We start from the raw sequence: 113,009 nt of genomic DNA on the forward strand, positions 1-113,009 counted from the left end.
TGGCGGTGGTGGTCGGTATTGCGCTGCACTCTCTGCTCAATGGCAAACTGCTCTATAGCGTCAGCGCGACCATCCTGACCGTTGGACTGATGTTTGCGCTACTCTTCCTCTGGCTGTTGGGATAACCCGTTGCTGGTATGAATCAAGCATGGGTATCGACAGCAAAAATATGGTACAGTCCCCGCGTTACGCGGCATCGTCCGCGCGCCCCGGTAGCGTACCCGGGCGAGTTTTGGGATGATGATGCCGTTTTTCAGGGGGCAGGATGGGTAAACTAACGCTGCTATTATTAGCTTTGCTGGTCTGGCTACAGTATTCGCTGTGGTTCGGTAAAAACGGCCTGCACGACTACACGCGGGTTAACGACGACGTCACCGCCCAGCAGGCGACTAACGCCAAATTAAAAGCACGCAACGATCAGCTGTTTGCCGAAATTGACGACCTCAACGGCGGGCAGGAAGCGATTGAGGAGCGTGCGCGCAATGAACTCAGCATGACCCGCCCGGGCGAAACCTTCTATCGTCTGGTACCGGATGCGTCTAAACGCAATCAGGCATCGGGGCAACAGCAGAACAATCGATAACCAGGCCCAGGATTACAACATGGCAGCCACTTTTCCGGGCGTTTGCGCCGTGGTGCCGGCAGCCGGTTTCGGCCGCCGCATGCAAACGGAATGCCCGAAACAATATCTCTCAATCGGTAACAAAACGATTCTCGAACACGCGGTCGCCGCGCTGCTGGCGGATGCGCGCGTCCAGCGGGTGGTGATTGCCGTCAGCCCCGGCGATCGCCGCTTCAGCCAGCTGCCGCTGGCGCAGCATCCGCAAATTACCGTGGTGGATGGCGGCGCTGAGCGCGCCGATTCGGTGCTCGCCGGCCTGCAGGCGTTGCCAGAGGCGCAGTGGGTGCTGGTGCATGACGCCGCGCGCCCCTGCCTGCATCAGGACGACCTCAGCCGCCTGCTGTCGCTCTGCGAAACCAGCCGCGTCGGCGGGATCCTTGCGGCGCCAGTGCGCGACACCATGAAGCGCGCCGAGCCGGGCAAAACCGCTATCGCCCATACCGTCGACCGCAATGACCTGTGGCATGCGCTCACCCCGCAATTTTTCCCTCGCGAGCTGCTGGTGGATTGCCTCACTCGCGCGCTAAACGAGGGAGCCACTATCACCGATGAAGCCTCGGCGCTGGAGTACTGCGGCTTCCATCCGCAGCTGGTCGCCGGACGCGCGGATAATATTAAAGTGACGCGCCCGGAAGACCTGGCGCTGGCTGAATTTTACCTCACCCGTTCCCGACACCAGGAGAAAGCTTAATGCGAATTGGACATGGTTTTGACGTACACGCTTTTGGCGGTGAAGGCCCAATCATCATTGGCGGGGTACGCATTCCTTATGAAAAAGGGCTGCTGGCCCACTCCGACGGCGACGTCGCGCTGCATGCGCTGACCGACGCGCTGCTTGGCGCCGCGGCGCTGGGCGATATCGGCAAGCTGTTCCCCGATACCGATCCGGCGTTTAAAGGTGCCGATAGCCGCGAACTGCTGCGCGAAGCATGGCGCCGCATTCAGGCCAGGGGCTATACGCTCGGCAACGTCGACGTCACGATTATTGCCCAGGCGCCGAAAATGCTGCCGCATATTCCGCAGATGCGCGTCTTTATCGCTGAGGATCTCGGCTGCCATATGGACGACGTCAACGTGAAAGCGACCACCACCGAGAAGCTCGGCTTCACCGGCCGCGGGGAAGGGATCGCCTGCGAAGCGGTTGCGCTGCTGCGTAAGGCCGACAAATGATCGCCTTTGACCAACTGACCTGGCTGCACGGCAAGCCGCAGAGCAGTGGGCTGCTGAAAGCCAATCCGGAAGATTTTCTGGTGGTGGAAGATCTGGGATTTGCCCCGGACGGCGAAGGCGAACACGTGCTGGTGCGGATCCTGAAAAACGGCTGCAATACGCGCTTTGTCGCCGACGCGCTGGCGAAATTCCTTAAGATCCACGCCCGTGAAGTGAGCTTCGCCGGGCAAAAAGATAAGCACGCGGTCACCGAGCAGTGGCTGTGCGCCCGGGTGCCCGGCAAAGAGATGCCGGACCTGAGCAAATTTCAGCTCGAGGGCTGCCAGGTACTGGAATATGCTCGCCATAAGCGTAAGCTGCGTTTAGGCGCGCTGAAAGGCAACCAGTTTACCGTGATCCTGCGCGAGATTAGCGATCGCCAGGACGTGGAGACGCGTCTGCAGGCCATCGCTGAACGGGGAGTGCCGAACTATTTCGGCGCGCAGCGCTTTGGCATTGGCGGCAGTAACCTGCAGGGTGCCCTGCGCTGGGCGGAGAGCGGCGCGCCAGTGCGCGATCGCAATAAGCGCAGTTTTTGGTTGTCGGCAGCCCGCAGCGCGTTGTTTAATCAGCAAGTGAGTATTAGATTAAAAAAAACGGAATTTAATCAGGTCGTTGATGGCGATGCGCTACAATTAGCGGGGCGCGGGAGCTGGTTTGTCGTCACACCGGAAGAACTCGAGGTTTCGCAGGCGCGGGTGCATAACCGCGAACTGATGATTACGGCCACGCTGCCGGGCTGCGGCGACTGGGGAAGCCAGCGCGACGCCCTGGCTTTCGAGCAGGCCGCGATCGCCGAGGAAACCGCGTTACAGGCGCTGCTGGTGCGGGAGAAAGTCGAGGCGGCGCGCCGGGCGATGCTTCTCTATCCACAGCAGCTCAGCTGGAACTGGTGGGATGACGTAACCGTTGAACTGCGTTTCTGGCTGCCGGCGGGCAGCTTCGCCACCAGCGTGGTCAGGGAGCTTATCAATACAACGGGTGACTATGCGAATATTGCTGAGTAACGATGACGGGATCCATGCGCCGGGGATACAGACCCTTGCGAAGGCCTTAAGGGAGTTTGCCGAGGTCCAGGTGGTTGCACCCGATCGTAACCGCAGCGGGGCCTCAAATTCGCTGACGCTGGAATCGTCCCTGCGTACGTTTACCTTTGAAAATGGCGACATCGCCGTCCAGATGGGCACCCCGACCGACTGTGTCTATCTCGGCGTGAACGCGCTGATGCGCCCGCGTCCGGACATCGTGGTTTCCGGCATTAATGCCGGCCCCAACCTGGGCGACGACGTCATCTATTCCGGCACCGTGGCCGCGGCGATGGAAGGCCGTCATCTGGGGTTCCCCGCGCTGGCCGTGTCGCTGAACGGCTATCAGCATTACGATACCGCCGCGGCGGTAACCTGCACCATTCTGCGCGCCTTAAGCCGCGAGCCGCTGCGTACCGGGCGGATCCTTAACATCAACGTGCCGGATCTCCCGCTTGATCAAATCAAGGGCATTCGCGTCACCCGCTGCGGCAACCGCCATCCGGCCGACCAGGTGATTCCGCAAAAAGATCCGCGCGGCAACACCCTGTACTGGATTGGCCCGCCGGGCGATAAGCGCGATGCCGGGCCGGGCACCGATTTTGCGGCAGTGGATGAAGGCTATGTTTCCGTGACGCCATTGCACGTCGATTTAACCGCCCATCAGGCGCATGAGGTGGTCACCGATTGGCTGGAACGTGTCGGGGTTGACAGGCAATGGTAAGTAAACGTGTTGAAAGTTTGTTGAATCAACTGCGCACGCAGGGCATCGTCGATGAACGTGTCCTCGAGGCGATCGCGCTGGTCCCGCGCGAAAAGTTTGTTGATGAAGCCTTTGAACATAAAGCGTGGGAAAACACCGCGCTGCCGATTGGCCAGGGGCAGACCATCTCCCAGCCGTATATGGTGGCGCGGATGACCGAGCTGCTGACGCTGACGCCGGAGTCGCGGGTGCTGGAGATCGGCACCGGTTCCGGCTACCAGACGGCCATCCTGGCGCATCTGGTGCATCACGTATGCTCGGTAGAGCGAATTAAGAGTTTACAGTGGCAGGCGCGTCGTCGCCTGAAACAACTTGATTTACATAATGTTTCAACCCGTCATGGCGATGGGTGGCAAGGTTGGCAGGCGCGGGCGCCGTTTGATGCCATTATTGTGACGGCGGCGCCGCCGGAAATACCGACCGCGCTGCTGGCGCAGCTGGATGATGACGGCGTGCTGGTGCTGCCGGTCGGCGAAGAGCATCAGTTTCTCAAACGGATCCGTCGTCGGGGCAACGAATTTATCATTGATACCGTCGAGGCCGTTCGCTTTGTTCCCCTGGTGAAGGGGGAGCTGGCCTGAGACCCGGATTATTCCAGGTTTTTTTTGCCTGACTTTAGGCGTAGGGTGGACACATTTTTCAGTGTCCTGGCCGGGCGCCGCCCGGTAAGCAAGATATTGGCAGTTAACATATTCCTGGGGGATAAATGAGCGCGGGAAGCACCAAATTTACCGTCAGCCGTATTGCGGCTCTTTCACTGGTTTCACTCTGGCTGGCCGGGTGTACCAACACCAATAATCCGCCTGCGCCGGTTAGCTCTGCCGGCGGCGCCGCCTCTTCCAGCACCAACTCCGGCATGCTGATTACGCCGCCACCCTCCGGCGTCAAGTCCGCTCCTCAGGCGCAGCCGATTCAGCCGATGCAGACCCAGACCATTCAGCCGCAGCCGGCGCCGGTGGCGCAGGAGCCGGTACAGACGGTAAATGGCCGGATCGTTTACAACCGCAAATATGGCGATATTCCGAAAGGTAGCTATACCGGCGGCAGTACCTATACGGTAAAACGCGGCGACACGCTATTCTATATCGCCTGGGTCACCGGCAACGATTTCCGCGACCTGGCGCAACGCAACAACATCCCGGCCCCGTACGCGCTGAACGTGGGGCAGGTACTGCAGGTCGGTAACGCCTCAGGCCAGCCGATCACCGGCGAAAACGCCGTTTCTCAGGCCAGCGCCAGAGCGAGCGGCGGTGCGACGACCAGCACAACTTCTGCACAAAAATCGACCGCGGTGGTTGCTTCACAACCGACTATTACGTATTCTGAATCTTCAGGTGAACAGAGTGCTACCAAGATGTTGCCTAATAATAAACCAGCGACCACAACCACAACGGTTGTCGCGCCGGTGACGGCACCAACAACGGTGAGCACAACCCAGCCGACTGCAAGCAGTACGTCAACCAGTTCGCCGATCTCAGCATGGCGCTGGCCGACTGATGGCAAGGTTATCGAGAACTTTAGCGGCGCGGAAGGCGGCAATAAAGGTATCGATATTGCAGGCAGTAAGGGACAGGCTATTGTCGCGACCGCCGATGGGCGCGTCGTCTATGCCGGTAACGCACTGCGCGGCTACGGTAATCTTATTATCATCAAACACAACGATGATTACCTGAGTGCCTACGCTCATAACGATACCATGCTGGTTCGGGAGCAACAGGAAGTCAAAGCGGGGCAGAAAATCGCTACCATGGGTAGCACCGGAACCAGCTCAACAAGGTTACATTTTGAAATTCGTTACAAGGGGAAATCCGTCAACCCGCTGCAGTACTTACCGCAGCGATAATTTGGCAAAGTACGGATAAGCGAAGCATCAGCTAACAGGCGCCAGGGCGTGTCTACGTTCCTCTCGCAGAGAGGGCAGGGGAAATCGTCCAGGCGTCGTTTGTTGATGTGCCGTGGAAGGTGCTTTGCTCAGGGATCACGGGTAGGAGCCACCTTTATGAGTCAGAATACGCTGAAAGTTCATGATTTAAATGAAGACGCGGAATTTGATGAGAACGGAATTGAGGTTTTCGACGAGAAAGCCTTAGTAGAAGAGGAACCCAGTGATAGCGATCTGGCTGAGGAAGAGCTGCTGTCGCAAGGCGCAACCCAGCGCGTACTTGACGCCACTCAGCTTTATCTTGGAGAGATTGGTTATTCCCCACTGCTGACCGCGGAAGAGGAAGTCTATTTCGCGCGTCGCGCACTGCGTGGTGATGTCGCTTCACGCCGTCGCATGATTGAAAGTAACTTGCGTCTGGTGGTGAAGATTGCCCGTCGTTACAGCAATCGTGGTCTGGCGCTGCTGGATCTGATTGAAGAAGGTAACCTCGGCCTGATCCGCGCCGTTGAGAAGTTTGACCCGGAACGTGGGTTCCGTTTTTCGACCTACGCGACCTGGTGGATCCGCCAGACTATTGAACGGGCGATCATGAACCAAACCCGTACGATCCGTTTGCCGATCCATATTGTTAAAGAGCTGAACGTCTATCTGCGTACCGCGCGCGAGTTGTCCCATAAGCTGGACCACGAGCCTAGCGCGGAAGAGATCGCCGAACAGCTGGACAAACCGGTCGATGACGTCAGCCGTATGCTGCGTCTGAACGAGCGCATCACCTCTGTGGATACTCCGCTGGGTGGCGATTCAGAAAAAGCGCTGCTGGATATTCTGGCCGATGAGAAAGAGAACGGCCCGGAAGACACCACGCAGGACGATGATATGAAGCAAAGTATCGTCAAATGGCTGTTCGAACTGAACGCCAAGCAGCGTGAAGTTCTGGCACGTCGTTTTGGTCTGCTGGGTTATGAAGCTGCCACGCTGGAGGATGTGGGCCGTGAAATTGGCCTGACCCGCGAACGCGTGCGGCAGATCCAGGTGGAAGGTCTGCGTCGCCTGCGGGAAATTCTGCAGGGACAGGGGCTGAATATCGAAGCGCTCTTCCGCGAATAAGACGTTTTCTGTCAAAAAGGCCCCCTCGAAAGTCGGGGCCTTTTTCTTTGGGCTAGCCGAGGCGGGTTTCCTGCAGATGGCGCCAGACAATTTTCCCTTCCGCTTGCTGAAAAATCGCCGTCGACCAGCGAACGTTCTGGCTGCTATCCGCCAGCGTTTGGCTTTCACGATATAGCACTGCGGCGCCGTCGTGCCACTCGCTGATGATTTCCATCTGATCCACTACGATATCTAACCCCGGACGGCTGCCGCCGGCGTGGTGGAAAAAACGGCTCACCGTTGGGTAGTCCATCTTCTCACCGCTCAAGGGGATCATGGTAAAATCGGCGGCAAAACGCTTCATCAGCGCCTCAGCGCTTCCTTCGCCATGGCTTAACCAGCGTTCGATAAGGACATGGGCATCGAGGACTTCCTGCAGATAAGGATTCATGACTTCTCCAGAGTGGTGTGCAGGCGATGGATAATCGCCCGATTATTCAGCCGCAGGCAAAACAGCAGCGGCAACAGGGTAATGACGGCGGCGCTAATAAATACCCCCTGCCAGGCGTAGGCCGGCGGGAATACCCTCAGCAGCAGGGCGAGCAGGGCGCTGCCGGCAAAGAAGCTGAGCTGGCGGTTAAGATTCCATAGCGCGCTGGCGTCAGGCATCTCTTCGGCAGGCGTATGCAGGAAAGCGCTGCTTTGCGCGGTGCTGCTGCATAAGCTGCCTCCGCCGCCCATCAGCGTAAAGGCCAGAATCAACAGCGCCAGCGGGCTGTCCGCATCGATCTTCAGCAGCAGCATGATCCCCATCGCCTGAAGCAGGCAGCCGATGACGACCAGCGGCCGGGGCCCGAAGCGGTTGAAATATCTGCCGGTAAAGGTGATGGCGGCAAACGAGGCCAGCGACCAGGGCACCATCAGGGCACCGATTGCCCCCGGCGCCAACCCGGTGACGCGTTGCAGGTAGTACATCCCCACCACGTTGACGCCAATAAACATCCCCGGCACGCAGAGGTAGATCAGCATCGCGAAGCGCAGCAGGGGATCGGCCAGCAGCGACAGTGGAAGAAAGCGAGTCGGGCGAACCGGACCGGGGGTGTCGTTCAGCCATCGCACCGCCAGCACAAAGGTTAGCAGAGCCACAGGCAGGCTGGCGAAAAAGACCCAGCGCCAGCTGAACGCCTCGACTAACAGGCCGCCGATCGCCGGCGAGCAGGCGGGGGCCAGCAGGCCGACCAGCATCACCGCCGCCGACAGCTTCGCCCGCTCATGCGGCTGAAACAGCGGCCACGTCAGCGCCTGGCCGAGGGGGATTAACAGCCCGCCGCCCATCCCCTGCAGCGTCCGCCATAAAATCAGTTCGCTCAGGCTGTTGGCAAGTCCTGCCGCCAGCGCGCCGAGGCTGAACAGCCCCAGCGAGAGTAAAAACAGCCGTTTCGCCCCCCAGCGCTCGCTGAGCCAGGCGCTGAACGGCACAACGACCGTCAGACTGAGAATATAGGCATTACTGACCCACGCCAGTTGCGAGACGGAAACCGCCAGCGCGCGGCTGATTGCCGGAAAGGCGATGCTGGCGATAAACATATTGATCAAATCGAGAAAAAAACCGAACAGAAAAACGGTGGCAACGCGGTGGCGGTAGGTCATGGTTCACTCCCTCAGACAGGCGGCTACTGTAAACCTGCCGCAGCGAGGGATAAACGGGACTAATCGGGATATACTGTCTGAATATTTTTGACAATCATCCGGACGACGATGCTTAATCTTCAGCGCGTGGCCATGTTTATCGCCGTGGTAGATGCCGGCAGTTTCACCCTGGCCGCAGCGGCGCTGGGGCAGACCAAGGCGGTGGTCAGCTTTAACGTACGGCAGCTGGAAAATGAGCTGGGGGTGACGCTGCTGCTGCGTTCGACGCGGCGTTTGCGGCTCACTGACGCCGGGGTGCTGTTCTATCAGCGCGGGGTAGCGCTCCTGAACGCGGCGGAAAATCTCCAGGATGAGGTGCGGGCCAGCCATAGCGGCTTAAGCGGGGAGCTCCGGATCACCACCACGCCGGAGTATGGCGCGCAGGTTATCATTCCAGCGCTGGCCGCGTTCGCCCGTCGTCATCCGGCGCTGCGGGTGCGCCACGTCTCCTCCTCCCATCATGCCGACCTCATTTCAGAACGATTTGATGTGGCGATACGCCTCGGTACGCTGGCCGATTCCCGCTATCGTGCGACGCGGATAGCCAGTTTCGCGATCCTGCCCGTCGCCTCTCCGGCCTGGCTGGCAAGCCATCCGGTGCAGACGCTGTCCGATCTGGCGCAAGCTGAGTGGATTATTCACGAGCGCCTGCCGACGCCGCTGCGCTGGCAGCTGCGCACGGATCACCAGACAGAGGTGGATTTCGCGATAGCCAGCGCGCCGCGGTTTTCTGCTGATAGCGCTACGGCGCTGATGAGCTTTGCTCTGGCGGGATGCGGCGTCGCCTTGCTGCCCGCATGGCTGGTAGCCAAAAAGGTGGCGCAGCGGGAGCTGGTGCCGCTCCTGCCGGAATACCATTTCCCACAGCAGGGCGTGTATGCCCTTTATCCCGACTCGCAGCATTTGCCGACCCGGGTGCGGGCATTTATTGACTTCCTGCGCGAGAAGGTCGGTTAAGCGCCCGTTCAGGGCGCCATCATTTTGTGCACCAGCCGGGAGAACTGCTCGCGCTCGTCATCGCTCAGGCGGCCGAGAAACTCGTCATCGACCTCATTGCCCTGCGGAATGGAACGGTTAAGCAACGCCTCGCCTTCGTCGGTCAGATAGACAAAACGGCGGCGTTTATCGGCCGGATCGTGCTCCCGGCGCACCAGGCCGCGCGCTTCCATTCGGCTGAGCATCTCCGCCAGCGTAGCCTTGGTGCTGACCGCCGCTTCAATCAGCGCCACCTGTTCGATCCCGGGGTGCTCCGCTACCGAGCGCATCACCGCATACTGAGGTTTAGTCAGGTCCGGCAACGCCTGCTGCCAGCGGGCGGTATGCTGTTGAAAAAGCTGGCGCAGCAGGTGGAATGCTTCGTTTCGTAACTCCATGAATACTCCGTAACAAAACTGTCACCTCTATGATAGCCGTTCGTACGCCTTTTTATACCCTTTCTGCGTTTTGATTAAAAATGCGCACGTATACGAACGATCTTGCCAATAAGGGCTGGAGGGGGTAGTTTAAATATAAAGTTCGTACACGAACAAAAGTAATGAGGTCTGGAATGAAACTGATTATTGGGATGACGGGGGCCACCGGGGCACCGCTTGGGGTGGCATTGCTGCAGGCGCTGCGCGATATGCCGGAGGTGGAAACCCATCTGGTGATGTCGAAATGGGCCAAAACCACCATCGAGCTGGAAACGCCCTGGACGGCGCGCGAAGTGGCCGCGCTGGCGGACTTTTCCCACAGCCCGGCAGACCAGGCCGCCACCATCTCATCCGGTTCATTTCGTACCGACGGCATGATCGTTATTCCCTGCAGTATGAAAACGCTTGCAGGCATTCGCGCGGGTTATGCCGAAGGACTGGTGGGCCGCGCGGCGGACGTGGTGCTCAAAGAGGGGCGCAAGCTGGTGTTGGTCCCGCGGGAAATGCCGCTCAGCACGATCCATCTGGAGAACATGCTGGCGCTGTCCCGCATGGGCGTGGCGATGGTCCCGCCGATGCCAGCTTACTACAACCACCCGGAGACGGTTGACGATATCACCAATCATATCGTCACCCGGGTGCTGGATCAGTTTGGCCTCGACTATCACAAAGCGCGCCGCTGGAACGGCTTGCGCACGGCAGAACAATTTGCACAGGAGATCGAATAATGGCTTTTGATGATTTGCGCAGCTTTTTGCAGGCGCTGGATGACCAGGGACAACTGCTGAAAATCAGTGAAGAGGTGAACGCTGAGCCCGATCTGGCGGCGGCCGCCAATGCGACCGGACGCATCGGCGACGGTGCCCCGGCGCTGTGGTTCGATAATATTCGCGGCTTTAACGATGCTCGCGTGACGATGAACACCATCGGCTCGTGGCAGAACCATGCCATCTCGCTGGGCCTGCCGCCTAACACGCCGGTGAAAAAGCAGATTGATGAGTTCATTCGCCGCTGGGATAACTTCCCGGTGACGCCAGAGCGCCGCGCCAACCCGGCGTGGGCAGAAAATACTGTTGATGGCGATGATATCAACCTGTTCGATATTCTGCCGCTGTTCCGCCTCAACGATGGTGACGGCGGTTTCTACCTCGATAAAGCCTGTGTCGTTTCGCGCGATCCGCTGGATAAAGATAACTTCGGTAAGCAAAACGTCGGTATCTACCGCATGGAAGTGAAAGGCAAGCGCAAGCTCGGCCTGCAGCCGGTACCGATGCACGATATCGCGCTGCATCTGCACAAAGCGGAAGAGCGTGGGGAAGATCTGCCGATCGCCATTACCCTCGGTAACGACCCGATTATTACCCTGATGGGCGCCACGCCGCTGAAATACGATCAGTCTGAATATGAGATGGCTGGCGCGCTGCGCGAGAGCCCGTATCCCATCGCTACCGCGCCGCTGACCGGCTTTGATGTACCCTGGGGTTCGGAAGTGATCCTCGAAGGGGTCATTGAAGGGCGTAAGCGTGAGATCGAGGGGCCGTTCGGTGAATTTACCGGTCACTACTCCGGCGGTCGTAACATGACGGTAGTGCGTATCGACAAAGTCTCTTATCGCAGCAAACCGATTTTTGAATCGCTCTACCTAGGTATGCCGTGGACCGAGATTGACTATCTGATGGGCCCGGCGACCTGCGTACCGCTGTATCAGCAGCTGAAGGCCGAATTTCCGGAAGTGCAGGCGGTCAACGCCATGTACACCCATGGTCTGCTGGCGATCATCTCCACCAAAAAACGCTACGGCGGTTTTGCCCGCGCGGTGGGCCTGCGGGCGATGACCACTCCCCACGGCCTCGGCTATGTGAAGATGGTGATCATGGTTGATGAAGACGTCGACCCGTTCAACCTGCCGCAGGTGATGTGGGCGCTCTCCTCGAAGGTTAACCCGGCGGGAGACCTGGTGCAGTTGCCGAACATGTCGGTCCTTGAACTTGACCCAGGCTCCAGCCCGGCAGGCATTACCGACAAACTGATTATCGACGCCACCACCCCGGTTGCGCCGGACCTTCGCGGCCACTACAGCCAGCCGGTGCAGGATCTGCCGGAAACCAAAGCCTGGGCTGAAAAACTGACCGCTATGCTGGCCAACCGTAAATAAGGAGAAGAAGATGATTTGTCCACGTTGCGCCGATGAAAAGATTGAAGTCATGGCGACCTCGCCGGTGAAAGGGGTCTGGACCGTGTATCAGTGCCAGCACTGTCTTTACACCTGGCGAGATACCGAGCCGCTGCGCCGCACCAGCCGCGAACACTATCCGGAAGCGTTCCGCATGACGCAGAAAGATATCGATGAGGCGCCGCAGGTGCCGCACGTACCGCCGCTATTGCCGGAAGATAAGCGTTAATGAAAGGGGCCCGCTAAGTCGGGCCTTTTTTATATTTAGTACAATTATGGAAATTATTTTTTCATTAAATTAAAAAATTACGTGAAGGGTTAATATACCGGGATGACTTTGCGAGCCTGCATCCAGATTATTATAAAATTCGTCTGATTAATTCCTTGCAGATAAATTTCACGCCCTGACGAGTGTAGAATTGCGGCGGGTGCTTGAGGCTGTCTGGCCTTGAGCATTACCAGGCCCCCAGACAGACGAAAGCCCCAGGAGATATTTCTATCAACTGAGGCTAGCGAATGAACATAGACAATTCAGATGTTAGTCTCTTCTTTGCAGGGAGGCAAGATATGCTGACAAAATATGCCCTTGTGGCAATCATCGTACTCTGTATTACGGTACTGGGATTTACGCTGTTGGTGCACAGCTCACTATGCGAGCTGAGTATTAAAGAGCGTAATATTGAGTTTAAAGCTGTTCTCGCTTACGAATCGAAGAAGTAGCATCCGCGCGGGGGCAACCCCGCGTATGGGTTGTCAGGACGCATCCTCTAGCACCCATTTTTTTGTTTACTAAAACGGCAGCGCTTCACAGCGCTGCCGTTTTTCACCTTAATGGGTGGCTAGACCAGGCTTTTCAGACGGTAGATCCACTCCAGCGCCTGACGCGGGGTCAGGGAGTCCGGATCAAGATTCTCCAGCGCCTCAACCGCAGGCGAGGTCTCTTCCGGGGCGGCGAGTAGCGACATCTGCGTGCCGTCGACCTGGGTCGCCGCCGCGTTGGGCGAGATACTCTCCAGCTCGCGCAGTTTCTGCCGCGCGCGCTTGATCACCTCTTTCGGCACCCCCGCCAGCGCGGCGACCGCCAGGCCATAGCTCTTGCTGGCCGCGCCGTCCTGCACGCTGTGCATAAAGGCGATGGTATCGCCGTGCTCCAGGGCGTCGAGGTGGACGTTGGCGACGCCTTCCATTTTCTCCGGCAGCTGGGTGAGCTCGAAGTAGTGGGTGGCGAACAGGGTCAGCGCCTTGATTTTGTTGGCCAGATTTTCCGCACAGGCCCACGCCAGCGATAGCCCATCGTAGGTGGACGTGCCGCGGCCAATCTCATCCATCAGCACCAGGCTATGCTCGGTGGCATTGTGCAGGATATTGGCGGTTTCAGTCATCTCCACCATAAAGGTCGAGCGGCCGCTGGCCAGGTCATCCGCCGCGCCGACGCGGGTGAAGATGCGATCGATCGGGCCAATTTCTACTTTCTGCGCCGGGACGTAGCTGCCGATATAGGCCAGTAGCGCAATCAGCGCGGTCTGGCGCATATAGGTACTTTTACCGCCCATGTTCGGCCCGGTAATGATCAGCATCCGCCGCTGCGGCGCCAGCTGCAGCGGGTTAGCGATAAACGGCTCTTTCAGCACCTGCTCGACCACCGGGTGACGGCCTTCGCTAATGCGAATGCCTGGCTTATCGCTAAAGGTTGGGCAGCAATAGTTCAGGGTTTCCGCACGTTCCGCCAGGTTGACCAGCACGTCCAGCTCGGCCAGCGCGCTGGCGCTGGTTTGCAGATCGGCGAGATGCGGCAGCAGCAGGTCGAACAGTTCGTCATAAAGCTGTTTTTCCAGCGCCAGCGCTTTGCCCTTGGAGGTCAGCACCTTATCTTCGTATTCCTTCAGCTCAGGAATAATGTAGCGTTCGGCGTTTTTCAGCGTCTGGCGGCGCACGTAGTGGATCGGCGCGAGGTGGCTCTGGCCGCGGCTGATCTGGATGTAGTAGCCGTGGACGGCGTTGTAGCCGACTTTCAGGGTATCGAGGCCCAGCCGCTCGCGCTCGCGGATCTCCAGTTTATCGAGATAATCGGTGGCGCCATCGGCCAGCGCCCGCCACTCGTCCAACTCTTCGCTATAGCCCGGGGCGATGACCCCGCCGTCGCGGACCAGCACCGGCGGGGCGTCGATCACCGCGCGCTCCAGCAGTTCGCGCAGTTCGGTGAACTCGCCCATTTTCTCGCGCAATTTTTGCACCGGCTGACTGTCAACGTCGGCCAGCAGCTCACGCAGCAGAGGCAGTTGCTGCAGGGCATGACGCATGCGGGCAAGATCGCGCGGCCGGGCGGTACGCAGCGCCAGACGCGCCAGAATACGCTCCAGATCGCCGACCTGGCGCAGCACCGGCTGCAGCTCGGTATAGCGCTCCTGCAGCGCGCCGATGGTCTGCTGGCGCTCCACCAGCACGGCGGTATCGCGGACCGGCATATGCAGCCAGCGCTTGAGCATCCGGCTACCCATCGGCGTCACCGTACAGTCGAGTACCGAGGCCAGGGTGTTGTCGGTGCCGCCGGCCAGATTCTGGGTGATCTCGAGGTTACGGCGGGTGGCGGCATCCATAATGATGCTGTCCTGCTGGCGTTCCATGGTGATGGAGCGGATGTGCGGCAGCGAGGTACGCTGGGTGTCTTTGACATACTGCAGCAGGCAGCCGGCGGCGCACAGGCCGCGCGGGGCGTTTTCGACGCCGAAGCCGACCAGATCGCGGGTGCCGAACTGCAGGTTTAGCTGCTGGCGCGCGGTGTCGATTTCAAATTCCCACAGCGGGCGACGGCGCAGACCGCGGCGGCCCTCGATCAGCGACGATTCGGCAAAATCTTCCGCATACAGCAGTTCCGCCGGGTTGGTGCGTTGCAGCTCTGCCGCCATGGTTTCGCGGTCGGCCGGTTCGCTCAGGCGAAAGCGCCCGGAGCTGATATCCAGCGTCGCGTAGCCGAAGCCCTTGCTGTCCTGCCAGATGGCGGCCAGCAGGTTGTCCTGGCGCTCCTGCAGCAGCGCTTCATCGCTAATGGTGCCCGGGGTGACGATACGTACCACTTTACGCTCGACCGGCCCCTTGGTGGTGGCCGGGTCGCCAATCTGCTCGCAAATGGCCACCGACTCGCCCTGATTGACCAGTTTGGCGAGGTAGTTCTCTACGGCGTGGTGGGGGATGCCGGCCATCGGAATGGGTTCGCCCGCGGAGGCGCCGCGCTTGGTCAGCGAGATATCGAGCAGCTGCGAGGCGCGTTTCGCATCGTCATAAAATAGCTCGTAAAAATCCCCCATCCGGTAAAACAGTAGAATGTCAGGATGTTGCGCCTTTAGCTTGAGATACTGCTGCATCATTGGGGTGTGCGAGTCTAAATTTTCTATTGTACTCATCGGCTTGAGATGTCCATTTTCTTAATTTTTAATGAGTTAGTGATATTTGTTGTTGTCATTGAGTTTCACGTTGTCTCATCGAATATCATGAAATCCTACATTTAAATGTAGGTTAAAGTGTAGCTTGCCAACCTATAGCCTGGTAAAATATGGGCACATACAGTGCAACCTACATTTATGTTCATGACTGCATAAGATGCATGATAACGGAGTCTTTATGGCAGGAAAACAAGAGGGAAGGCCACTTTCGTTTAAAGCGGTAGAAATGATGAAGCCAGGCGACAAAGATAAGGCTGATGTAGGCGAAAATCGTGGCTTACGTGTCTCCTGTGGTGCAACTGGGGTTAAGTCTTTTTTCTATCGTTACACAAGTCCTCTGACTGGCAAGCTAGCTCAGGTTAAAATTGGTAACTTCCCGCAGACTTCTCTCGCCGCTGCACGTCTTAAACTCCACGAATTAAAGCTCCTCCGACAGGAAGGTCGGTGCCCTGCGACTGAACTCAAAAAAGATAAGCTCCAGCGTGCGATTGAAGCTGAACAAGCTAAGATCCCTGAATTGACCGTACAGGGATTAGTTGAATTGTATCTTACTGAACGTATTGAGGATCGTAAAACGAAGGATGGGAAGGTCATTCCCGGTGCCAGAAAGCTGAAAGGGCAGGCTGAGGTTCGTCGTACTCTCTATGGTGACGCTGTTAAAAGCTTAGGAACCCGAAATGCTGCTGAGATTACGCGTCAGGATGTCATCAATTTAATTAATGGCATTGTAGCCCGAGGTGCAACCGTACAGGCTGGTAATGTTCTGAGGGAGCTTTCACTCGCATATGAATTTGCAATTGGCCTTGGACGTTTTAATGATAATTTTGCGAACCCGGCGCTGTTAGCAAAATCCAGCTTACCACAGACCAGAATTAAGCTCACAAACGGACGAGGAACACGAGTACTGAGCGAGGACGAGCTTGCTAAATTCCTTAAATGGCTTCCGGGTTCGGCTTACACACCAACGATCAAAAACGTGTTACGTCTGACTCTCTGGACTGGGTGTCGTACTGGTGAAGTCTGCAATATGGCATGGAAGGATGTTGATCTTGAAAAAGGCACTATTCATCTGCGAGAAACTAAAACAGGGATAGAGCGCTACGTACAGTTATCTGATCAGGCAATCGACTTTCTCAAAGTACTACGGCTTACCTCTGACAAATATCTATTCCCTTCGCAAGCCACAAAGAAGCCAATTCAGCAGAAGTATCTAACTGAAAACTCATGGCGTTTACGTGAAAGCGGTCAAATGCTTGATATACCTCATTGGACGCCGCACGATCTGCGTCGTACAGTACGAACGGGGTTATCTCGTTTGCAGTGTCCAAATGAGATAGCAGAGGCCGTATTGGGGCATACACGTGGCGGCGTTGAAGGTATTTATAATCTGTATAAGTATGATTCTGAGTGCCGGAAGTGGTTGCAGGTGTGGGCGGATTATTTGGATGACCTGATAAAATAACAAATACAGATGTATTATTAATTTATGTTGCTGCAACAGAAGGGATTTTTCATGCTTAGCGATTTCAACACCGAACAGCAAACTCTAATTGAGAAATTATCATTAGTTGATGATCTAGAAGCTTGGGCAACTTATACCAGACATCTTGAAAAAGAAGAGAAGAAAAAAATTTACGAGTGTGCCAGACGTTTGTGGATAAAACGTAAATTACTTGATGGTAGTTTGCTTTTACATCCTAATGTTCGAAGTGATTTAATTGAGCGAGAGTATAGACCATTATCTATTCATAAGAAAATGATTTGGGCTAGTGTATTAGTCTCTTATAAGGGTGAAGATAGTAAGGCGTATTTTAAAAGAATAAAAGGGAAGATAATTAAAAAATATGGTCTCAAATGGTGGAAAGATGTTGATAGTAGAATAAAGCCAGCTTATGCAGCGCAGCAACGTATTTTAAAGCGTGTTGGTGCTCTTGGTCCGGGGGTAAAATACTTTTCCTCACGAAGTTCGTTTGTAGGCAGCATGTTAAATGATGAGCTTGATGCAGCATTAAGAATGATTCCAGAGGATTAAGAGAAAACGCAATGAAGTTACCTTTTAAACGTTGAACCGTGATTTAATAGTTATCTTATTGATATAACTGTTTTATTTTATTCATGTTTTTGTATGTACTTATCATTGTACTCATTTTGGAGTTTGCTTGCATTAGTAATGCGAAGGTCGCAGGTTCGGCTCCTATTATCGCGCCATTGCTTCAAGATCCTTATAAATAAATTTTTGATACTTAAAAAACTGCATTTTATTCATCTATAAAAATCGGCAAATCATCCCTCATAGCTGCCGTTATGGTTGATATGGTAATTGGGATGTTAACTGTAAGTGAATCGCCACGGGTTTAACAGACACCTCGGAGTCATTTAAGATGGCTTAAAGAGAGGTGCCCATGAGCGGTAAGCGTTATCCCGAAGAGTTTAAAATTGAAGCAGTCAAACAGGTTGTTGATCGTGGTTATTCTGTTTCCAGCGTTGCAACACGTCTCGATATCACCACCCACAGCCTTTACGCCTGGATAAAGAAATACGGTCCGGATTCTTCCACTAATAAAGAACAGTCAGATGCTCAGGCCGAGATCCGCCGTCTCCAGAAAGAGCTGAAGCGGGTTACTGACGAACGGGATATATTAAAAAAAGCCGCGGCGTACTTCGCAAAGCTGTCCGACTGAGGTACGCCTTCATCCGTGACAACATCTGTTGCTGGCCTGTTCGCCTGCTCTGTCGGGTGCTGGATGTTCATCCCAGTGGTTTTTACGCCTGGTTTAAGCAACCGTATTCTCAGCGCCACCAGGTAGATCTGAGACTGACGGGACAGATCAAACAGTTCTGGCTGGAGTCCGGTTGCGTTTATGGTTATCGCAAGATCCATCTGGACTTGCGGGATAGCGGGCAACAGTGCGGAGTGAACAGAGTCTGGCGACTGATGAATCGTGCCGGGATAAAGGCTCAGGTCGGGTACCGGAGCCCGCGGGCACGCAAAGGCGAGGCCAGTATCGTATCGCCCAACAGGCTCCAGCGACAGTTCAATCCGGATGCTCCGGATAAGCGTTGGGTAACGGACATAACCTACATCAGGACCCACGAAGGCTGGCTGTATCTTGCCGTGGTTGTTGATCTGTTCTCACGCAAAATTATCGGCTGGTCAATGCAATCCCGGATGACAAAGGACATTGTCCTGAACGCACTGCTGATGGCTGTATGGCGGCGTAATCCCCAAAAACCGGTGCTGGTTCACTCGGACCAGGGCAGTCAGTACACAAGCCATGAGTGGCAGTCGTTTCTGAAATCACACGGCTTGGAGGGGAGTATGAGCCGTCGCGGTAACTGTCACGATAATGCGGTTGCAGAAAGCTTTTTCCAGTTGCTGAAACGCGAACGGATAAAGAAAAAGATCTACGGAACGCGGGAAGAAGCCCGCAGCGATATTTTTGATTACATCGAAATGTTTTATAACAGTAAGCGTCGGCATGGTTCAAGCAATCAGATGTCACCGACAGAATATGAAAACCAGTATTATCAACGGCTCGGAAGTGTCTAGATTATCCGTGGCGATTCAAAAGTCAGTCTGTATACGATTATGTTGCCAGCCATAAGGGCGTTTGCGCACTGGAGCACGATGGGTTTGTTTCATATGAGGAGGTTACTGAATGGTCCCATCCATATCTTTTGATTGAGCGGAAGCAATAGATAAAATTTAACTCCTAAGGTATTATATATTCGTAACTAATTTCTAGTTGGAGAGTTTTATACATATATATCTTCTGTTGCATTTTGTTGTTTTCTTAATTCTTTATTAAAAAATTTACCTGAAAAGTCGTTTAAAACGCTCTAGAAAGTTCATGCTTTCATAATCCTTGAGTTTTAATTCATTAATTTTTTCATTGAATGAATTAGCTCTGTTTTTTTCATTATCTAATTGCGTTAGCAAAGAATTATTAAGATGTTTTGTATTATCGATTGATTCTTTTAGCTTAAATATTTCCTGTTTCATTTCTTTTATTGTTGATTCAAATAATTCTTTTTTTTCAGTTTCTTTTGCCAGTTGGCCTTTAAATGATTCAATCTCTTTTATAGCCTTAATAATCGTTTCATTTTTTTTGTTAATTATAAATTTATGCTCATTTAACATTATAGGGTCAGATAATATTTTCATATAAACAATGTTATTAAATTTGCTCTTTAAAAAGTTATAATATCGTTCCATTTCATCTTCATCGATATCAGTATTGTTTAATTCTGAATTGAGCCTCATCTTATCCGATAATGAAACTTCAATTATGGGTATGTTATGGTCTTGAAAATCTTTTATTTTTTCATAACTGCATTTGTGAGTTACTTTAACTTCAATGGCTACTTTCCCCCCCCATTTCCTGGCTAATTCTATTGGTTTGCTAAAAAAACCTACTAGATCAGGATAATAAATTGATCCATCTTCGAATTTGATTTGTAAGTCGTCTTTTTTTATGTTGTCGAATTCAATCTCATAATTTTTATCTTTATCTTGAAAATTTATTTTTTTCATTTCCGATAAAACTAGAATTGCAGTTTCATGAGATATGTATTCTGAATCAGAATCATGGCTTTCGGCAAATGTTGTTGAATCAGATTTATATCTGAAAAAGGCGGTTTTTGTTTTTTTAACTGGTGTTAATTCTGCTCGTTTATCCTTGTTAGATTGTGTGCTCATAAAGGTTAGCAAAGAAAGCTCTTTAGGGTTTTCTTTTCGCATCTTAATAACCTCCCAAATAAAGAATAATCGCTCTTTATTTGTTTCTTTATTTTTAATGTATTCCTCTTTGTTATCGATGGCGTATGCCCAAATTTTCTTTCTTGCCATCAAAACCTCTCCTTATATTTTAATGTGTGCTGAGATGAATATACTTGTGTAACTAATAACATATATGACATTTTCATCATTAAGAGATGTAACTTTACAGAAGATTATTGGTAAAGGGGGCTCTGTTATGTAGTTATTAGGGGGGGGATATGCCATCATTATAGGATGGCATATAATGAGTTCTAACAATAAATATTATTCTGGATACATTTCATGGAATTTTTCCTTCACTTCATTTCCAATGCCAGGAAGTGTAATAAGGAAACCTAGTTCATTGTAAATATCACCCTTAGAAGAAGATGACAACCAGTTAAGACTTGTGACTACAATATTGTTATTGTCCCAAGAGAAAAACTTAGCATGTACTTGAGGATTATCTGCGGTTGTAATATTGAAACCTAAAGACTGAAGATTTTGTTTTAATTCCTTAAGCTCGGCTGATTTTAGATCCCCACTTGATCTTCCATAAGCAATATCAATAGATATATTCTTATCGTACGCTTTCACGGTTTTCAGCGGTAATATTATAGGTCTATCACCCGCATAGCTAACTCTATGACTACAAATAAATATATTGTTTTTAACTACATTGCAAGCTTGTTTTACTATAGGGTGATGCTCAGGTGCAGAAATTATTTGAACGCTAGTATTACCATCTGATTCTTTGCGTATACTAACATTTTTATATAAGCTTGCAGAGAAAAAAGCTAGTTCTCTGCTCAGGTTATTTGCTAATCCAGTTCCACCCATTGATAGATGGGAGCATATATCAGTTAAATCTGCTACGATTAAATCGTCGGTTATACAGGCAGATACTTCAAATCTATTAAATCTGCTCGATAGCCAATTGCACGAACCTAATGTAGCGCTGTAAATACCCTGTATTTCATCATGGATTATGAATTTTGCATGAGATAGAGTGGGGGCTCTATGGAATTTTATTTGTGTAGATAATCCTTTTTGTACTATTTTGTTATTTAATTCGTCAAATTTGGCTATGACATTTTTATAAGATTCAAGTTTATTCTGTTCCTCTGGTTCTGTTTGGCCCCATAGAATATCAATTTGGACTGATCGTTGTGCCGCATCTATTAAATTATCAAACACATCAGCAATACATTCTTCATTGATAAATGTAGAATGTATAATTAATCTACTTTTTGCATTGATTATTGAATTGAAAAGATGCATCCGATGTTCTTCGGGACCTGCAATCAGTCTAACTTGCTCTTTGTTAATTAAACGTTTTGGTAACGTTTTAACAGTTTCATTAATATTTTCTCCAACATAGATATCAGATTTACTTATATCTAATATCTCTGCGCGCTCACGAATCTTCTTATCTCTTTTAAGTATCTCACACTTTAATTCATCTGATATTTCGGGCATTCCTGTAATATTCCCCATGTCGTCTATGGCGGCAAGAGCAAAATGTATATTTTTAGAATAATTTGTATCTATTATGTCATCTTCTATATCAATAACCTCTTCATCGTAATTTGTGATTTTTTCATAAATTCTAGATAAGGTAGTAGTGTAGCTAGAGATGATATTTAATTCAGAGCATAAACCACGGAATGACTTTGTAGCATCTAAAATATTATGTTTAGAGTATAGTTGAAAACTTTGTTTCTTTTTTCTTTTCTCGTATCGGTAACACTCACGAGTCAAAGGGTCCACCATAAAACTTCTAACTCTTGAATAAGGGATGCTATCAGTAGGTAGTTCTTCATATAAGGCTACTTCTGCCCCCCTGTTCGTTGTTACAAAAAAATATTCATCATTGATTGGTTTTATTTCGATCCATCCAGCTTTCATCAGAGGGATTAGCATTTCCACGACGAGTTGCCTGGGGAGATTTGATGTCTTAGCTAAAAAAGTTGAGGTACAAGGTGTTTTAGCAATATACCCTAACAATATTTTTTCAATTGGCCCCCAAGGTTTGGCTTTCGCTAAACTAAAACGATGCATGCCGTATCCAAAAGGTACTATTACGTATGTAGTTAGTGACATGATATTATGTCCTTTTCTTATTCTTATCTTGTTTTACGTGTTTGAATTCTCTAGAGTCAATCTTCTTTAATAATCCTTCACGCTCATATTCGATGAGTTTATTGACAAGATCGACTAAAAATTGATTGCTTAAATCACCTTTTTTAATTTCTTTTTTGTCGATTAAATCAGACCAATATTTAAGGAATTCGAATGAACCAATAATTATCATCTTATATTTTGCTCTACTTAGTAGGACATTCATGCGCCTACTATCAAGGAGAAATCCTAGAGATGCTCTAACATAAGAATGATGATTATTTCTAACCATAGATACAATAACTATGTCAGCCTCAGCCCCTTGAAAACCATCAACAGTGCTACAAAATGAAGAATGATCATCTGGTTTTTGAAAATATTCTATTTGTAACGAATTTGGTTCTTTATGCAGTTTTTTATCCAGACTTCTCTTAATTAAATCTACCTGCTTTGCATAAGGTGACATGATTGCTAGTTTTGGTGTTTTTTCTGCGTTTGAATTCACTCTCAAATGTTCAAGAACGGATAAAAGAGTATTTTTTTCTAAGTTATTTGTCCAAACAGGAAGAGATTCTGCAGCATAATTGTTTTTAGTTTGTTGAACATCGGGGGTATCAATCCATATAATTGCCGGGGAGTTAAGTAATGGTGAGTTAGGTTTAAATGTAAAAGGGGTAATAGTATTTGCATCTCTATAGAATTTTTCTTTTGAAGGTTCTGTTTTAAGCTTTTTATCGTAAAATACGCTAGAGATCAAGTTTGCGATATCTGGATGCATACGATGTTGGAAATTAAGCATGCTCGCAATTTTTCTATGCTTTCTATCATCACCGTAACGATCTATATATTTTTGTGATTTCACTTTTTCTTCAAGCACAAGACTTTCAAATAAGAGATGAAGCCTGACTGCACTAGAACTCAATTTTTCAAGTGTTTCGCTATCAATTGTTGAGATAAAATTTTCAGTAAAACGCTCTTTTATCCAATCACCTTTTATTTGTTGATTATTTATATCAGTTGCAATAATTATTGCGTTCTTCAATTTATTAATGTCAGTGAGGATCTCTCTCATTTTTTCTGTTGCATAAGGGGGTAACTGCTTATGATCACCTATCATCAGTCTTCTATATGAAAGTAACATCGGGCTAAGAAGTTCTACGCCTGTGACTTTTCCTGTTTCTTCCATTATTGACCAGTCAAATTGTGATTTCTCACTAATTAATTCTTCTACTTGTCTGGAGTTAGTTGTAGCAAAAACCATATTTGCAGATTTCAATATCTGTTTGATAAGAGAATATCTGTCTGATTTGGATGATTTACGACTGGCTGATATAATTGAATTTTTACTTATAGTTGATGTACATTCATCAAAAATATCACTATCAATAAATCTTTTAATATATTCTAGCGCAAGGGAGTCTAATTGGTTTATTGATATGTCATCGCTATCATCATCCGAATATTTTTTTATACAACTAACAATTAATGGTTTGGAGTTCGTTATATCTAAGGATGAAGTCACTTCTTGGTATAAATGCTGGACAGTAGAATGACTTTGTGCCGTTAGAACTATTCGACTCTCACTTTCATTAGAGAATATTTGATTTACAAGAGTCGTTATCAGATATGTTTTCCCAACACCAGGAGGTCCTTGGACTAAGAATATAGGCAAAGTCTTATTTATTTTTTCAAATGCATCTTTTTTAGATTCATCCAATGAATAAAAAGAACTATGAAGGTTGTTATTTATTTCAGATATAATAGTGTTATTGTAAGGATCATCTAACATACTCCTTAGCTCTGCGTGGTTACTTAATTCATCTATAGATGATGCTCTTCTACTTAATTGCTTAATAGTTCCCTGCACTGATGAAGGTATAAGGAAGCATTTTTTGAAACCTGGGTTTAGTGTATTTGTTGTGAATATATATTCGTAAACCCCTTCATGGTTTCTTTCTGTCTTTATAAAATCCAATGTTACTTCATTATCACCATCATAGAAGTTGTTGTTTTCTGTAAGAATCCAGCTTATTGAATTAATTCTATCATTCTCTAAGTTGTCATGTAATCGAATCGCAGGTGGTTTAATACCTAATGATGTCGATATATGGTCATCATCTTGTCTGCATTGTATTCTTACTGTAAAAAACTTTGACTCTGTTTTGTCCTTATCATAACTAATTAATGTTACAGGGTAAATTTCTGATTTTGCGAAAGCTATTTCTGTTAGGTGATATATAGCAAACCCTTCGACAATAACTCTATTGGGAAGAATATTATTATCATCTCGTTCAAGTTCAAGGATTAGATCATCCCAAGAGTTATATATACCTTGATAACGATTGTTAGATTTAAACTGAATACATTTTAATACGTCTCTTTCTAAAGCTATTCTTTTAGCTTTGAATTTTATTTGTCTTGGAGGCTCAACATAAGCAGCATGGCAGAATGCAATGTTCCAATCAGAGTCCTCTGTTTTACCGTTGCGTTTTTTCTCTAGTACATAAGTGAGTTTTTCTCCGTAAAGAAGTATTTCTTCTTTATTACTTCTATTTTTATTTATAGATAGGTATATTTTCCCTGATAGATCCCTTGTTATAAAGTCTAAGCATTCATCAATATCTTTATCTGAAATTGTGATTCCATGATCTCTATTTATGGTATATTGTATGGCATTAAAAACAGATGTTATTTTGTCTGGTGTTACTTCCGAGTTTGCTTTTGCCGAAAAAAGAAATTCAATATGCCTAGTTGAATTTTCTTTTGAAATTAGAGATTCTAATGACTTCAATATAGTGTTTGCTTTTTCTATTATTATAGAGCCATTTATGGCCTCCCTCGATAAGTTGGTTTCTAATTTCATAACACCAATCAATCCGCGAATTAAAATTAATTCATCAAGAATTAGATCGGTTTCATCTACTAAATCATTAATTGTGACTTGAAGATTTATTAATCTATCTGAGCTTATGTTAAGTAATTCGGCTATTAGAAAACCTAAATCAGCCCAATCAGATAAAAAAGAATACTGCTTATTAATCTTCAAATCTCTAGATGTATATTCGTTATGTTTATCTGAAACAGCGTGGACGCGTAGTGACCATTCGAAGCCGGTTAATTGGAAGTCAAAGTCAAGTGATCTAGGATCAGTTAGTATAGAATCTTTATCCAGATGCCTATGAAGCAGACCTTGGGAATGCAATAGTTCGATGGCTTTAATAATTCTTATAAAATTATGCCAAAGTTTGATTCTATTCTCAATTCTTCTACTATTCCTGATCCATTCTTTATTTAAACTTAGTGTCTTTTTTTCTTTAAATATATATGACAGAGGAACTCTGAAGTCGGCATCCAATACTAAGTAAAATCCCCTTTCATCTTTTCCTGAGTCAACTATAGAAGATATATAGTCTCCTAGACCGGGCAAGCCTTTCAGCCTATGGAGTTGTCTTATTTCATATCGCCACAAATCTTCAATTATATCGTTGTTTTTTGATTCATCTTTAGGCCAAAATTTTATTAGCACTCGCTTGGCATTTTGCGCAGCCTCTAATAAGCATGGTTTGCCATTTTCTCTATCATATTCATTTAGAGTATTAATATCCTCATATTGATTGAGGAAGTTTCCGGTGAGATAAGTTTCCATTTATGCTCCAGATGATTAGTTTCGCTAGCTCATATCTGTAGTCGTTTTGAAGTGGTTATAAAGATATTATTTGTTTTCAAAAGCTTGAGAGTATGACAGTTTAAAATTATTAATGACTTATTAAAAGGGTTGTGATGATTATGTTTACTATCTTGAAAATATACGCTGTTATTTTGAATAGATGTGTCCTTCTGTCATTTTGTAAACTTGTGAATCAGATCACGTTAATTCTGTTATAGGAACGCTACCGCCCTAAGGAATTTTACCCTCAAGCTAATAAAAACACTTTAGCTAACAACATCATGAATTAAAAGGAATTTATTTCTTTCTTTATTAGCAAACCTTTCCGCATCCTTGAGATGCTTTATGTCAATTTATTGATTGCGAATTTTTTGTCGATTCCCCGCTTATCAAGCAGGTTTGATAAGGGCATTGTTCATCTGAGGTTATAGAGGTGGCGTCGTTTAAAAGTTTTGGTATAATACTCTTTCGCATAGCTTCATGCGTAACATCGTTGGATGTAGAGGAGGCTTAATGAGCAATAACAGAAAAAAAGAGCATGCAACTTATGCTAAACCTTCTCGCTCGGACATTATGCGTTCTGTGGCGACATCAACGGCCGTCGAAACCGGCCAGCCGTCAGCTAGCGTTGAAGCTTCACTTGAAGCTGCACGCAAGAAATTCGCGCATCTTCGCCTCGCTTAGATCTTTCTTAATGCTTCACTGACCCAGTGTTTCATCGGCTCATAGTCCATTGATACACCTGCATGAATAGCCGAGATATACTGGGTTTTGTTTTCCTCCCAGCTTTGATAATCCAGCGGTTTGTATCCTCCCTGAACGGCCATCACGTCGGCTAGCAGTCGCGACAGGCGCCCGTTTCCCTCTCTGAATGGATGGATAAGTATCAGCTCGACATGGGTGATGGCGATAGCGGTGATGAGTTGTTCTTCGTCCATGCCGCTACACGGTGTGTATTGAGCCAGATACTTGTTATCAAATTCGTTCAGCAGTTTTGGCAACTGCGCTGAGGGGGCAAACATAAAGCCGCCTTTGCTGATATTAACTGCTCTTTCTTGTCCAGCCCACTCGTAGATGTTACCTAACCAGCGGCGATGCCAGCTTTTTAGCATGGCTACGCTGAGCTGTCCTTCCGGGAACTGCTCTTCAAAAACAGACTGGTAGAGTTGTTCTAACAGGACAAGTTCAGCCTCATCCATCTCATCAGAAGTAGCGATCCCCAGCTTATTAGCCAAAACCTGCTCGCCAGAGTCTTTCTCATACTGACCTTCACTGCTGGATACATGGTATCGGCTCATGGAGATGCCCTGTGTTATTAGAGGGATGGAAAAACAGGGAGATTATAACGCTGGATGAGTACAGCAAACAATATTCGTAAAATCAGATAGTTACAAAAGTGTAGGTTGAAGTGTAGTTTTTATTAAATTGTGAAAAATAATCTTTAATAATAAGCGCTAACACACCAATGCATCATCGGCGTGTGGGCGTCGAGATTGTCAATTGTGCTCATGGGGTGTTATCCAGATCCCTGATTTGAAATGGCTGCGATTTTGTAGTTGTCGTCGTTATCACATGGATGAGACATAATAACGGAGATGGGCAGGTGAGGGAAACCGACGAAAGCGCGCGGCGCGATCCGGATTCCAGTTGCGCCGCGCGGGGGTTACGGCGCCAGATAAACCTGGGGGACCGCGTTGTCCGGGTGCTGGACGAGGCGGACATCCGCCCCGTACCAGCGATGGATAACCGGCTGCTGGATCACCTCCTGCGGCGTGCCCTGGGCGACCAGATGTCCCTGGTGGAGCAGCAGGATGCGGTCGGCCCACAGGGCGGCGAGGTTAAGGTCATGCAGCACCACGCAGACGTGCAGTTGCCCGCCGGCGGTGAGCCGTTTGAGCAAACGCAGCAGGTGCTGCTGATAGTAAAGGTCCAGCGCCGAGGTGGGCTCATCGAGAAACAGCCAGCCCTGCGGCGCGCCGTCGCGCCATAGCTGCGCCAGACAGCGGGCCAGCTGTACCCGCTGCTGCTCGCCGCCGGAGAGGCCGGGATAGCGGCGACCGGCAAGGCCATCGCAGCCGGTGACGGCCATCACCGCCGCCAGCACCGCCGGATCCGCCGTCGCGCCCCACGGTGAGCGTCCCATGGCAATGACCGTTTCCACCGTCCAGTCGGCCTGCAGGGCCGTTCGCTGCAGCATGACCGCCCGCCGGCGCGACAGCGCCTCGGGGGACCAGGCCTCCAGCGGCTTGCCTGCAAGATGGCGGGTGCCGCTGTCCGGAGTCAGATAGCCGGTCAACAGGCGCAGCAGAGTGGATTTCCCGGCGCCGTTCGGCCCGATAAGCGCCGTCATCTCGCCGCCGCGCAGCGCGACGGAGACGTTGTCGATAATCTGTCGTTTACCAAGGTGAAGTGACAGCCCCTGGGCGCAGTATTCATTAACCATGTCTGGAGTTCTCCCGACGAAAGACCAGCCACAGAAACCAGGGGGCGCCCAGCAGGCTGGTGAGCAGACCGACCGGTATCTCCGCCGGCGCCGCCACGGTGCGGGCCAGGGTGTCGGCCAGCAGAAGCAGGATCGCGCCGGCCAGCAGCGAGCCGGGGATCAGTCCGCGATGGTCCGGTCCCAGCCACAGGCGCATCAGGTGCGGCACCACCAGGCCGATAAAGCCGATGACTCCGCTGATGGCCACCGCGGCGGCCACCAGCACCGCGCTGCACAGCAGCAGCCAGCGCTGCAGCGCCTGCACGTTGACCCCGAGATAGTGCGCCTCTTCATCGCCAAGCTGCAGCAGATTGAGGCGGGACGCCATCCACCACACCGCCAGCGCAGCCGGGATAATCAAGGTCGCGGCCACCAGCAGCGTCGGCCATTCGGCCTGGCCCAGACTGCCCATTCCCCACAGCGACAGCTGGCGCAGCTGGGCGTCATTGCTCAGCCAGGACAGGACGCCGACCAGCGCGCCGCACAGCGCGTTGATGGCGATCCCCACCAGCAGCAGGCGCGACAGCGAACCCTCCTCCGCCCGACTGAGGATGAAAATCACCACCATCACCGCCAGGCTGCCAATAAACGCCGCCAGCATCGGCATATACAGGGCGATCAGCCCCGCAGCGGAGAACGGGAGCACCAGCCAGCTGGCCACCGCCAGCGCGGCGCCGCTGCTGATGCCCAGCAGGCCCGGGTCGGCAAGCGGGTTGCGAAACAGCCCCTGCATCACGCAGCCGGAGAGGGCCAGCGCCGCGCCCACCAGCAGGGCCAGCAGCACCCGCGGCAGACGGATGGTCAGCCAGATATGGCGCAGCATGTCATCCCCGGAAGGCAGCAGGTTGACCAGCGGCAAGCGCATGGCGCCGAGGGTGGTGGCAAACAACGTCAGGGAGACCAGCAGCAGCGTCATCAGCAGCAAACGGCGAGCGAGGGCAGGGCGCATCAGGGCAACTGCTCCGCTTTGTTTCGCAGCGCGATTATCGCCTGCGGTGTGCGCGGCCCGAAGCCCAGCAGGGCCATATCGTCGATCGTCAGCAGCTGTTTATGACGCCCCGCCGGGGTCTGCGCCAGGCCGGGCAGTTTCCACAGCCCGGCTTCGCCGCCCATCCCTTTGAGACCATCGGCGGAGATCACCACCAGATCCGCCTGGCTGGCGGCGACCCCTTCCTGCGACATGGCGCGATAGTGGTCGAAGCCCTGCATCGCGTTCTGCAATCCGGCGGCGCGAATGGCGCCATCGGCCGCGGTATGCTGTCCGGCCACCAGGGTATTCATTCCGCCGTGGCTGAGAATAAACAGCACCCGCTTAGCAACCGGCTGCGTGGGAATGGCGGCGATCTGCTGCTGAAGCTGCTGGCGCAGCGCGTCGCCTGCCGCCGTTTTGCCTAACGCTTCGGCAATGACAGCAACTTTGTTATCGATCGCGGACAGACTTTCGCCGCCCGGCACGTTAACCACCTTCACCCCGCTCGCCTGCACTTTGTGTAAGACCAGCGAGGGCTGCGCCTGGGCGCTCGCTAACACCAGCTGCGGGCGTAACGCGAGGATCCCCTCGGCGTTCAGCTGTCGCAGGTAGCCGACGTCCGGCAACTTTTGCGCCGCCGGGGGCCAGCTGCTGGTGCTGTCCCGCGCCACCAGGCTCTCCTCCGCGTGAAGGGCATAAACGATCTCAGTGACATCTCCGCCGAGTGTGACGAGCCGCTCAACGGCGGCGTGACTCAGCAGCGGGAAAGCGATCAAGAGCAGTAACCAGCGCATCATGCGGGCTGCCCTTCACGGGTCAGGCGGTCTACCTGCTGGCGCCATTGCGTCTGCTCGGGGTGCCCCTCGCTGCGCTGGCCGTAGAGCTGGGCAATCTGGGTGCCGTCTTTAGCGAACAGTTCGACGCTGGTGACGTGTCCGTCCGAAGTCGGCTTGCGGGTCACCCACACTTCATCGAGGCTCTCTTCGCGCAGATGCAGGGTAAAAGTAGTATTGAAGATATTCAGCCAGCCGCGCATGGGGGCCAGCTTTTCCAGGGCGCCGGTAAAGATCTGCACGCAGCCGCGATTGCCGACGAAAATCATGATTTCATTGCCCTCCTGGCGCACCGTCTCCAGCAGCGACGGAAGCGCATGGCGATCCACGCGGCAGGCGAGGTCGTCGCTCACCAGACGGAAGGCCTGCTGGCGGGAAAGCTGATATTTACGCAGCAGACCGAAGAACTGGTGAACGTCGGTCATCGCGCGCCAGTCGTTCTCCAGGGCGGCGCCGTCGGCGGTATCGGCATATTTCACCGGCTCCAGCGGGCGCAGGGTCAGCGGTGCCGGCGCCGCCACCCGATATTCCGCGATCAGGGTCTCCCAGGCCGCCATGTCGGTCTGCGTGGTCGCATAGACTTTCAGCAGGGCGTCGCCGTGGTGGTCGAAAAACTGGATGCTCTGACGGCCATTATCGTTCAGATGGAAGGCGCTGGCCCACTGGCTGAGGAACAGACGCAGGTCGAGCGCACGCGGGTTCAGCACCAGCCCGGCGTGGCCGCTGAGGTGCTGGTGCGTGAACTGGCCCACCTGCTCATGCACGGCATACTCGTTGCGGCAGATGCATTTGGTTTCGCCGACGCGCTCCAGGGCGGCAATCAGCGCCCGGGCGTCATCGCTCAGGCGCACGGCATCATGGCCGAGGCGGGCGGCGGTCAGCTCGGCTTCGCTGATCCCCATTTCCGCGGCGATATCGCGGGCATATTTCGCGGTACTGGCCGCTTTGGTGGCCTGGTAGCGCTGCCACAGGTCAGGGTGTGCATTTGGCATAATCATATCCTTCTCGACGATGAATATCCCCGGCCGGCGGGCCGGGGGCAGGTGCGTTATTATTCGGGCAATCAGAAGTCGACGTTGACGCCCAGCTGCCAGGTGCGGCCCGGCATCACCGCCAGCGCTTTATCGTTGGCGTCCTGGTTGGTGCCGGTCTCGATATTGCGGCTGCTCAGGTAATCCCAGTATTTACGATCGGTGAGGTTGTAGACCCCGCCATTGAGGCGCACGTTTTTCGCCACCTGCCAGTACGCGGTCCAGTCCAGCATGCCGTAGCCCGGCACGCGCATATAGTCGCTGCTGGCATCGGTGATGGCGGATCCGCTGTTGCTGTAGCTTTCGCGGTTGGTGGCGGTCGCCTGTTTCCCTTTGACAAAGGTCGCCGTCAGGGCGGTGCCGTAGCGTTTCGCCGGATCGTCCCACGCCACGCCGACGATGGCTTTCATCGGCGCCACGCTGTCGAGGTCGACGTATTTATCGCCGCTGTAGCTGGATTTCGATTTCCCTTCGCTATAGCCGAGGGCGAGGGTGGCGCTCAGGCCGTCCACCTGCTCAAACCAGGTGCCAAAGTTAAATTTAGTGCTAATCTCACCGCCGTAGATATAGGCTTTATCGCGGTTTTCCGCCTGATAAATGGTGTAGATGTTCGACGGCACATTCGTGAACTGGCCCGGATTGTTGGCGCGGGTATAGCGGGTATAGGCGATAAAGTTCTTATAGCTGTTGTAGAACAGCGCCGTGCGCAGGGTGATGCCTTCGGTAACTTCCCCTTTCAGCCCCCACTCGAGATTATCGCTGGTTTCCGTCTTCAGATCGGTATTGCCGATCAGGGCATACTGCTGGCTGCCGGCGTAGCTGGAGCCGAGGTTCCAGGAGCCATACAGCTGGCTGGCGTTGGGGAACTGCGCCCCGCGCTGGTACTGCAGGTAGGTCATCAGGCGCGGGGTGAGGTCGTACTGGAAGGTCAACGACGGCAGAACCTGGGTATCGCTGTTTTTGCCGTACAGATTCGCCACCGACGATTCGCTCAGTACGCTGCTGCTGGCGGCAAGGTCGGACAGATTTTCCGGCTTAGTCGATTGATGCACCACGCGCACGCCGGGAATAATGGCGAAGTTGTGGCTATCAAGGTCGAAGTTGATCTTATCCTGGACAAAGCCGCCGAGGGTGTAGCTGCGGCTGTCTGCCTCCGGCTGCATGATCTCGCTGTAAACGCTGGGGATCGGCGACTGGCTGAACGGCCGCTGGGTTTTGCTGGTGCTGGCGTTGAAACCGGCGCTTAGATCGTGGCGGCCCAGGGTTTTCGCCAGCGCAGTCTACAGGCCCCAGGTGTCGGTATCGTAGTTAGAGTTCACCGTCTGCATTCTGCGGGTGACGCTGTCCGGCATATAAGTCCAGTCATGGGCTTCGGTATGCTGGTAGTAGATTTTTGTGGAGACGCTGTCGAGGTAGTCGTTCATCGGCGTCCAGTCATCCTTCAGGCTCAGGCCCCAGCGCCGGGTCTGGCTGGTCTGGTTGGCGGTGCCGATGGTGCTGTTGCCGCTGGAGTCCCAGGTATCGTAGTGGGTGTGGTTGGTTTTATGGTAATAGTCGAAGGTGCTGGTCAGCTTGTGCTCATCGTTAGGCTGCCAGATCCCGGAGGCCAGAAAAGCATCGGAGTGCCAGTTCGCCGGGTAGGCGTCGACGGTGCCGCTGTTGTTTTCGGTTTCCTGGCCGTCACGGCGGCTATAGACCAAAATCCCGCGCAGGAACTCATCGCCGCCGGCGACGGTCACCCCGTTGTGCCAGCTGCGATCCGCAGAGTCGTAACCGCTGCGGTAGCCGAAGGCGCTGGTCTTGCCCGGGCGCAGGTAATCATCCGCTGATTTCGGGCGGAAGGAGACATTCCCCCCGATAGCGCTGTTGGCCGTTTCCGTCGAGGTGGCGCCGGACTGGATATCCACGCTGCCGTACATATACGGGTCGATATAATCGCGGCCGATGCCGAAGGTGTTGAGCCCGGCGCGGCCGACGTAGCCGCGGCCGGTGGCGTTGGGTTGCGCGATACCGTCCACGTCGATGCCTACGCGGTTGCTCTCCATACCGCGAATGTTGTAGCCGGTGTAACCTCCGCGGTCGAAGCCGCTTTTGCCGTTGCCGGAGCCGCCGCTGGCCCCGGTGGCGCTAATGAGCGGCTCATAGCGCATGATTGAGCCGAAATCGTTAGCGCCTTTATTCTCCAGCTCCCGGGCGCTGATGCTGTGTTCGCTACCGGCTTTCTGCACCGGCGCGGGGGCGGTGACGGTCATTTGTTCCGAGGTGTCATCCACCGCCTCGCCGCTAACGGCGGAAGTATCTGCTGCGATGGCAGAAGTCTGATAAATTGCTGCAAACAAAGAGGTCACCAGCAGGCGTTTTTTACACCATGCTGCTGACGGAGTCGATTTGTACATAGTCGCCACGCCTTGATCGTTATTAGTATCGGCTCACGCGTTACTTCCAGAGTTGCAGGTTGCTCCGTCTTTTCCGTTGCGGATGGGGTCTTACTCCATTTGTTGATTGCGAATGGTAATGATAGGTATTATCGTTTGCAACAAAATAATCATGTGTTCTTCATTTAAACTGCACTTTGTTTACAATTTGCCCTTTCAGACTTAGCGAGACGACGATGAACTCAAAAGCGGCCATCATCATCACCTACTGTTCCCAGTGCAACTGGATGCTGCGCGCCAGCTGGATGGCGCAGGAGCTGTTACATACCTTCAGCACCGACATCGCCTCGGTGACGCTGGTGCCGGGGACCGGTGGGATCTTCACGATCGATGTCGACGGTCAGCAGATCTGGGAGCGCAAGCAGGATGGCGGTTTTCCGGATGCGGCCGAGCTGAAACGCCGGGTGCGCGATGTCTGCTTCCCGGAGAAGCCGCTGGGCCATGTGGATAAAGGTGACCAGAAGGGGTGACAACCCCCTCCGGACGACAAGCGCCCGGAGGAGAAGCCGTTAGCGGGCTAACTGCACGTCAACCAGCACGCTTTGTCGGCGGGTGCGTATGAGGAATACCGCTTCTTCCAGCACGCCGGGGAGATCTTCGGCCCGGGAAACCGACAGGGCCGCCGCGCGGCTGGAGGCGGCGATCGCGGCGAAATCCGGCGAGGTGGTAAAGGCGGTGGCTGGAATGGTTTCCGCGCGGGCCGCGTAGCCGTCCGGGTAGAGCGCTTTGGTGCCGCCCGCGACCGCGCCCCACCCGCCGTTATTTCCGACCACGACGAGGACAGGAAGCTTCATTACCTCCGCAATATGGTGGCAGACCGCAGGGTTGGCGAACAGGTACGACCCGTCGCCGACGGCGGCAATAATCAGCTCTTCCCGGCGCGCAAGCTGCAGCCCCAGCGCGATGGGCAGGGCTTCGCCCAGGCCGCCGGCCAGCGCTTCCTGGTAATAGCTCTCGGCATGGGTCAGTCCGGCAAACTGCGGCAGCGTGGTCAGTTCAGAAACGATCCGGCCGCGGTGTTGATTAGCCAGATGGCCGAGGCAGTAGCTGAGCCAGGGTTTGGTAATGGCCCCGGTCTGGCTGGCATGGAGAAGCGCGTCGCGCTGGTTTTTCTGTTGCTGGATGCGGTTCTGCGTATATGCCGCCCGCTCTGCCACATGCTGCTGGCGGGCGGCCTGCAGCGGGCGCAGCGCCTCTTCCAGCAGGCTGAAGACTTCATCGGTCTCGCCCGCCAGGTTGATGTCCGCGCGATAGCCGCGCACCGGGTAGCGGGAGAAGAGCGGATCGGGGCCCATCTGGATCACGGTGCAGTCCTGGCGACAGTCGCCCTCGGCGATCATCCATGGTGCCTGCGAGTCGACCACCAGAATCACATCGGCGTCAGTGAGCCAGACGCTGGGATCAGTCCCGGCGAGCAGGGGATTATCGGCGCTCAGGGTAACCTCGGTGCCCCAGTATTCCACCAGAGGGATCGCCCATTCGCGCACCAGACTATCGAGGCGCGCAAAGCCTTCCGCCGTTCGGGCGCCGCGCTGGGCGAAGATGACCGGGTGTCTGGCGCAGGCGATTGCCTCGGCTGCGCGGGCGATATCTTCCCGGACTGGCGCATAGCGGACCGGCTGCTGCGAAGGGCCAGCCTGCAGCGCGGTCTCATCGACGGCAAAGGTTTCGCACAGTGGCTCACGCGGTAAGCTCAGGTAGACCGGCCCTTTCGGCAGGGAGCTGGCGATCGCCCAGGCCCGGTCAACATGCTCGCCGATCTGATCGGCCAGCCGCAGTTCAAAATCCCACTTCACGGATTCACGGATCAGCGCCGCCTGGTCGCGCATCTCCTGGCCGTAGCCAATCGGCGTATTACGGCAGCCGAAGTGGGAATGTTCGCTTATCGGCGTGCGGCCGCCAAAAATCAGCACCGGAATATTGCTGTTCGCCAGATTGATGACGCCGCAGGCGGCGTTGGCTAGCCCGACGTTGGTGTGAACCATCACCGCCTGCACCTTGCCGGTGCCGAGGTAATAGCCATGGGCCATGCCGATGGCGGCGTTTTCATGCGGGCAGATCACTAACTCCGGTACCTTTTGCCCGGTCGCCCGGGCCTTTGCCCAGGCTTCAATGACTGGAGGATAATCGGTGCCCGAGTTGATAAAAATATACGCCACGTCCAGCGCCTGTAGCCGATGCAGTAACAGTTCAGCAGCCGATAATGTGATAGAGGCCATATTCTCTCCGTATTCACGCGGTGTAATCGCGGTAATTAAAAGGTTAAGAAAATAAATCCGCCCATCGTAATGATGGAGGCAATAATACTCAGCGCCATCGCCGAGGCCATTTCCTGCTCGCCGGTTTTATACTGCATAGCAATAATTATCGCGATGGAGCCTACCGGGATAGCCATCGTCAATACGACTTCCTTTATTTGCTCCATGCTGAAGCCCATTTTTAATAAAATGAGATAGCAGGCGCCGGGGACCAGAATATTGCGGGCGATAACGGTGATAATGGTAGCGGTGGTGATAACAATGCTGCGCGTATAGAGCACGATCCCGGCGGCAAACAGCGCCAGCCCGCCAGAGGCTTTGCCCAGCAGACCCAGCGACATCGAGATAGTCTGCGGAATATGGATATCCGCCAGCACGATGATCAGGGCGATCACCGGCGACCAGACCACGGGTTGTTTAATGGCGTTCACCACCCGTGCGCCAAAGGAAATATGCTGGCTCTTATCGCCGGTGGCGACCGACATCAGTATCATCACCAGCGGCAGCTGGAAGACGTTTTGCGTGATGCTGGACACGGTGATCAGCGACGCGCTGACGGTGCCAAATAAAAAGGCCAGCACTGAGGTGCCGATAAACGGGACTGCCGGCGAGCCGATGGCCAGCGCCTGCAGCGTACTGAGGGCGAGGTCGCGTCGAAACAGATAGCGGGCGACCAGTAAGGGAATGACGAAGCTGAGAATCAGCGCCAGGATGATAGCCACGGCGACCGGGCCCATGGTCATGACGATGTGTCGCGGCGTCATCACCATATTGCTGAAAATACTTAGCGGCAATGCGTAGAGCATCACAATTTTATTGATGTCTCCTGCCTGCTGCCAGTTAAAGTCTTTTCGTTTACCGCTAATATAGCCGATGATGACGGTAATGATGACCGGTAATATAGCGCCTGAAATTAATAGAATATTGTTCTGTGTCATGGTGATATATTCTCATTATAAATTATCTTCGGATCAGAAATGTGTTTTGCCGTGGGTGGTGAGATAAATAAATCCTTTTGAAGTATGCGTTCCGGTGATTTTTGAGCGTATTGATAGCGATATTTATTCGCTAAAAAAGGGCGCAGGGGAAATGCAAAAACCGTTTATTCAATGAGTAAATATCATGCCAATGAAATTTAAGCAGATTCAGGCATTTATTACCGTCGCCCGCGAAGGCAATATGACCCTGGCCGCAGAGAAAATGGGGATCACCCAGTCGGGACTGAGCCGACTGCTATTGAGCCTGGAAGCGGACCTGAGCGCATCCTTATTCGAACGACATAAGCACGGCATGGCGTTGAGCGAATATGGCAGCGCCTTTTTACCCTACGCGCTGACGATGCTGAATACCGAACAAAAGGCGCGCGAGGAAATTGAGCTCATCCGCGGCGCCGGGAAAGGCATTCTGCGGATTGGCTGCGTTTCCAGTCTGCTGACCAGCCATTTCATCGATAAGCTGGCGGCTTTCCATCAGCGCCACCCCCAGATCCATCTGCGGATCGTCGACCGCATTGACTCCGAGCTATATAAGCTGTTGCTGATGCACGACATCGATATCGCCCTCTGCGGCCCCTTACCGCATGATGAGAAAATCGTGGTGCGGGGCAAAATTAACTGGCAGGACCGGATCTGCATCGTCGCCAGGCAGCACCACCCGCTGCATCAGGCGGCGGACGTCACCCTGGAGGCGATGCTGGACTATCCGTGGATCATGCCGCCGCCGTCTAGTACGCCAATGAACATCCTGGCGGATATCTTTCGCGCCCGGCAGTTGCCCTGTCCGCAACCGGTTATTGAGTGCGCCTCATCCTCGGCCATTAAGGCCTTTCTGTGCGAGAGCGATCTGTTAACGTCGATGCCGGCCCCGGTTTACCGACACGAAGAAGCGCTTGGCCTGCTGCGCCCGTTTGAGCTCGAGGGCAGCGTTTTTATCCGGGATTTCTATGCCTACAGCCATTTCGGGGTTCTGTCCGGGGCAGCCCTGCAGTTGATTCAACATCTGAAGCAGTGAGTCTGGTCGGGTATGGATATTAAGGTGTATGATAAATGCATCTTAAAAAAGACGAAAGGCGGGGAGATGGGGAAGCGTATCGAACGGGAAAAAATGACGATTCAGCGGATGATTGCCCTCTACCAGCGACGCTGTCCCGAGGCGCAGGCCGATAATGCGCACTATCAGGCGCTGAACGCCTACGCTGACAAGCGCCTTGATAAGTGCGTGTTTGGCGAGAACAAACCGGCCTGCAAGCAGTGTCCGGTGCATTGCTACCAGCCGGCGAAGCGCGAGGAGATGAAGCAGATTATGCGCTGGGCCGGGCCGCGGATGCTCTGGCGCCACCCGATCCTCACTGTTCGCCATCTGCTGGACGACAGGCGCCCGGTGCCGCCGCTGCCGGAAAAATATCGACCGAAAAAGTAGCGGCTTTCCCTGGTCAGCGCTGCGCAGCCGGGCGACAAGTCGTGCTCTTGTAGCCCCGGCAAGGCGTTAGCCGCCACCGGGGATAATTGCTGAAGTTTTCTGTTTCTGACTATCGCGGATCGTGCTTGCGACAAAGGCGACCACAAACAGCGCGGTAAACAGCACCACGATAGTCGGCGCTGGCGCGCTGTCGAGATAAAACGCCAGCCACACCCCTCCCGCCGAGCAGCCGATGGCCACCGCTACCGCCAGCAGCAGGGCGTGGATAAAGCGTCTCACCAGCAGAAGCGCGATCGCCCCGGGGGCAATCAGCAGCGAAATCGACAGAATAATCCCCACCGACTGCAGCGTCGCGACGATGGTCAGGGCGATCATGCACAGCAGGCCGTAGTGCAGCAGTCCGCCGCGCAGGCCGCTGGCTTTAGCCTGCGTTGGATCGAAGGCGTGCAGCAAAAAATCCCGCCATTTGAGACCGATAATCAACGCAATCACCAGTGCGATCGCCGTCGTTTGCCCAATATCGCTGAGGGAGATCCCCAGCATATCGCCGAACAGGATATGGTCGAGATGAACATCGGACTGGATCGCTACGTACAGCACCAGTCCGGCGCCAAACATGCCGGAGAAGACAATCCCCATGATGGTATCGCGCTTGAGTCGGCTGTTATCGTCGAGAAAACCGGTCGTCACGGCGCACAGCAGACCAGCGATAAACGCGCCGATGGCGAAGGGGATGCCGATAATGTAGGCCAGCACCACGCCCGGAAAGACCGCGTGGCTCATGGCGTCGCCCATCAGCGCCCAGCCTTTGAGCACCAGAAACACCGACAGCAGCGCGCAGGGAATGGCGACGACGATCGATATCGCTATCGCATTGACCATAAAAGGAAACTGGAACGGGGCCAGGAACAGGTTCAGCATGCGGCCTCCCCGGCGCGGCGGCGGCTGGCCAGCAGGCCGTGCTTCGGCGCGAAGATAAAGGTGATGAGGAACAGCAGCGTTTGCGCGACCACGATAATGCCGCCGGTGGCGCCGTCGAGATAGTAGCTGAGCCAGGCGCCGAAGAAACTGGTCAGGCTGCCGATAGCCACGGCGATGGCCAGCAGGCGCGGGAAGCGATCGGTTAACAGCCACGCGGTGGCCCCGGGAGTGACCACCAGGCAGATGACCAGAAAGGCGCCGACGGTCTGCAGCGCCGCCACGGTGCAGGCGGCCAGCAGGGTAAAGAACAGCAGCTTCAGGCCGCGGGTGTTCAGGCCAATCGAGCGGGCGTGGTGTTCATCAAAGAAGGTCACCATCAGGTCTTTCCATTTCAGCAGCAGAATCGCCATTGAGATAAAGCCGATCGCCGCCAGCTGGATAATATCCTCCGGGGCGATGGCCAGAATATTGCCGAGGATGATGGTCTGAATATTCACCGACGTCGGATTCAGCGACACCATAAACAGCCCGATCCCGAAGAAGGAGGAGAAGATCAGCCCGATAATAGCATCCTCTTTTAGCCGCGAGCGCTGCTGCAAAAACAGCATGCTGCCCGCCGCCAGACCGCCGGAGAGAAACGCGCCGAGCGCGAAAGGCAGGCCGAGCATATAGGCCCCGGCGACGCCGGGCACAATCGAGTGGGAGAGGGCGTCGCCAATCAGCGACCAGCCTTTGAGCATCAGGTAGCAGGAGAGAAACGCGCAGACGCCGCCCACCAGCGCCGACACCCACATCGCATTGAGCATATAGTGATAGCCAAACGGCTCCAGCAGCCAGCTCATCGTGGGCCTCCCGCCGCGCGCCGGCTGATAAACGGCCGCTCGTCATCGGTGATAACCTGCGCTTCCGCGCCGGTCAGCGCGACGTGGCGCAGCACGCCGCTGAAAGCCCGCTCCAGATTCTCGGCGGTGAAGGTGGTTTCTGTCGGGCCGCTGGCCAGCACGGTGCCTTTCACCATCACCGTATAATCACAAAATTCACTCACTGACCCGAGGTTGTGGGTGGAGACCAGCATGGTACAGCCCTCATCGCGGAGCTCGCGCAGCAGGCTGATGATCCGCGCTTCGGTCTGCACATCGACGCCGGTGAAAGGTTCATCCAGCAGGATCACCTGACCCTGCTGAGCGATGGCGCGGGCAAGAAAGACGCGCTTTTTCTGCCCGCCGGAGAGCTCGCCAATCTGCCGATGGCGGAACTCGCTCATGCCCACGCGGGCCAGCGCGGCATCGACAATCTCGCGATCGCGCGGCTTTGCCCGCCGCAGCCAGCCCATATGGCCGTAGCGGCCCATCATCACCACATCCTCCACCAGCACCGGGAAGGACCAGTCCACCTCTTCCGACTGCGGGACATAGGCGACCAGGTTCTGGCGCAGCGCGCGGTTGACCGGCTGGCCGAGTATGGCGATCTCGCCGTGACCGACGCGGACAAAGCCCATCAGCGCTTTAAACAGCGTGGATTTACCCGAGCCGTTAACCCCCACCAACGCGGCAATGGAGCCGCGCGGCACGCTGAACGAGGCGTCGCGCAGGGCAGTGTGGCCGTTACGCCAGGTGACGGTGAGCTGGTCGACATACAGTCCCGCTTGCGCTGCATTCATGGCTGCTTCCTCATCCCGTCCTGGATACCGTTGACGATGGTTTCGGTGGTGACGCGCAGCAGGTCGAGCCAGGTCGGCACCGGGCCGTCGGCGGCGCTCAGCGAATCGACATACAGCACGCCGCCGTAGTGGGCCCCGGCTTCCCGCGCCACCTGATGCGCCGGTTTATCGGAGATGGTGCTTTCGCTGAAGATGGTCGGGATGCGTTCTTTCTTCATGGTGTCGATAACCTTGCGCACCTGTTGCGGGGTGCCCTGCTGATCGGCATTGATCGGCCACAGATACAGTTCGCGCAGGCCATAGTCGCGGGCCAGATAGGAGAAGGCTCCCTCGCTGGTGACCAGCCAGCGCTTATCCGCCGGCAGCTGCGCCAGTCTGGCCTGCAGCGGCGCCATCGTCTGACGGATCTTCTCTTTGTAGGCCTCGGCGTTACGGCGATAGGTGTCGGCGTGAGGCGGATCGTACTTCACCAGCGCATCGCGAATGTTATCGACATAGATCAGGGCGTTATCTGCCGACATCCAGGCATGGGGATTGGGCTTCCCGCTATAGGGGCCCGCGCTGATGCCCATCGGCTGGATCCCCTCGCTGACCACCACCTCCGGAACGCCCTGTAAGTGCTGATAAAAACGGGCAAACCACCGTTCGAGATTAAGCCCATTGCTGAGGATCAGCTGCGCCCCCTGCGCGCGTTTGATATCGCCGGGAGTGGGCTGGTAATCATGGATCTCCGCGCCCGGTTTAGTAATGGAGCTCACGTCGGCGGCGTCGCCGGCCACGTTCTGCGCCATATCGGCGATAACCGTGAAGGTGGTGATAACCCTGAATTTCTCCTGCGCCGAGGCCGGCGTCGCGGCCAGCAGAGCCAGCGCGCTGGCCAGCAGCAATGATTTCAGCGGTGTCAGGTGTAGCATAGGATCCCTCGCAATGGTGTGGTTAATTTCCCAGCGTTTATAGCCATTGCTATGTTATATAGCACAAGCTATTTATAAATGAAAATAATTCTTATTTGCATGCGTGGGTAATAATAAGCCGGGAAACGAAAGCGCGAAAAGGGAGGTAAGTCTGGCCCGGCGCCAACCGGGCGAAGATCAAGAGATATCGGCGACCGACTGGCGCGGGATCAGGCGGCCAGCCAGCGAGCGGCCCTCGGCGGTGAAGGTTGGCCGGTCGTCAATCAGGCTGCGAATACGCTGAATACAGTTATCCAGCAGCGCCTCCAGTGGCCAGGAGATGCAGGTCAGCGGCGGGTAGAGCAGCGAGGCGAGCGGGGAATCCTCAAGGCTCAGCAGGGAGACCTCCTGCGGGACGGCGATGGTGAATTCGCGCAGCAGACGCATCGCCTCTGCCGCATAGCGGTCGCGTTTAACGATAATGACTGAGTATTTACTGAAGCTGTTAATTAAGGTCAGCAGCGCCTGCTCGACGTCATCGTTGGCCGTCAGCACCAGCTGACGGTTAAAAGGAATGGAGTAGTTCTGCAGGACGTTGCGGTAGCCTTCCAGCATCTGACGGCTGGCATCGTCGCTATCGCTGTCCACCAGCAGGGCGATGTTGCGGTGTCCCTTGCCAATCACATAGCGGCAGGCGCTTTCGGTGGCAAAGGCGAAGTCATAGCCCTGGCTGTTGCTCCCGGCGACGCCGAAGCGGTCAAAGGCGATAACGTTGCGCGGCGCGTCGGCGGCAACGGCGCCCAGCACCACCACCGCCACGCACTGGCGCTGCAGATCGTCGATTACCGCCGCCTGCTCTACCGGGTCGCTGACGTACTGGACCAGCAGGCTTTTATTCAGCCCTTTCAGCGCCTGAGAGAGCAGCGGCAGCAGACGTGCGCCGTGGCTTTCGTCCTGCGCGGAAATCACCAGACCAACGTGGCTGGATGTCTGACTGGCGAGGTTTTGCGCGGCAAAGCTCGGGCGATAGTTGAGTTCTTCAACGGCCCGCAGCACAGCTTCCCGGCTCTCTTCGCGCACGCCCCGGGTGCCGGTCAGCACGCGGGATACCGTCGCTCTTGAGACATTCGCTAATCTTGAAACATCATCAATCGTTGGCATGGCTTTTTCTGTCTGAACATTTTCGCCTAGCTTAACATACCTGCTGAAAAAAGTGTCTACCGCTGCCCTTGCGCGGCGCCGGGAAGCCGGGGCAGCCAGGCCGCGCCGCGCACGCCGCTGGCGTCGCCGAAACGGGCCGGTTTGATCTGCGTGCGGCAGGTGTCGGAGAAGATCCACGGCACGATGGCGGCAGGCAGATCGCGATAGATCTGGCTGACGTTGGACAGACCGCCGCCCAGCACAATCACCTGCGGGTCGAGAATATTGATCACCGACGCCAGGCTGCGGGCAAAGGCATCGATAAAGTGTCGCCAGTGGGCCAGCGCGCGCGGATCGCCGTTTTGCGCCGCGGCGACAATGGCTTCCGCACGGGCTTGTTCCCCATAGCGGCGGGCGAAGCCGGTACCGGAGAGAAAGCTTTCGATGCAGTTCGTTTTGCCGCAGTAGCAGGGCTGCGGCGGGCCATCGCGCTCAGGAGTATAGCCCGGCAGCGGATTATGCCCCCACTCCCCGGCGATAGCGTTGGGGCCGCTGAGCAGCTGTTGATGAACGGCGATCCCGCCGCCGCAGCCGGTACCGATAATCACCCCGAAGACGGTGGTAGCTCCGGCGCCGGCGCCATCCACCGCCTCCGAAAGAGTGAAGCAGTCGGCATCGTTTGCCATCCACACCGGCTGGCCAAGCTGCTGCATGATATCCCGGCGCAGATCGTGACCGTTGAGCACCAGGCAGTTGCAGTTTTTAATGCGTCCGCTTTGCGGATCGATAGCCCCGGGCAGGCCGATCCCCAGGGTGAACGGCTGCGGGCTGACCGCGCGAATATCGGCAATCAGGGTCAGCAGCTGACGCATAAAGGCGTCATAGCTCTCTTTGTGGGTCGGCCGGCGCAGGCGCTGGACGCATTCGCCCGCCGGGTCCAGCAGTACGGCTTCCATTTTGGTGCCGCCAATATCTATTCCAAGATGTAACATAGTGACCTCGGGGAATCAGGCCCGGCCAGCGCGTCTGGCCGGGCAAGGCGCTAGGCGTGAAGCGGCTGCGCGCGGTAAATCGCAATCAGTTCGGCAATCAGCTCTTTCGCCAGAATGGATGTCATCAGGTGATCCTGAGCATGGACCATTACCAGCGTCATTTTGGTTTTTCCCTCGCCTTCGTCAGCTTCGATAAGCTGGGTCTGTACAAGGTGAGCTTCGCGGGAATAGTGCGCCGCTTCCTGCATTTTGGCGTCGGCGGTGGCGAAATCACCCGCTTTAGCGGCGTGCAGCGCTTCGTAGCACAGGCTACGTGACTGGCCGGCATTGATGATGATCCCCATCACCTGTTCTTCTAATTCCATGATTATCCTCTGAATCGTTAGCGTTAAGCGGTTTGCGCCGCGTTGTCAGCCTGGCCGACGGCGTTTTCACGCTCCTGGGCCAGCAGCTGTTTTTCGTAAGCTTTGAGAAATGGCAGGTACATCACCATGGCGGTAGCCATACAAATGAGGCACAGGATCACCGGGCTAAAGCTCCAGTTCGCCGCCCACGAGGCGCCGATAGGCGCCGGCGTTGTCCACGGCGTCATCGACACTACTCGGCTGACCAGGTCCAGCTTCAGCGCGAAGTACGCCAGGGTCGCGTTGACCATCGGCACCAGCACGAACGGCAGGAAAAACAGCGGGTTCATGATGATCGGCGCGCCAAACAGAATCGGTTCGTTGATGTTAAATACGCCCGGCACGACCCCCATCCGGCCGATCGTCCGCAGATGCACGGCCTTGCTGCGCAGCAGCATCAGCGCCAGCGGCAGGGTGGAGCCGACGCCGCCGATCAGCAGATAGTGATCCCAGAAGCCCTGGACATAGATGTGCGGGATAGCGGTGCCTGCGGCCATGGCCGCCTGATTGACCGACAGGTTGGCCATCCAGAACGGGTTCATGATCCCGGTGACGATCAGCGCGCCGTGGATCCCGGCGAACCACAGCACCTGACAGACCAGCACCGACAGCAGGATCGCCGGCAGCGTATCGGAAGCCGCGACCAGCGGCTTCACCAGCGACATGATCGCTTCCGGAATGATCATCCCCAGCTGGGCTTCGATAAACAGGTTCAGCGGATGCAGCGTCAGAATGATCGCCAGCACCGGGATCAGGATTTCAAACGAGCGCGCCACCCCGGCAGGCACTTCCGGCGGCAGGCGAATGGTGATGTTATGCCGTTTGAGGAAGGCGTACAGCTCGGTGGAATAGATGGCCACCAGAATGGCGGTAAAGATCCCCTGACCGGAGAAGTAGGCAGTAGAGATCTGGCCATCTTTCAGCGGCGCGGCTACCAGCAGAAACGACATCAGCGACAGCATCCCGGCGGTCAGCGAGTCCAGATGATGGTGTTTGGCGAGGCTGGCGGCGATCCCGACGGCGATAAACAGGGTCATCACCCCCATGCTGAAGTTGAACGGCAGCATCAGCGCATCGCGATGATCGAGCGAAAATTGCAGCCAGGCGCGGGCAAACCCCCACGTCGTATCCGGAGAAAACGGCGGGAAGATAAACACCAGCAGGAACGAGCCGACGATCATAAAGGGCAGGGCAGTGATAAAGCCATCGCGGATCGAGGTGACATATTTTTGCTGGCCGATCGCGCCGGCCAGCGGCGTGATCTGCCGTTCGATCACGTCGATCAGTTTAGCGTACAGAGAGCTCATGATCTTTCCTTAGTTCTTGTTTTCGATAAGGGAAAGGGCGAAATCAAGGACCGCGGCGCCTTTTTGCATGCCGTAGTCCATCATATTGATGGGTTCGACGCGGATACCGTATTTATCCGCCTGTTTTTGCAGGTCCTGCTGCATGTATTTCACCTGCGGCCCCAGCAGCACCACCTGATAATGGCCAACCTGTTCGGCGAACTCCGCTACGCCATAGGCGTTGATCTCTACCGGCAGGCCCCGCTGTTCGGCTTCCGCAATCATTTTTTTCATCAGCAGGCTGGTGGACATGCCTGCCGAACAACACAACATAATTTTTTTCATAATTACCGCTCCTGATGAGGTTGGATGAGCGGACTATAGTCAAAATGGATGCATTACGGAAAGCGCTTTCCGTTTGTGGATTTATTAATTGTGACCATGATCACCTATGGCAGGCTTTCACTTTCCGGTGTTGTGGGCGATCATCCCGGCGAGACAACCATTCGCAAAGGTAGGAGTATGAACATTCAGTTAATGAATGTGGCCGTGGACATCATCGAGCAGCGGCTGGCGCCGCTGGCGAACGTTCTGACGCGCAACAACCACATTACGGCGATGCGCGATAGCTTTGCGCTGGCTATGCCCTTTGTGATTGTTGGCAGCCTGTTAGTTCCCATTTTGTTTCCGCCCGTTTCCATCGACGGCGCCTCGCGTTTCGGCCAGGTCTATTTGCTGCTGCGGCCTATCCTGCTGCCGACCTTTCAGCTAACCATTGGCCTGGTGGCGCTGATTGTCGCCTTCGGCGCCAGCGCCAGTCTCGCCAAGCAGTACCGTCTGCCGGAACGGCTCTGCGGTTTAACCGGGTGTCTGGCTTTTCTGCTGTTTATCGGCTTTCGCGAGACTGCGGTGAGCAATGTTTATCTCGGCGGTATGGGGATATTTACCGCCCTGATATCCAGCACCTATTCCATTGAGATAATTCGCTTTTTCTACAAAAAAGGCTGGTGCATTCGCTTGCCTGATGAAGTGCCGCTGATGACCCGCAATGGCTTTCAACTGCTGATCCCGCTGCTGGTGGTGATGCTGTCGATAAGCGTGATGAATGCCATACTGCTGCAGACCACCGGACGCATCGTACCGGAGTTGATCAGCGAAGCGGTGCGGCCGCTGGTGCTGGCGTCCGACACGCTGATGGCGGTACTTATCTCTTTATTTATCTGTAACTTACTCTGGTTTATCGGTATCCACGGCGCGCTGATCATCACCGGGATCATGAACCCCTTCTGGATGACCTATCTGTTTGAAAATCAGCAGGCGCTGGCGGCGGGTTCGCCAACGCTGCCGCATATTTATCTGCAGGGGTTCTGGGATTTTTACCTGCTGATCGGCGGTATTGGCTCCACTTTGCCGCTGGTGCTGATGGCGATGCGCAGCCGCTCGCGGCAGCTGAAAAGCGTGGCCAAGATTGGCCTGCTGCCGTCGCTGTTTAATATCAACGAGCCAATACTGTTTGGTTTTCCGGTGATCATGAACCCGGTTTTTTTACTGCCGTTTCTCTTTGTTCCGCTGATAAATGCCTGTATCGCATGGTATTTAACTCAGCTGGGTATCCTCGACCGCGCGGTGGCGATGCTGCCATGGTCGATGCCTTCCCCGCTGGGGGCAGCATGGTCGGCGAACGGCAGCTGGAAAAATTTGTGCATGAGCCTGTTCGCGATGTTTAACGCCTGGATGCTCTATCGCCCCTTCTTCAAAGTGTACGAACGTCAGCTCGCGGAAACCGAACGCTGATCCTCTCGCCGTCGGCGGCTTATCCCCCGGCGGCACCTGCTCATCTGCTCCTCCTTCCGCTCCACTGCCGGCGCCCGGCGGCATTCTTGTAATTTTATGTGATCAGTCTCACGAATATATTCGCCGCAGAGCTAATTTTGTGAACCAGATAGGCAATTATGGAAAGCGCTTTCCGTAAATGGATGTACATTTCCGTTTTTGATCCGTAAATTTCCCCTCCGTTATCGGTTCGTGTTAACAAACATAACGTGGGAAAAAAATAATGATAAAGCTGAAACACTCAATACCTCTGGCTCTCCTCTCGCTGGCAGGGGCCAGCAGCCCGGCCTGCGCCGATCCGAAGTATGATTTTGCGCTGCATGGCTATATCCGCTCCGGGATCCTGGCGAACTCCGATGGCAACCGCGCGGACTCCGTCGGCCTGATGCCAGACGGTAAGTGGCGACTGGGCAACGAAGAAGACACCAAGATCGAACTGATCCCCACCGTGACGCTGACGGCGGACAGCGGCGTGGTGGCGAAAGTGCAGGCCAACCTCACTCACCAGTCGAAATGCACCTCCGACTGGAACTGTCAGGATGACGATGGCCATGACGTACAGTTTCGTGAAGGGTTCGCCGAGTTGAGCAATCTGGATTTTGCGCCGGAGATGACCTTCTGGGCCGGTAAGCGCTATAGCAGCTCCAACACCTCCAGCCATCAGTTCGACTGGGAGTACATTCAGTACAACGGCACCGGCGGCGGCTTCGACAACATGGATCTCGGCTTCGCCCGCTTCGACGCCGGGGTGTACGCCTTTTCACCCACCGATGAAACCAAAGCCTACCCGGTAGATAAGGGAGATCAGGGCTACCCGGATGACTATTCCCTCAACCTGTGGCTGAAAAAGATCGCGGGGACAGGCTTCGATCTGGAGCTGATCGGCCACCACATGAACCGTAACGAAAACCATCCGACTTCCGCCGAGAAGGGCTATGGCGTGACCGGTATTTATAACTTTGACGGCTTCTATGGTCTGACCGGAGGATACTCCCGCCTCGCATTGCAGTACGGGAAAGGGCTGGCGGCGGGTGACTCGCTGGGTAAAAACGGCTGGGGCTGGGCCAACCTGGAAAACACCCAGTCCTGGCGAGTGGTGCTGGATAGCGTGGCCTCGATGGGCGACCTGGAGATCTCGACCTTCGCTTTCTGGCAGAAAGATAAAAACTACCGCTGGTGGACAGAAGATGAAAATGGCTGGGGACGCTCGATGTGGGTCGCTGGTATCCGCCCTTATCATCAGATCACCCGCAACTTTGCCATGCAGTACGAGCTGGGCTACGAATACCTGGATGACAAAAACTACAAAGGGGTAAACGGCAAAGGCAAAGGCGGCCTGACCAAAGTCACCGTTGCGCCAACCCTGACCTTTGACTCCGGTTTCTGGGCGCGTCCGCAGCTGCGCTTCTTCGTCACCTACGCGAAGTGGGATAAAGGTGTCTCCGATGCATTAGACGGTAACTACAACTGGGATACCAATACCATCACCGCCGGCGGGTATTCCCGCAGTGGCTCTACCGATACCGTTAACTTCGGCGTACAGGCCGAGGTCTGGTTCTAAGGAGAGAGAACGATGAAGCCGATGAAAAACCTGCTGCTGATGGGGCTGCTGTCCGCGCTGGGGGCCGGCGGGGCGCTGGCCGCCGAGCGCTCGCACTTTACGCACTTTATCACTCGCGACGGCGCCACCCTCAAGGACGGCGACAAGGTGTTTCGTTTCGCCGGGATCCACGCGCCGGAGCTGCACCGCATTGAAGACGACGCCCGCGGCCCCTGCAGGGCAGACCCGCGCGGCTGGGGACAATACTTTAAATGGCCAACGGCCCAGGAGCAACAAAACTGGATCCAGGCGATGGTGCAAACCGGGGCGAAAGCCCAGCGCGTCTACGTGCTGTCGGTGCAGCAGGAATTTGATAAGGCCTGCGGGCGCGAGACCCATATTCTGGCGCCGGAAACGGCGGACGGCATGCCGCGGCTAAATGAGAAAGCCATGCGGGTGTATGACAACATGATTGCCGAAGCGGATAAACAGGGATTGCGTCTGATCCTGCCGTTTATCGACCACTGGTGGTGGTGGGGCGGGCGCGAGCAGCTGGCGGCGTTCTATCATAAAAAAGCGGAAGACTTTTATCGGACCGATAGCAAGACCTTCAAAGCCTATCTGGATGTGATCCGCCAGGTTATCACCCGGACAAATACCGTCACCGGCCGCGCCTATTATGATGAAAAGGCGATCATGGCCTGGGAAACCGGTAACGAGCTGGAGGATACCAACGCCGATTTCCTGCATCAGACCGCGGCGTGGATTAAAAAGTGGGCCCCTCATCAGCTGGTTGTGGATGGCACCTATAAGAAAATTAATCCGTTTGCGTTGACCGACCCCAATGTGGATATCGTCAGCAATCACTATTACACCAATGCCGATAATAACCATCCCGGGCAGGTGACGCAGGATCTGCGCGCCGTCGGCGGACAAAAAGTCTATCTCGTCGGCGAGTTTGGCCTGCTGCCGGCGGATCAACTGAACGCCATTATGCAGTCGATTGTTCACAGCGAGGTCAACGGGGCGCAAGCCGCCGGCGGGCTTATCTGGGGCTTCCGCGGTCATCGTCACGACGGCGGCTTCTACTGGCATAAGGAGTCGACCGGGCACTATAGCTACCACCTGCCGGGGTTTGCCAAAGAAGGCGAAGCGAACCAGGAGCAGGCGGTGGTCGATCTGGTGCGCACCGCCGCGGCGCAGATGGCCGGGCAGCAGACGATGGCGCCGCTGCCGAAGCCGGAGGCGCCTTTGCTGCGCGAGACCACCTCGCCCTTCGCGATCAACTGGATGGGCGCTGCGGTGGGACGCAGCTACGATGTCGAACGTGCCGCCTCACCGACCGGGCCGTGGACGGTGGTGGGCCGGGATATCTCCGATGCTGTTAACGAATGGAATCCGGAAACCATGGTTCTGTTCCGCGACGATTATCGTCAGCTTCAGCTCGGGCATACGTATTACTACCGGGTGACGGCGAAAAACGAGAGCGGTCGTTCGGCCCCTTCCAATGTGATTAGCGTGCAGCATAGCGAGGAGAATCAGCCGCCGGTTGTCACGCTGGAACCGGCCCTAACCACCACGCAGGACCAGGGCGTCGAGCTTACGGCCAGCTGGCAGGACGATGGCCTGCCGTCGCGAGAGGTTAAGGTGGGCTGGCAGCACGCCGGCGATGGCCAGGTGCATTTCTGCCATGCCGATCGGGCTCAAACCCGGGCCTGGTTTACGGCGCCAGGCACCTATGCGCTGACGTTCACGGCGGACGATGGGCTGCTGAAAAGCAGCAAAACCGTGACCGTGACGGTAGGCGAGGCGGCGGGGAGAGCGCCAGCGGATTTCTGTCGTTATCACGGCGAAGTTTATGGCGTGGCTGAGGGGCGGCTGACGGTGATGAAGAGTGATAAAGACGCGCTGACAGTTGGTGAGGACGGCTTCCTCGGCCCATTTGCCAACGAGGGGGATAAGGTCAGCTGGCAGGTGCAGGCGCCGTGGAGCGGTCAGTTCCTGCTCAATGTAACCTTCAACGGCAAATGGGGCGGTAAGCAGAACTCATTTGTCGTCAACGGGGGCGCTCCGCAGACCGTGGCCTTCCCGCAGACGGATGAGCAGGGCCAGCAGCTGCGGATACCGGTGACGCTTAAAGCCGGGAGCAATCAGATTGACTTCGGCCGCTTCGCCGGCGACTGGGGCTATATGTTCATTAAATCGATCGAAGTGGTCGCTGAGTAGTACGTTCAGGCTGCGCCAGACGGGCGCAGCCTTTTTTCGAAGGAGAGGTTATGCAGCAGTATCAGTTTCCGCAAGGGTTCCTGTGGGGGGCGGCGGCGTCCGGCCCGCAAACGGAAGGGGTCACCAATAAGCGCCATCGTTCCATCTGGGACAGCTGGTTTGCCGAACAGCCGGAGCGATTTTATCAGCAGGTAGGACCGCAAACCGTGTGTGATACTTATCATCAGTATCCGCAGGACGTGGCGCTGATGAAACAGACCGGCTTCAACTCATTTCGTACCTCGATACAGTGGTCACGACTGATCGCTGATTTGGAAACCGGCGCGCCGGACCCGGACGCGGTGCGTTTTTATCACGCCTATCTGGATGAGATGATCGCCAACGGCATTGAGCCGATGATCAATCTCTACCACTTTGATATGCCGGAAGCGCTGCAGAAACAGTACGGCGGCTTTGAATCGGCGCACGTAGCCGAGCTGTTTGCCCGCTTTGCCCGCACCGCCTTTAGCCTGTTTGGCCATAAGGTTAAATACTGGATAACCTTCAACGAGCCGATTGTGCCGGTTGAGGGAGGCTACCTGTACGACTTCCACTATCCATGTAAGAAAGATGGCCGGCTGGCGGCGCAGGTGGCGTTTAACATTATGCTGGCGCACGCCAAAGCGGTAACGGCTTATCGTGAACTGGCGCTGGCGGGCGAGATCGGCGTGGTGCTCAACCTGACCCCGAGCTATACCCTCACCGACAGCGACGCGGATAAAAAAGCCGCCGGGTATGCCGACCTGTTTTTTAACCGCAGCTTCCTTGACCCGCTGGTAAAACATGAATTCCCCAAAGCGCTGTGCGAGATCCTTGCCGCCCACGACTGCCTGCCGACGACCAGCAAAGACGACGCGGCGTTGATCCTCAGCGCGGATATCGATTTTCTTGGGGTAAACTATTATGTGCCGCGGCGGGTAAAAGCGCGTGAGAGCGAATATGACCTCGATTATTTCACCCCGGAATACTATTTCGAAAACGCGGTGAACCCGCAGGGCCGCTTTAATCCTTATCGTGATAACAACGAGATCCTGCCGCAGGCGATCTATGACATTGCCGCCAATATTCGCGATAACTACGGCAATATTAAGTGGTATCTCGCGGAAATCGGCATCGCGATGGATCGAGAATCAGAGGGCGAGCCCGGGGCGGACGGGGTGATAGACGATACTTTCCGCATCCAGCTGATGGAGGAGCATCTGGTGCAGCTGCATCGGGCGATAGCCGACGGCGCGAACTGCTTTGGCGTGCACCAGTGGACGTTTATCGACAACTGGTCGTGGATCAATGCCTTCAAACGGCGCTACGGCTTCTGGCGACTGGATCTGGAGACCGGCGAGCGACAGATAAAACGCAATGCGCTGTGGTTTGCCGAACTGGCGACCAGCAACGGTTTTACCAGCGATAAATAGCGCGCTGCGCCAGCGCTCCCTCTCACCGGCGCGGAAAGGGGGAGCGCGCGAGGTTACACCAGTTCGTCTTTATTAATACCCAGCCGCTTCATGCGTGACAGGAGCGTGGTGCGCTTGAGCCCCAGCCGCTGGGCGGCGCCTTTCGGCCCGGCCACCACGCCGTTGCTCTCCTTCAGCACCCGGACGATCAGCTGATATTCATCCTCACCTTCCTCAGGCAGGACCGCCGGCGTCCGCGGGGCTTCCACGATATCCCGCTCCGGCAGGGAGAGCTGCAGTACGTTGCCGCGGGTGAGCAATACCGCCCGTTCGATAACGTTTTCCAGCTCGCGCACGTTGCCCGGCCACTCCATACGCGTCAGAGTGCGCAGGGTTTCCGCCGGAATGCTGTCGATATTGCGCCCCATGCGGCGGGCGATTTTAAAGGTAAACGCCTTCACCAGCAGCGGGATATCGTCGGGACGTTCGCGCAGCGGCGGCAGGTGGATCGGGAACACGTTGAGCCGGTAGTAGAGATCGCTGCGGAATTCCCTGTCGATAACCATCTGCTTGAGATCGCGGTTGGTGGCGGCGATCAATCGAACGTCGGTCTGAATCAGCTTGTTGCTCCCCAGACGTTCGAACTCCTGCTCCTGGAGGACGCGCAGCAGTTTGGGCTGCAGTTCCAGCGGCATATCGCCCACTTCATCGAGGAACAGGGAGCTTTTGTCCGCCAGTTCGAAGCGGCCGATACGCTGGGCGCTGGCCCCGGTGAACGCGCCGCGTTCGTGGCCGAACAGATCGCTCTCCAGCAGCCCGGCGGGCATAGCCGCGCAGTTCATCTTCACCATCCGCCGACCGTTGCGTCCGCTGAGGTTGTGGATAGCGCGGGCGATAAGCTCTTTGCCGGTGCCGGTTTCGCCGAGGATCAGCACGGTGCTGTCGCTGTGCGCCACCATCTCTACCTGCTTGAGCACATTGTTCATCGCCTCGCTGCGGCCGATGATCTCGCCGAATTCGCTCTCGACATTATTGAGCTGCTCGGTGAGCGCGAGGTTCTCATCCACCAGCCGCTCTTTCAGGCGCTGAATTTCGCGGTAGGCGAGGGCGTTATCGATAGCGATCGACACCCGCTCGGCGATCTGCCGCAGCAGCTTGAGATTGGTGGTGGTGAAAACCTGTTCGTCGCACTGCGCCAGCTTAAGCACCCCGAGCAGGGTATTGCCGGACATCAGCGGCAGCAGGCACAGGGTCTGGATCTTATTGCTCCACATCTCGAAGAGCATTTTCTCATACGGCGCGAGAGTGTCATGTTCGTGCAGATTAAGCAGCAGCATCTCTTTGCTTTTGAACACGCGCTCGGTGAGGGTGCCGGCTTCATCCACCTCGCTCTGGTCGTGAACCGGGTGGCTGGCGTCAAGATAATGCGTGGAATAGATGTTGAGCTTCCCCTTGCGGTCGCTGCGCAGCACCACGCTGATGGCGTCGATCCGGAAGTAGCGATGGATCTCTTTCGCCACCTCGCTGACCAGCTCGTCGATATCCAGTCGCGAGAGCACCGCGTTGGTGATCGCCACCAGGATGCGAAAGTTGTCGCGCTCGTGGCACAGCAGATCGTAGTCGACGTTATTGCTGACCCGGTTCTGAATCTGTTCGGTGACGACGGCGACGATCTGCGCGAAGGTATGCAGCCGCTGGAACTCTTTCTCGCTCCACGGCCGGTTGTCACGGCGGAGGAATTCGCAGCCGCCGAAGATCCGCCCGTCCGCCGCCAGCGGCAGCAGCGAGTAGTAACCGAACGGACGATAGAGTCCGCTGCGGATAAGCTGCGGCCAGGTGTCGGCAAAGGTTTCATGATCGCAATGCAGGGCATCCGGCCGGGAGAGTAAGCGACGCACCGGACCGTGGGCCAGGACGGTTTCATCCTCGTAGCTTACCGGATGGCCGGCCTCATCGCAGGCGTACCTGGCCGCGCGGTGATTACCCGCGTTCCACAGGATGATGGCCGCCTCATCGGCCAGCGCGGACTGTTGCACCAGACGGGTCAGGGTTTCGCTTAGCGCGGCCAGATCGGGCTGCTGTAATAAAAGCCGGGTGATATCGAACAGCCCCTGCTGGCCGAGATCGCTCATCGGTGTATACGACATTGCTTACGTCCAAAACGCGCCGACAACGCGGCGCATAAGAAAATGATGGTACAAATAATAGTATGTTAATAAAGCGGTTATTGCCGCTTTAACCCATCCATGGGCGCCCGCTGGTTTGGGCAAAATAATTACGCTGGCTTTTTCCCGGCTCGCGCTGCGCTTAGCCGGGCTACATGTGCGCGCAGTTTTGTAGCCCGGAAAAGGCGCCAGCCGCTATCCGGGACCCGACGCCGTCGTTAACAAATTCTCGGCAGCGGTTCGGCGTGGGGAAGATCGAGCGTCCGCTTCACGCCGTACAGCCCAACGGAACGTACGCCCGGGCGGACGACCACTTCGCCGATTATCGCCGCATCGCGTCCTAACGCGTGAGACCGCAAATGCGCCAGCACGTTTTCCGCCTCGTCGCGGGCGACGGCGAGCACCAGCTTGCCTTCATTGGCGAAGTTCAGGGCGTCCAGACCAAGCAGCTCGCAGACGCCGCGCACCGTGTCGTTGACCGGCAGCGTTGCCTCCTGCAGTTCGATGCCGCAGCCGCTGGCGGCGGCGAACTCATGGGCGACCGCGTTAACCCCGCCGCGGGTGGCGTCGCGCAGGGCTTTCACTCCGCTCAGCGGGCGCAGGGTCTGGATAAGCGGCGTCAGCACCGCGCAGTCGCTGGACAGCGCGCCGTCCAGCCCCATCTGCTCGCGCAGGTTAAGGATGGTGGCGCCATGATCCCCCAGCGTGCCGCTGACCAGCAGCACATCACCGGCGCTAATCTGCTGCGTCCCCCAGCGAATGTCCGCCGGGATGGCGCCGATGCCGGCGGTGTTAATAAACAGCTTATCCGCCGCGCCGCGCGGCACCACTTTAGTGTCGCCGGTGACGATGGCGATCCCTGCCGCCCGGGCGGTGTCGGCCATGCTGGCGACCACCGCTTCCAGGGTGGCCATCTCCAGCCCCTCTTCGAGAATAAAGCCGCAGGAAAGATAGCGCGGGATGGCGCCGCTGACCGCCACATCGTTGGCGGTACCGCAGACAGCAAGCTTGCCGATATTGCCGCCGGGAAAGAACAGCGGGTCAATCACGTAGCTGTCGGTGGAGAAGGCGAGGCGGTCCCCCTGGGCGGCGAGCGCCGCCAGATCGAGGCGCGCCTGATCCTCCTGCTCCGCCAGCCAGGGGTTGGCGAAGGCCTGCATAAACAGGTCGCCGATCAGCTGCTGCATTGCCTGTCCCCCGCTACCGTGGGCTAACTGGACGCTTTTCATACTTCATTTTCCTGACTGCGATATTGATACCAGGCGGCGCAGGCCCCTTCAGAGGAGACCATTAGCGCGCCAAAGGCGCTTTGCGGATTGCAGGTGCTGGCGAAGAGCGGGCACTGGTGCGGTTTACAGCGGCCGGTCAGCACCTCGCCGCAGCGGGCGCGCGGGTCGTCGCACACGCGCTGCGGCGCCGGGCGAAAATGCGCCTCGGCATCGAAGCGCTGATAGGCTGGCGTAAGCTGCACGCCGGAGTCGCTGATGACCCCCAGGCCGCGCCATTCGCTGTCGCCATCCAGGCGGAAGACGTCGGCCATCGCCGCCTGCGCCAGCGGGTTGCCGGCATCCGGCACCACGCGACGGTACTGATTTTCCACATCGCTGCGCTGCGCTATTGTCTGCTCAACCAGCATCACCGCGCCTTGCAGTAGATCAAGCGGTTCGAAACCGGCGACCACTAAAGGACGGTGATAGTCGCTGGCGATAAAGCCGTAGGCCTCGGTGCCGATCACCATACTGACGTGGCCCGGGGCGAGAAAGGCGTCGATTCCGTTCTCCGGCTGGTCCAGCAGGCTGCGCAGGGTCGGCAGCAGGGTGATGTGCTGGCAGAAAAAGTAGAAGTTATCGACGTTGCGCTCTCGCGCCTGACGCAGGGTCAGGGCGGTAGCGGGCATGGTGGTTTCGAAACCAAGACCAAAAAAGACCACCTCGCGCTGCGGATTTTGCTGCGCCAGCCGCAGAGCGTCCATCGGCGAGTAAACGATGCGGACATCGGCGCCGCGGGCTTTCGCCTGCAGAAGCGAGCCGTTTTTACCCGGCACGCGCATGGCGTCGCCGAAGGTGCAGAAGATCACTCCCGGGCGGCTGGCAATCTCAATGCAGGCGTCGATGCGCCCCATCGGCAGGACGCACACCGGGCAGCCGGGACCATGAATAAATTCGATGTTCTCCGGCAACAGCTGGTCGAGCCCGAATTTAAAAATGGCATGGGTATGGCCGCCGCAGACCTCCATGATGCGCAGCGGTCGCGCGGCGGTGTGCGGCAGCAGACGCGCACGCTGCTGAAGATGGGCCACCAGCTGCATCACCTGTTCGGGGGCGCGGTATTCATCTACGTAACGCATTATCGCTCCTCGCCGTACAGCAGCGCGCCGACGTCCGGCTCCACGTCAAACATATTTTGCAGCGCCTCGAGGGTGTCGCGGGCTTCGGCTTCATTAATGACGCTCATGGCGAAGCCGACGTGCACCAGCACCCACTGGCCGAGCCGCGGCTGGCCCTGCTCATCAACGGCGCCGACCAGCGTCAGGTCGACGTCGCGCTGAATACCGCAAACTTCCACCTTCGCCAGCACGCCGTCGATGGCGCAAATTTGTCCCGGAATGCCTATGCACATCGCTGCGTCTCCAGCCAGGTGAGCCACTGCTCCATGCCTTCGCCGCTGGTGGCGGAGACAAGAATAATTTCAATATGCGGATTGACCTCGCGGGCGCAGGCCAGGCACCGCTCAACGTCGAAATTGAGATACGGCAGCAGGTCGACTTTGTTGAGCAGCATCAGGCTGGCGGCGGCGAACATATGCGGATACTTCAGCGGTTTGTCTTCGCCTTCGGTGACCGACAGCACCGCCACCTTATGGCGCTCGCCGAGATCAAAGCTGGCCGGGCAGACCAGGTTGCCGACGTTTTCGATAAACAGAATGCCGCGGTCAGCCAGCGGCAGGCGCGGGGAGGCATCGGCGATCATCTGGGCGTCGAGATGGCAGCCTTTCCCGGTATTGACCTGAATCGCCGGGGTGCCGGTGGCGCGAATGCGGGCGGCGTCATTGACCGTTTGCTGATCGCCTTCAATCACCGCGCAGTCGGCGCGTCCTTTCATCCGGGTGAGGGTTTCGGTGAGCAGGGTGGTTTTGCCGGAGCCGGGGCTGGAAACCAGATTCAGCACCAGCTGCTGTTTTGCTGTGAAGCGTGCGCGGTTGCGTGCCGCCAGGCGGTTGTTTTTATCCAGCACGTCGATCTCCACTTCCAGCATCCGCCGCTGGCTCTGCCCCGGGGCGTGGGTACCCGCTTCGCCGTGGCCGTAATGCAGGTCGCCCTCTGGCGTGTGGGTGGGGGCGAAGTGGTCGATTTTGACACCGGTGATGGTCATCGTCTGGCGTGGGGCGGGCGCGAAGGGGGCGCTGCGGAACGCGGAATGCGGGTTTCGTTCGTCTCCTTCAATATAGAGGTTGCCTTCGCCACAGCCGCATGTTGTACACATAATTTACTCCAATTCTAAACGCTGAATCTGTAAGCCATCATCCGCCACGATCTGCAGCTGGTCGTTATTGCAGTGCGGGCAGCGGCGAACGTGCTGCGAGACAAGATGGACGTACTGCTGACAGCGATCGCACCAGCATTCAGCCTGTTGTTCGGCGATATGCAGTTCGCACCCCTCCGCCAGCGTGCCGCGGCAGACCAGCTCAAAGCAGAAGGTCAGGGCGCTGGCTTCCACGCAGGAAAATGCGCCGACCTTGAGCCACACGCCGGTAACCCGCCGCGCGCCGGCCTGCTGCGCCTGTTGTTCAATAATTTCCAGCGCCCGCTGGCTGAGGGTGATTTCGTGCATAGTCGCCTCCGTATCGCGATGCGCCTTCTATGCAATAACGATGCCAGAATGAAATCGTCGTGGCAGTCAATGTCGATGTCGACGCCCCGGGGCTGTCATCGACATGTCGTATCGGCAGAGGTCGATATAAAAACATAGTTAAATCAATTAAATAAAATCTGGCATGAAAAATGCTTAGAGGGTGCATCTCATGCTACGGAGAAACCGATATGACTATTTGGGAAATAAGTGAAAAGGCGGATTACATCGCCGACCGTCACCGGCAGCAGCAGGAGCAGTGGCACATCTACTGTAACTCGCTGGTTCAGGGGATCACCTTGTCGAAGGCCCGCCTGCATCACGCGATGAGCTGCGCGCCGGATAAAGAGCTGTGCTTCGTGCTGTTCGGCCATTTTCAGGTGTTCGTCGCCCTCGCGGAAGGCTTCAACAGCCACACCATCGAGTACTACGTCGAAAACAAAAACGGCGGTGATAAGTATCTGATTGCTCAGGCCACCCTCGCAATGGATGGCACGGTGGACGGCCGCATCAGCAACCGCTCCCGCGACCAGGTGCTGGAGCACTATCTGGCGATTATCGCCACCGTCTATGACCGTCTGTATGACGCCATGGAACAAGACCAACCGGTGGATTTAAGCCATCTGGCGCTGACCCACTGATCGTAAGGTGTCGACACGTGTCGAAAATGACACCTGCGCAACCTTATTTCGTCAAAAATGACTTTCACCCGAGGATGACCCGGTGAACCGTTTTGTAATTGCTGACTCCACTGTCTGTATCGGCTGCCGCACCTGCGAAGCCGCCTGCTCTGAGACGCATCGCCAGCACGGCCTGCAGGCTATGCCGCGGCTGCAGGTGATGCGTAATGAAAAAGAATCGGCACCGCAGATGTGCCACCACTGTGAAGATGCTCCCTGCGCCACCGTCTGCCCGGTTAACGCCATCCAGCGCGTCGATGGCGCGGTCCAGCTCAACGAGAGCCTGTGCGTAAGCTGCAAACTGTGCGGCATTGCCTGCCCGTTCGGCGCCATTGAATTTTCCGGCAGCCGCCCGCTGGATATCCCGGCGAATGCCAATACCCGGCTGGCGCCCCCCGCGCCGCCGGCGCCGGCGCGCGTCAGCTCGCTGCTCGACTGGGTACCGGGCGTGCGCGCTATTGCCGTGAAATGCGACCTCTGCCACTTCGATGACCAGGGCCCGGCCTGCGTGCGGACCTGTCCGACCAACGCGCTGATGCTGGTGGATAGCCGTGATATCGCCCAGGCCAGCAAGCGTAAACGCCAGCTGACCTTTAATACCGACCTTGGCGACTTGTCGCTGTTCCAGGCGCAACAGGGGGAGAGGGAATGAGTGTAATTGGATTAGTGAATCAGGCGGTGGCGTGGTATGCCGCCAGCGCCGTACTGGCCTTTCTGTTTGCCATGCGCAAACCGCTCAGCGGCGCCATTGCCGGGATCGGCGGCGCGGTGGCCAGCGCCATGCTGGTGGTCGCCGGCGGCGCCGCGCTGCTGATGCCGGAGCGGATCCACGGCGGCATGCTGCAGTTTCTCCACCTGACGATACGGGTGGGGGGCGTCAACGCGCTGTGGCTGCTGGCCATCGGCCTGTCGGCGCTGCCGGTGTCATTGTTCAATATTAGCTGGCATCGCCACCCGCAGGTGAAGGCCAACGGCCCGCTGGTCAACCTGCTGCTGGCCGCCGCGACCTGCGCGGTGGTGGTGACCAATATCGGTTCACTGGTGGTGATGGCGGAGATCATGGCGCTCTGCGCGGCGTTTCTCACCGGCTGCGCCGCCTCCGGTAAGCTGTGGTTTGCGCTGGGGCGTCTCGGTACTTTGCTGATGGCCTGGACCTGCTGGCTGGTGTGCTCAACCTACGGCACCCTCGAGCTGGCGCAGATCAACCTTCAGGCGGCGGATATGATGCAGAACCCGCTGCTCTGGCTGCCGGGTCTGGTGGGGTTCGCCCTGCTGGCCGGGGCGATCCCGCTGCACGGCTGGGCGCCGCAGGCCCACGCCGGGGCCAGCGCGCCGGCCGCCGCGCTGTTTTCCACGGTAGTGATGAAAGTCGGTCTGTACGGCATGCTGACCGTTTCGCTGGCCGGCGGCGTGCCGCCGCTGTGGTGGGGCGTGATGCTGCTGGCGCTGGGGATGATCACCGCCTTTATCGGCGGACTGTATGCGCTGATGGAGCATAACATTCAGCGCCTGCTGGCCTATCACACCCTGGAGAATATCGGCATTATCCTGCTGGGGCTGGGCGCCTTCGTCACCGGCGTGGCGACCCGCAACAGCACGCTGATGGTGCTGGGCTTTATCGGCGGCATGTATCACCTGATTAACCACAGCCTGTTCAAAACCACGCTGTTCCTCGGTGCCGGAGCGGTGTGGTTCCGCACCGGCCATCGCGATATCGAGAAGCTGGGCGGCATCGGTAAAAAAATGCCGCTGATCTCCCTCGCCATGCTGGTGGGGCTGATGGCAATGGCGGCCCTGCCGCCGCTGAACGGCTTCGCCGGCGAATGGGTTATCTATCAATCCTTCTTCAAAATGAGCACTGGCGACCTGTTTATTGGCCGTTTGCTGGGGCCGCTACTGGCCGTTGGCCTGGCGATCACTGGCGCACTGGCGGTGATGTGTATGGCGAAAGTCTATGGCGTGACCTTCCTCGGCGCGCCGCGGACGAAAGAGGCGGAAAACGCCACCTGCGCCCCCTGGCTGATGACCCTGAGCGTGGTGCTGGCGGCGGTTTTCTGCCTCGTTGGCGGCATCGCCGCGCCGTGGCTGCTGCCGCTGGTGAGCGGCGCCTTCCCGGTGCAGGCTCAGGTATCGAGCGTGGTGTCGCAGCCGATGATCGCGCTGCTGCTTATCGCCTGCCCGCTGCTGCCGTTCCTGCTGATGCTCTTCTTTAAAGGCGATCGCCTGGCGGCGCGCTCGCGCGGCGCGGCGTGGGTCTGCGGTTACGACCACGAGCAGTCGATGGTGGTAACGGCCCACGGCTTTGCCATGCCGGTGAAAGAGGCCTTTGCGCCGTTGCTGAAGCTGCGTCACTGGCTGAACCCGGTGCGTCTGGTGCCGGGCTGGCAATCGGCCTCGGTGCCGGCGCTGCTGCGCGGGATCGCGCTGGTTGAGCTGGCGGTGCTGGTGGTGATTGTCATTTCGCGAGGAGCCTGAGAATGAGTCTGTTAATTGCATTGCTACAGGCGCTGGTGCTGTTTGCCGTCGCGCCGCTGTTGTCCGGGATCGTTCGCGTCGCCCGCGCGCGGCTGCATAACCGCCGTGGACCGGGGGTACTGCAGGAGTATCGCGATATCCTGAAACTGCTGGGCCGCCAGAGCGTCGGTCCTGACGCCTCGGGCTGGGTGTTTCGCCTGACGCCGTACGTCATGGTGGGCGTGATGCTGACCATCGCCACCGCGCTGCCGGTGGTGACGGTAGACTCCCCGCTGCCGGTGCTGGGGGATCTCATCACCCTGATCTACCTGTTCGCCATCGCCCGTTTCTTCTTTGCCATTTCCGGTCTGGACACCGGCAGCCCGTTTACCGCGCTGGGCAGCAGTCGCGAAGCGATGCTCGGCGTGCTGGTGGAGCCGATCCTGCTGTTGGGCCTGTGGGTGGCGGCGCAGGTCGCCGGCTCGACCCATATCAGCGCCATCACCGATACCCTTTACCACTGGCCGGCGGCGCGCAGCATTCCACTGATTCTGGCGTTATGCGCCTGCGCCTTCGCCACCTTTATCGAGATGGGCAAACTGCCGTTCGATCTGGCGGAAGCGGAGCAGGAGCTGCAGGAAGGGCCGCTGTCGGAATACAGCGGCAGCGGCTTTGGCATCCTGAAGTGGGGCATCAGCCTCAAACAGCTGGTGGTGCTGCAGATGTTTGTCGGGGTCTTCTTTCCGTGGGGCCAGATGACCAGCTTCAGCGTCGGCGGCCTGCTGCTGGCGCTGGTGGTTGCCATCGTTAAGCTGGTGGTTGGGGTGCTAATTATCGCGCTGTTTGAAAACAGCATGGCGCGTCTGCGTTTTTGTGCCACCTCCCGCGTCACCTGGGCCGGGTTTGGTTTCGCCTTTTTAGCTTTCGTCTCCTTGCTGGTGGCGTGATTAAGAGAGTTTGAGCATGTCTGAAGAAAAAATCGGTCAACACTACCTTGCGGCGCTGCACCAGGCCTTTCCCGGCGTGGTGCTGGACGAAGCCTGGCAGACCAAAGACCAGTTAACCATCACCGTGAAGGTCAACTACCTGCCGGAAGTGGTGGAGTTTCTCTACTACCAGCAGGGCGGCTGGCTGTCGGTGCTGTTCGGCAACGATGAACGTAAGCTCAACGGCCACTACGCGGTCTATTACGTGCTGTCGATGGAGCAGGGCACCAAATGCTGGATCACCGTGCGCGTGGAAGTGGACGCCAACAAACCGGAATACCCGTCGGTGACGCCGCGCGTCCCGGCGGCGGTATGGGGCGAGCGCGAAGTGCGCGATATGTACGGCCTGGTGCCGGTCGGCCTGCCGGACGAACGCCGGCTGGTGCTGCCGGACGACTGGCCGGACGAACTCTATCCGCTGCGCAAAGACAGCATGGATTATCGCCAGCGTCCGGCGCCGACCACCGACGCCGAAACCTACGAGTTTATTAACGAGCTCGGCAGCAAGAAAAACAACGTGGTGCCGATCGGCCCGCTGCACGTCACCTCTGATGAACCTGGCCACTTCCGCCTGTTCGTTGACGGCGAGAACATTATCGACGCCGACTACCGCCTGTTCTACGTCCATCGCGGGATGGAAAAGCTGGCGGAAACCCGCATGGGTTATAACGAAGTGACCTTCCTGTCGGACCGGGTGTGCGGCATCTGCGGCTTTGCCCACAGCACCGCTTACACCACCTCGGTGGAGAACGCGATGGGCATCGTGGTGCCGGAGCGGGCGCAGATGATCCGCGCCATTCTGCTGGAGGTGGAACGCCTGCACTCGCACCTGCTGAACCTCGGTCTGGCCTGCCACTTTACCGGCTTTGACTCCGGCTTTATGCAGTTCTTCCGCGTGCGCGAAACCTCGATGAAGATGGCAGAGATCCTTACCGGCGCGCGTAAAACCTACGGTCTGAACCTGATTGGCGGGATCCGCCGCGACCTGCTGAAAGAGGACATGATCCAGACCCGTCAGCTGGCGCAGCAGATGCGTCGCGACGTGCAGGAGCTGGTGGATATGCTGCTCAGCACGCCGAATATGGAACAGCGTACCGTCGGTATTGGCCGTCTGGACCCGGAAATCGCCCGCGACTTCAGCAACGTAGGCCCGATGGTGCGCGCCAGCGGCCACGCCCGCGACACCCGCGCCGACCACCCGTTTGTCGGTTACGGCCTGCTGCCGATGGAAGTCCACAGCGAGCAGGGCTGCGACGTGATATCTCGCCTCAAGGTGCGGATCAACGAGGTTTACACCGCGCTGAATATGATTGATTTCGGTCTCGATAACCTGCCGGGCGGCCCGCTGATGGTGGAGGGGTTCACCTATATTCCGCACCGCTTCGCGCTGGGCTTCTCCGAGGCGCCGCGCGGCGACGATATCCACTGGAGCATGACCGGCGACAACCAGAAACTGTACCGCTGGCGCTGCCGGGCGGCGACTTACGCCAACTGGCCGACCCTGCGCTATATGCTGCGCGGCAACACCGTTTCCGATGCGCCGCTGATCATCGGCAGCCTCGACCCGTGCTACTCCTGTACTGACCGCATGACCGTGGTCGATGTACGCAAGAAGAAGAGCAAAGTGGTGCCATACAAAGAGCTGGAGCGCTACAGCATCGAGCGTAAAAACTCGCCGCTGAAATAAGGAATCGCCATGTTTACCTTTATTAAAAAAGTTATTAAGACCGGCACCGCGACGCACGCCTACCCGCTGGAGCCGATGCCGGTGGACAAAAACTTTCGCGGCAAGCCGGAGCATACGCCACAGCAGTGTATCGGCTGCGCGGCCTGCGTGAACGCCTGCCCGTCGAACGCCCTGACGGTCGAGATCGATCTGGCCACTAACCAGCTGGCGTGGCAGTTCAACCTCGGGCGCTGTATCTTCTGCGGTCGCTGTGAAGAGGTGTGCCCGACGGCGGCCATTAAGCTGTCGCCGGAGTATGAGCTGGCGGTGTGGAAGAAAGAGGATTTCCTCCAGCAGTCGCGCTTCGCTATCTGCCACTGCCGGGAGTGCCAGCGTCCGTTCGCGGTGCAGAAGGAGATCGACTACGCCATCGCGCTGCTCAAGCATAACGGCGATACCCGCGCCGAGCTGCACCGCGAAAGCTTCGAAACCTGCCCGGAATGCAAGCGCCAGAAATGCCTGGTGCCGTCCGATCGTATTGAACTGACCCGCCATATGAGGGAGGCCAGCTGATGAGTACTTTACTTGGCCCGCGCGATGAAAACGGCATTCCCGTGCCGATGACGGTGGATGAATCCATCGCCAGCATGAAGGCCTCGCTACTGAAGAAGATTAAACGTTCGGCCTACGTCTACCGCGTCGACTGTGGCGGCTGCAACGGCTGCGAAATCGAAATTTTCGCCACCCTTTCGCCACTGTTCGACGCTGAACGCTTCGGGATTAAGGTGGTGCCTTCGCCGCGCCATGCCGATATTCTGTTGTTTACCGGGGCAGTGACTCGCGCGATGCGCTCCCCGGCGCTGCGCGCCTGGCAGTCGGCGCCGGATCCGAAGATCTGTATCTCCTACGGCGCCTGCGGCAACAGCGGCGGCATCTTCCACGACCTGTACTGCGTCTGGGGCGGTACCGATAAAATCGTACCGGTCGACGTCTATATTCCGGGCTGCCCGCCGACGCCAGCCGCCACGCTGTACGGCTTCGCCATGGCGCTTGGCCTGCTGGAGCAGAAAATTCATGCCCGTCTGCCGGGTGAGCTCGACGAACAGCCGACCGAGCTGCTGCATGCCGATATGGTGCAGCCTCTGCGGGTGCGCATCGATCGCGAAGCGCGGCGTCTGGCGGGCTACCGCTATGGACGGCAGATTGCCGATGACTATATGCGTCTGCTTGGCCAGGGCGACAGCCAGGTGCTGCGCTGGCTGGAGGCGGAGAAAGATCCGCGTCTGACCGAGATCGTCACCCATCTCAACCAGGTGGTCGAGGGGGCGCGTATCCGATGAGCGAGACGGTGGTGTTCAGTCAGCTGAGCCGTAAATTTATTGATGAGAACGACGCCACGCCGGATCAGGCGCAGCAGGTGGTCTATTACAGCCTGGCGATTGGCCACCACCTCGGCGTCATCGACTGTCTGGAGGCGGCGCTGAGCTGCCCGTGGGACGCGTATCTGGCATGGATCGCTACCCTTGAGGCCGGAAGCGCCGCGCGGCGCAAAATGGAGGGCGTGCCGAAGTATGGCGAAATCGTCATCGACAGCAGTCATGTGGCGATGCTGGCCAACGCCTTTGATAAAGCGCAGTCCGCGCAGACCCCGCAGCAGCAGGCGTGGAGCAAAACCCTGCTCAGCATGCTGCATGATATTCACCAGGAGAGCGCCATCTACCTGATGGTGAGGAGATTACGTGACTGACGTTTTACTCTGTGTCGGCAACAGCATGATGGGTGACGACGGCGCCGGCCCGCTGCTGGCGGAGATGTGCGCGGCGAACCCGGCCGGCCAGTGGGTGGTCATCGACGGCGGCAGCGCGCCGGAAAACGACATCGTGGCGATCCGCGAATTACGCCCCGAACGCCTGCTGATTGTCGATGCCACCGATATGGGCCTAAACCCCGGCGACATTCGCATCATCGATCCCGACGACATCGCCGAGATGTTTATGATGACCACCCATAACATGCCGCTCAACTATCTGGTCGATCAGCTGAAAGAGGACGTCGGCGAGGTGATTTTCCTCGGCATTCAGCCGGATATCGTCGGTTTTTATTATCCGATGACCCAGCCGGTGAAAGAGGCCGTTGCCCGGGTGTATCAGCAGCTGGCAGGCTGGCAGGGCAAGGGCGGCTTTACTCAGCTGGAGGCCGCGGACGACTAGCCCTGCGGCGAACCGGGCTCTCCGCCGGCGCACGACTGGCCGGAAGGGAGCCCCGTTCCCGGCGCTGCCAGCTCAAGATTCTCTATCACTAATTTACCGGGCGACACCGAGACTCTGACCTGCGTGCCGACCGGAAACCCCGCCTGCTCCAGCCAGTCGCCGTTTAAGCTTAATGCCGCGTGGCGGGTGTAGCGCCGCGTCTCCCGCGTTTTGCGGTCCTCATGGCGTTTTCTGACATATCCCACGGTTAACTGGCGAATGGCCCTGGCTATCCCTCTGGCTGCGGTAGGGTGCTGTGCGCTCATGATGTGCTCCTTGCTGAAGATACCCCTGTAAAAGTACTGGATAAAATACCAGTTATTGTAAACAGGTGGCAAACCAGAAACTGGAATCAGGCTCGAGAAAAAAGCATGTAATGGATGCAACAGACAGCCGACGTCCGTCCCCCGGTTAGCGCGGGGAACGGGCGCGCGTGGGCGAGGGTGCTTAGTCGAGATCGGCGCCGTTACTGGCTATCACCTTCTGGTACCAGAAGAATGACTTTTTACGCTTACGCGCCAGGGTGCCGTTGCCGGCATCGTCGCGATCGACATAGACAAAGCCGTAGCGCTTGCTCATCTCGCCGGTGGACGCCGAGACCAGATCTATGCAGCCCCAGCTGGTGTAACCCATTACCGGAATGCCGTCGCCGATAGCATCGCGCATCGCCCTGATGTGCTCGCGCAGGTAGCTGATGCGATAGTCGTCATTGATGTCCCCATTGGCATCGATCTCATCGCGGGCGCCAAGCCCGTTTTCCACCAGGAACAGCGGTTTCTGATAGCGGTCGTACATCATGTTCATGGTGATGCGCAGGCCCAGCGGGTCGATGCCCCAGCCCCATTCGCTGGCCGGAATGTGCGGGTTCTTCAGCGACTTGACGATGTTGGCGGCATTGGTGTTGCTGGCGTTCATCTCCGCCGAGGCGCAGCGCGACGCGTAGTAGCTAAAGGAGACGAAATCGACGGTGTTTTTGAGGATCTCGTCATCGCCCGGCTGTTTCGCAATCGTGACCCCTTTTTCCCGGAACACCCGCGCGGCCCACACCGGATAGGCGCCGCGGGCCTGGACATCGATAAAGAACAGGTTTTCGCGGTCCTTCTCCAGCGCCATCCATACATCTTCCGGCTTGCAGGAGTAAGGGTAGAAATTACCGCCGGCCAGCATACAGCCGACCTGATTTTGCGGGTTAATCTCATGGGCGATTTTCGTCGCCAGCGCGCTGGCCACCAGCTCGTGATGCGCGGCCTGATACTTCACCTGCTCCTGATTTTCTCCCTCCTCAAACACCAGACCGGCGCCGGAGTAGGGGCTGTGCAGCATGATGTTGATTTCATTGAAGGTGAGCCAGTATTTCACCAGGCCGTCAAAAGCTTCAAAGCAGGTGCGGGCGTAGTGGCTGAAAAAATCCACCATTTTGCGGTTGCGCCAGGAGCCGTACTCCATCACCAGATGCATCGGCACGTCAAAATGGCACAGGGTGACCAGCGGCTCGATACCGTGCTTTTTGCACTCCTCGAACAGTGAGCGATAGAAGGCGATGCCCTGCGGATTCGGCTGCGGTTCGTCGCCGCGTGGGAACAGGCGGCTCCAGGCGATGGAGGTGCGAAAGACGCTGAACCCCATCTCGGCCATCAGGGCGATATCTTCTTTATAGCGATGGTAAAAATCGATCGCCTGGTGGCTGGGGTAAAATTCGTCTTCACGCAGCGTAAAGCGCTTCTCCAGGCCTAATTTTACCGGCAGGCGATGGGCGCCGTGGGGAAGAGTATCCACGGTGGTCAGCCCCTTACCGCCTTCAAGATAAGCGCCTTCAGACTGGTTGGCGGCCAGTGCGCCGCCCCATAAAAATCCCTGTGGGAAACTCGCCATGCATTACCTCATTATCAATAGTGTATTCAGGCGTGGGATGCCTGGGTCCGGGCCTGGCGCGCTCTGGCGTCGGCAGCGGCCTGCTCAACGGGAATGTCCTCAAAGCCAAGGATCAGCGTCAGGGCAAACGACAGCACCACCGACAGCGCCATCACGCCAAACACCCAGACGATGGTCATTGGATTGGCCGGATCGAAAAACTGCACGCTGGTAAACAGCCCCGGCGCCGCCATCGAATGGCTGGCCAGTCCGGCAATGCCTGCCACCGCGCCGCAGATAAAGCCGCTGATTAAGCTGGCGATCAGCGGGCGCTTCAGGCGCACCGCCACGCCGTACAGCGCCGGTTCGGAAATCCCGGCCAGAATCGCCGATGCCGCGGCGGCCAGCGCCGTCTGGCGCAGCTCCGGGTTTTTGGTTTTCCACGCTACCGCCAGCGAAGAGCCGCCGAGCGACAGGTTGGCGCCGATCTCCGACGGCATCACCATACCCTCTTTGCCGGTTTCGGCGATGGTCTGAATGATGGTCGGCGTAAAGACGCGGTGCATACCGGTCATCACCAACAGCGGCCACAGCCCGCCCATGATCGCCACCGACAGCCAGCCGAGATAGCTGTGGATCGTATACACCAGCGCGGAAATGGCGCTGCCGATCCAGATGCCCAGCGGGCCAATCAGCAGGATCGCCAGCGGGGCGGCGATCAGCACGATCAGCATCGGCTTCAGAAAGTTTTTCGTCACCGCCGGGGTAATGCGATCCACCCAGCGCTCGATATACGACAGGCACCAGGTCATCACCAGCGCCGGGATCACCGTGTAGGTGTATTTCACCGCGGTAACCGGAATAAAGGCGAATTCAACGTGTTCTCCCTGGGCGGCTTTGGCCATCAATTCGATAAACCCAGGATGCACCAGCACCCCGGCGATGGCGATAGCCAGCGACATATTAGTTTTGAATTTCACCGCCGCGGAGGCGGCCACCATCAGCGGCAGGAAGAAAAATGCGCCGTCGCCGATAAGCGCCAGCAGGGTCAGCGTCGGCGAGCCTTTCGGCAACGCGCCGCTCATCTCGAGGATCATCGCCAGCAGCTTGACCATCGATCCGCCGATAATCGCCGGGATCAGCGGGGACATGGTGCCGATCAGCGCGTCGAGGATCCCGGCGCCGATGCGTTTCAGGGTCAGCGGCGCTTTGCCCTGCGGCTCAGCCGGGCGCAGGTCGCCTGGCAGCAGATTCACCACCTCGCGGTAGGCCTGGGAGACAGTGTTGCCGATGATCACCTGGCACTGGTTATCGCTGCGCACGACGCCGAGCACCCCGGACAGGCCTTTCAGGGTAGAGCTATCGACCTGTTCGTCGTCTTTAACCACGAAGCGCAGACGGGTCATGCAGTGGGTAACGGCGGCGACGTTGTCGACCCCGCCGATTGCCGCGACTATCTGTTGCGCCAGGGCTGCATAATTTTTCGACATCGGATTTTATCCTGTTTATCAATAGGGTACTGATCTGCCACCGCCCCGCATCGCCGGGCGATACCATGTTTTTATAGGAAACCGGTTCCACAAAATCATGGTGAGTTTCATTTAATTTCACAAGAAATAAAAAAATATGATCTCAATTTTGTGATTTTGATCGCTAAGCGTCGCCGTGAGCCGGATCGCGTTGGTGAACAGGGGAATGCTGTAAAAGCGGGAAACGTGCAGTACACTGCCTGCAACTTTTGCAACAGGAAGAATCACATGGCAACGATGCTGGAGGTCGCAAAGCGCGCGGGGGTATCGAAGGCGACCGTTTCGCGGGTGCTGTCGGGCAACGGCTATGTCAGCCAGGAGACCAAAGACCGGGTGTTTAAGGCGGTGGCGGAGAGCGGCTACCGGCCTAATCTGCTGGCGCGCAACCTGGCGACCAAAACCACGCAAACCCTCGGCCTGGTGGTGACCAATACCCTGTACCACGGCGTCTATTTTAGCGAACTGCTGTATCACGTGGCGCGGATGACGGAGGATAAAGGGCGGCAGCTGATCCTGGCCGACGGCAAGCACAGCGCGCAAGAGGAGCGGGAGGCGATCCAGTACCTGCTGGATCTGCGCTGCGATGCGATCATCATCTACCCGCGCTTTCTCACCGTTGATGAGATGGACGATATCGTTGAGAACCACTCGCAGCCGATCATGGTGCTTAATCGCCGCCTGCGCCGCCACGCCAGCCACTGCGTCTGGTCCGATCAAAAAGCCTCGGCGATGCGGGTAGTGGAGCGGCTGATTGCGCTTGGCCATCGCGATATCGCCTTTATTACCGGCTCCCTTGACTCGCCCACCGGCGTCGAACGCCTCGCCGGCTACAAAGACGCGCTGGTTGGCCACGGCATCGCCCTGAACGAGGCGCTTATCGCCGAAGGGCGCTGGACGCCGGAAACCGGGGCGGCGGGGGTGGAGAGCCTGCGTCAGCGCGGGGTTACCTACAGCGCGCTGGTGGCGAGCAATGACGATATGGCCATCGGGGCGATGAAGCAGCTTCACCAGCTGGGCGTTAAGGTGCCGGAACAGGTCTCGGTGGTGGGGTTTGACGATATTGCTCTTGCGCCGTATATGGTGCCGTCGCTCGCCAGCGTCCGGGTGCCGGTGACGGAGATGATTAAAGAGAGCATCAATCGGCTGATCTTTATGCTGGATGGCGGGGAATTCAACTTTCAGCAAAGCTTTCCCGGAGCGCTGATTGAACGCGAGTCGCTGGTGGCGGGCCCCTGTGCCTGACGTCGTCAGCTGTCATCGTCACTACTGACGATGACAGCAAAGCGCAGCTATAATAGTCTTTATAATCAATACATTAAAAAATTGGAACGTATTATGCATACTCCGGCGCGTAACCTTCTTACTGCTGGAGAAATGGATGAACCGTTTCATTATCGCCGATGCGAGCAAATGTATCGGCTGTCGCACTTGCGAAGTGGCCTGCGTGGTATCCCATCAGGAACATCAGGACTGCGCCTCCCTGACGCCTCACACCTTTCAGCCGCGTATTCACGTGATCAAAGGGGTCAATGTTTCCACGGCGACCGCCTGCCGTCAGTGTGAAGACGCCCCCTGCGCCAACGTCTGCCCGAACGGCGCCATCAGCCGTGATAAAGGCTTTGTCCATGTGATGCAGGAGCGTTGCATCGGCTGCAAAACCTGCGTCGTCGCCTGCCCGTACGGGGCGATGGAGGTGGTGGTGCGCCCGGTGATCCGCCATAGCGGCGCCGGACTGAACGTCGTGGCGGAAAAAGCCGAAGCCAACAAGTGCGATCTCTGCTTCCACCGCGAGAGCGGTCCGGCCTGCATGGAAGTGTGCCCGACGCACGCCCTGGTGTGCGTTGACCGCAACAAACTTGAGCAGATGAAGATCGAGAAACGTCGCCGTACGGCGCTGGCCTGGTAAGTCAAGGCATGAACGGGGTGCAAATCCGCATTCGCGGTAAAGTGCAGGGGGTGGGGTTCCGCCCCTTTGTCTGGCAGCTGGCCCGGGCGCAGGCCCGCTGCGGCGATGTCTGTAACGACGGCGACGGCGTACTGGTGCGGCTGGTCGGGGGCGACGACGGTTTTACTGCCGCTCTGGCTGACCACTGCCCGCCGCTGGCGCGGATCGACAGTACCGCCTGCATTCCCTATCGCTGGGCGGCCACGCCGCAGGATTTCACCATCCGCGAGAGTGGGGCGGGACGGATGCGGACTCAGATTGTGCCCGATGCCGCGACCTGCCCGGCGTGCCTCGCGGAGATGAACGATCCCCGGGCACGCCGCTACCGCTACCCCTTTATCAACTGCACCCACTGCGGCCCGCGGTTGACCATTATTCGCGCCATGCCCTACGACCGGCCCTTCACCGCAATGGCGCCGTTCCCGCTCTGTTCCCCTTGTGAGGCGGAATTCCGCGATCCTGCCGATCGCCGTTTTCACGCCCAGCCGGTGGCCTGCCCCGACTGCGGGCCGCGACTGGAATGGCGGGCAGAGGGGGAAACGCTGGACGGCGAGGCGGCGCTGCAGGCGGCTATTGCCCGGCTGGCGGCGGGCAAAATCGTGGCGATAAAAGGCATCGGCGGCTTTCATCTGGCCTGCGATGCCGGTAACCCCGCTGCCGTTGCCACGCTGCGGGCGCGAAAACACCGCCCGGCAAAACCGCTGGCGGTAATGCTGCCGACGGCAACGGGCTTACCCGCCGCCGCTGCGGCGCTGATGGGCTCCCCGGCGGCGCCCATCGTACTGATTGCCAAAGCGCAGGTCTCCGGCCTGTGCGACGAAATAGCGCCAGGGCTTGCGGAAGTTGGGGTGATGCTGCCGTCTAATCCGCTGCAGCATTTGCTTCTGCAGGGCCTGGCGCGCCCCATCGTAATGACCTCCGGCAACCTTAGCGGCCGTCCGCCGACGTTAAGTAATGCTCAGGCGCTCAATGAGTTAGCCGACATTGCCGACGGCTTTCTCTTGCATAATCGCGACATCGTACAGCGGATGGATGATTCACTGGTGCGCTCAAGCGGTGAAATGCTGCGCCGCGCCCGGGGCTACGTCCCGGACGCGCTGCCGCTGCCGCCAGGGCTAGGAGACATCCCGCCGCTGCTGGCTCTCGGCGCGGATATGAAAAATACCTTCTGCCTGGCGCGCGGCAGCGAAGCGGTGCTGAGCCAGCACTTTGGCGATCTTGGCGAGGAAGGTGTTGAACAGCAGTGGCGCAGCGCCCTGCAGCTGATGCAGAGCATTTACGCGTTTGTGCCGCAGCGGGTGGTGGTTGATGCCCATCCCGGCTATCGCTCAACGCAGTGGGCGGCCTCCCTGCCCCTGCCGCTGGAGACAGTGCTGCATCACCATGCCCACGCCGCGGCGTGCCTGGCGGAGCACCGCTGGCCGCTTGACGGCGGGGACGTTATCGCCCTGACACTCGACGGTATTGGTATGGGGGAGAACGGCGCGCTGTGGGGCGGGGAGTGCCTGCGGGTCAACTATCGCGAATGCGAACATCTTGGCGGGCTGCCGGCCGTCGCGCTGCCAGGGGGGGACCTGGCGGCACGCCAGCCGTGGCGAAATTTGCTGGCCCACTGTCTGGCGTTTGTCCCTGACTGGCAGGATTATCCGCAGGCCGCCACCCTGCGCCAGCGCAACTGGCCGCTGCTGGCGCAGGCCATCGAGCGCGGGATTAACGCACCGCGCGCTTCATCCTGCGGACGGCTGTTTGATGCCGTTGCCTGCGCCCTGGATTGCGCGCCGGAGAGTCTGAGCTATGAAGGCGAAGCGGCCTGTCGGCTGGAGGCGCTGGCCGCCAGCTGCCCCGGCGTCAGCCACCCGGTTACGCTGCCGTGGCGCGACGACGCGCTGGATTTAGCGACCTTCTGGCGGCAATGGCTGAGCTGGCAGGCGACTCCGGCGCAGAAAGCCTGGGCATTCCACGACGCCCTGGCCTGTGGACTGGCGGCGATGGCCCGCGACTGCGCCACCGTCCGCGGCATCGACACGATGGTCTGCAGCGGCGGGGTGCTGCATAACCGCCTGCTGGCGGCGCGATTGACCTTTTATCTGGCGGATTTTACTCTGCTGTTTGCACAGCAGTTGCCGGCCGGCGACGGCGCAATCGCCTATGGTCAGGCGGTGATCGCCGCCGCCCGCGGGCAGGCTCAAGGAATACAACCATGATAATGACAGTTTTACGCCAGCAGCCGCGCGCCGCGGGTCTGGTGCTGGGGTTGATCGCGGCGAATTTTCTGGCCTGGTGCTGGGCGCTGCAGGCCTTTGGCGACAGCGGCGCGCTGATGGCCGCCAGCCTGCTGGCCTGGGGCTACGGCCTGCGCCACGCGGTGGACGCCGACCATATTGCGGCGATTGATAACGTGACCCGCAAGATGATGCAGCAGGGGCGGCGGCCTTTCGCCGTCGGGGCGTGGTTTTCGCTGGGCCACTCATCGATTGTGGTGCTGGCCTCGGCGGCGATTGCCGCGACCGCCACCGCCTTCAGCACGCAGATGAGCTGGCTGCATGATACCGGTAGCGTTATCGGCACCGCCGTGTCGGCCCTGTTTTTACTGGCGATGGCCTTTATCAACCTGGTGATTTTACGCAGCGTGTGGCGCAGCTTTCGGGCATGGAAGCGCGGAGAGCCGGTGAGCGACGAAATCGTCAGCGGCGGCGGGGTGATGAGCTGGCTGTTTGGCAAGACCTTCCGCCTGATCAGCCGCAGCTGGCAGATGTACCTGGTCGGTTTCCTGTTTGGCCTCGGTTTTGATACCGCCACCGAAATCGGCGTACTGGGTATCTCCGCCGCCGGTGCGTCGAGCGGGATTTCCGTCTGGTCGATTATGGTCTTCCCGGCGCTGTTCGCCAGTGGTATGGCGCTGGTGGATACCCTCGATAACGTGCTGATGGTCGGCGCCTACGGCTGGGCGTTCAGCAAACCGCAGCGCAAGCTCTATTACAACATGACCATCACCGGCACCTCGGTGGTGGTGGCGCTGTTTATCGGCGGCCTGGAAGCGCTGGGCCTGCTAATGGATAAGTTTGCGCTCAGCGGCGGAATATGGCGCTGGGTAGGGGCGTTAAACGACAACCTCGGCGACGCCGGATTTGTGGTGGTCGGGTTGTTTGTCGCCTGTTGGGCGCTATCGGTGCTTAACTATCGCTGGCGCGGCTACGACAATCTGGCGCGCTAGGCTGGATATGTTCCCGGCTTGCGCTGCGCTTAGCCGGGCTACCAGAACAATACCGTAGCCCGGCTAAGGCGTTTACGCCGCAAGCCGGGAAAACCATCAACTTACCAGTTGTTTGAGCAGCGCAAAGGCTTCCTTCATTTTGTCTTCACTCACCACAAAGGCGCGCAGCTGGTTTTCGGCATCCACGCCTTTCGCCACCAGCCCCTCTTTGGCGGCCACGATATTCCACGTCAGATCGTCGCGGCGGGTGTCGCCGGCCAGATGCAGCGGCAGCTCCGGGGTTTTCACCTTCACCAGCATTGGCGGCAGCTTGAGCTCTCCCGCCTGCGCCAGCAGATTTTTACTCAGGCACATGGCGCTGAGTAAAATCGGCTGCAGGAACGGCAGTACCACGCCGTTGATTTCCGCACAGTCGCCGAGCGCATAAATCGCCGGGTCGCTGGTTTGCAGCTGGCTATTGACCACAATACCGCGGTTAATCTGCAGTCCGGCGTGGCGCGCCAGCGACGTTTCCGGGCGCAGGCCGGCGGCGGCCACCACCGCATCGACGGTTATCGCGCGCTGGCGATCGAGACTGACGCGAATGCCGTCGGCGGTTTGCTCCAGCCCCTCCAGCTGCGTTTTCAGCATCAGATGTACGCCCATCTCGGTGAGCCGATGCTGCAGGCGGCTGCTGGCCTCCGGCGGCATCAGCGCCGCCAGCACGCTGGCGGAGTTATCGACTACCGTTACCGCTTTACCGGCGCGGCAGAAATCCATCGCCAGTTCGCAGCCAATCAGGCCGCCGCCGACGATCAGCACGCGCTTCGCGTCGTGCAGCCGGCTCTGCGCCGCGCCATATTCGCGCTGGCTATTGAGCGTTAGCATCAGCTCGCGCCCCGGCACCGACGGGATAAACGGCGTCGCGCCGGTGGCCAGCACCAGTTTGTCGTAGCGCCACTGGTTATCCTGGCTCTTCACTAACCGGTTTTCGGCGTCGATATCGCTTACCCAGGTATGGGGAAACAGACGCAGAGTGTACTGCTCGGCGAACTCGCCGGCACTTTGCAGGGTCAGATCGTCGGCCTTCTGTCCGCGGCTGATGACATGGCTGAGGTCCGGTTTGTTGTATTCATCCATGCTATCGGCGGCGATGAGGGTCAGCGGGATTTGCGCATCCTGCTTACGAATATTTTTCACCAGCTGGCGGGCCGCGAAGCCCGAGCCGATGATGACGATGCCATCACTCATTTTGCCTCCGTCGCCAGTACGTCAAAGACATCTTTGCCAAGAGAACACTCAGGGCAGAGGAAATTGTCCGGCACTTCGCTCCACGGCGTACCCGGCTGTACATCCTGATTAGGTTCGCCTTTCGCCGGGTCATAGACCCACTGGCACACGCTGCACTGCATCATGGGACCGAGATCGGCGGCCGCGGCCGCGGCACAGGCGCAGTCCTGTGGTTCCGGCGTTGTCGCTGCTTCAGCAACCGGCAGCGGCGAGAGGGCCCATTGGCGGGCGATGTCGCGACCGTGTTGGCGGCACAGCTCCAGCGCGTCGATATCCGGGCGCCATTTGGCTTTCAGGCTCAGCGACATCTCAAAGCCGGCATCCTGCAGGCGGGTGGACAGGCGGTCTACCGCGCCGCCGCTCCAGCCGTGCGAGCCAAAGGCGCTGGCGCGTTTATTGCGAAAACGCAGCCCGGTCATCTCTTCCACCAGCCCGGCGATTTTCGGCATCATCACGTTGTTCATGGTGGACGTGCCGACAAGTACGCCTTTCGAGCGGAAAACATTGGTGAGGATGTCGTTTTTGTCGCTGCGGGCGACGTTAAAGATTTTCACCGCTACCCGTGGGTCAACCTCGGTGATCCCCTGGGCAATGGCGTCCGCCATCATGCGGGTATTATTGGACATGGTGTCGTAGAAGATGGTGATGCGATCTTCCTGATAATCCGCCGCCCACTCGAGGTATTTCTCGACGATTTGCGTCGGGTTATCGCGCCAGACCACGCCGTGGGAGGTGGCAATCATCTCCACCGGCAGGTTGAAACCGAGGATTTCAGTAATTTTCGGCGTCACCAGGCGGCTGAAGGGCGTCAGGATGTTGGCGTAGTAGCGCTGGCACTGTTCGTACAGTTCAGTCTGGTCCACTTCATCGTTGAACAGATGTTCGTCGCAATAGTGCTGGCCGAAGGCGTCGTTGCTGAACAGCACCGCGTCGCCGGTCAGGTAGGTCATCATGCTGTCCGGCCAGTGCAGCATCGGCGTTTCCACGAAGATCAGCTGTTTACCGTTACCGATGTCGAGAGTATCGCCGGTTTTCACCACGTGGAAGTTCCACTCCGGATGATGATGGTGGCCGTTGATCGAGTCGATGGCGTTGGCAGTGCAGTAGATCGGCGTATCCGGGATCTGCATCATCAGTTCGGTCAGCGCGCCGGCATGGTCCTCTTCGGCGTGGTTAATGACGATATAGTCGAGGTCGGCGAGGTCGATTTCGCGGCGCAGGTTCTGTACGAACTCGCGGCTGAATTTATGATCGACGGTATCGATCAGCACGTTTTTCTCTTCGCGGATGAGATAGCTGTTGTAGCTGCTGCCGCGCAGCGTTTTATATTCGGTGCCGTGGAAATCACGCACTTCCCAGTCACGTTGGCCAACCCAAAGAATGTTATTTTTCACCACAATAGACATAGCAACCTCAATCAATACAGTGTGTTTAAACTCAGTTGACTGGCTTATATCAAGTTGCGTGCCAACTTTTTAATTCATTGATAATTATCTTTTTTTAATTTTTTCTGATTTTGGTTGTTGTCAAAATGACAATGGTTAAAATAGTCGATATGACAATGCGTATTGTCAAAATGACAATGGAGCGGCAATGAGTTTTTCCGTCGACGAGCTGGCGAGAATCGCCATAGATTTACAAAGTGATATTGGTCACACCGACCGCTTTTCGCGCCTGATTACTACCCTGCGGCAAATTCTTGGCTGCGATGCCTCGGCGCTGCTGCGCTATGAGGCGCATCAGTTTGTGCCGCTGGCGATCGATGGCCTGGCGCAGGATGTGCTCGGTCGGCGCTTTGCCCTGGAAGGACACCCGCGGCTGGAGGCGATTGCGCGCGCCGGGGATGTGGTGCGCTTCCCGGCGGATAGCGACCTGCCCGACCCCTATGACGGGCTGATCCCCGGTCATGAGAGCCTCAAAGTCCATGCCTGCGTGGGACTGCCGCTGTTTGCCGGGCAGACGCTGATTGGCGCGCTGACCCTGGACGGCATGGATGCCGATCGTTTCGATAGCTTCAGCGATGAAGAGCTGCGGCTGATTGCCGCGCTGGTGGCCGGGGCGCTGAATAATGCGCTGCTTATCGCCCGCCTTGAAGCGCAAAACGTCCTGCCGGCGCAGGCGGTGAATTACCCGCTGCCGGAGCGCCAGGAGATCATCGGCCTGTCGGGGCCCATGCTGCAGCTGAAAAAAGAGATCGATATCGTCGCCGCCTCGGATTTAAACGTGCTGATCAGCGGCGAAACCGGCACCGGCAAAGAGCTGGTGGCGAAGGCGGTGCATCAGGGGTCGCTGCGAGCCGCCAACCCTCTGGTGTACCTCAACTGCGCGGCGCTGCCGGAAAGCGTAGCGGAGAGCGAGCTGTTCGGCCATGTGAAAGGGGCATTTACCGGGGCTATCAGCAACCGCAGCGGTAAATTTGAGATGGCGGATAACGGCACCCTGTTTCTTGACGAAATCGGCGAACTGTCGCTGGCGCTGCAGGCCAAACTGCTGCGCGTGCTGCAGTATGGCGATATTCAGCGCGTCGGCGATGACCGCAGCCTGCGGGTCGATGTGCGGGTGCTGGCGGCGACGAACCGCGATCTGCGCCAGGAGGTGGTGGAAGGGCGCTTTCGCGCCGATCTGTACCATCGGCTGAGCGTCTTCCCGCTGTCGGTTCCGCCGCTACGCGAGCGGGAAAGTGACGTGGTGCTGCTGGCGGGCTATTTCTGCGAGCAGTGCCGCCTGCGGATGGGGCTGGCGCGGGTCATTTTGGCTGAGGCGGCGCGAAACCGGCTGCAGCAGTGGTCCTGGCCGGGCAACGTGCGCGAACTGGAGCATGCTATCCATCGGGCGGTGGTGCTGGCGCGGGCCACCCAGGCCGGTGATGAAGTGGTCCTGGAGCCGCAGCATTTCCAGTTTGCGGTGGCGGCGCCGATGTTGCCGACTGAGACGGCGGCAGCGGCGCCCGCGACGGGAAACATCAATCTGCGCGAGGCGACCGACTCTTTTCAGCGAGAAGCCATTAGCCGCGCGCTGGAGGCGAACCAGGGCAACTGGGCGGCGACCGCCCGAGCGCTGGAACTGGACGTCGCCAACCTGCATCGGCTGGCGAAACGTCTGGGGCTTAAAGGATCCCCGCCTGGTAAAAGTTCTGCAGGTTAATGGCGCCGACCAGTTGGCCGTTCTCATCCACTACCGGCGCGGCGCTGATTTTGTGTTTCATCAGCCGCTCTTTGGCTTCCACCGCGCGGCTATCCGCCTGCAGCGTTACGCCGTTGCGGGTCATCGCCCGAGTGACGCCATCGTTGAGCGTACCGCCAGCAACCAGCCAGCGGCGCAGGTCGCCGTCGGTGAAAACGCCCTGCACGCGGTTGGCTTCATCGCAGACCGCCACCAGGCCGAGCCCGGTTCGGCTTAGTTCAAGCATGGCGTCCATGACGTTGGCCTCGGCATTGACCCGCGGCACTTCTTCGTCGCGGCGCATCAGGTGATGCACTTTGTTCAGCAGCCGCGCGCCGAGGGCGCCCGCCGGGTGGGAACGGGCGAAATCCTCTTCATTGAAACCGCGCGCCTGCATCACCGCCATCGCCAACGCGTCGCCCAGCATCAGCGTGTTGACGGTGCTGGAGGTTGGCGCCAGATGCATCGGGCAGGCCTCGCGCTCCACGGCGATATCCAGCACCGCTTTCGCCGCCAGCGCCAGCGGCGAGGTGGATTTGCCGGTCATCGCCAGCAGCGGAATGCCTTTTTCTTCCAGCCGCGGCACGATGAGATCCAGCTCTTTCGCGCTACCGGAGTAGGAGATAAACAGCATCACGTCGCGGCTATCGAGCATGCCGAGATCGCCGTGCAGGGCTTCCGCCGGATGGACGAAAAAGGCCGGGGTGCCGGTGCTGGCGAAGGTTGCCGCCAGCTTTTTACCGATGTGGCCGGATTTACCGATACCGGAGACAATCAGTTTGCCCTCGCAGTGGATAATGGTTTCCGCCGCGCGGATGAAGTCGTCGCCCAGGCGCTCCGGCAGGCGGCTCGCCTCCTGCAGCTCAAGCATCAGGGTCTGGCGTCCGGCCTCTAACAAAAAGTTACTCATGATGTTCTCCAGTAATAATGACTGCTATGCCTTTGGCTTCCAGCGCCCGCTGGAATTCCGGGTCAATATCGGCATCGGTAATCAATTTATCCACGCGTTCAAGGCCGCAGACAATATTGGGGCTTTTACGACCAAACTTGGATGAGTCGGCCATGAGGATCACTTCGCGGGCGGCGTTGCACATCGCTTTGCTGACGGTATAGACCTCATTAAAGGTAGTGACTCCGGCGTTCAGATCAATACCGTCGGTGCCCATAAACAGCTTGTCGAAGCTGAACTGTTCGAAGGCGTTTTCCGCCAGCTGGCCGTGAAAAGAGGCCGATTTTTTACGGAAGGTGCCGCCCGGCATCAGGATGGTCTGCTCGTTATCGAACTCTGATAGCGCGTTGACGATATGCAGGCTGTTGGTCATCACCGTGATGTTATTAAAGTGACTCAGCAATGGCACCATCTGCAGCACGGTGCTGCCGGCGTCGAGGATAATTGAATCGCCATCGTGGATGTATCGCACGGCGGCCTCGGCAATCTGCGCTTTTTTATGGGTGTTGATCAGCGTCTTATGGTCAATCGGCGGATCGGCTTCATCCTTGTTGAGTACCACGCCACCGTAGGTGCGAATGACGGTGCCGGCGTTTTCCAGCGTGACCAGATCCTTGCGGATGGTGGTGCCAGTGGTATCGAAGTGTTGCGCCAGCTCTTCGACCGAGCATTTTCCCTGCGACTGCAGGAACTCGAGAATGGCTGCCTGGCGCTGACGTGGTTTCATAGGCGTCTATCCTGCGTTTAAGTTTCGAAGTGATAATTTCGCAAGATATTTACTTTTACAACGAAATTATCCATGTTTCGGATTAAGCGCTAATGATAGTGCATTCTGACAGCGCGGATCATGGGGAAAGATCACATCAGGCTGCAATTCCGCAATATGTTTGCCTGCCAGAGCCGGGATCTTTTGCGGACTGGCGAAAATGGTGAAGCCTTTCATCAGCAGCGTGTCGCTAATGCGGTCGTTATCATCGACGGCGATGGCGACGATGGCGCGCGGTTGAAAGCGCCCGGCGGAGCGGCCGACGCCCACCCGCCCCTGCTGGCACAGGCTATCAAAGGCGCGATTGAAGCGGCGGATCTGCCAGCCGCCAAAGGCCAGCTGGGTAAGCCAGGCGATGGCGGCGACGATGATTAATGCAGTAACCATAGGTCTCTCCTTAAGGGGGGCGGGAACAGCCCTGGTCACGGCGCGAGCGCCTAACCCGAGCGACCCGCGGTGCCGTTTTTTTGTCGGGTGGCGGCTAACGCCTTACCCGACCTACAGTTTTGTAGCCCGGATAAGCGCAGCGCCATCCGGGAACCTGTTAAAACATCACCTGGCCGCCGGTGACGTTGATCGACTGCCCGGTGCAGTACGACGCCTGTGGGCTAGCGTAAAACATCAATACGTTCAGCACATCCTGATATTCGCAGCCGCGCTTCAGCGGCACCTTGTCGATGTAGTACTGCTCGACTTCGCTCTCATCGATACCGAGCTTGGTGGCATACTGCGGCAGCAGCGACTGGAACATCGGCGACTTCAGCAGATTGCCGAGCATCAGCGAATGCACGGTAATGCCATATTCCGCCAGATCCAGCGCCAGCGACTGGGTCAGCCCGACGCCGCCGAACTTCGCCGCGCTGTAGCCGGAGTTGTGCTTACTGCCGACTTTGCCGGATTTCGAGTTGATCTGAATGATCCGCCCCTTAATGCCGTCGCGGATCATCAACCGCGAGAACTCGCGGGCGCAGAGAAAATAGCCCACCAGATTGACCTGCAGCGAGCGGTCGAAATCCCCCAGCGCGAAGTCGCTAATAAACGCCGCCTTGGCGATCCCGGCGCTGTACACCAGCAGGTCGACGCGCGAAAAAATCTCATCCACCCCGTGGGCCAGGGCGGTGACGCTGGCCTCGCTGGTGGCGTCGGCGCCGAAGCCGTACGCCATACCTTCGCCATACTCAGCGTTAATCTCCTGGGCGACGCGGCTGGCTTTTTCGCTCTGAATATCGACCACCGCCACGCGGTAGCCCTCGGCGGCCAGCCCGCGGCACAGAAACTCTCCTAAGGTTTGTCCACCGCCAATGACAACAGCAACCTGATTCATCTCTCTCTCCTTTTAAGCAACAAACTTCAGTACGCAGCCGGGCGCGATGGCGTCCGGCACCGGGCCCGCCACATGGACGGTACCTGGGAACTCCGCTTCACGATGGCCGTCAAAGCGCAGGGTGATGTGGCCCAGCTCGCGCAGGTTTTGTTCAGCGACCTCGCCGACGGCGGTCACCGGGTAGCGCTGTTCGCCAAGCTGCAGCTCTGCCCCCGGCTGCAGCGTGCCAGCAAGCTCGCCGTGGTTGTGAATAAAGCAGTACTCTTCGATATCCGCCGGGGCGCCCTCGCGGAAGGTGATCAGCATTTGCTCTTCCAGCGCCATCGTCGCGCAGGCGCCGATGTGCGTAATGGTGGTCTGGTAAATCACAGTCATCTGCAGGAACCTCTTACTGGTAAATAAATCCGGAAACGAACCACGCGATCAGCACCGTTGGTGCGCCGGTCAGAAAGCGGCTGACCAGCACCGACGGCACGCCGACGCGCACGGTATCCTGGCGGGCTTCGGCTAGCGACAGGCCTACCGGAATAAAATCGCAGGCGGCCTGGGCGTTAATGGCGAATAGGGCGGGCAGGGCGAGGTGCGGCGGAATGTTGCCGAGGCCGATTTGAACGCCGATCAGCACGCCGATCACCTGGGCAATAACCGCGCCGGGGCCGAGAAACGGCGACAGCAGCGGGAAAGAGCAAATCAGCGCCAGGGTTACCAGCCCCAGCGGATGGCTGGCGAGCGGCGCCAGGCCGTGGGCGATCCAGTCGCCGATGCCGGAGGCCATGATGATGCCGATCAGCGCCGAGACGAAAGCCATAAACGGCAGAATGGTTTTCAGCACCGTATCAATGGTGTCGCGCCCGGCCTGGAACAGCACCGCCACCACCGAACCCATGCCCATCCCGACCTTCGCCAGCAGGCCATCGCTCTGTTCAGTAATCTTCTTGCTGGTGTCGTAATCGCGACCCGCGCTCTTGTTTTCCGCCGGCGGCTCGGAAACCCCTGCGCTGTCGGGAGCGATGCACTGGATGTTGTCCTCTTTGACGCCGGAGACATAAATATCTTCCGTGATGTACTGGGCCAGCGGCCCTGATTTGCCGGTGGCATGGATATTCACCGTCGGGATGCGGCGTTTAGGATAGAGCCCGCAGCGCAGGGTGCCCCCGCAGTCGATAATCGCCACGCCGATGTCGCTTTCCGCTGGTTCTCCCTCTTTAAACCCGTCCACCGGCTGCCAGCCGGTCAGACTGGCGATGCGGTCAACGATCGCCGGGCGGGTGCCGGCGGTGATATAGACGATCTTTTTGCCTTCGACGGCGTCGAGCTCAAGCGGGCCGCCCCAGCCGCCGGTGCCTTTCTCTATACGAATACGGGTCATGATGTCGCTCCTGACAGATGCACTTTCTGGGAAAGCTGAATCGCCATTTTTCTCTCGAAAATCGAGGTGGTCAGGTCGGTGACCCAGCCGCGGAAGAAGTTAGTCACCAGCCCGACCAGCAGGTAGCTCACCGCCAGCGGACCGAGCGGCAGGCCGAGGGTAGTGAGGCCGTTGGCGATGCCGAGATAGACGAACAGCTCGCCGGGGTTGATATGTGGAAACAGCCCGTTCATTGAGTGGCAGCTATACGACGCCGCCGCGTAATAGCTGGGCTTGTACTTCTCTGGCATAAACCGGCCGAGGCTTAACGTCATTGGGTTACAAAACACGAAGGTGCCGATGCAGGGTAGCAGCAGGTAGCGGGAGATTGGGTTTCCGGCGCAGCGCTGCGCCAGCTTCTCGATCCGCTGCTGGCCGATAAAGTTGATCAGCGCGTTCATGATCACCAGCAGGCTGATCAGCAAGGGGAGGATCCCGGTCACCATGCCGGTAAATACCTCGCCGCCTTTCTGAAACAGGCCGATAAACCACTCCGCGCCGTGGGTCACGACGTCAATCATTGTTCTCTCCTTCAGCATGTTATTTTTCTTGCTAATCGCAGGCTGATTTTAATCATTTTGAAAGGTTTAAAAGTGTTAAATGGATCGCAAAATGAAAGATAAATATTTTATTTTGAAAGGTGATGCGGGCGAGATGAAATGTTGCAGGGCATAAAAGCACGCAGGGGAGGAGCCGTTGAAGGACTATTTTGTCTACAAACAGATTGTCGCTTTCTTGTTGGTCGTCGCATGCTTTACCATAATTATCCCTTGCTGAATTTGTTAAACGGAATTCCCATGTTGAAGCGTCGCTATCTGGCTTTACTTCCCCTTTGTGTGCTCCTCGCTGCCTGCAGCAGCAAACCCAAGACCCCCGCGGAAACGGAGATGGCGAGTGGAACCGGCGGCTTTTTGCTGGAACCGCAGCATAATGTGATGCAGATGGGCGGCGACTTCGCCAACAACCCGGCGGCGGCGCAGTTTATCGATAAGATGGTGGCGAAGCACGGCTTCGACAGGCAGCAGCTGCAGGAGATCCTGTCGCAGGCAAAGCGCCTGGATTACGTCCTGCGGCTGATGGATCGTCAGGCTCCGACCGGCCTGCCGCCAACCGGGCCGACCGGCGCCTGGCTGCGCTACAAGAAACAGTTCATTACCCCGGATAATGTGCAGAACGGCGTGGTGTTCTGGAATCAGTATCAGGACGCGCTCAACCGCGCTTATCAGGTTTACGGCGTGCCGCCGGAAATCATCGTCGGTATTATCGGCGTGGAGACTCGCTGGGGCCGGGTGATGGGCAAAACCCGGATCCTCGACGCGCTGGCGACGCTGTCGTTTAGCTACCCGCGCCGCGCCGAATACTTCTCGTCGGAGCTGGAAACTTTCCTGCTAATGGCGCGCAGCGAAAGCGACGACCCGCTGGATCTGAAAGGCTCTTTCGCCGGGGCGATGGGCTACGGCCAGTTTATGCCGTCCTCCTATAAGCAGTATGCGGTCGATTTTAACGGTGACGGACATATCAACCTGTGGGACCCGGTGGATGCTATCGGCAGCGTGGCCAACTACTTCAAACAGCATGGCTGGGTGAGCGGCGATCTGGTGGCGGTGCAGGCGCTGGGGCAGGCCCCGGGGCTGGAGAATGGTTTCAAGACTAAATACAGCGTTTCGCAGCTGGCGGCCGCAGGGCTGACCCCGACCCAGCCGCTGGGTAACCATCAGCAGGCCAGCCTGCTGCGGCTGGACGTCGGCACCGGCTATGAGTACTGGTACGGGCTGCCGAACTTCTACACCATCACCCGCTACAACCACAGCACCCACTACGCGATGGCCGTCTGGCAGCTGGGTCTGGCGGTTGCGCAGGCCCGCGGCGGTTATTAATCCTTTCATCCGGCTGACAATTTCCCAGCCTCCCCGGATAGCGGTGCGTAGCGCCTTATCCGGGCTACGGTCTGGTATCCGGTTGCTAGCCCCGGTAAGCGCAGCGCGACCGGGGGATGACGCCGGGGAGGCCGCGCTTATCCCCCCGTTTTTTCCCGTCTCCATGCCTCTTGTTGACCTTTGTTACATTTCCGCTGACTGACGCTGATTTACATTCTTTCTTCGCTTCGTTATTGTTATGTTATAACATTAAATTGAGGCGGGGATATGTTCACATCGATTTTTATGGCATCCGCCGCGGCGCGCGCGGCCATCGCAGGCGTGCTGCTGGCGGCGCTATGGTTAGCAACCTGGTGGGCGGTGACGCTGCCATGATTGAACTGGAGCAGCTGGTCACCGGCTATGACGGGGTAGCGATCACCCCTCCGCTGAGCGGGATGATATGCCCCGGCAGCCTGACGGCAATTGTTGGCCTCAATGGCTGCGGAAAATCAACGCTGCTGAAAACCCTCGCCGGGTTTCTTCCGCCGGTCAGTGGCCGCCTGCGCTGGCAGGGAAAACGGCCGGTGATCGGCTGGCTGGCGCAGCGCCATGCCCTCGAGTCGCAGTTTCCTCTCAACGTGCAGGATGTGGTAAGCCAGGGCGCATGGCCCGGCGTGTCGCTGCTGCGCGGTCTGGGGGGCGGCACCCGGCGACGCATCGGCGCGGTGCTGGAGCGGGTCGGGCTGGCGGGCCTGGCGAAAACGCCGATCGAAGCGCTCTCCGGCGGCCAGTTTCAGCGCATGCTATTTGCCCGGGTGATGGTGCAGCAGGCGCCGCTGGTGATGCTCGACGAGCCCTTCACCGGTATCGACGAAGCGACCAGTCGCGAACTAATGGATTTGATCCTCGAGATGCACCGGCAGGGACAGACCATCCTGGCGGTGCTGCATGATAACCAGCGGGTGGCCGACTTTTTCCCCGAGACGCTGCTGCTGACTCCCCAGCGCGCCTGCTGGGGCGCTACCCGGGCGGTGCTCCCGGCCTTCAGTCATGTGAGGTCGGCATGATCTGGCACACCTTCTTTCAGCCTTTCATTGAATTCGGCTTTATGCGTCGGGCCCTCGTGGTGTGTCTGGCGCTGTCGCTGAGCACCACCATGCTGGGCGTCTTCCTGCTGCTGCGGCGCATGAGCCTGATGGGCGATGCGCTGTCGCACGCCATTCTCCCCGGCGTGGCGGTGGGGTATCTGCTGAGCGGCATGTCGCTGCTGGCCATGACCCTCGGCGGCTTCATCGCCGGTATCGTGGTTGCCCTGGTGGCCGGGTGGGTGAGCCGGCGGACACCGTTAAAAGAGGACGCCAGTTTTGCCGGATTTTATCTGGGCTCGCTGGCCCTGGGCGTCACCCTGGTGTCGCTGCGCGGCTCCAGCGTGGACCTCCTGCATCTGCTGTTTGGCTCCATTCTGGCGGTCGACCGCGATGCGGCGCTGTTTGTCAGCGGCGTCGCCAGCCTGACGCTATTGTGCATTGCGCTGTGCTACCGCGGTCTGGTCAGCGAGGCGTTCGACAGCGCCTGGCTGCAGGTGAATCACCGGCGGCTGCCTGCGCTGCTGCATGGGCTTTTTCTGGCGCTGCTGGTGCTTAATCTGGTGGCCGGGTTTCAGGTGCTCGGCACGCTGATGGCGGTAGGGGTAATGATGCTCCCGGCGGTCGCCGCGCGCTGCTGGGCGCGCACGCTGCCGGGCATTCTGCTGCTGGCGGCGGGAATGGGCGCGCTCTGCGCCTGGCTGGGATTAAGCCTCTCCTGGGCGATTAGTCTTCCCGCCGGGCCCGCTATTGTGCTGACCGCCAGCGCACTGTTTTTTGTTTCGCTATTTTTTGGCACGCGCAGCCGGCTGCTGGTCGGTTGGCGCACATTGATGGGGTAAGGAAATGATGAAACGTAGTGCAATAGTGGTCGCGCTGGCCCTCGGCCTGATGGCGCAGGGGGCCATGGCGAAAACGCTGAATGTGGTAAGCAGTTTTTCGGTGTTGGGTGATATAGCGCAGCAGGTCGGCGGGGAGCATGTCCATGTGGATACCCTGGTCGGCCCGGACGGCGATCCGCACACCTTCGAACCGTCTCCGAAGGATAGCGCGCTGCTCAGCAAGGCCGACGTGGTGGTGGTTAACGGCCTGGGGCTGGAAGGGTGGCTGGATCGCCTGATTAAGGCCTCTGGTTTTAAGGGCGAGCTGGTGGTGGCATCGAAAGGCGTCAAGACCCATACCCTTGATGAAGAGGGTAAAACGGTGACCGATCCCCACGCCTGGAACAGCGCAGCGAACGGCGCATTGTATGCGCAGAATATCCTCGATGGTCTGGTGAAAGCCGACCCGGAAGATAAAGCGGCGTTGACCAGCAGCGGCAAGCGCTATATCGACCAGCTGACGTCTCTCGACGGCTGGGCGAAAGCGCAGTTCAGCGCCATTCCGCTGGCCAAGCGCAAGGTCCTGACCAGCCATGACGCTTTCGGCTATTTTGGCCGGGCTTACCACGTGACCTTCCTCGCGCCACAGGGGCTCTCTTCAGAGAGCGAGGCCAGCGCGGCGCAGGTGGCGGCGCTGATTAAGCAAATCAAAGCGGATGGCGTCCATACCTGGTTTATGGAGAACCAGCTTGACCCGCGGCTGGTGAAGCAGATTGCCAGCGCCACCGGCGCGCAGCCGGGGGGCGAACTCTATCCGGAAGCGCTATCTAAGCCGGGCGGCGTCGCCGATAGTTACGTCAAAATGATGCGTCACAACGTTGAGCTTATCGCTAACAGCATGAAGTAACAGGTTGTCTGGTCGTCCTGGTTATCACAGGACGACCCATTTCTGGATCCCCCCTCGTAAAATCGCCACTTCATCCCCATATCTCTGTCGAAAGTGCTATCTTTGATGGCCTCTTTATCCGGAGCAAAGCGGGGCGATAATGACCGATTCAGAATTAATGCAGCTAAGCGAGAAGATTGGCCGGGCGCTGAAGGCGCGTGGGGCGACGGTGACCACGGCGGAATCCTGTACCGGCGGCTGGATTGCGAAAGCGATCACCGATATTGCCGGCAGCTCGGCGTGGTTTGAACGCGGCTTTGTCACCTACAGCAACGAAGCTAAATCGCAAATGATCGGCGTCAGCGAAGCGACGCTGCGCGACAACGGCGCGGTAAGCGAACCGGTGGTGGTGGAGATGGCGATTGGCGCGCTGCGCGCGGCGCGTGCGGATTATGCCATCTCCGTTAGCGGCGTCGCCGGGCCGGATGGCGGCAGCGTCGAAAAGCCGGTCGGCACGGTATGGTTCGGCGTCGCCAGCGTGAGCGGGCAAGGGGTGACGCGGCGGGAATGCTTTGCCGGAGACCGCGAAGCGGTGCGTCGTCAGGCGACGGCCTATGCGCTAAATCTGCTCTGGCAACAATTTCTACAAAACACTTGATACTGTATGACCATACAGTATAATTGCCTCAACTGAACAAATATTAACGGCGAAGCGAACACGCTTTACCCTGCATGATTAGGAGTAACAATGGCGATCGACGAAAACAAACAGAAAGCGTTGGCGGCTGCACTGGGCCAGATCGAAAAGCAATTCGGTAAAGGCTCCATCATGCGCCTGGGTGAAGACCGCACCATGGATGTGGAAACCATCTCCACCGGCTCGCTTTCTCTGGATATCGCGCTGGGCGCCGGCGGTCTGCCAATGGGCCGTATCGTCGAGATCTACGGTCCGGAATCCTCCGGTAAAACCACCCTGACGCTGCAGGTTATCGCCGCAGCGCAGCGTGAAGGTAAAACCTGTGCGTTCATCGATGCTGAACATGCGCTGGATCCGGTCTATGCACGCAAACTGGGCGTCGATATCGACAACCTGCTGTGTTCTCAGCCGGACACCGGCGAGCAGGCGCTGGAGATCTGTGACGCGCTGGCGCGCTCTGGTGCGGTTGACGTTATCGTCGTCGACTCCGTCGCGGCGTTGACGCCGAAAGCGGAAATCGAAGGCGAAATCGGCGACTCTCACATGGGCCTTGCGGCGCGTATGATGAGCCAGGCGATGCGTAAGCTGGCGGGTAACCTGAAGCAGTCCAACACGCTGCTGATCTTTATCAACCAGATCCGTATGAAAATTGGCGTGATGTTCGGTAACCCGGAAACCACTACCGGTGGTAACGCGCTGAAGTTCTACGCCTCTGTGCGTCTGGACATTCGCCGCATCGGCGCGGTGAAAGAGGGCGACAACGTCGTCGGCAGCGAAACCCGCGTCAAAGTGGTGAAAAACAAGATTGCCGCGCCGTTTAAACAGGCCGAATTCCAGATCCTCTACGGCGAAGGCATCAACTTCTACGGCGAGCTGGTAGACCTCGGCGTGAAAGAGAAGCTGATTGAGAAAGCGGGTGCCTGGTATAGCTACAACGGCGACAAAATCGGTCAGGGTAAAGCGAACGCGATCACCTGGCTGAAAGAGAACCCGGCGGCGGCGAAAGAGATTGAGAAGAAAGTGCGCGAACTGCTGCTCAACAATCAGGATGCGAAGCCAGACTTCGTTGTTGACGGCAACGACGCAGAAGAAACCGAACAGGATTTCTGATATCGTCTGCAAGACTGACAGGGCTGCTTAGGCAGCCCTTTTGCTTTGTGAGATTATCGAGGTGCCTGTGACTGAACCTTCATCACGCCGCTCCGGCTACGCCCGCCTGCTGGACCGTGCTATCCGCATTCTGGCGATGCGCGACCACAGCGAGCAGGAGCTGCGACGCAAGCTGGTTGCTCCGGTGATGAGCAAAAACGGTCCTGAGGCGCTGGACGTCACCCCCGACGAGCTGGAGCAGGTTGTCGCCTGGTGTATCGAAAACCGCTACCTTGACGACAACCGCTTCGTCGGCCAGTTCATCGCCAGCCGGAGCCGCAAAGGCTATGGTCCGGCGCGCATTCGCCAGGAGCTCAGCCAGAAAGGCATTGCGCGCCAGGTCGTTGACCAGGCGATGCGCGAATGCGATATTGACTGGGTGAGCCTTGCCAGGGAGCAGGCACAGCGTAAATACGGCGAACCGTTACCTTCCGCCTTTACTGAAAAAGTGAAAGTTCAGCGATTCCTGCTTTACCGCGGCTACCTGATGGAAGATATCCAGGAAATCTGGCGAAATTTTGCAGATTGACCCATCCGGGATTTTACTTCGCCGTAAAGAAAACTTATCTTATTCCCACTTTATTCCGTCGGGCCGCTGGTTGTGACTGTGCAGGCAGCGGCCTGGGCGATTATTCCTTTACACAAAATCATTCAAGCTGCATCAGGGCGGCAAGAGAGACTCTCTTTCGCAACGCACGTCAGTTCGGTGCCGGAAGAGCAAGCGCAGCCAGGACAGAGGCGACTTGAAGGATGACGTGTAGCTTGATTTCAGGATAATTATGAGCAAGAGCACCGCTGAGATCCGTCAGGCGTTTCTCGACTTTTTCCATAGCAAGGGACATCAGGTAGTTGCCAGCAGCTCCCTGGTGCCGCACAACGATCCGACCCTGCTGTTTACCAATGCAGGGATGAACCAGTTCAAGGATGTCTTCCTTGGTCTCGACAAACGTAATTATTCGCGTGCGACCACCGCACAGCGTTGCGTGCGTGCGGGTGGTAAACACAACGATCTGGAAAACGTCGGTTACACCGCGCGTCACCACACCTTCTTTGAAATGCTGGGCAACTTCAGCTTTGGCGATTACTTCAAGCAGGATGCCATCAAATACGCGTGGGAACTGCTGACCGGTGAGAACTGGTTCGCGCTGCCGAAAGAAAAACTGTGGGTTACCGTTTACGAGACCGATGACGAAGCTTTCGACATCTGGGCCAATGAAGTAGGCGTTCCGCGCGAGCGTATTATCCGCATCGGCGACAACAAAGGCGCGCCGTTTGCTTCTGACAACTTCTGGCAGATGGGCGACACCGGTCCGTGCGGCCCGTGCACCGAAATCTTCTTTGACCACGGCGATCACATCTGGGGCGGCCCTCCGGGAAGCCCGGAAGAAGATGGCGACCGTTACATTGAGATTTGGAACATCGTCTTCATGCAGTTCAACCGTCAGGCTGACGGTACTATGGAGCCGCTGCCGAAGCCGTCCGTCGACACCGGTATGGGTCTGGAGCGTATTGCCGCGGTGCTGCAGCACGTTAACTCCAACTATGACATCGACCTGTTCCGCGATCTGATCGCCAGCGTGGCGAAAGTCACCGGCGCGACCGATCTGACGAACAAGTTGCTGCGCGTTATCGCCGACCACATTCGCTCCTGCGCCTTCCTGGTTGCCGACGGCGTGATCCCGTCGAATGAAAACCGCGGCTACGTGCTGCGTCGTATCATTCGCCGCGCGATCCGTCACGGCAACATGCTGGGCGCGAAGGACACCTTCTTCTGGAAACTGGTTGCCCCGCTGATCGATGTGATGGGCTCCGCCGGCGACGAGCTGAAGCAGCAGCAGGCTCAGGTTGAGCAGGTGCTGAAAACCGAAGAAGAGCAGTTTGCCCGCACCCTCGAGCGCGGCCTGGCGCTGCTGGATGAGGAGCTGTCGAAGCTGAAAGGCGACACCCTGGACGGCGAAACCGCCTTCCGTCTGTACGACACCTACGGCTTCCCGGTCGACCTGACCGCCGATGTGTGCCGCGAGCGCAACATCAAGGTTGATGAAGCTGGTTTTGAAGCCGCGATGGAAGAGCAGCGCCGCCGCGCGCGCGAGTCCAGTGGTTTCGGCGCCGACTATAATGCGATGATCCGCGTTGACGGCGCCTCTGAATTTAAAGGCTACGATCATCTGGAGCTGAACGGCAAGGTTACCGCCCTGTTTATCGACGGCAAAGCGGTGGATAGCGTTAGCGCTGGCCAGGAAGCGGTGGTGATCCTTGATCAGACCCCGTTCTATGCGGAGTCCGGCGGCCAGGTGGGCGATAAAGGCGAATTAAAAGGCGCGGGCTTCTCCTTCGCAGTCAGCGACACGCAGAAGTACGGCCAGGCTATTGGTCATATCGGTAAAGTCGCCAGCGGCTCACTGAAAGTGGGTGACGCGGTGCAGGCCGACGTAGATGAGGCTCGCCGTCAGCGTATCCGTCTCAACCACTCCGCGACGCACCTGATGCACGCGGCGCTGCGCCAGGTGCTCGGCACCCATGTGGCGCAGAAAGGTTCGCTGGTCAATGATAAAGCGCTGCGCTTTGACTTCTCGCATTTTGAAGCGATGAAGCCGGAAGAAATTCGTGCGGTGGAAGACCTGGTCAACGCGCAGATCCGTCGTAACCTGGCTATCGAAACCAAAATTATGGATATCGATGCCGCGCGCGCATCCGGCGCCATGGCGCTGTTTGGCGAGAAATACGACGATCGCGTGCGCGTTCTGCGGATGGGCGACTTCTCCACGGAGCTGTGCGGCGGGACTCACGCGGCGCGTACCGGCGATATCGGCCTGTTCCGCATCACGTCAGAGTCCGGCACCGCTGCTGGCGTGCGCCGTATCGAAGCGGTGACTGGCGAAGGCGCGATGGCCATCCTGCATGCGCAGAGCGATCAGCTCAATGATATCGCTCAGCTGCTGAAGGGTGACAGCCACAATCTCGGCGAGAAGGTTCGCGCCGCGCTGGAGCGTACCCGTCAGCTGGAAAAAGAGCTGCAGCAACTGAAAGAGCAGGCTGCGGCGCAGGAGAGCGCAAACCTCTCCAGCAAAGCGGAAGAGATTAACGGCGTTAAGCTGCTGGTCAGCGAACTGACCGGCGTTGAGCCGAAAATGCTGCGTACCATGGTTGACGATCTGAAGAACCAGCTCGGTTCGACGATCGTTGTATTAGCTACGGTAGCGGATGGTAAGGTTTCTCTGATTGCAGGTGTGTCTAAGGATGTGACAGACCGCGTGAAAGCAGGGGAGCTGGTTGGTATGGTCGCCCAGCAGGTGGGCGGTAAAGGGGGCGGTCGTCCGGATATGGCGCAGGCCGGTGGTACCGATGCGTCTGCTCTCCCTGCAGCGTTAGCCAGTGTGAAAGGCTGGGTCAGCGCAAAACTGTAATAACTATAAACGCATTTACCCTAAATAATTCGAGTTGCAGGAAGGCGGCGACGCAGCGAATCCCCAGGAGCTTACTCAAGTAAGTGACTGGGGTGAGCGAGGAAAGCCAACACACATGCAACTTGAAGTATGAGGGGTATAGGTGCCATAACCAGAGGGTTATGGCACCTTGCGTCAGAAACACTGATAACGATAAAGTCGGGTTGAAATTGTGTATATCGGCTAAACTTAGGTTTAACAGAATGTGATGCCATGACTGCTTATACCCTAAGGTATTTGTCATCGCTTACTTTTTGGCGTTATATGATGGATAATGCCGGGATACGAGAGACCCGACTCTTTTAATCTTTCAAGGAGCAAAGAATGCTGATTCTGACTCGTCGAGTTGGTGAGACCCTCATGATTGGAGATGAGGTCACTGTGACAGTTTTAGGGGTGAAGGGTAACCAGGTTCGTATTGGCGTAAACGCCCCTAAAGAAGTGTCTGTTCACCGTGAAGAGATCTACCAGCGTATTCAGGCTGAAAAATCCCAGCAGTCCAGTTACTAAGGTTTCCGCGCCTCGCTGTGCAGTGAGGCGCATCACTTACCGCCGCTTTTTCCCTTTTTCTGTTTTTTCCCCCTGCGCCATACCGCTTTTCATTACCCTTTGCCGCTTTGGTCGTTTGGCGTTATGCCAGCGTCAGGGCTGATTTCCTGTTGATAAATTGCCCTTTTTGCCGTTTTTGCACGCGAATTGCGTGCGAAGTGTGCAAACGAAAAAAGGTCTCGAAAAAGTGTTTGACTTATAAGTACCAGAAAGTAATATGTGCGCCATCGCAGCGACGAAGAGCAGAAACAAGTTCTTCGAAGCACTCGAAAGAGGCGTGTGTGGTGAGGTGGCCGAGAGGCTGAAGGCGCTCCCCTGCTAAGGGAGTATGCGGTCAAAAGCTGCATCCGGGGTTCGAATCCCCGCCTCACCGCCATTTTGCATCCGTAGCTCAGCTGGATAGAGTACTCGGCTACGAACCGAGCGGTCGGAGGTTCGAATCCTCCCGGATGCACCATCTTCTTTCTGAATTAAGAGAGAAGAGCGCTGTGAAAGCAGCGGCCCGCAGTGCGAGGCATAATCGAGTCACTCTACCGATTAGGCCATCATACTCAGTGTGGCATGTGTTAGTTGTGACACTGACGCGTAGTAAAGCAAGTTTCCCGATGCATCCGTAGCTCAGCTGGATAGAGTACTCGGCTACGAACCGAGCGGTCGGAGGTTCGAATCCTCCCGGATGCACCATTCTTTAATAAGAATGGCAAATCGCGAAATTTGATATCAGAATTACAGCAGTAATCCCGATGCATCCGTAGCTCAGCTGGATAGAGTACTCGGCTACGAACCGAGCGGTCGGAGGTTCGAATCCTCCCGGATGCACCATATTCTCCTTAGTAACAGCAACATTGTTGTTATCTGGTTTGCGAAACCATCGTAAGTGCCAGGAGAGTAACCCCGCAGTAAAATAGCTTTCCCGATGCATCCGTAGCTCAGCTGGATAGAGTACTCGGCTACGAACCGAGCGGTCGGAGGTTCGAATCCTCCCGGATGCACCATATTCTCCTCAGTAACAACGACGATGTTGTTGCATAGGCTGCGAAATTATCGCCGCACCCGTTCTGAATGCATAATCTTCACTCTTCTCTCACCATCCCGATTACCTCGTTTTCCATCACTGGCTTCATCCTGACTTTTTTATTGGCAAGACGCGCTTTCCACTATAATTTATCCTTGTATATCAGCGTTATCAGGCTGAGATAAATGCAAGGAGAGAAATCCATGAAATGGTTCAAAGCAATACCTGCTTTTTGCGCGACGCTGCTGGTAACGACGGCCCTCGCTGGCTGTGCGGGATCGGCTACAAAGGAGAGTACGGGCGGCTATATTGACGATACCGTGGTGACCACCAAGGTGAAAACGGCGCTCTTTAACGATAAAGACATTAAGTCCTCAGAAATTAGCGTCCAGACCTTTAAAGGCCGCGTCCAGCTGAGCGGATTTGTCTCCTCCGCGGAGAGCGCTAAACGAGCCGTAGAAGTCACACGCCGAGTGCAGGGCGTGCGAATGGTCGAGAACGATCTGCGTATTAAATAAGGCTGGTTATCCGGCCTAATGTTTGGGGGCGCCTGAGGGCGCCTTTGTCGTCTGCGCCGCTGGCCGCGACAACGGCGGGCTTTTGCGTTACAGTAATCATTCCCAAACCGGTTGGTGAGAAGACAATGTACGAAGGTTACGCAGGACTGATCTTTGATATGGATGGCACCATTCTCGATACCGAGCCGACCCATCGGCAGGCATGGAACGAGGTGTTGGGCCGCTACGGTATGCGTTTCGACGAACAGGCGATGGTCGCGCTCAATGGCTCACCAACCTGGCGAATCGCCCAGGCGATTATCGAACTCAACCAGGCCGATCTCGATCCACATCGCCTGGCGCAGGAAAAAACCCAGGCCGTCAAAGCGATGCTGCTGGACAGCGTACGCCCGTTGCCGCTGATTGAGGTGGTTAAGGCATGGCACGGCCGTCGCCCGATGTCGGTGGGAACCGGCAGCGAGAGCGCCGTCGCCGAAGCGCTGCTGGCGCACCTGGGGCTGCGTCATTACTTCTCCGCGGTGGTGGCGGCCGATCATGTGGTCAACCATAAACCCGCGCCCGATACCTTCCTGCTGTGCGCCGAGCGCATGGGCGTCGCGCCGGAAAAATGCGTCGTCTTCGAAGATGCCGACTTTGGTCTGCAGGCGGCGAAGCGCGCGGGAATGGACGCAGTTGACGTGCGTTTGCTGTGAGCGACGCGCTGTCACTCACCTCGCTGTTTGCCAGTAGCTTTTTAAGCGCCACGCTGCTCCCCGGCAATTCGGAGGTTGTGCTGGTGGCTATGCTACTTGCAGGGGTCAGTCATCCGTGGTGGTTAGTATTAATAGCAACAATCGGCAATAGCCTTGGAGGGGTAACTAACGTTATTCTGGGGCGCTTGTTTCCGCTGCGCAAAACCTCGCGCTGGCAGGAGCGGGCGGCCGGCTGGCTTAAGCGCTACGGCGCGGTCACGCTCTTACTGAGCTGGGCGCCGGTTGTCGGCGATTTACTGTGTTTGCTGGCGGGATGGATGCGCATTTCCTGGGGACCGGTACTCTTTTTCTTATGCCTTGGTAAGGCGCTGCGCTATATCGCTATTGCGGCAGCGACGCTTCAGGGCATGACGTGGTGGCACTAATTGGACTGACAGTTCATCCATTACAATTATGCTTATTCAAACGATTTCGACAGGCGGGAGGTCAAATTGATCCCGGACGTATCACAGGCGCTGGCCTGGCTGGAAAAACATCCGCAGGCTCTGCAGGGTATTCAACGTGGTCTGGAGCGGGAAACGCTGCGCGTGAACGCAGACGGCACCCTTGCAACGACCGGTCACCCTCCGGCGTTAGGCTCAGCGCTAACGCATAAATGGATTACCACCGATTTTGCCGAAGCTTTACTTGAGTTCATTACGCCAGTAGATGGCGATATTGAGCATATGCTGACCTTTATGCGCGATGTCCATCGCTATACCGCGCGTCAGCTTGGCGACGAGCGGATGTGGCCGCTGAGTATGCCATGCTATATCGCCCCCGGTCAGGATATTGAGCTGGCGCAGTACGGCACCTCTAACGTGGGGCGCCTGAAAACGCTATATCGCGAGGGGCTGAAGAACCGCTATGGCGCGCTGATGCAGACTATCTCCGGCGTGCACTATAACTTCTCCCTACCGATGGCCTTCTGGCAGGCAAAATGTGGTGTGGAGGATGCCGAGAGTGGTAAAGAGGCCATTTCGGCGGGCTATTTCCGCTCAATTCGTAACTACTATCGCTTTGGCTGGGTGATCCCCTATCTGTTTGGCGCCTCGCCGGCGATTTGCTCCTCATTCCTGCAAGGCAAACCGACAACGCTGCCCTTTGAGGAAACGGGCAACGGCATGTATTACCTGCCGTATGCCACCTCGCTGCGCCTCAGCGACCTTGGTTATACCAATAAGTCGCAAAGCAATCTCGGAATTACGTTTAACGATCTGCACGAGTATGTGGCAGGATTGAAGCGGGCGATTAAAACGCCGTCGGAAGAGTACGCCAAAATCGGGCTGCAGAAAGACGGCAAGTATCTGCAGATCAACAGCAACATTCTGCAGATTGAAAATGAACTTTATGCGCCGATCCGCCCGAAACGCGTCACCCGTCGGGGCGAAACCCCGTCCGATGCGCTGTTGCGCGGTGGTATTGAGTATATCGAAGTGCGTTCGCTGGATATCAATCCGTTCTCGCCGATCGGCGTTGACGCCCAGCAGGTGCGTTTCCTCGACCTGTTTATGGTCTGGTGCGCGCTGGCCGACGCGCCGGAGATGAGCAGCGATGAGCTGCTGTGCACCCGCACCAACTGGAATCGGGTGATTCTGGAAGGGCGTAAGCCGGGCTTAACGCTGGGGATTGGCTGCGAAAGCGCGCAGTTCCCGCTGGCTCAGGTGGGCAAAGATCTGTTCCGCGATTTACGCCGCGTGGCGCAGACCCTGGACAGTATCCACGGTGGCCAGGCATATCAGCAGGTCTGCGACGAGCTGCTGGCCTGCTTTGACGATCCGGAATTAACCTTCTCAGCCCGCATTCTGCGTTCTATGATTGAAGAAGGCATTGGCGGTACCGGCCGTGCGCTTGCCGATCGTTACCGGACGCAGCTGCGCGAAGAGCCGCTGGAGATCCTGAGCGAAGACGATTTTATCGCCGAGCGCGACGCGTCGGTGGCGCGACAGAAGAAAGTGGAAGCTGAAGACAGCGAGCCGTTTGAGGCGCTGCTGGCGCGGCACGCGTAGCGCTGGAAAAGAAAAAGGCCACATCACTGTGGCCAAACTTTCATCTCTGATTCAGGGATGATGATGATAATAAATGCGCGTCTTTCATATACTGAGACTCGCGGCTGAACAAAGAGTTCATTTTATTTTAAAAAAATTCACTCCCGGAGGTGACGAATGCCGTTGTTAGATAGTTTCACAGTCGACCATACCCGAATGGAAGCCCCAGCGGTGCGTGTCGCGAAGAAAATGAACACGCCGCATGGCGATGAAATCACCGTTTTCGATCTGCGCTTCTGCGTACCGAACCAGGAAGTGATGCCGGAACGCGGTATCCACACCCTGGAGCATCTGTTCGCGGGCTTTATGCGCGATCATCTGAACGGGAATGGCGTGGAAATTATCGACATTTCGCCAATGGGCTGCCGCACCGGCTTCTATATGAGCCTGATTGGTACGCCGGACGAGCAGCGCGTCGCTGACGCCTGGAAAGCGGCGATGGCCGATGTGCTGAAGGTGAAAGATCAGAACCAGATCCCGGAGCTCAACGTCTACCAGTGCGGGACTTACACCATGCACTCGCTGGAAGAGGCCCAGGACATCGCTCGCCATATCATTGAGCGCGATGTGCGCATCAACAGCAACGACGAACTGGCGTTGCCGAAAGAAAAACTGCAGGAACTGCACATCTAGTGCTTCCGCCACGGCCCGACGCCTGTCGCCGGGCCGCTTTTCTGACGCCGCGATGACGACGACGCTTTCCTTCTCCTTTCAGCACCGCCCTTTGGTGCCCTTTGCCCATGATTATGCCCACGGTGACCAGGAAGACTGGCATCAGCATGACTGCGCCCAGCTGCTGCATATACTAAGCGGCGTGGTGCGGGTCGCGACGCCGGTAGGCTACTGGGTGGTGCCGCCCGGGCGCGGCGTCTGGCTGCCGGCGGGAACGCCGCACGCGCTACGCATGACCGGCAACGTGGCGGCGCGCACCCTGTTTATCGATCCGCTGGCGCGCGCCGATCTTCCGGCGGGCTGCCAGATCGTACAGATCACGCCGCTGCTGCGGGAACTGATCGTGTCATCCCTGGCGCTGGCGGAACGCTATGCCCCCGCCAGCCGCGACGAAAGAATTTATGAACTGATCCTCGATGAGATCCGCGGGATGGCGATCCTGCCGTTTGGCCTGCCGGAGCCGCAAAGCGAAACGCTGCGTCGGCTGTGCCAGCAGGTACGCGAGGCGCCGGGCGAGGCCTGGAGCAGCGGCCAGGCGGCGAAGGCGTGCAGCATGAGCGAGCGAACCCTAAACCGCCATTTTCAGCAGCAGACTAGCCTGACGTGGAGCGAGTGGGTGCGCCGGGCGAAGCTAATGGAAGCGCTGGTGCGCCTGGCGCAGGGCCACTCCGTGCTGCGGGTGGCGCTGGAGCTGGGCTACGGTAGCCACAGCGCCTTCAGCGCCATGTTTCGTCGGGTGATGGGCGTCGCCCCCAGCGACTATTTTCGTCCCCCGGCCTGATCGGCGGCGCTGAGCGCATTGCACAGCGCCTGCAGCGAGGCGCGCGCCACGTCATTATCGATACCCACGCCCCAGTAGCTTTCTCCTTGCGGAAAAACGCAGCGGATATAGGCCACCGACCGGCTGTCGCTGCGCGCGCCGAGGGTATGCTCATGATAGTCCTTGATCATAAACGGCTGCCGAAACAGCGCGCTGAGCCCGCTGGCTGCGGCGGAGAGCAGGCCGTTGCCCTGGCCCTGCAGGCGTCGGGTTTCGCCGTGGTGACGCAGCGTTGCCTGCAGGGAAAGCTGGCCATCCTGCTGGCTGGCGCTCTGATAATCGAGCAGCGTCAGCGCCGGCTGCGCCTGCAGCCCGTAGCGCGTGCGGAACAGCTGCCACAGCGCATGGTGGGTCATCTCTTTGCCGTCGCTATCGGTGGCCTGCTGAACGTGCTGGCTGAAGTCCTGCTGCAGCCCGCGGGGCAGTTTCAGACCATGATTTTGTTCGATAAGCCAGGCGCTGCCGCTCTTCCCCGACTGGCTGTTGACGCGGATCACCGCCTCATAGCTGCAGCCAATATCCTGCGGGTCAATGGGCAGGTAGGGCATCTGCCACGGATCGCCAGGCTGACGGGCATCAAACCCTTTTTTGATCGCATCCTGATGGGAGCCGGAGAAGGCGGTGTAAGCCAGACTTCCCGCCCACGGGTGGCGCGGGTGAACGGGGATCTGGTTGCAGTTTTCCACCACCTCCACCACCCGGTTCATCTGCTCGAAGCGAAGCTCAGGGTCGATGCCCTGGCTGTAGAGGTTCATCGCCAAAGTCACCAGACAGACGTTGCCGGTGCGTTCGCCGTTGCCAAACAGGCAGCCTTCTACCCGATCGGCGCCGGCCATCACCGCCAGCTCGGCGCTGGCGACGCCGGTGCCGCGATCGTTATGCGGGTGCACGCTGATGCAGACCTCGCTGCGGCGGGAGAAGTGGCGGCAAAAATACTCGATCTGATCGGCATAGACGTTGGGGGTGTTGACTTCCACCGTCGCCGGCAGATTGACGATCATCGGTCGCTCGGCGCAGGGCTGCCAGACATCCGCCACCGCTTCGCAAATCTCAAGCGCAAACTCGGGCTCGGTGAAGCAGAAGGTTTCAGGCGAATATTCATATTGCCAGCGGGTCTTCGGCTGCTGTTCGCACTGCTGACGGATAAGCCGGGTGGCGCGGGTCGCGAGGGCGATCACCTCGGCCTTGTCCATGCCGAAAACCAGCTCGCGGAACAGCGGCGCGGTGGCATTGTAGAGGTGGACGGTAGCCCGGCGGGCGCCGCGCAGCGCCTCAAAGGTGCGCAGGATCAGCGGGTCTCGCGCCTGGGTCAGCACCTGGATGGTGACATCCTCCGGGATGCGCTGTTCGTCAATCAGCTGGCGGACAAAGTTGAAATCGGTTTGTGAGGCGGAAGGGAAGGCGACTTCAATCTCTTTAAAGCCGCACTCCAGCAGCAGATCCCAGAACTGCAGTTTGCGGGCGCTGTCCATGGGCTCCGCCAGCGCCTGGTTGCCGTCGCGCAGGTCAGTCGAGAGCCAGCGCGGGGCGTGACTGATTTGCCGGTCTGGCCAGCGGCGGTCAGGCAGGGCGATCGGCGGATAGGGACGGTACTTTTCAGCAGGATGGCTCAGCATAGTGTTCTCCTTAATGGTCAGCCTTTATCCTGCCCGAGCGCAGGGTGACGGGCTTTCGCAAACGAGACAGAAACTAGCGAGAACTGGACAACCTGACGCCGTAAAAAAGGGACCCGGAGGTCCCTTTATGTGAGGCTTAGTGCGCGCCGCCGCCGCCTCCGCCGGCGCTGAACGGTGGTCTGGCGAACCACACCAGCCCCAACAGCAGGATGAAAATAGCCGCAGAAATCCAGAAGATTTCGTTGGCGGAGATAATCAGCCCCTGGTTGGTTATCTGCTGCGCTATCCAGCCGGACGCCTGCTGCTGCGTCATTCCCATGCCCTGCAGCTGATCGTATATCTGCTGCGCGTTGGGGTTAAAGGGGGTCACCGATTCGGTGAGCTGCGCATGATGCAGCGCCTCGCGGTTGGTCCACAGGGTGGTGGTGATCGAGGTCCCGATGGAGCCGGCAAGGGTACGGGTGAAGTTCGACAGGCTCGACGCCGCCGCCAGCCGCTCCGGCGGCAGGCCGGAGAGGGTGATGGTGGTCAACGGCATGAAGAAGCAGGCCACCGCGAAGCCCTGGATAAACTGTGGCCACGCCGAGGCGCCAAAGTCCATCCCCGGTTCGAAGGTCCAGGCGCGCCAGTAGAAGCAGACCGCGTACATAATAAAGCTGAAGGTGACCAGCCGCCGCATGTCGAGCTTATGCGCGAAGCGGCCGATAATCGGCGACAGAATGACCGGGATCACCCCCACCGGCGCCGACGCCAGGCCGGCCCAGGTCGCGGTGTAGCCGTAGACCTCCTGCAACAGCTGCGGCAGCAGCACGATGGCGCCGAAGTAGAGCATATAGGCCAGACTGATACAGAGGCAGCCGATGGTGAAGTTGCGCGACTTAAATAGCGACAGATCGACAATCGGGTTATCGTCGGTTAGCTCCCAGACGATCAGGAAGCTTATCGCCACCACCGCCACGATGGTCAGAATGATAATCTCATTGGAGGAGAACCAGTCCAGCTCTTTACCCCGGTCCAGCATCACCTGCAGGCTACCGATACCGATGATCAGCAGCGCCAGACCGACGCCGTCGATCCGCCGCTGTTCGGTTTTGGTTTCCCGGTTGCGCAGGGTCTGCAGGGTCATCAGCACCACCGCCACGCCAATGGGCACGTTGATAAAGAAGATCCAGCCCCAGTGATAGTTATCGCTGATATAGCCGCCGAGGATCGGACCGCAGATGGGCGCGACAATCACCGTCATTGACCACAGCGCCAGAGCGATAGAGCGCTTCGCCGGGGGATAGTTGCTGAGCAGCAGACTTTGCGACAGCGGGATCAGCGGCCCGGCGACGATCCCCTGAATGACGCGGAAGAAAATCAGCATCGTCAGGCTGTTGGAGACGCCGCAGGCCCAGGAGGCAATGGCGAAGGCGGTGGTTGACCACAGGAACAGCTTCACCTCGCCGACGCGCTTGGCCAGCCAGCCGGTGATCGGGATGGAGATGGCGTTAGCGACCCCGAACGAGGTGATGACCCAGGTCCCCTGGCTCAGCGACGAGCCAAGGTTGCCGGCAATGGTCGGGATCGCCACGTTGGCGATAGTGGAATCCAGCACCTGCATGAACGTCGCGAGCGACAGCGCAATGGTCATAATGACCAGCTGCGCGCCTTCCAGCGGTTTTTGCTGTTGCATTACACTCACCCCGAATTATCCGGCGTTGGCCTGAATGATCTCGTCTATCAGCTTATTAACCGGATCGAGAGCGATTTCGCGGGCATTGCTCTCGTAAACCGGGGAGCTCCGCACCTGGCTTGCCAGCATTTCACCATCGCGATCGGTGGTGTTGACTTCCACCAGCGTCGAGAGGCCGATGCGCAGCGGGTGTTCCGCTAGTTGTTTTTCATCCAGCTCGATACGAACCGGCAGACGCTGTACCACTTTGATCCAGTTGCCGGTAGCATTCTGCGCCGGCAGCAGAGAGAAGGCGCTGCCGGTGCCCATATCCAGACCGACCACTTTACCGGTGTATTTCACGTCATCGCCATAGATATCGCTGATCACGGTGGCCGGCTGGCCGATACGCATATGCGCCAGCTGAGTCTCTTTAAAGTTAGCATCGATCCACAGGTTGGTCGCCGGGACCACCGCCATCAGCGGCGTGGTGGTGCCAATCTGCGCGCCAGGCTGTACCGAGCGACGGGAAACGTAGCCGCTAATCGGGCTGACGATCTGCGTACGCTGCAGGGCCAGCCAGGCGTTACGCACTTCAGTGGCCGCCTGGAGCACCGCCGGCTGCTGTTCCAGCCTGGTGCCCAGCACGATCGCCTGGTTGGCGTTGTACTGCTGGATTGCCACGTCGAGTTCGGCCTGTGCGCTGGCGACGGTATCGCGGGCGTGCTGCAGCTCTTCGCGGCCAATGAGGTTCGCGGCGCCCAGCGGGATGCGGCGGTTCAGGTCAGCCTGCGCCTGGGCGAGGGCGGTTTTTTTGACGTCGATATTTGCCTGCAGCTGCTTGCTGTTGATCATCTGCTGGCGGGTCTGACGGACGCTGGCGGCCAGTTGGGTCTTAGCCTTTTCAAACGCCTGTTGGGCATCGGTCCGATCGAGCGTGACCAGCGGATCGCCTTTCTGCACGTAGTCCGTGTTGTCAGCCCAGACTTTGGTCACGCTGCCCGCGACCTGAGCCATAATTTGTACCTGATTCCCTGCTACGTAGGCATCGTCGGTCTCTTCGTAGTGACGCAGTACCAGAAACCAGTAAATCCCATATGCCACGGCAATAATAATGAAGAGCAATGTCCGCAACAGAAGCGCGCCTTTACGCTTTCCTTTTTTGCTGCCTGGTTGCTGCGGGGTTTGGCTCTCCGCATTTGCACTCATGTTATTCTCCACGATCTTATTATTTCACATCGGCTGAGCCGACCTGTTTATCAGAAAGGCCAGCAGAGATCTGCTGGCCTGGCTGTTTTCCTTGCAACGTAAAAATGGGCTGAGCGACGCCGCCCTTAGCGTAGAGAGTCCGCTAGCACGCCTTCTTCTTCCATCTGATCAAGGCGGCTCAGGAGTTTACGGGTGATGTGTTCGAGCTGATCTTTTTCGCTGGTGCTAAGTGAAGACCACAGCTGATGCAGGCAGTTATGCTGCGGCGGCAGGACTTCACGCAAAAACTGATGGCCCTTTTCGGTCAGTTGCAGATGCAAACAGCGACGATCGTTATCGCTCTCGCGGCGCTCAATCCAGCCGCGTTTTTCCAGTTCATCAGCGATACGGGTGGCGTTGGTACGTGACGAGCCCAGCGCACAGCTCAGCTCGGACGGCTGGATGCTGTGGTTTTCCTGTGACTCCAGCGTAATCAGCGCCATAAATAATGTCTCGTTAATTCCCTGCGCTTTGAGCATTTTATTGCGATTTTCCAGCAGCTTACCTTGCATATGCATGCAAAGACGAGTTAACAGGATCTCCTGAAACGGGAAATCTTCATGGCGGCTGGCGCGGAACTTGAGCATTTGCTCAATGGGAGTAAACGAACTATCCATTTGGGTATGACCTCATTAATTACAGCCGATATAATAACTATTGTGACAAATAAATCAAATGAATTATTGACCAAAATTGATACGTAAAGCTTAGAGCCCGTTGGTGATTTTCCATGCCAGACCATAGGCAAACGCCGACAGCAGGGTCGGGACAATGATGCTGCGGGTTTTCCAGAAGGCGGCCCCCAGCACCAGGAAGCCGGTCAGCGTCGGCGCCAGGCGATGGGCATCGGCGAGGATCTCCGGCACGCTGGAGACCACCAACAGCGCGCAAATCGAGGCGATGCCAATGGTATCCAGCAGCACGCTGACCGGGCCGCGGCGGGCAGGACGGGCGTGGCCGGCGCGCAAACGCAGAGGAAGATAGCGAAAGAGATAGTTGACGCCGCCGACTATCACCCCGAGCAGAAGGACTTCACTGTTCATCCGGCATCCCCTTGAGCATGGCCTGAAGCAGCGCCGTCAGACACCCGCAGACAATTCCGGCGAGGATCGCCGCCGGAATGGAAAATAACAGAATGCCGCCCAGCGCGCCCGCCAGCGCCGCCGTGACGCAGAGTGACTGCTGACGCTGGAAAGAGGCCAGCAGGAAGCTCATAAACAGCGCCGGCAGCATAAAGCCGAGGGCGGCTTCCACCGCCGGATAATCCACCAGCAGGCCGTTGCCGGACCAGGCGCCGGCCAGCGTGCCGCACACCCACGATGCCCACGAGGTAAAAGCGAGACCGAGCATCCAGTTTTCGCTCCAGCGGCGGTTATCGCGAACCAGCCTGGCGGTAGCGGCGGCGAAAACCTCATCGGTCAGGCCGAAGGCCCAGAGGGCGGTTTTCTTTTTATCCAGCGCTGAGCGAATGCGGCTGCGCAATGAGGGGCCATACAGCACGTGGCGGACATCCATCGCCATTACCGTCAGGGCGGCGACCCACAGCGAACTGCCGGCGGCCAACATGGCGGTGATCACAAACTGGCTGGCGCCGGCGTAAATAATGCAGGAGAAGAACAGGCTTTCCAGCGGGGTGAAGCCCAGCCGGGTGGCATTGAGTCCGAAGGCGAATGCCACCGGAAGGTAGCTGATGACGATGGGGAGACTGTCTTTGACGCCTTCGCCGACGGTGGCGACGCGTTCAGGTAAGGCACAGGTTAAGGGCGCGGGGTTTTCCATATGAATAACTTATCGCTGGATCCATGTGAAGATGGCAATTTGACCGATGTCTCCACCTTAACAGAGCGCGATGCGCCTTAACACTATGGAAATTCCTGGAATCGCGTTTCTATGACCTGGCCACGAGAAAGGGGGCAAGGGGGCCGGATAAGGCGCTGGGCCTTATCCGTGAGCGGGTTTACTGCTGCGCGGCGAGGGCGGTTTTCACCCAGCTGTCGAACAGCGGCTGGTGGGCTTTGATCCAGCCATCAACGTGGCCGTTAATGTCGGCTTCGGAAGCATGGCCTTCGTGCATCATCGCATTCTCGGCGTTGATGTCGGCGATCGGCAGCTTCATGATGCTAAACAGAGTGGCGGCGGCCGGATTTTTCTCCGCCCAGGCTTTGTTAGCGACGATGTGCATGGTGTTCACCGGGAAGCCATAGTTGGCGCCGTTGGCCAGTTTGGTGTCGATGTTTTTCTGCTCGCCCGGAAGGGAGGAGAACGGCACCTGCAGCCAGACGACGTCCTTGCCAGGCTTCAGCACGTCGCTAACCCAGTACGGCGTCCAGGTGTAGTAGAGCACCGGTTTACCCTCTTTATACCGGGCAATGGTGTCGGCCATCATCGCCGCGTAGTTGCCCTGGTTATGGGTGACGGTTTTGCTCAGGCCATAGGCGTCAATCTGATGGTTAATCACTGCTTCGCAGCCCCATCCTGGGGTACAGCCGGTGAGATCCGCTTTACCGTCATTGTTGGTATCAAACAGTTTGGCGATCTGCGGATCTTTGAGCTGATCGATGGAGGTGATGTGGTACTGCTCAGCGGTTTTTTTGTCGATCAAATAGCCCTGGGCGGCGCCTGAGACGTACACTCCTTTGCGATAGAATTTGTTATCACCGCCCGCCGCGGCGTACATGTCATCGTGCAGCGGTTGCCAGTTGGTGGCGATAAAGGTGGTATCTCCGGCGGCAATCGACGTATAGGCAACGTTATAGTCCACTTCGCTGGGTTTCTCGACGGTGTAGCCCAGCTTCTCCAGCGCGCGACTGACCAGCAGGGTCTGGAAGCTCTCTTCGGAGATAGTGCTCTGAGCGGGCTTCACCGTAATCCCTTTACCCGGCAGGTCGGCGGCGAAGGCGCTGGTGGCGAGCAGGGTGGCAAAGGCGGCGGTGGCCAACATCGTACTATGTCGCATGGTGGTTCCTCTTATTGTTTAACGGGAAGGGCCGCTCCCGGGCATCGGCTGGTGTCGGGGAGCGGCGCTGTTATCGACTTATCGACAGAAAGGGCGAGTGATAAGCCCCAGCGGGCCGGTGGTGTACCAGCGGCGGTTGCCGCGACTGCGGGCGTCGCGACCGACGGCCTGGGTGAGGCGGTCAAGAATAATCGCCAGGATCACGATCCCCACCCCGCCGACGGTCGCCAGGCCCATATCCAGGCGGCCGATACCGCGCAGCACCATCTGGCCGAGGCCGCCGACGGCGATCATCGAGGCGATCACTACCATCGACAGGGCCAGCATCAGGGTCTGGTTAACCCCGGCCATAATGGTGGGCATGGCCAGCGGCAGCTGCACCTTAAACAGCAGCTGGCGCGGGCTGGCGCCAAATGAGCGCGACGCTTCGATCAGATCCTCAGGCACCTGGTTTATCCCGAGGATGGTCAGACGGACGATCGGCGGCAGGGCGAAGATAATCGTCACCACCACGCCCGGTACGTTGCCGATGCCGAACAGCATCACGATCGGCACCAGATAGACGAACGCCGGCGTGGTCTGCATGGCATCTAATAGCGGGCGGATGATTTTCGCCGCCCGCGGGCTGCGCGCTAGCCAGATCCCCAGCGGCAAGCCGATAACCATGCAGAACAGCAGGGCGGTGAGGACCAGCGCCAGAGTGACCATGGCTTGCGACCACGCGCCGATGGCAATCAGCGATACCAGAGTGGCGACCCCCATGCCGAGGCTGGAGATCTGCCAGGCGATTAGCGCGAAGACGATAATCGCCACCGGCGCCGGCATCCCCAACAGCAGCTGCTGGAAGGCGCTGAGGATGTAGTCGATCGGCACGCGGATCCCCTGGAACAGCGGACGGAAGTGCAGCACGATCCAGTCGATGGCGTGGGTCACCCAGCTGTCGAGCGGGATCAGGGTCTTATGGAACGGATCCATGATATTGAACTGTTCCGGCTGCGGCGCAGGGGCGCTGTGCAGCCAGTCGGCGCCGCCGCCATTAGCCGGCGCGGCAGTAGAGGCGCCACCCCAGGCGTCGGCAGCCTGCGCGGCGCTGTCGGTTGACGGGGCGCTGCCCCACGGGTTGGTCTGATCAGCCATGATTCACCCCCTCGCGATCTAAAGCCTGGAGCAACATCCTTTTGGAAATGATGCCAATATATTGTTGTTCTTCATCCACTACCGGCACGGCGCACGGAGCGTGGCCGACGTGGGAGAGCAGATCGCTGAGCGGGGTTTGCGCTTCCACCGCCAGCGGGGCGTCAATCAGCGCCGCCTCGATCCCCTGCCCGGCGCTGAGGGCTGTTTTCAGAGAATCAATCGAGACAATCCCGACAAAGCGATTACCGCGCTCTATGACATAGCCATATTCCCGGTCTTCATCCTGTAATAATTTCAGCGCCGAACGGGGGCCAAAACCAGGCGTTTTACGAATCAGGCCAACCGGGCTGCGGCGGGCAATATCTTTCGCGCTGAATACCTGGCTAATATCCACGCCGCGGAAGAAGGTGCGCACATAATCATTGGCCGGATTATTTAATATTTCATCCGGAGTGCCGACCTGGACCACTTCGCCATTTTGCATAATGGCGATACGATCGCCAATTCGCATGGCTTCATCAAGGTCATGGGAAATAAAGACGATAGTGCGTTGATGCTTCGCCTGTAATTTGATGAGCTCATCCTGCATTTCGGTACGAATGAGCGGATCGAGCGCAGAGAAGGCTTCATCCATTAACAGAATATCGGGATTAATCGCCAGGGCGCGAGCTAAACCGACGCGCTGGCGCATGCCGCCGGAGAGTTCATCCGGCCAGGCGTGGGCATAATTCTCCAGCCCCACCTGACGCAGCGCCTCCCGGGCTTTTTGCTCTCGTTCGGCGGCGGGAACGCCGGCAAGCGCCATGCCAAACGCCGTGTTGTCGAGCACGCTCATGTGCGGCATCAGCGCAAAGGACTGAAAAACCATCGCAATTTTCTTGCGACGCACCTCGCGCAGCTCGGCATCCGACATTTTGGCGATATCGACCCCGTCAATCAGCACCTGGCCGCGGGTGGGTTCAATCAGGCGATTGAGAAGGCGAACCATGGTGGATTTCCCCGAGCCGGAGAGCCCCATGATGACGAATATCTCGCCTTCTTCAATGGCCAGACTGGCGTCTTTGACGCCAAGCGACAGCCCCGTTTTTTCCAGTATTTGCGCTTTGTTGAGTCCTTTCTCAATATATTTGAAAGCACGGTGTGGATGCTCGCCAAATATCTTATAAAGATTTTTGATTTCTAATTTAATTGCCATGCAATAGAGAAGTTCCTGTTATTTGTTTATTGCGATATGATACCCGATGGTGATTATGATCTTTTTACACCCTAACATACTCAGATTCTGTGACAACCCTCAATGGCAAACTCTCGGCAAAATCAGATGGGGGCAACTGTGGCTAAGCCCCCGTGATATAAGGGCTGGGCGGTAATTTGTTGTTGGTAATATTTTTTGATTATCTTTGGATAATTCGACTGAAATGGACCGGTTTTCTGCTAAATATGACGAAGTGATGACGGTTAGGTCATGGAGAGAATATTTGGTGGATTAAACGCTATTTTGTGAAATTAATCACCAGGAATCCGCCTGCGATATTCCTGGTGAAAGTACGGTTAAAAGTCCCAATCGTCGTCGGCGGTCTCTTCCATTTTTCCTATCACGTAGGAGGAGCCGGAACCGGAGAAAAAGTCATGGTTTTCGTCGGCGTTGGGCGACAGCGCTGCGAGGATTGCCGGATTGACCGCCGCCATCTCCGCCGGGAACAGCGCCTCGTAGCCGAGGTTCATCAGCGCTTTGTTGGCGTTGTAGCACAGGAAAGCGCTGACGTCGTCGAACCAGCCGCTCTCGCCGTACAGCTCCCGGCTGTAGGCCAGTTCGTTGTCGTAAAGATCCATCAGCAGATCGAGGGCGAAATTTTTCAATTCTTCGCGCTTGCCGGGGCTGACGATCTCCAGTCCTTTCTGGTACTTGTAGCCGATGTAATAGCCATGCACCGCTTCATCGCGAATGATCAGGCGGATCAGATCCGCAGTGTTGGTCAGCTTTCCCCGGCTGGAGAAGTACATCGGCAGCCAGAAGCCGGAGTAGAAGAGAAAGGATTCGAGGAACACGCTGGCGATTTTTTTCTTCAGCGGCTCGTCGGCCTGATAGTAACCCAGCATCAGCTGCGCCTTGCGCTGCAGGGGATCGCAGCTTTCGCTCCAGGCGAAGGCGGCATCCACCTCCTTGCTGTGGCACAGCGTGGAAAAGATGGAGCTGTAAGAGCGGGCATGAACCGCCTCCATAAAGCTGATGTTCGACAGCACCGCCTCCTCATGCGGGGTTAAGGCGTCCGCCATTAGCCCCGGGGCGCCGACGGTGTTCTGAATGGTGTCAAGCAGGGTCAATCCGGTAAAGACGCGAATGGTCAACTGCTGCTCCGCCGCGCTGAGGGTTTGCCAGGCGGGAATGTCGTTCGACAGCGGCACTTTCTCCGGCAGCCAGAAGTTGCTGGTGAGACGGTTCCAGACCTCAAGATCTTTATCGTCATCAATGCGGTTCCAGTTGATTGCGCTGACGCGCGTTAAATGGGTCATCCTGTTCTCCTTACAGCGCGCAGGACACGCAGCCTTCAATTTCAGTGCCTTCCAGCGCCAGCTGGCGCAGACGGATGTAGTAGAGCGTCTTGATGCCTTTCTTCCAGGCGTAAATTTGCGCCTTGTTGATATCGCGGGTGGTGGCGGTATCGGGGAAGAACAGGGTCAGCGACAGCCCCTGGTCGACGTGGCGCGTCGCCTCGGCGTAAGTGTCAATGATCTTCTCCGGCCCTATCTCATACGCATCCTGGTAGAGGGCCAGATTGTCGTTATTCATAAATGGCGCGGGGTAGTACACCCGTCCGGTTTTCCCCTCTTTGCGGATCTCAATCTTCGAGACGATCGGGTGAATGCTGGAGGTGGCATGGTTGATGTACGAGATCGAGCCGGTGGGCGGCACCGCCTGCAGATAGCGATTGTAGATGCCATAGCGCATGACATCGTCGCGCAGCTGGCGCCAGCTTTCCCGGTCGGGCAGAGAGATGCCGGCGCGGGCGAACAGCGCGCGCACCCGTTCGGTTTTCGGCTGCCACTCCTCCTGCAGATATTTGTCGAAGTACGCCCCGCTGGCGTAGCGCGACTGCTCGAAGCCGGCGAAGCGCTGGCCGCGCTCGCGGGCCAGCTGCATCGAGGTGTGCAGCGCGTGCCAGGTCACGGTGTAGAAGTAGATATTGGTGAAGTCCAGCCCCTCCGGGCTGCCGTAGGCAATGCCTTCCCGCGCCAGGTAACCGTGCAGATTCATCTGCCCCAGGCCGATGGCGTGGGAAGCCGCGTTGCCGGCCGCTACGGAAGGAACCGACTGAATGTCGCTCATGTCGGACACGGCGGTCAGGGCGCGCACCGCGGTGGCGATTGTGCGGCCGAAATCCGGCGAGTCCATGGTATGGGCGATGTTCAGCGAGCCGAGGTTGCAGGAGATATCTTCCCCGATATGGGCATAGCTGAGGTCTTCATTATAGGCGGACGGCGTACTGACCTGCAGGATCTCCGAACACAGATTGCTCATGGTGACCCGCCCGGCCACCGGACTGGCGCGGTTCACGGTGTCTTCAAACATGATGTACGGGTAGCCGGATTCAAACTGGATCTCCGCCAGGCGCTGGAACAGGTCGCGGGCGCGGATCCAGCGCTTGCGGACCCGCTCGTCGGCCACCAGCTGCGGATAGAGGTCGCCGATGGCGCAATCGGCGAAAGGTTTGCCGTACAGCCGTTCGACGTCATAAGGCGAGAACAGGGCCATCTGCGCATCTTCTTTCGCCAGCTGGAAGGTGATATCAGGGATCACCACCCCCAGCGATAAGGTTTTGATGCGGATTTTCTCATCGGCATTTTCACGCCGGGTATCAAGAAAGCGTAAAATATCGGGATGGTGAACATGCAGCCAGACCGCACCCGCCCCCTGGCGGGCGCCGAGCTGATTGGCATAGGAGAAGGCGTCCTCCAGCATCTTCATCACCGGCACCACCCCAGAAGACTGGTTTTCGATGCGCTTGATCGGCGCCCCGGCCTCGCGCAGGTTG

106 protein-coding genes, 5 tRNA genes and 1 pseudogene (2 of these 112 running past the window's edge) are annotated in these 113,009 nt (G+C 57.3%); 59 read left to right on the plus strand and 53 right to left on the minus strand.

The window, feature by feature from the left end; translation table 11 throughout:
- The 9 genes from DR88_RS08035 to rpoS all read left to right on the plus strand — a co-directional run.
- On the plus strand, positions 1-125 hold the end of the coding sequence (locus DR88_RS08035) for a DUF3561 family protein (protein ID WP_002915157.1). It extends 202 nt beyond the left edge of the window; the window shows 125 of its 327 coding nt (coding positions 203-327); its start codon lies off the left edge, out of view; it ends in the stop codon at positions 123-125.
- 140 nt (positions 126-265) lie between these two features.
- Positions 266-583 (plus strand): cell division protein FtsB, encoded by a 318-nt coding sequence (ftsB, locus tag DR88_RS08030; protein ID WP_002915156.1) that lies wholly within the window; start codon positions 266-268, stop codon positions 581-583.
- Positions 584-602: 19 nt separating this feature from the next.
- Positions 603-1,313: a 2-C-methyl-D-erythritol 4-phosphate cytidylyltransferase gene (ispD, locus tag DR88_RS08025; protein ID WP_009485534.1), complete on the plus strand. Its 711-nt coding sequence runs from the start codon at positions 603-605 to the stop codon at positions 1,311-1,313.
- The gene (gene ispF, locus DR88_RS08020) at positions 1,313-1,792 is read left to right on the plus strand and encodes a 2-C-methyl-D-erythritol 2,4-cyclodiphosphate synthase (RefSeq protein ID WP_002915113.1); all 480 of its coding nucleotides are present in this window, start codon (positions 1,313-1,315) and stop codon (positions 1,790-1,792) included. The genes ispD and ispF overlap by 1 nt, the downstream gene beginning before the upstream one ends.
- Positions 1,789-2,838, plus strand: a complete 1,050-nt coding sequence (gene truD / locus DR88_RS08015; RefSeq protein ID WP_004149545.1) for a tRNA pseudouridine(13) synthase TruD — start codon at positions 1,789-1,791, stop codon at positions 2,836-2,838. The genes ispF and truD overlap by 4 nt, the downstream gene beginning before the upstream one ends.
- Positions 2,819-3,580 (plus strand): 5'/3'-nucleotidase SurE, encoded by a 762-nt coding sequence (gene surE, locus DR88_RS08010; protein ID WP_004142750.1) that lies wholly within the window; start codon positions 2,819-2,821, stop codon positions 3,578-3,580. The genes truD and surE overlap by 20 nt, the downstream gene beginning before the upstream one ends.
- On the plus strand, positions 3,574-4,200 hold the full coding sequence (locus tag DR88_RS08005) for a protein-L-isoaspartate(D-aspartate) O-methyltransferase (protein WP_002915108.1): 627 nt from the start codon (positions 3,574-3,576) through the stop codon (positions 4,198-4,200). Before surE ends, DR88_RS08005 begins: the two co-directional genes overlap by 7 nt.
- Before the next feature lie 125 nt (positions 4,201-4,325).
- Complete coding sequence (gene nlpD / locus DR88_RS08000; RefSeq protein WP_004149542.1) at positions 4,326-5,462, plus strand: murein hydrolase activator NlpD; 1,137 nt, start codon at positions 4,326-4,328, stop codon at positions 5,460-5,462.
- A gap of 156 nt (positions 5,463-5,618) precedes the next feature.
- Entirely contained in the window at positions 5,619-6,611 is a 993-nt protein-coding gene (gene rpoS / locus DR88_RS07995; RefSeq protein WP_002915106.1) for an RNA polymerase sigma factor RpoS, read from the plus strand.
- Between the two features lie 52 nt (positions 6,612-6,663).
- On the opposite strand, the gene DR88_RS07990 is transcribed toward rpoS, so the two are convergent.
- Both DR88_RS07990 and DR88_RS07985 read right to left on the minus strand, forming a co-directional pair.
- Positions 6,664-7,041: a hypothetical protein gene (locus DR88_RS07990; protein ID WP_002915104.1), complete on the minus strand. Its 378-nt coding sequence runs from the start codon at positions 7,039-7,041 to the stop codon at positions 6,664-6,666.
- Positions 7,038-8,240: an MFS transporter gene (locus DR88_RS07985; protein WP_004149539.1), complete on the minus strand. Its 1,203-nt coding sequence runs from the start codon at positions 8,238-8,240 to the stop codon at positions 7,038-7,040. The genes DR88_RS07990 and DR88_RS07985 overlap by 4 nt, the downstream gene beginning before the upstream one ends.
- 108 nt (positions 8,241-8,348) lie before the next feature.
- On the opposite strand from DR88_RS07985, the gene DR88_RS07980 reads away from it, so the two are divergent.
- A complete protein-coding gene (locus tag DR88_RS07980; protein WP_025861030.1) occupies positions 8,349-9,236 on the plus strand; it encodes a LysR family transcriptional regulator in 888 nt (295 codons plus the stop codon).
- A gap of 8 nt (positions 9,237-9,244) precedes the next feature.
- Here DR88_RS07980 and DR88_RS07975 read toward each other — a convergent pair whose 3' ends face one another.
- Positions 9,245-9,652, minus strand: a complete 408-nt coding sequence (locus tag DR88_RS07975; RefSeq protein WP_002915102.1) for a MarR family winged helix-turn-helix transcriptional regulator — start codon at positions 9,650-9,652, stop codon at positions 9,245-9,247.
- A 173-nt stretch (positions 9,653-9,825) separates the two neighbouring features.
- On the opposite strand from DR88_RS07975, the gene DR88_RS07970 reads away from it, so the two are divergent.
- The 4 genes from DR88_RS07970 to DR88_RS07955 all read left to right on the plus strand — a co-directional run bounded on the left by DR88_RS07970 (position 9,826) and on the right by DR88_RS07955 (position 12,584).
- Positions 9,826-10,419 carry a non-oxidative hydroxyarylic acid decarboxylases subunit B gene (locus DR88_RS07970; protein ID WP_002915099.1) on the plus strand — a complete coding sequence of 198 codons (594 nt, stop codon included), beginning with the start codon at positions 9,826-9,828 and terminating at the stop codon, positions 10,417-10,419.
- Positions 10,419-11,846, plus strand: coding sequence for a non-oxidative hydroxyarylic acid decarboxylases subunit C (locus DR88_RS07965; RefSeq protein WP_004151060.1), 1,428 nt, complete (start codon positions 10,419-10,421; stop codon positions 11,844-11,846). Before DR88_RS07970 ends, DR88_RS07965 begins: the two co-directional genes overlap by 1 nt.
- Positions 11,847-11,856: 10 nt before the next feature.
- Positions 11,857-12,093: a non-oxidative hydroxyarylic acid decarboxylases subunit D gene (locus DR88_RS07960; RefSeq protein WP_002915098.1), complete on the plus strand. Its 237-nt coding sequence runs from the start codon at positions 11,857-11,859 to the stop codon at positions 12,091-12,093.
- A 338-nt stretch (positions 12,094-12,431) separates the two neighbouring features.
- Positions 12,432-12,584 carry a Hok/Gef family protein gene (locus DR88_RS07955; protein ID WP_002915097.1) on the plus strand — a complete coding sequence of 51 codons (153 nt, stop codon included), beginning with the start codon at positions 12,432-12,434 and terminating at the stop codon, positions 12,582-12,584.
- A gap of 119 nt (positions 12,585-12,703) precedes the next feature.
- Here the strand turns inward: DR88_RS07955 and mutS are convergent, their stop codons facing one another.
- Positions 12,704-15,265 (minus strand): DNA mismatch repair protein MutS, encoded by a 2,562-nt coding sequence (gene mutS / locus DR88_RS07950; RefSeq protein ID WP_004149529.1) that lies wholly within the window; start codon positions 15,263-15,265, stop codon positions 12,704-12,706.
- Between the two features lie 217 nt (positions 15,266-15,482).
- On the opposite strand from mutS, the gene DR88_RS07945 reads away from it, so the two are divergent.
- The 3 genes from DR88_RS07945 to DR88_RS07930 all read left to right on the plus strand — a co-directional run bounded on the left by DR88_RS07945 (position 15,483) and on the right by DR88_RS07930 (position 18,854).
- Positions 15,483-16,766 carry a tyrosine-type recombinase/integrase gene (locus DR88_RS07945; RefSeq protein ID WP_025367923.1) on the plus strand — a complete coding sequence of 428 codons (1,284 nt, stop codon included), beginning with the start codon at positions 15,483-15,485 and terminating at the stop codon, positions 16,764-16,766.
- 51 nt (positions 16,767-16,817) lie between these two features.
- Positions 16,818-17,336, plus strand: a complete 519-nt coding sequence (locus tag DR88_RS07940) for a hypothetical protein (protein WP_025367924.1) — start codon at positions 16,818-16,820, stop codon at positions 17,334-17,336.
- 370 nt (positions 17,337-17,706) lie between these two features.
- A protein-coding gene (locus tag DR88_RS07930) for an IS3 family transposase (RefSeq protein WP_085956349.1) occupies positions 17,707-18,854 on the plus strand; the annotation gives its coding sequence in 2 pieces (ribosomal slippage) (positions 17,707-17,944 and positions 17,944-18,854; 1,149 coding nt in all).
- A gap of 264 nt (positions 18,855-19,118) precedes the next feature.
- Here the strand turns inward: DR88_RS07930 and DR88_RS07925 are convergent.
- From DR88_RS07925 to DR88_RS07915, 3 genes are all read right to left on the minus strand, one after another.
- A complete protein-coding gene (locus tag DR88_RS07925; protein ID WP_004149523.1) occupies positions 19,119-20,153 on the minus strand; it encodes a hypothetical protein in 1,035 nt (344 codons plus the stop codon).
- Between the two features lie 195 nt (positions 20,154-20,348).
- Positions 20,349-22,166: a phospholipase D-like domain-containing protein gene (locus tag DR88_RS07920; RefSeq protein ID WP_004149521.1), complete on the minus strand. Its 1,818-nt coding sequence runs from the start codon at positions 22,164-22,166 to the stop codon at positions 20,349-20,351.
- A 4-nt stretch (positions 22,167-22,170) separates the two neighbouring features.
- A complete protein-coding gene (locus DR88_RS07915; protein WP_004149520.1) occupies positions 22,171-25,830 on the minus strand; it encodes an AAA domain-containing protein in 3,660 nt (1,219 codons plus the stop codon).
- 534 nt (positions 25,831-26,364) lie between these two features.
- Between DR88_RS07915 and DR88_RS30995 the strand changes: the two genes are divergently transcribed.
- On the plus strand, positions 26,365-26,535 hold the full coding sequence (locus tag DR88_RS30995) for a hypothetical protein (RefSeq protein ID WP_162865967.1): 171 nt from the start codon (positions 26,365-26,367) through the stop codon (positions 26,533-26,535).
- Here DR88_RS30995 and DR88_RS07910 read toward each other — a convergent pair.
- The 6 genes and pseudogenes from DR88_RS07910 to DR88_RS27420 all read right to left on the minus strand — a co-directional run bounded on the left by DR88_RS07910 (position 26,532) and on the right by DR88_RS27420 (position 33,563).
- Positions 26,532-27,149 (minus strand): Fic/DOC family protein, encoded by a 618-nt coding sequence (locus DR88_RS07910; protein ID WP_025367930.1) that lies wholly within the window; start codon positions 27,147-27,149, stop codon positions 26,532-26,534. The two genes, DR88_RS30995 and DR88_RS07910, sit on opposite strands and share 4 nt — an antisense overlap.
- Before the next feature lie 365 nt (positions 27,150-27,514).
- A complete protein-coding gene (locus DR88_RS07905) occupies positions 27,515-28,294 on the minus strand; it encodes a heme ABC transporter ATP-binding protein (protein ID WP_004149516.1) in 780 nt (259 codons plus the stop codon).
- Entirely contained in the window at positions 28,287-29,282 is a 996-nt protein-coding gene (locus tag DR88_RS07900) for a FecCD family ABC transporter permease (protein ID WP_004185411.1), read from the minus strand. The genes DR88_RS07905 and DR88_RS07900 overlap by 8 nt, the downstream gene beginning before the upstream one ends.
- On the minus strand, positions 29,282-30,100 hold the full coding sequence (locus DR88_RS07895; protein WP_004181072.1) for a heme/hemin ABC transporter substrate-binding protein: 819 nt from the start codon (positions 30,098-30,100) through the stop codon (positions 29,282-29,284). The genes DR88_RS07900 and DR88_RS07895 overlap by 1 nt, the downstream gene beginning before the upstream one ends.
- On the minus strand, positions 30,097-31,128 hold the full coding sequence (locus DR88_RS07890; RefSeq protein WP_004890170.1) for a hemin-degrading factor: 1,032 nt from the start codon (positions 31,126-31,128) through the stop codon (positions 30,097-30,099). The genes DR88_RS07895 and DR88_RS07890 overlap by 4 nt, the downstream gene beginning before the upstream one ends.
- A 71-nt stretch (positions 31,129-31,199) precedes the next feature.
- Positions 31,200-33,563 (minus strand): annotated as a pseudogene (locus DR88_RS27420) (TonB-dependent receptor domain-containing protein).
- Between the two features lie 215 nt (positions 33,564-33,778).
- On the opposite strand from DR88_RS27420, the gene DR88_RS07875 reads away from it, so the two are divergent.
- Positions 33,779-34,072, plus strand: coding sequence for an Rdx family protein (locus DR88_RS07875; protein ID WP_025861042.1), 294 nt, complete (start codon positions 33,779-33,781; stop codon positions 34,070-34,072).
- A gap of 39 nt (positions 34,073-34,111) precedes the next feature.
- Here DR88_RS07875 and DR88_RS07870 read toward each other — a convergent pair whose 3' ends face one another.
- Together DR88_RS07870 and DR88_RS07865 are read right to left on the minus strand one after the other, a co-directional pair.
- Positions 34,112-35,821: a thiamine pyrophosphate-requiring protein gene (locus DR88_RS07870; protein WP_004149509.1), complete on the minus strand. Its 1,710-nt coding sequence runs from the start codon at positions 35,819-35,821 to the stop codon at positions 34,112-34,114.
- A gap of 35 nt (positions 35,822-35,856) precedes the next feature.
- Positions 35,857-36,798 (minus strand): AEC family transporter, encoded by a 942-nt coding sequence (locus tag DR88_RS07865; protein WP_004149508.1) that lies wholly within the window; start codon positions 36,796-36,798, stop codon positions 35,857-35,859.
- 184 nt (positions 36,799-36,982) lie between these two features.
- Between DR88_RS07865 and DR88_RS07860 the strand changes: the two genes are divergently transcribed.
- Together DR88_RS07860 and DR88_RS07855 are read left to right on the plus strand one after the other, a co-directional pair.
- On the plus strand, positions 36,983-37,870 hold the full coding sequence (locus DR88_RS07860) for a LysR family transcriptional regulator (RefSeq protein WP_004151056.1): 888 nt from the start codon (positions 36,983-36,985) through the stop codon (positions 37,868-37,870).
- 66 nt (positions 37,871-37,936) lie between these two features.
- Positions 37,937-38,278: a nitrous oxide-stimulated promoter family protein gene (locus DR88_RS07855; protein WP_032412958.1), complete on the plus strand. Its 342-nt coding sequence runs from the start codon at positions 37,937-37,939 to the stop codon at positions 38,276-38,278.
- 66 nt (positions 38,279-38,344) lie between these two features.
- Here the strand turns inward: DR88_RS07855 and DR88_RS07850 are convergent, their stop codons facing one another.
- The 9 genes from DR88_RS07850 to DR88_RS07810 all read right to left on the minus strand — a co-directional run bounded on the left by DR88_RS07850 (position 38,345) and on the right by DR88_RS07810 (position 45,919).
- On the minus strand, positions 38,345-39,199 hold the full coding sequence (locus DR88_RS07850; protein WP_004181059.1) for a metal ABC transporter permease: 855 nt from the start codon (positions 39,197-39,199) through the stop codon (positions 38,345-38,347).
- Positions 39,193-40,041: an iron/manganese ABC transporter permease subunit SitC gene (sitC, locus tag DR88_RS07845; protein ID WP_025861049.1), complete on the minus strand. Its 849-nt coding sequence runs from the start codon at positions 40,039-40,041 to the stop codon at positions 39,193-39,195. The genes DR88_RS07850 and sitC overlap by 7 nt, the downstream gene beginning before the upstream one ends.
- Positions 40,038-40,859 (minus strand): manganese/iron ABC transporter ATP-binding protein, encoded by an 822-nt coding sequence (locus DR88_RS07840; RefSeq protein ID WP_004149506.1) that lies wholly within the window; start codon positions 40,857-40,859, stop codon positions 40,038-40,040. The genes sitC and DR88_RS07840 overlap by 4 nt, the downstream gene beginning before the upstream one ends.
- Complete coding sequence (locus DR88_RS07835) at positions 40,856-41,773, minus strand: metal ABC transporter substrate-binding protein (RefSeq protein ID WP_004149505.1); 918 nt, start codon at positions 41,771-41,773, stop codon at positions 40,856-40,858. The genes DR88_RS07840 and DR88_RS07835 overlap by 4 nt, the downstream gene beginning before the upstream one ends.
- Positions 41,774-41,950: 177 nt before the next feature.
- The gene (locus DR88_RS07830; protein WP_002915031.1) at positions 41,951-42,913 is read right to left on the minus strand and encodes a LacI family DNA-binding transcriptional regulator; all 963 of its coding nucleotides are present in this window, start codon (positions 42,911-42,913) and stop codon (positions 41,951-41,953) included.
- 56 nt (positions 42,914-42,969) lie between these two features.
- Positions 42,970-43,884, minus strand: coding sequence for an ROK family protein (locus DR88_RS07825; protein WP_004149504.1), 915 nt, complete (start codon positions 43,882-43,884; stop codon positions 42,970-42,972).
- Positions 43,885-43,934: 50 nt separating this feature from the next.
- A complete protein-coding gene (locus tag DR88_RS07820; protein ID WP_002914983.1) occupies positions 43,935-44,249 on the minus strand; it encodes a PTS lactose/cellobiose transporter subunit IIA in 315 nt (104 codons plus the stop codon).
- Positions 44,250-44,272: 23 nt separating this feature from the next.
- A complete protein-coding gene (locus DR88_RS07815) occupies positions 44,273-45,595 on the minus strand; it encodes a PTS cellobiose transporter subunit IIC (protein ID WP_004145789.1) in 1,323 nt (440 codons plus the stop codon).
- A 9-nt stretch (positions 45,596-45,604) separates the two neighbouring features.
- On the minus strand, positions 45,605-45,919 hold the full coding sequence (locus DR88_RS07810; protein ID WP_002914979.1) for a PTS sugar transporter subunit IIB: 315 nt from the start codon (positions 45,917-45,919) through the stop codon (positions 45,605-45,607).
- A gap of 177 nt (positions 45,920-46,096) precedes the next feature.
- On the opposite strand from DR88_RS07810, the gene DR88_RS07805 reads away from it, so the two are divergent.
- The 4 genes from DR88_RS07805 (at position 46,097) to DR88_RS07790 (ending at position 52,624) form a co-directional block, all read left to right on the plus strand.
- Entirely contained in the window at positions 46,097-47,368 is a 1,272-nt protein-coding gene (locus tag DR88_RS07805) for a PTS sugar transporter subunit IIC (RefSeq protein ID WP_004151052.1), read from the plus strand.
- Positions 47,369-47,630: 262 nt separating this feature from the next.
- Positions 47,631-48,968, plus strand: a complete 1,338-nt coding sequence (locus DR88_RS07800) for a maltoporin (protein WP_002914972.1) — start codon at positions 47,631-47,633, stop codon at positions 48,966-48,968.
- 12 nt (positions 48,969-48,980) lie between these two features.
- The gene (locus tag DR88_RS07795; protein WP_004149497.1) at positions 48,981-51,173 is read left to right on the plus strand and encodes a CBM35 domain-containing protein; all 2,193 of its coding nucleotides are present in this window, start codon (positions 48,981-48,983) and stop codon (positions 51,171-51,173) included.
- Positions 51,174-51,223: 50 nt separating this feature from the next.
- Positions 51,224-52,624, plus strand: a complete 1,401-nt coding sequence (locus DR88_RS07790) for a glycoside hydrolase family 1 protein (RefSeq protein WP_004149496.1) — start codon at positions 51,224-51,226, stop codon at positions 52,622-52,624.
- A 53-nt stretch (positions 52,625-52,677) separates the two neighbouring features.
- On the opposite strand, the gene flhA is transcribed toward DR88_RS07790, so the two are convergent.
- The 6 genes from flhA to hypA form a co-directional block, all read right to left on the minus strand.
- Positions 52,678-54,750, minus strand: a complete 2,073-nt coding sequence (gene flhA / locus DR88_RS07785; protein WP_004149494.1) for a formate hydrogenlyase transcriptional activator FlhA — start codon at positions 54,748-54,750, stop codon at positions 52,678-52,680.
- Positions 54,751-54,986: 236 nt separating this feature from the next.
- Positions 54,987-55,997 carry a hydrogenase expression/formation protein HypE gene (gene hypE / locus DR88_RS07780; protein ID WP_004149493.1) on the minus strand — a complete coding sequence of 337 codons (1,011 nt, stop codon included), beginning with the start codon at positions 55,995-55,997 and terminating at the stop codon, positions 54,987-54,989.
- Positions 55,994-57,115, minus strand: a complete 1,122-nt coding sequence (gene hypD / locus DR88_RS07775) for a hydrogenase formation protein HypD (RefSeq protein WP_004145781.1) — start codon at positions 57,113-57,115, stop codon at positions 55,994-55,996. Before hypD ends, hypE begins: the two co-directional genes overlap by 4 nt.
- A complete protein-coding gene (locus DR88_RS07770; protein WP_002914934.1) occupies positions 57,115-57,387 on the minus strand; it encodes a HypC/HybG/HupF family hydrogenase formation chaperone in 273 nt (90 codons plus the stop codon). The genes hypD and DR88_RS07770 overlap by 1 nt, the downstream gene beginning before the upstream one ends.
- Positions 57,378-58,250 (minus strand): hydrogenase nickel incorporation protein HypB, encoded by an 873-nt coding sequence (gene hypB, locus DR88_RS07765; protein WP_032443958.1) that lies wholly within the window; start codon positions 58,248-58,250, stop codon positions 57,378-57,380. Before hypB ends, DR88_RS07770 begins: the two co-directional genes overlap by 10 nt.
- 3 nt (positions 58,251-58,253) lie before the next feature.
- The gene (hypA, locus tag DR88_RS07760) at positions 58,254-58,598 is read right to left on the minus strand and encodes a hydrogenase maturation nickel metallochaperone HypA (protein WP_002914928.1); all 345 of its coding nucleotides are present in this window, start codon (positions 58,596-58,598) and stop codon (positions 58,254-58,256) included.
- 209 nt (positions 58,599-58,807) lie between these two features.
- Here hypA and hycA point away from each other — a divergent pair, with 209 nt between their 5' ends.
- The 9 genes from hycA to hycI all read left to right on the plus strand — a co-directional run bounded on the left by hycA (position 58,808) and on the right by hycI (position 66,612).
- On the plus strand, positions 58,808-59,257 hold the full coding sequence (hycA, locus tag DR88_RS07755; RefSeq protein WP_002914925.1) for a formate hydrogenlyase regulator HycA: 450 nt from the start codon (positions 58,808-58,810) through the stop codon (positions 59,255-59,257).
- Between the two features lie 82 nt (positions 59,258-59,339).
- On the plus strand, positions 59,340-59,948 hold the full coding sequence (locus DR88_RS07750) for a 4Fe-4S dicluster domain-containing protein (RefSeq protein WP_004151047.1): 609 nt from the start codon (positions 59,340-59,342) through the stop codon (positions 59,946-59,948).
- A complete protein-coding gene (hycC, locus tag DR88_RS07745) occupies positions 59,945-61,771 on the plus strand; it encodes a formate hydrogenlyase subunit 3 (protein WP_004149488.1) in 1,827 nt (608 codons plus the stop codon). The genes DR88_RS07750 and hycC overlap by 4 nt, the downstream gene beginning before the upstream one ends.
- 2 nt (positions 61,772-61,773) lie before the next feature.
- Positions 61,774-62,697, plus strand: coding sequence for a respiratory chain complex I subunit 1 family protein (locus DR88_RS07740; protein ID WP_004149485.1), 924 nt, complete (start codon positions 61,774-61,776; stop codon positions 62,695-62,697).
- Positions 62,698-62,713: 16 nt separating this feature from the next.
- Positions 62,714-64,423: a formate hydrogenlyase subunit HycE gene (hycE, locus tag DR88_RS07735; protein WP_004151044.1), complete on the plus strand. Its 1,710-nt coding sequence runs from the start codon at positions 62,714-62,716 to the stop codon at positions 64,421-64,423.
- Between the two features lie 9 nt (positions 64,424-64,432).
- Positions 64,433-64,975: a formate hydrogenlyase complex iron-sulfur subunit gene (locus tag DR88_RS07730; RefSeq protein WP_002914893.1), complete on the plus strand. Its 543-nt coding sequence runs from the start codon at positions 64,433-64,435 to the stop codon at positions 64,973-64,975.
- Positions 64,975-65,742, plus strand: a complete 768-nt coding sequence (locus tag DR88_RS07725) for an NADH-quinone oxidoreductase subunit B family protein (protein ID WP_002914891.1) — start codon at positions 64,975-64,977, stop codon at positions 65,740-65,742. Before DR88_RS07730 ends, DR88_RS07725 begins: the two co-directional genes overlap by 1 nt.
- A complete protein-coding gene (locus tag DR88_RS07720; protein ID WP_002914887.1) occupies positions 65,739-66,149 on the plus strand; it encodes a formate hydrogenlyase maturation HycH family protein in 411 nt (136 codons plus the stop codon). The genes DR88_RS07725 and DR88_RS07720 overlap by 4 nt, the downstream gene beginning before the upstream one ends.
- Positions 66,142-66,612 carry a hydrogenase maturation peptidase HycI gene (gene hycI, locus DR88_RS07715; protein WP_004174683.1) on the plus strand — a complete coding sequence of 157 codons (471 nt, stop codon included), beginning with the start codon at positions 66,142-66,144 and terminating at the stop codon, positions 66,610-66,612. The genes DR88_RS07720 and hycI overlap by 8 nt, the downstream gene beginning before the upstream one ends.
- Here hycI and DR88_RS07710 read toward each other — a convergent pair.
- The 3 genes from DR88_RS07710 to ascF form a co-directional block, all read right to left on the minus strand.
- Positions 66,609-66,917 carry a SymE family type I addiction module toxin gene (locus DR88_RS07710; protein WP_002914883.1) on the minus strand — a complete coding sequence of 103 codons (309 nt, stop codon included), beginning with the start codon at positions 66,915-66,917 and terminating at the stop codon, positions 66,609-66,611. The genes hycI and DR88_RS07710 overlap by 4 nt on opposite strands.
- Positions 66,918-67,098: 181 nt before the next feature.
- Positions 67,099-68,523: a 6-phospho-beta-glucosidase gene (locus DR88_RS07705; protein ID WP_004149478.1), complete on the minus strand. Its 1,425-nt coding sequence runs from the start codon at positions 68,521-68,523 to the stop codon at positions 67,099-67,101.
- 26 nt (positions 68,524-68,549) lie between these two features.
- On the minus strand, positions 68,550-69,992 hold the full coding sequence (ascF, locus tag DR88_RS07700) for a PTS cellobiose/arbutin/salicin transporter subunit IIBC (protein WP_025862087.1): 1,443 nt from the start codon (positions 69,990-69,992) through the stop codon (positions 68,550-68,552).
- 267 nt (positions 69,993-70,259) lie between these two features.
- On the opposite strand from ascF, the gene DR88_RS07695 reads away from it, so the two are divergent.
- The 4 genes from DR88_RS07695 to DR88_RS07680 all read left to right on the plus strand — a co-directional run bounded on the left by DR88_RS07695 (position 70,260) and on the right by DR88_RS07680 (position 75,190).
- Positions 70,260-71,273 (plus strand): LacI family DNA-binding transcriptional regulator, encoded by a 1,014-nt coding sequence (locus DR88_RS07695; protein WP_029884148.1) that lies wholly within the window; start codon positions 70,260-70,262, stop codon positions 71,271-71,273.
- Between the two features lie 136 nt (positions 71,274-71,409).
- Positions 71,410-71,937 carry an electron transport protein HydN gene (gene hydN / locus DR88_RS07690; RefSeq protein ID WP_025862086.1) on the plus strand — a complete coding sequence of 176 codons (528 nt, stop codon included), beginning with the start codon at positions 71,410-71,412 and terminating at the stop codon, positions 71,935-71,937.
- 8 nt (positions 71,938-71,945) lie between these two features.
- Positions 71,946-74,180, plus strand: coding sequence for a carbamoyltransferase HypF (gene hypF / locus DR88_RS07685; RefSeq protein ID WP_032443959.1), 2,235 nt, complete (start codon positions 71,946-71,948; stop codon positions 74,178-74,180).
- On the plus strand, positions 74,177-75,190 hold the full coding sequence (locus tag DR88_RS07680; protein ID WP_004181028.1) for a HoxN/HupN/NixA family nickel/cobalt transporter: 1,014 nt from the start codon (positions 74,177-74,179) through the stop codon (positions 75,188-75,190). The genes hypF and DR88_RS07680 overlap by 4 nt, the downstream gene beginning before the upstream one ends.
- Positions 75,191-75,286: 96 nt before the next feature.
- On the opposite strand, the gene norW is transcribed toward DR88_RS07680, so the two are convergent.
- Both norW and norV read right to left on the minus strand, forming a co-directional pair.
- Complete coding sequence (norW, locus tag DR88_RS07675) at positions 75,287-76,420, minus strand: NADH:flavorubredoxin reductase NorW (RefSeq protein WP_004149469.1); 1,134 nt, start codon at positions 76,418-76,420, stop codon at positions 75,287-75,289.
- On the minus strand, positions 76,417-77,865 hold the full coding sequence (norV, locus tag DR88_RS07670; protein ID WP_004145759.1) for an anaerobic nitric oxide reductase flavorubredoxin: 1,449 nt from the start codon (positions 77,863-77,865) through the stop codon (positions 76,417-76,419). Before norV ends, norW begins: the two co-directional genes overlap by 4 nt.
- A 187-nt stretch (positions 77,866-78,052) precedes the next feature.
- Here norV and norR point away from each other — a divergent pair, with 187 nt between their 5' ends.
- Positions 78,053-79,603 carry a nitric oxide reductase transcriptional regulator NorR gene (gene norR, locus DR88_RS07665; protein WP_025862085.1) on the plus strand — a complete coding sequence of 517 codons (1,551 nt, stop codon included), beginning with the start codon at positions 78,053-78,055 and terminating at the stop codon, positions 79,601-79,603.
- Here the strand turns inward: norR and gutQ are convergent.
- The 7 genes from gutQ to srlA form a co-directional block, all read right to left on the minus strand.
- Complete coding sequence (gutQ, locus tag DR88_RS07660; RefSeq protein WP_002914818.1) at positions 79,566-80,531, minus strand: arabinose-5-phosphate isomerase GutQ; 966 nt, start codon at positions 80,529-80,531, stop codon at positions 79,566-79,568. The genes norR and gutQ overlap by 38 nt on opposite strands.
- On the minus strand, positions 80,524-81,297 hold the full coding sequence (srlR, locus tag DR88_RS07655) for a glucitol operon DNA-binding transcriptional repressor SrlR (protein WP_004181024.1): 774 nt from the start codon (positions 81,295-81,297) through the stop codon (positions 80,524-80,526). The genes gutQ and srlR overlap by 8 nt, the downstream gene beginning before the upstream one ends.
- A gap of 66 nt (positions 81,298-81,363) precedes the next feature.
- Positions 81,364-81,723, minus strand: coding sequence for a transcriptional regulator GutM (gene gutM, locus DR88_RS07650; RefSeq protein WP_004145754.1), 360 nt, complete (start codon positions 81,721-81,723; stop codon positions 81,364-81,366).
- Positions 81,724-81,880: 157 nt separating this feature from the next.
- Positions 81,881-82,660, minus strand: coding sequence for a sorbitol-6-phosphate dehydrogenase (srlD, locus tag DR88_RS07645; RefSeq protein WP_002914815.1), 780 nt, complete (start codon positions 82,658-82,660; stop codon positions 81,881-81,883).
- Positions 82,661-82,672: 12 nt separating this feature from the next.
- A complete protein-coding gene (srlB, locus tag DR88_RS07640; protein ID WP_004174693.1) occupies positions 82,673-83,035 on the minus strand; it encodes a PTS glucitol/sorbitol transporter subunit IIA in 363 nt (120 codons plus the stop codon).
- 13 nt (positions 83,036-83,048) lie between these two features.
- Positions 83,049-84,029 carry a PTS glucitol/sorbitol transporter subunit IIB gene (srlE, locus tag DR88_RS07635; RefSeq protein ID WP_004149462.1) on the minus strand — a complete coding sequence of 327 codons (981 nt, stop codon included), beginning with the start codon at positions 84,027-84,029 and terminating at the stop codon, positions 83,049-83,051.
- On the minus strand, positions 84,026-84,589 hold the full coding sequence (gene srlA, locus DR88_RS07630; protein WP_002914812.1) for a PTS glucitol/sorbitol transporter subunit IIC: 564 nt from the start codon (positions 84,587-84,589) through the stop codon (positions 84,026-84,028). Before srlA ends, srlE begins: the two co-directional genes overlap by 4 nt.
- A gap of 276 nt (positions 84,590-84,865) precedes the next feature.
- Here srlA and mltB point away from each other — a divergent pair, with 276 nt between their 5' ends.
- From mltB to DR88_RS07530, 20 genes are all read left to right on the plus strand, one after another.
- Entirely contained in the window at positions 84,866-85,945 is a 1,080-nt protein-coding gene (gene mltB / locus DR88_RS07625; protein ID WP_004174694.1) for a lytic murein transglycosylase B, read from the plus strand.
- A 338-nt stretch (positions 85,946-86,283) separates the two neighbouring features.
- On the plus strand, positions 86,284-86,994 hold the full coding sequence (locus DR88_RS07620) for a metal ABC transporter ATP-binding protein (RefSeq protein ID WP_073980547.1): 711 nt from the start codon (positions 86,284-86,286) through the stop codon (positions 86,992-86,994).
- Positions 86,991-87,854, plus strand: coding sequence for a metal ABC transporter permease (locus tag DR88_RS07615; RefSeq protein ID WP_004149458.1), 864 nt, complete (start codon positions 86,991-86,993; stop codon positions 87,852-87,854). The genes DR88_RS07620 and DR88_RS07615 overlap by 4 nt, the downstream gene beginning before the upstream one ends.
- A 7-nt stretch (positions 87,855-87,861) precedes the next feature.
- Entirely contained in the window at positions 87,862-88,740 is an 879-nt protein-coding gene (locus DR88_RS07610) for a metal ABC transporter substrate-binding protein (protein ID WP_004174698.1), read from the plus strand.
- A 139-nt stretch (positions 88,741-88,879) separates the two neighbouring features.
- Positions 88,880-89,377, plus strand: a complete 498-nt coding sequence (gene pncC / locus DR88_RS07605) for a nicotinamide-nucleotide amidase (protein WP_002914771.1) — start codon at positions 88,880-88,882, stop codon at positions 89,375-89,377.
- 90 nt (positions 89,378-89,467) lie between these two features.
- The gene (gene recA, locus DR88_RS07600) at positions 89,468-90,526 is read left to right on the plus strand and encodes a recombinase RecA (RefSeq protein ID WP_002914769.1); all 1,059 of its coding nucleotides are present in this window, start codon (positions 89,468-89,470) and stop codon (positions 90,524-90,526) included.
- 67 nt (positions 90,527-90,593) lie between these two features.
- Positions 90,594-91,094 (plus strand): recombination regulator RecX, encoded by a 501-nt coding sequence (recX, locus tag DR88_RS07595; RefSeq protein WP_004213244.1) that lies wholly within the window; start codon positions 90,594-90,596, stop codon positions 91,092-91,094.
- Positions 91,095-91,344: 250 nt separating this feature from the next.
- A complete protein-coding gene (alaS, locus tag DR88_RS07590) occupies positions 91,345-93,972 on the plus strand; it encodes an alanine--tRNA ligase (RefSeq protein WP_032443961.1) in 2,628 nt (875 codons plus the stop codon).
- A 363-nt stretch (positions 93,973-94,335) separates the two neighbouring features.
- Positions 94,336-94,521 carry a carbon storage regulator CsrA gene (gene csrA / locus DR88_RS07585; RefSeq protein WP_000906486.1) on the plus strand — a complete coding sequence of 62 codons (186 nt, stop codon included), beginning with the start codon at positions 94,336-94,338 and terminating at the stop codon, positions 94,519-94,521.
- A gap of 322 nt (positions 94,522-94,843) precedes the next feature.
- Positions 94,844-94,936: transfer RNA gene (locus DR88_RS07580), tRNA-Ser, on the plus strand.
- 4 nt (positions 94,937-94,940) lie between these two features.
- A tRNA-Arg gene (locus DR88_RS07575) sits at positions 94,941-95,017 on the plus strand.
- 150 nt (positions 95,018-95,167) lie between these two features.
- Positions 95,168-95,244 (plus strand) — tRNA-Arg (locus DR88_RS07570).
- 61 nt (positions 95,245-95,305) lie between these two features.
- Positions 95,306-95,382, plus strand: a tRNA-Arg gene (locus tag DR88_RS07565).
- Positions 95,383-95,478: 96 nt separating this feature from the next.
- A tRNA-Arg gene (locus tag DR88_RS07560) sits at positions 95,479-95,555 on the plus strand.
- 223 nt (positions 95,556-95,778) lie between these two features.
- Positions 95,779-96,093, plus strand: a complete 315-nt coding sequence (locus tag DR88_RS07555) for a BON domain-containing protein (protein WP_002914359.1) — start codon at positions 95,779-95,781, stop codon at positions 96,091-96,093.
- Positions 96,094-96,218: 125 nt separating this feature from the next.
- Entirely contained in the window at positions 96,219-96,785 is a 567-nt protein-coding gene (gene yqaB, locus DR88_RS07550) for a fructose-1-phosphate/6-phosphogluconate phosphatase (RefSeq protein WP_004174701.1), read from the plus strand.
- Positions 96,782-97,210 (plus strand): YqaA family protein, encoded by a 429-nt coding sequence (locus tag DR88_RS07545; protein ID WP_002914355.1) that lies wholly within the window; start codon positions 96,782-96,784, stop codon positions 97,208-97,210. Before yqaB ends, DR88_RS07545 begins: the two co-directional genes overlap by 4 nt.
- 66 nt (positions 97,211-97,276) lie before the next feature.
- Positions 97,277-98,833 (plus strand): glutamate--cysteine ligase, encoded by a 1,557-nt coding sequence (gene gshA / locus DR88_RS07540; protein ID WP_002914353.1) that lies wholly within the window; start codon positions 97,277-97,279, stop codon positions 98,831-98,833.
- 156 nt (positions 98,834-98,989) lie between these two features.
- Positions 98,990-99,505: an S-ribosylhomocysteine lyase gene (gene luxS, locus DR88_RS07535; protein WP_002914351.1), complete on the plus strand. Its 516-nt coding sequence runs from the start codon at positions 98,990-98,992 to the stop codon at positions 99,503-99,505.
- A gap of 52 nt (positions 99,506-99,557) precedes the next feature.
- Positions 99,558-100,325, plus strand: coding sequence for an AraC family transcriptional regulator (locus DR88_RS07530; protein ID WP_004149452.1), 768 nt, complete (start codon positions 99,558-99,560; stop codon positions 100,323-100,325).
- Here DR88_RS07530 and leuA read toward each other — a convergent pair.
- The 11 genes from leuA to nrdE form a co-directional block, all read right to left on the minus strand.
- Positions 100,304-101,980 (minus strand): 2-isopropylmalate synthase, encoded by a 1,677-nt coding sequence (leuA, locus tag DR88_RS07525; protein WP_004149451.1) that lies wholly within the window; start codon positions 101,978-101,980, stop codon positions 100,304-100,306. The two genes, DR88_RS07530 and leuA, sit on opposite strands and share 22 nt — an antisense overlap.
- Before the next feature lie 136 nt (positions 101,981-102,116).
- Positions 102,117-103,655, minus strand: coding sequence for a multidrug efflux MFS transporter permease subunit EmrB (gene emrB, locus DR88_RS07520; protein WP_002914342.1), 1,539 nt, complete (start codon positions 103,653-103,655; stop codon positions 102,117-102,119).
- Positions 103,656-103,670: 15 nt separating this feature from the next.
- Entirely contained in the window at positions 103,671-104,843 is a 1,173-nt protein-coding gene (gene emrA / locus DR88_RS07515; RefSeq protein ID WP_025862145.1) for a multidrug efflux MFS transporter periplasmic adaptor subunit EmrA, read from the minus strand.
- 125 nt (positions 104,844-104,968) lie between these two features.
- On the minus strand, positions 104,969-105,499 hold the full coding sequence (mprA, locus tag DR88_RS07510) for a transcriptional repressor MprA (RefSeq protein WP_002914337.1): 531 nt from the start codon (positions 105,497-105,499) through the stop codon (positions 104,969-104,971).
- A gap of 90 nt (positions 105,500-105,589) precedes the next feature.
- Positions 105,590-105,925 carry an L-valine transporter subunit YgaH gene (ygaH, locus tag DR88_RS07505; RefSeq protein ID WP_004174712.1) on the minus strand — a complete coding sequence of 112 codons (336 nt, stop codon included), beginning with the start codon at positions 105,923-105,925 and terminating at the stop codon, positions 105,590-105,592.
- Entirely contained in the window at positions 105,915-106,661 is a 747-nt protein-coding gene (locus DR88_RS07500) for an AzlC family ABC transporter permease (RefSeq protein ID WP_002914333.1), read from the minus strand. Before DR88_RS07500 ends, ygaH begins: the two co-directional genes overlap by 11 nt.
- A gap of 178 nt (positions 106,662-106,839) precedes the next feature.
- Positions 106,840-107,838 (minus strand): glycine betaine/L-proline ABC transporter substrate-binding protein ProX, encoded by a 999-nt coding sequence (proX, locus tag DR88_RS07495; protein ID WP_004149446.1) that lies wholly within the window; start codon positions 107,836-107,838, stop codon positions 106,840-106,842.
- 78 nt (positions 107,839-107,916) lie between these two features.
- Positions 107,917-108,975, minus strand: a complete 1,059-nt coding sequence (gene proW / locus DR88_RS07490) for a glycine betaine/L-proline ABC transporter permease ProW (protein WP_004149445.1) — start codon at positions 108,973-108,975, stop codon at positions 107,917-107,919.
- Positions 108,968-110,170: a glycine betaine/L-proline ABC transporter ATP-binding protein ProV gene (gene proV / locus DR88_RS07485; RefSeq protein WP_002914328.1), complete on the minus strand. Its 1,203-nt coding sequence runs from the start codon at positions 110,168-110,170 to the stop codon at positions 108,968-108,970. Before proV ends, proW begins: the two co-directional genes overlap by 8 nt.
- Before the next feature lie 356 nt (positions 110,171-110,526).
- On the minus strand, positions 110,527-111,489 hold the full coding sequence (gene nrdF / locus DR88_RS07480) for a class 1b ribonucleoside-diphosphate reductase subunit beta (protein ID WP_025862144.1): 963 nt from the start codon (positions 111,487-111,489) through the stop codon (positions 110,527-110,529).
- Positions 111,490-111,499: 10 nt separating this feature from the next.
- Positions 111,500-113,009 carry the 3' portion of a class 1b ribonucleoside-diphosphate reductase subunit alpha gene (gene nrdE, locus DR88_RS07475; protein WP_025862143.1) on the minus strand. 632 nt of this gene lie beyond the right edge of the window, so the window shows 1,510 of its 2,142 coding nt (coding positions 633-2,142); its start codon lies off the right edge, out of view; the stop codon is at positions 111,500-111,502.

Source organism: Klebsiella pneumoniae (assembly GCF_000742135.1).
In the GTDB taxonomy this organism is placed as follows: Bacteria; Pseudomonadota; Gammaproteobacteria; order Enterobacterales; family Enterobacteriaceae; genus Klebsiella; species Klebsiella pneumoniae.

What these genes read in the sequence shown, in the direction of transcription:
- alaS (WP_032443961.1), top strand. Translation starts at nt 91,345, where the DNA reads ATGAGCAAGAGCACCGCTGAGATCCGTCAGGCGTTTCTCGACTTTTTC.
- DR88_RS07720 (WP_002914887.1), top strand. Translation starts at nt 65,739, where the DNA reads ATGAGCGAGACGGTGGTGTTCAGTCAGCTGAGCCGTAAATTTATTGAT.
- DR88_RS07915 (WP_004149520.1), bottom strand. Translation starts at nt 25,830, where the DNA reads ATGGAAACTTATCTCACCGGAAACTTCCTCAATCAATATGAGGATATT.
- DR88_RS07985 (WP_004149539.1), bottom strand. Translation starts at nt 8,240, where the DNA reads ATGACCTACCGCCACCGCGTTGCCACCGTTTTTCTGTTCGGTTTTTTT.
- mprA (WP_002914337.1), bottom strand. Translation starts at nt 105,499, where the DNA reads ATGGATAGTTCGTTTACTCCCATTGAGCAAATGCTCAAGTTCCGCGCC.
- ftsB (WP_002915156.1), top strand. Translation starts at nt 266, where the DNA reads ATGGGTAAACTAACGCTGCTATTATTAGCTTTGCTGGTCTGGCTACAG.
- mltB (WP_004174694.1), top strand. Translation starts at nt 84,866, where the DNA reads ATGTTGAAGCGTCGCTATCTGGCTTTACTTCCCCTTTGTGTGCTCCTC.
- DR88_RS07905 (WP_004149516.1), bottom strand. Translation starts at nt 28,294, where the DNA reads ATGGTTAATGAATACTGCGCCCAGGGGCTGTCACTTCACCTTGGTAAA.
- DR88_RS07990 (WP_002915104.1), bottom strand. Translation starts at nt 7,041, where the DNA reads ATGAATCCTTATCTGCAGGAAGTCCTCGATGCCCATGTCCTTATCGAA.
- DR88_RS07800 (WP_002914972.1), top strand. Translation starts at nt 47,631, where the DNA reads ATGATAAAGCTGAAACACTCAATACCTCTGGCTCTCCTCTCGCTGGCA.
- DR88_RS07725 (WP_002914891.1), top strand. Translation starts at nt 64,975, where the DNA reads ATGAGTACTTTACTTGGCCCGCGCGATGAAAACGGCATTCCCGTGCCG.
- ygaH (WP_004174712.1), bottom strand. Translation starts at nt 105,925, where the DNA reads ATGAACAGTGAAGTCCTTCTGCTCGGGGTGATAGTCGGCGGCGTCAAC.
- DR88_RS07530 (WP_004149452.1), top strand. Translation starts at nt 99,558, where the DNA reads ATGACGACGACGCTTTCCTTCTCCTTTCAGCACCGCCCTTTGGTGCCC.
- luxS (WP_002914351.1), top strand. Translation starts at nt 98,990, where the DNA reads ATGCCGTTGTTAGATAGTTTCACAGTCGACCATACCCGAATGGAAGCC.
- truD (WP_004149545.1), top strand. Translation starts at nt 1,789, where the DNA reads ATGATCGCCTTTGACCAACTGACCTGGCTGCACGGCAAGCCGCAGAGC.
- DR88_RS07825 (WP_004149504.1), bottom strand. Translation starts at nt 43,884, where the DNA reads ATGTTACATCTTGGAATAGATATTGGCGGCACCAAAATGGAAGCCGTA.
- DR88_RS07895 (WP_004181072.1), bottom strand. Translation starts at nt 30,100, where the DNA reads ATGATGCGCTGGTTACTGCTCTTGATCGCTTTCCCGCTGCTGAGTCAC.
- hydN (WP_025862086.1), top strand. Translation starts at nt 71,410, where the DNA reads ATGAACCGTTTCATTATCGCCGATGCGAGCAAATGTATCGGCTGTCGC.
- hycA (WP_002914925.1), top strand. Translation starts at nt 58,808, where the DNA reads ATGACTATTTGGGAAATAAGTGAAAAGGCGGATTACATCGCCGACCGT.
- norW (WP_004149469.1), bottom strand. Translation starts at nt 76,420, where the DNA reads ATGAGTGATGGCATCGTCATCATCGGCTCGGGCTTCGCGGCCCGCCAG.
- DR88_RS07980 (WP_025861030.1), top strand. Translation starts at nt 8,349, where the DNA reads ATGCTTAATCTTCAGCGCGTGGCCATGTTTATCGCCGTGGTAGATGCC.
- srlE (WP_004149462.1), bottom strand. Translation starts at nt 84,029, where the DNA reads ATGACCCGTATTCGTATAGAGAAAGGCACCGGCGGCTGGGGCGGCCCG.
- DR88_RS07830 (WP_002915031.1), bottom strand. Translation starts at nt 42,913, where the DNA reads ATGCCAACGATTGATGATGTTTCAAGATTAGCGAATGTCTCAAGAGCG.
- sitC (WP_025861049.1), bottom strand. Translation starts at nt 40,041, where the DNA reads ATGAGCTGGCTGCTGGAGCCGTTTGGCTATCACTATATGCTCAATGCG.
- DR88_RS07970 (WP_002915099.1), top strand. Translation starts at nt 9,826, where the DNA reads ATGAAACTGATTATTGGGATGACGGGGGCCACCGGGGCACCGCTTGGG.
- DR88_RS07965 (WP_004151060.1), top strand. Translation starts at nt 10,419, where the DNA reads ATGGCTTTTGATGATTTGCGCAGCTTTTTGCAGGCGCTGGATGACCAG.
- yqaB (WP_004174701.1), top strand. Translation starts at nt 96,219, where the DNA reads ATGTACGAAGGTTACGCAGGACTGATCTTTGATATGGATGGCACCATT.
- proW (WP_004149445.1), bottom strand. Translation starts at nt 108,975, where the DNA reads ATGGCTGATCAGACCAACCCGTGGGGCAGCGCCCCGTCAACCGACAGC.
- leuA (WP_004149451.1), bottom strand. Translation starts at nt 101,980, where the DNA reads ATGCTGAGCCATCCTGCTGAAAAGTACCGTCCCTATCCGCCGATCGCC.
- DR88_RS07705 (WP_004149478.1), bottom strand. Translation starts at nt 68,523, where the DNA reads ATGGCGAGTTTCCCACAGGGATTTTTATGGGGCGGCGCACTGGCCGCC.
- hypF (WP_032443959.1), top strand. Translation starts at nt 71,946, where the DNA reads ATGAACGGGGTGCAAATCCGCATTCGCGGTAAAGTGCAGGGGGTGGGG.
- srlA (WP_002914812.1), bottom strand. Translation starts at nt 84,589, where the DNA reads ATGATTGACGTCGTGACCCACGGCGCGGAGTGGTTTATCGGCCTGTTT.
- DR88_RS07610 (WP_004174698.1), top strand. Translation starts at nt 87,862, where the DNA reads ATGAAACGTAGTGCAATAGTGGTCGCGCTGGCCCTCGGCCTGATGGCG.
- hycC (WP_004149488.1), top strand. Translation starts at nt 59,945, where the DNA reads ATGAGTGTAATTGGATTAGTGAATCAGGCGGTGGCGTGGTATGCCGCC.
- nrdF (WP_025862144.1), bottom strand. Translation starts at nt 111,489, where the DNA reads ATGACCCATTTAACGCGCGTCAGCGCAATCAACTGGAACCGCATTGAT.
- DR88_RS07680 (WP_004181028.1), top strand. Translation starts at nt 74,177, where the DNA reads ATGATAATGACAGTTTTACGCCAGCAGCCGCGCGCCGCGGGTCTGGTG.
- DR88_RS07975 (WP_002915102.1), bottom strand. Translation starts at nt 9,652, where the DNA reads ATGGAGTTACGAAACGAAGCATTCCACCTGCTGCGCCAGCTTTTTCAA.
- DR88_RS07960 (WP_002915098.1), top strand. Translation starts at nt 11,857, where the DNA reads ATGATTTGTCCACGTTGCGCCGATGAAAAGATTGAAGTCATGGCGACC.
- DR88_RS07835 (WP_004149505.1), bottom strand. Translation starts at nt 41,773, where the DNA reads ATGCTACACCTGACACCGCTGAAATCATTGCTGCTGGCCAGCGCGCTG.
- DR88_RS07875 (WP_025861042.1), top strand. Translation starts at nt 33,779, where the DNA reads ATGAACTCAAAAGCGGCCATCATCATCACCTACTGTTCCCAGTGCAAC.
- DR88_RS07940 (WP_025367924.1), top strand. Translation starts at nt 16,818, where the DNA reads ATGCTTAGCGATTTCAACACCGAACAGCAAACTCTAATTGAGAAATTA.
- srlD (WP_002914815.1), bottom strand. Translation starts at nt 82,660, where the DNA reads ATGAATCAGGTTGCTGTTGTCATTGGCGGTGGACAAACCTTAGGAGAG.
- proX (WP_004149446.1), bottom strand. Translation starts at nt 107,838, where the DNA reads ATGCGACATAGTACGATGTTGGCCACCGCCGCCTTTGCCACCCTGCTC.
- DR88_RS07810 (WP_002914979.1), bottom strand. Translation starts at nt 45,919, where the DNA reads ATGAAAAAAATTATGTTGTGTTGTTCGGCAGGCATGTCCACCAGCCTG.
- surE (WP_004142750.1), top strand. Translation starts at nt 2,819, where the DNA reads ATGCGAATATTGCTGAGTAACGATGACGGGATCCATGCGCCGGGGATA.
- DR88_RS07945 (WP_025367923.1), top strand. Translation starts at nt 15,483, where the DNA reads ATGGCAGGAAAACAAGAGGGAAGGCCACTTTCGTTTAAAGCGGTAGAA.
- DR88_RS07730 (WP_002914893.1), top strand. Translation starts at nt 64,433, where the DNA reads ATGTTTACCTTTATTAAAAAAGTTATTAAGACCGGCACCGCGACGCAC.
- flhA (WP_004149494.1), bottom strand. Translation starts at nt 54,750, where the DNA reads ATGTCGTATACACCGATGAGCGATCTCGGCCAGCAGGGGCTGTTCGAT.
- recA (WP_002914769.1), top strand. Translation starts at nt 89,468, where the DNA reads ATGGCGATCGACGAAAACAAACAGAAAGCGTTGGCGGCTGCACTGGGC.
- hypB (WP_032443958.1), bottom strand. Translation starts at nt 58,250, where the DNA reads ATGTGTACAACATGCGGCTGTGGCGAAGGCAACCTCTATATTGAAGGA.
- DR88_RS07770 (WP_002914934.1), bottom strand. Translation starts at nt 57,387, where the DNA reads ATGTGCATAGGCATTCCGGGACAAATTTGCGCCATCGACGGCGTGCTG.
- DR88_RS07870 (WP_004149509.1), bottom strand. Translation starts at nt 35,821, where the DNA reads ATGGCCTCTATCACATTATCGGCTGCTGAACTGTTACTGCATCGGCTA.
- pncC (WP_002914771.1), top strand. Translation starts at nt 88,880, where the DNA reads ATGACCGATTCAGAATTAATGCAGCTAAGCGAGAAGATTGGCCGGGCG.
- hypA (WP_002914928.1), bottom strand. Translation starts at nt 58,598, where the DNA reads ATGCACGAAATCACCCTCAGCCAGCGGGCGCTGGAAATTATTGAACAA.
- DR88_RS07620 (WP_073980547.1), top strand. Translation starts at nt 86,284, where the DNA reads ATGGTTAGCAACCTGGTGGGCGGTGACGCTGCCATGATTGAACTGGAG.
- proV (WP_002914328.1), bottom strand. Translation starts at nt 110,170, where the DNA reads ATGGCAATTAAATTAGAAATCAAAAATCTTTATAAGATATTTGGCGAG.
- norV (WP_004145759.1), bottom strand. Translation starts at nt 77,865, where the DNA reads ATGTCTATTGTGGTGAAAAATAACATTCTTTGGGTTGGCCAACGTGAC.
- DR88_RS07805 (WP_004151052.1), top strand. Translation starts at nt 46,097, where the DNA reads ATGAACATTCAGTTAATGAATGTGGCCGTGGACATCATCGAGCAGCGG.
- DR88_RS07840 (WP_004149506.1), bottom strand. Translation starts at nt 40,859, where the DNA reads ATGAATGCAGCGCAAGCGGGACTGTATGTCGACCAGCTCACCGTCACC.
- DR88_RS07925 (WP_004149523.1), bottom strand. Translation starts at nt 20,153, where the DNA reads ATGGCAAGAAAGAAAATTTGGGCATACGCCATCGATAACAAAGAGGAA.
- hycE (WP_004151044.1), top strand. Translation starts at nt 62,714, where the DNA reads ATGTCTGAAGAAAAAATCGGTCAACACTACCTTGCGGCGCTGCACCAG.
- hypE (WP_004149493.1), bottom strand. Translation starts at nt 55,997, where the DNA reads ATGAAAAGCGTCCAGTTAGCCCACGGTAGCGGGGGACAGGCAATGCAG.
- DR88_RS07815 (WP_004145789.1), bottom strand. Translation starts at nt 45,595, where the DNA reads ATGAGCTCTCTGTACGCTAAACTGATCGACGTGATCGAACGGCAGATC.
- DR88_RS07955 (WP_002915097.1), top strand. Translation starts at nt 12,432, where the DNA reads ATGCTGACAAAATATGCCCTTGTGGCAATCATCGTACTCTGTATTACG.
- DR88_RS07920 (WP_004149521.1), bottom strand. Translation starts at nt 22,166, where the DNA reads ATGTCACTAACTACATACGTAATAGTACCTTTTGGATACGGCATGCAT.
- DR88_RS07860 (WP_004151056.1), top strand. Translation starts at nt 36,983, where the DNA reads ATGCCAATGAAATTTAAGCAGATTCAGGCATTTATTACCGTCGCCCGC.
- DR88_RS07740 (WP_004149485.1), top strand. Translation starts at nt 61,774, where the DNA reads ATGAGTCTGTTAATTGCATTGCTACAGGCGCTGGTGCTGTTTGCCGTC.
- DR88_RS07500 (WP_002914333.1), bottom strand. Translation starts at nt 106,661, where the DNA reads ATGGAAAACCCCGCGCCCTTAACCTGTGCCTTACCTGAACGCGTCGCC.
- DR88_RS07695 (WP_029884148.1), top strand. Translation starts at nt 70,260, where the DNA reads ATGGCAACGATGCTGGAGGTCGCAAAGCGCGCGGGGGTATCGAAGGCG.
- DR88_RS07615 (WP_004149458.1), top strand. Translation starts at nt 86,991, where the DNA reads ATGATCTGGCACACCTTCTTTCAGCCTTTCATTGAATTCGGCTTTATG.
- rpoS (WP_002915106.1), top strand. Translation starts at nt 5,619, where the DNA reads ATGAGTCAGAATACGCTGAAAGTTCATGATTTAAATGAAGACGCGGAA.
- DR88_RS07820 (WP_002914983.1), bottom strand. Translation starts at nt 44,249, where the DNA reads ATGGAATTAGAAGAACAGGTGATGGGGATCATCATCAATGCCGGCCAG.
- ispF (WP_002915113.1), top strand. Translation starts at nt 1,313, where the DNA reads ATGCGAATTGGACATGGTTTTGACGTACACGCTTTTGGCGGTGAAGGC.
- DR88_RS07910 (WP_025367930.1), bottom strand. Translation starts at nt 27,149, where the DNA reads ATGAGCCGATACCATGTATCCAGCAGTGAAGGTCAGTATGAGAAAGAC.
- DR88_RS07795 (WP_004149497.1), top strand. Translation starts at nt 48,981, where the DNA reads ATGAAGCCGATGAAAAACCTGCTGCTGATGGGGCTGCTGTCCGCGCTG.
- DR88_RS30995 (WP_162865967.1), top strand. Translation starts at nt 26,365, where the DNA reads ATGAGCAATAACAGAAAAAAAGAGCATGCAACTTATGCTAAACCTTCT.
- DR88_RS07855 (WP_032412958.1), top strand. Translation starts at nt 37,937, where the DNA reads ATGGGGAAGCGTATCGAACGGGAAAAAATGACGATTCAGCGGATGATT.
- norR (WP_025862085.1), top strand. Translation starts at nt 78,053, where the DNA reads ATGAGTTTTTCCGTCGACGAGCTGGCGAGAATCGCCATAGATTTACAA.
- hypD (WP_004145781.1), bottom strand. Translation starts at nt 57,115, where the DNA reads ATGCGTTACGTAGATGAATACCGCGCCCCCGAACAGGTGATGCAGCTG.
- DR88_RS07900 (WP_004185411.1), bottom strand. Translation starts at nt 29,282, where the DNA reads ATGCGCCCTGCCCTCGCTCGCCGTTTGCTGCTGATGACGCTGCTGCTG.
- gutM (WP_004145754.1), bottom strand. Translation starts at nt 81,723, where the DNA reads ATGGTTACTGCATTAATCATCGTCGCCGCCATCGCCTGGCTTACCCAG.
- ispD (WP_009485534.1), top strand. Translation starts at nt 603, where the DNA reads ATGGCAGCCACTTTTCCGGGCGTTTGCGCCGTGGTGCCGGCAGCCGGT.
- ascF (WP_025862087.1), bottom strand. Translation starts at nt 69,992, where the DNA reads ATGTCGAAAAATTATGCAGCCCTGGCGCAACAGATAGTCGCGGCAATC.
- DR88_RS07865 (WP_004149508.1), bottom strand. Translation starts at nt 36,798, where the DNA reads ATGACACAGAACAATATTCTATTAATTTCAGGCGCTATATTACCGGTC.
- csrA (WP_000906486.1), top strand. Translation starts at nt 94,336, where the DNA reads ATGCTGATTCTGACTCGTCGAGTTGGTGAGACCCTCATGATTGGAGAT.
- emrA (WP_025862145.1), bottom strand. Translation starts at nt 104,843, where the DNA reads ATGAGTGCAAATGCGGAGAGCCAAACCCCGCAGCAACCAGGCAGCAAA.
- srlR (WP_004181024.1), bottom strand. Translation starts at nt 81,297, where the DNA reads ATGAAACCACGTCAGCGCCAGGCAGCCATTCTCGAGTTCCTGCAGTCG.
- DR88_RS07555 (WP_002914359.1), top strand. Translation starts at nt 95,779, where the DNA reads ATGAAATGGTTCAAAGCAATACCTGCTTTTTGCGCGACGCTGCTGGTA.
- mutS (WP_004149529.1), bottom strand. Translation starts at nt 15,265, where the DNA reads ATGAGTACAATAGAAAATTTAGACTCGCACACCCCAATGATGCAGCAG.
- DR88_RS07890 (WP_004890170.1), bottom strand. Translation starts at nt 31,128, where the DNA reads ATGCCAAATGCACACCCTGACCTGTGGCAGCGCTACCAGGCCACCAAA.
- DR88_RS08005 (WP_002915108.1), top strand. Translation starts at nt 3,574, where the DNA reads ATGGTAAGTAAACGTGTTGAAAGTTTGTTGAATCAACTGCGCACGCAG.
- srlB (WP_004174693.1), bottom strand. Translation starts at nt 83,035, where the DNA reads ATGACTGTGATTTACCAGACCACCATTACGCACATCGGCGCCTGCGCG.
- emrB (WP_002914342.1), bottom strand. Translation starts at nt 103,655, where the DNA reads ATGCAACAGCAAAAACCGCTGGAAGGCGCGCAGCTGGTCATTATGACC.
- DR88_RS07710 (WP_002914883.1), bottom strand. Translation starts at nt 66,917, where the DNA reads ATGAGCGCACAGCACCCTACCGCAGCCAGAGGGATAGCCAGGGCCATT.
- DR88_RS07850 (WP_004181059.1), bottom strand. Translation starts at nt 39,199, where the DNA reads ATGCTGAACCTGTTCCTGGCCCCGTTCCAGTTTCCTTTTATGGTCAAT.
- gutQ (WP_002914818.1), bottom strand. Translation starts at nt 80,531, where the DNA reads ATGAGTAACTTTTTGTTAGAGGCCGGACGCCAGACCCTGATGCTTGAG.
- DR88_RS07790 (WP_004149496.1), top strand. Translation starts at nt 51,224, where the DNA reads ATGCAGCAGTATCAGTTTCCGCAAGGGTTCCTGTGGGGGGCGGCGGCG.
- nlpD (WP_004149542.1), top strand. Translation starts at nt 4,326, where the DNA reads ATGAGCGCGGGAAGCACCAAATTTACCGTCAGCCGTATTGCGGCTCTT.